106 protein-coding genes, 1 tRNA gene, 1 other RNA gene and 1 pseudogene (2 of these 109 running past the window's edge) are annotated in these 115343 nt (G+C 52.6%); 55 read left to right on the forward strand and 54 right to left on the reverse strand.

Going from position 1 to position 115343, the window contains the following annotated elements; translation table 11 throughout:
• A protein-coding gene (locus OGV69_RS05475) for a mandelate racemase/muconate lactonizing enzyme family protein (protein WP_069323759.1) crosses the window boundary here: on the reverse strand, positions 1 to 810 show its 5' portion. It extends 354 nt beyond the left edge of the window; the window shows 810 of its 1164 coding nt (coding positions 1-810); the start codon lies at positions 808 to 810; its stop codon lies off the left edge, out of view.
• Positions 811 to 993: 183 nt separating this feature from the next.
• On the opposite strand from OGV69_RS05475, the gene OGV69_RS05480 reads away from it, so the two are divergent.
• On the forward strand, positions 994 to 1920 hold the full coding sequence (locus tag OGV69_RS05480) for a LysR family transcriptional regulator (protein WP_069323758.1): 927 nt from the start codon (positions 994 to 996) through the stop codon (positions 1918 to 1920).
• A 65-nt stretch (positions 1921 to 1985) separates the two neighbouring features.
• On the opposite strand, the gene OGV69_RS05485 is transcribed toward OGV69_RS05480, so the two are convergent.
• Positions 1986 to 3380 (reverse strand): cytochrome-c peroxidase, encoded by a 1395-nt coding sequence (locus OGV69_RS05485; protein ID WP_227408971.1) that lies wholly within the window; start codon positions 3378 to 3380, stop codon positions 1986 to 1988.
• A gap of 427 nt (positions 3381 to 3807) precedes the next feature.
• Here OGV69_RS05485 and OGV69_RS05490 point away from each other — a divergent pair, with 427 nt between their 5' ends.
• A complete protein-coding gene (locus OGV69_RS05490) occupies positions 3808 to 5457 on the forward strand; it encodes an alpha,alpha-trehalase (protein ID WP_069323756.1) in 1650 nt (549 codons plus the stop codon).
• 27 nt (positions 5458 to 5484) lie between these two features.
• Here OGV69_RS05490 and OGV69_RS05495 read toward each other — a convergent pair whose 3' ends face one another.
• Entirely contained in the window at positions 5485 to 7074 is a 1590-nt protein-coding gene (locus OGV69_RS05495; RefSeq protein WP_069323755.1) for an STY4199 family HEPN domain-containing protein, read from the reverse strand.
• A 167-nt stretch (positions 7075 to 7241) separates the two neighbouring features.
• Between OGV69_RS05495 and OGV69_RS05500 the strand changes: the two genes are divergently transcribed.
• Both OGV69_RS05500 and OGV69_RS05505 read left to right on the forward strand, forming a co-directional pair.
• On the forward strand, positions 7242 to 7781 hold the full coding sequence (locus OGV69_RS05500; protein WP_069323831.1) for a GNAT family N-acetyltransferase: 540 nt from the start codon (positions 7242 to 7244) through the stop codon (positions 7779 to 7781).
• A gap of 86 nt (positions 7782 to 7867) precedes the next feature.
• Complete coding sequence (locus OGV69_RS05505) at positions 7868 to 8191, forward strand: glycoside hydrolase family protein (protein WP_069323754.1); 324 nt, start codon at positions 7868 to 7870, stop codon at positions 8189 to 8191.
• A 45-nt stretch (positions 8192 to 8236) separates the two neighbouring features.
• Here the strand turns inward: OGV69_RS05505 and OGV69_RS05510 are convergent, their stop codons facing one another.
• Both OGV69_RS05510 and OGV69_RS05515 read right to left on the reverse strand, forming a co-directional pair.
• Positions 8237 to 8839 (reverse strand): response regulator transcription factor, encoded by a 603-nt coding sequence (locus tag OGV69_RS05510; protein WP_038635114.1) that lies wholly within the window; start codon positions 8837 to 8839, stop codon positions 8237 to 8239.
• 364 nt (positions 8840 to 9203) lie between these two features.
• Positions 9204 to 9962 carry an SDR family NAD(P)-dependent oxidoreductase gene (locus OGV69_RS05515; protein WP_069323753.1) on the reverse strand — a complete coding sequence of 253 codons (759 nt, stop codon included), beginning with the start codon at positions 9960 to 9962 and terminating at the stop codon, positions 9204 to 9206.
• Between the two features lie 119 nt (positions 9963 to 10081).
• On the opposite strand from OGV69_RS05515, the gene OGV69_RS05520 reads away from it, so the two are divergent.
• The 3 genes from OGV69_RS05520 to OGV69_RS05530 all read left to right on the forward strand — a co-directional run bounded on the left by OGV69_RS05520 (position 10082) and on the right by OGV69_RS05530 (position 13726).
• Positions 10082 to 10981 (forward strand): LysR family transcriptional regulator, encoded by a 900-nt coding sequence (locus tag OGV69_RS05520; protein ID WP_069323752.1) that lies wholly within the window; start codon positions 10082 to 10084, stop codon positions 10979 to 10981.
• A 47-nt stretch (positions 10982 to 11028) separates the two neighbouring features.
• A complete protein-coding gene (gene yhjD, locus OGV69_RS05525) occupies positions 11029 to 12054 on the forward strand; it encodes an inner membrane protein YhjD (protein ID WP_038635120.1) in 1026 nt (341 codons plus the stop codon).
• A gap of 349 nt (positions 12055 to 12403) precedes the next feature.
• Positions 12404 to 13726, forward strand: coding sequence for an MFS transporter (locus tag OGV69_RS05530; protein WP_069323751.1), 1323 nt, complete (start codon positions 12404 to 12406; stop codon positions 13724 to 13726).
• A 43-nt stretch (positions 13727 to 13769) separates the two neighbouring features.
• Here the strand turns inward: OGV69_RS05530 and OGV69_RS05535 are convergent, their stop codons facing one another.
• Positions 13770 to 15830, reverse strand: a complete 2061-nt coding sequence (locus OGV69_RS05535; protein ID WP_069323750.1) for an AsmA family protein — start codon at positions 15828 to 15830, stop codon at positions 13770 to 13772.
• 77 nt (positions 15831 to 15907) lie between these two features.
• On the reverse strand, positions 15908 to 16675 hold the full coding sequence (gene pdeH / locus OGV69_RS05540) for a cyclic-guanylate-specific phosphodiesterase (protein ID WP_038635128.1): 768 nt from the start codon (positions 16673 to 16675) through the stop codon (positions 15908 to 15910).
• Between the two features lie 230 nt (positions 16676 to 16905).
• On the opposite strand from pdeH, the gene kdgK reads away from it, so the two are divergent.
• The gene (gene kdgK, locus OGV69_RS05545) at positions 16906 to 17835 is read left to right on the forward strand and encodes a 2-dehydro-3-deoxygluconokinase (protein WP_038635130.1); all 930 of its coding nucleotides are present in this window, start codon (positions 16906 to 16908) and stop codon (positions 17833 to 17835) included.
• A 92-nt stretch (positions 17836 to 17927) separates the two neighbouring features.
• Here the strand turns inward: kdgK and OGV69_RS05550 are convergent, their stop codons facing one another.
• The 5 genes from OGV69_RS05550 to OGV69_RS05570 all read right to left on the reverse strand — a co-directional run bounded on the left by OGV69_RS05550 (position 17928) and on the right by OGV69_RS05570 (position 23764).
• Positions 17928 to 19421, reverse strand: a complete 1494-nt coding sequence (locus OGV69_RS05550) for a M16 family metallopeptidase (protein ID WP_038635132.1) — start codon at positions 19419 to 19421, stop codon at positions 17928 to 17930.
• A 222-nt stretch (positions 19422 to 19643) separates the two neighbouring features.
• Positions 19644 to 20930: a C4-dicarboxylate transporter DctC gene (dctA, locus tag OGV69_RS05555; RefSeq protein ID WP_006687518.1), complete on the reverse strand. Its 1287-nt coding sequence runs from the start codon at positions 20928 to 20930 to the stop codon at positions 19644 to 19646.
• A gap of 157 nt (positions 20931 to 21087) precedes the next feature.
• Positions 21088 to 23094 (reverse strand): biofilm formation regulator HmsP, encoded by a 2007-nt coding sequence (gene hmsP, locus OGV69_RS05560; RefSeq protein ID WP_074458494.1) that lies wholly within the window; start codon positions 23092 to 23094, stop codon positions 21088 to 21090.
• A 225-nt stretch (positions 23095 to 23319) separates the two neighbouring features.
• On the reverse strand, positions 23320 to 23427 hold the full coding sequence (locus OGV69_RS05565) for a type I toxin-antitoxin system toxin Ldr family protein (protein ID WP_038635136.1): 108 nt from the start codon (positions 23425 to 23427) through the stop codon (positions 23320 to 23322).
• 85 nt (positions 23428 to 23512) lie between these two features.
• Entirely contained in the window at positions 23513 to 23764 is a 252-nt protein-coding gene (locus OGV69_RS05570; RefSeq protein WP_141700237.1) for a hypothetical protein, read from the reverse strand.
• Between the two features lie 87 nt (positions 23765 to 23851).
• Here OGV69_RS05570 and megL point away from each other — a divergent pair, with 87 nt between their 5' ends.
• Both megL and OGV69_RS05580 read left to right on the forward strand, forming a co-directional pair.
• The gene (gene megL / locus OGV69_RS05575) at positions 23852 to 25048 is read left to right on the forward strand and encodes a methionine gamma-lyase (protein WP_061380953.1); all 1197 of its coding nucleotides are present in this window, start codon (positions 23852 to 23854) and stop codon (positions 25046 to 25048) included.
• 117 nt (positions 25049 to 25165) lie between these two features.
• Entirely contained in the window at positions 25166 to 26464 is a 1299-nt protein-coding gene (locus OGV69_RS05580) for an aromatic amino acid transport family protein (RefSeq protein WP_038635139.1), read from the forward strand.
• A gap of 33 nt (positions 26465 to 26497) precedes the next feature.
• On the opposite strand, the gene OGV69_RS05585 is transcribed toward OGV69_RS05580, so the two are convergent.
• From OGV69_RS05585 to OGV69_RS05635, 11 genes are all read right to left on the reverse strand, one after another.
• The gene (locus OGV69_RS05585; protein WP_038635141.1) at positions 26498 to 27700 is read right to left on the reverse strand and encodes a sigma-54 interaction domain-containing protein; all 1203 of its coding nucleotides are present in this window, start codon (positions 27698 to 27700) and stop codon (positions 26498 to 26500) included.
• A gap of 176 nt (positions 27701 to 27876) precedes the next feature.
• Positions 27877 to 28881, reverse strand: a complete 1005-nt coding sequence (gene dppF / locus OGV69_RS05590) for a dipeptide ABC transporter ATP-binding subunit DppF (RefSeq protein ID WP_038635143.1) — start codon at positions 28879 to 28881, stop codon at positions 27877 to 27879.
• Positions 28878 to 29861 (reverse strand): dipeptide ABC transporter ATP-binding protein, encoded by a 984-nt coding sequence (gene dppD, locus OGV69_RS05595; protein WP_038635145.1) that lies wholly within the window; start codon positions 29859 to 29861, stop codon positions 28878 to 28880. Before dppD ends, dppF begins: the two co-directional genes overlap by 4 nt.
• Positions 29862 to 29871: 10 nt before the next feature.
• Positions 29872 to 30774, reverse strand: a complete 903-nt coding sequence (gene dppC / locus OGV69_RS05600) for a dipeptide ABC transporter permease DppC (protein ID WP_038635146.1) — start codon at positions 30772 to 30774, stop codon at positions 29872 to 29874.
• A 9-nt stretch (positions 30775 to 30783) separates the two neighbouring features.
• Positions 30784 to 31803, reverse strand: a complete 1020-nt coding sequence (dppB, locus tag OGV69_RS05605; RefSeq protein WP_032940634.1) for a dipeptide ABC transporter permease DppB — start codon at positions 31801 to 31803, stop codon at positions 30784 to 30786.
• Between the two features lie 166 nt (positions 31804 to 31969).
• Entirely contained in the window at positions 31970 to 33577 is a 1608-nt protein-coding gene (gene dppA / locus OGV69_RS05610; protein ID WP_038635147.1) for a dipeptide ABC transporter periplasmic-binding protein DppA, read from the reverse strand.
• Positions 33492 to 33728, reverse strand: coding sequence for a hypothetical protein (locus OGV69_RS05615; RefSeq protein WP_162267364.1), 237 nt, complete (start codon positions 33726 to 33728; stop codon positions 33492 to 33494). Before OGV69_RS05615 ends, dppA begins: the two co-directional genes overlap by 86 nt.
• 579 nt (positions 33729 to 34307) lie before the next feature.
• A non-coding RNA gene (locus OGV69_RS05620) (RtT sRNA) lies at positions 34308 to 34440 on the reverse strand.
• Between the two features lie 31 nt (positions 34441 to 34471).
• Positions 34472 to 34548 (reverse strand) — tRNA-Pro (locus OGV69_RS05625).
• A gap of 92 nt (positions 34549 to 34640) precedes the next feature.
• Positions 34641 to 36335 (reverse strand): kdo(2)-lipid A phosphoethanolamine 7''-transferase, encoded by a 1695-nt coding sequence (eptB, locus tag OGV69_RS05630; protein WP_038635149.1) that lies wholly within the window; start codon positions 36333 to 36335, stop codon positions 34641 to 34643.
• Positions 36336 to 36544: 209 nt separating this feature from the next.
• Complete coding sequence (locus tag OGV69_RS05635; RefSeq protein ID WP_038635150.1) at positions 36545 to 37747, reverse strand: L-lactate MFS transporter; 1203 nt, start codon at positions 37745 to 37747, stop codon at positions 36545 to 36547.
• On the opposite strand from OGV69_RS05635, the gene OGV69_RS05640 reads away from it, so the two are divergent.
• Positions 37746 to 37922, forward strand: coding sequence for a hypothetical protein (locus OGV69_RS05640; RefSeq protein WP_159121630.1), 177 nt, complete (start codon positions 37746 to 37748; stop codon positions 37920 to 37922). The two genes, OGV69_RS05635 and OGV69_RS05640, sit on opposite strands and share 2 nt — an antisense overlap.
• A 76-nt stretch (positions 37923 to 37998) precedes the next feature.
• On the opposite strand, the gene OGV69_RS05645 is transcribed toward OGV69_RS05640, so the two are convergent.
• Positions 37999 to 38700 (reverse strand): autotransporter outer membrane beta-barrel domain-containing protein, encoded by a 702-nt coding sequence (locus OGV69_RS05645; RefSeq protein ID WP_038635151.1) that lies wholly within the window; start codon positions 38698 to 38700, stop codon positions 37999 to 38001.
• A 159-nt stretch (positions 38701 to 38859) separates the two neighbouring features.
• On the opposite strand from OGV69_RS05645, the gene tag reads away from it, so the two are divergent.
• Both tag and OGV69_RS05655 read left to right on the forward strand, forming a co-directional pair.
• Positions 38860 to 39429, forward strand: a complete 570-nt coding sequence (gene tag / locus OGV69_RS05650) for a DNA-3-methyladenine glycosylase I (RefSeq protein ID WP_038635153.1) — start codon at positions 38860 to 38862, stop codon at positions 39427 to 39429.
• Positions 39419 to 39859: an N-acetyltransferase gene (locus OGV69_RS05655; RefSeq protein WP_069323746.1), complete on the forward strand. Its 441-nt coding sequence runs from the start codon at positions 39419 to 39421 to the stop codon at positions 39857 to 39859. Before tag ends, OGV69_RS05655 begins: the two co-directional genes overlap by 11 nt.
• Here the strand turns inward: OGV69_RS05655 and OGV69_RS05660 are convergent.
• Positions 39828 to 42161 (reverse strand): molybdopterin guanine dinucleotide-containing S/N-oxide reductase, encoded by a 2334-nt coding sequence (locus OGV69_RS05660; protein ID WP_069323745.1) that lies wholly within the window; start codon positions 42159 to 42161, stop codon positions 39828 to 39830. The genes OGV69_RS05655 and OGV69_RS05660 overlap by 32 nt on opposite strands.
• A gap of 159 nt (positions 42162 to 42320) precedes the next feature.
• Between OGV69_RS05660 and OGV69_RS05665 the strand changes: the two genes are divergently transcribed.
• The 6 genes from OGV69_RS05665 to ghrB all read left to right on the forward strand — a co-directional run bounded on the left by OGV69_RS05665 (position 42321) and on the right by ghrB (position 48232).
• The gene (locus OGV69_RS05665) at positions 42321 to 42983 is read left to right on the forward strand and encodes an OmpA family lipoprotein (RefSeq protein ID WP_069323744.1); all 663 of its coding nucleotides are present in this window, start codon (positions 42321 to 42323) and stop codon (positions 42981 to 42983) included.
• A 101-nt stretch (positions 42984 to 43084) separates the two neighbouring features.
• Complete coding sequence (locus OGV69_RS05670; RefSeq protein ID WP_069323743.1) at positions 43085 to 44101, forward strand: LacI family DNA-binding transcriptional regulator; 1017 nt, start codon at positions 43085 to 43087, stop codon at positions 44099 to 44101.
• Positions 44102 to 44201: 100 nt separating this feature from the next.
• Positions 44202 to 44951 (forward strand): sugar phosphate isomerase/epimerase family protein, encoded by a 750-nt coding sequence (locus OGV69_RS05675; protein WP_069323742.1) that lies wholly within the window; start codon positions 44202 to 44204, stop codon positions 44949 to 44951.
• Positions 44952 to 44954: 3 nt separating this feature from the next.
• Positions 44955 to 45893, forward strand: coding sequence for a sugar kinase (locus tag OGV69_RS05680; protein ID WP_038635175.1), 939 nt, complete (start codon positions 44955 to 44957; stop codon positions 45891 to 45893).
• A gap of 64 nt (positions 45894 to 45957) precedes the next feature.
• Positions 45958 to 47238 (forward strand): MFS transporter, encoded by a 1281-nt coding sequence (locus OGV69_RS05685; protein WP_069323741.1) that lies wholly within the window; start codon positions 45958 to 45960, stop codon positions 47236 to 47238.
• Between the two features lie 22 nt (positions 47239 to 47260).
• Entirely contained in the window at positions 47261 to 48232 is a 972-nt protein-coding gene (ghrB, locus tag OGV69_RS05690; RefSeq protein ID WP_069323740.1) for a glyoxylate/hydroxypyruvate reductase GhrB, read from the forward strand.
• Between the two features lie 60 nt (positions 48233 to 48292).
• Here the strand turns inward: ghrB and OGV69_RS05695 are convergent, their stop codons facing one another.
• On the reverse strand, positions 48293 to 49003 hold the full coding sequence (locus OGV69_RS05695; protein ID WP_038635187.1) for a DUF3053 domain-containing protein: 711 nt from the start codon (positions 49001 to 49003) through the stop codon (positions 48293 to 48295).
• Between the two features lie 380 nt (positions 49004 to 49383).
• Between OGV69_RS05695 and OGV69_RS05700 the strand changes: the two genes are divergently transcribed.
• The 3 genes from OGV69_RS05700 (at position 49384) to cueP (ending at position 50894) form a co-directional block, all read left to right on the forward strand.
• Positions 49384 to 49674: an HTH-type transcriptional regulator gene (locus tag OGV69_RS05700; protein ID WP_003024273.1), complete on the forward strand. Its 291-nt coding sequence runs from the start codon at positions 49384 to 49386 to the stop codon at positions 49672 to 49674.
• Positions 49675 to 49954: 280 nt separating this feature from the next.
• Positions 49955 to 50167, forward strand: coding sequence for a transcription antiterminator/RNA stability regulator CspE (cspE, locus tag OGV69_RS05705; RefSeq protein WP_000014594.1), 213 nt, complete (start codon positions 49955 to 49957; stop codon positions 50165 to 50167).
• A 187-nt stretch (positions 50168 to 50354) separates the two neighbouring features.
• Positions 50355 to 50894, forward strand: a complete 540-nt coding sequence (gene cueP, locus OGV69_RS05710; RefSeq protein WP_038635199.1) for a copper-binding periplasmic metallochaperone CueP — start codon at positions 50355 to 50357, stop codon at positions 50892 to 50894.
• A gap of 65 nt (positions 50895 to 50959) precedes the next feature.
• On the opposite strand, the gene glyS is transcribed toward cueP, so the two are convergent.
• The 3 genes from glyS to OGV69_RS05725 all read right to left on the reverse strand — a co-directional run bounded on the left by glyS (position 50960) and on the right by OGV69_RS05725 (position 54348).
• Positions 50960 to 53029 carry a glycine--tRNA ligase subunit beta gene (glyS, locus tag OGV69_RS05715; protein ID WP_042311682.1) on the reverse strand — a complete coding sequence of 690 codons (2070 nt, stop codon included), beginning with the start codon at positions 53027 to 53029 and terminating at the stop codon, positions 50960 to 50962.
• A 9-nt stretch (positions 53030 to 53038) separates the two neighbouring features.
• Complete coding sequence (glyQ, locus tag OGV69_RS05720; RefSeq protein WP_001168552.1) at positions 53039 to 53950, reverse strand: glycine--tRNA ligase subunit alpha; 912 nt, start codon at positions 53948 to 53950, stop codon at positions 53039 to 53041.
• Positions 53951 to 54045: 95 nt separating this feature from the next.
• Complete coding sequence (locus OGV69_RS05725; protein WP_227408972.1) at positions 54046 to 54348, reverse strand: YsaB family lipoprotein; 303 nt, start codon at positions 54346 to 54348, stop codon at positions 54046 to 54048.
• A 172-nt stretch (positions 54349 to 54520) separates the two neighbouring features.
• Here OGV69_RS05725 and OGV69_RS05730 point away from each other — a divergent pair, with 172 nt between their 5' ends.
• Positions 54521 to 55516, forward strand: a complete 996-nt coding sequence (locus OGV69_RS05730; protein WP_069323830.1) for an acyltransferase — start codon at positions 54521 to 54523, stop codon at positions 55514 to 55516.
• On the opposite strand, the gene yiaB is transcribed toward OGV69_RS05730, so the two are convergent.
• The 3 genes from yiaB to xylA all read right to left on the reverse strand — a co-directional run bounded on the left by yiaB (position 55513) and on the right by xylA (position 58894).
• A complete protein-coding gene (gene yiaB, locus OGV69_RS05735) occupies positions 55513 to 55878 on the reverse strand; it encodes an inner membrane protein YiaB (protein WP_069323738.1) in 366 nt (121 codons plus the stop codon). The genes OGV69_RS05730 and yiaB overlap by 4 nt on opposite strands.
• A 166-nt stretch (positions 55879 to 56044) precedes the next feature.
• Positions 56045 to 57499: a xylulokinase gene (xylB, locus tag OGV69_RS05740; protein ID WP_069323737.1), complete on the reverse strand. Its 1455-nt coding sequence runs from the start codon at positions 57497 to 57499 to the stop codon at positions 56045 to 56047.
• A 72-nt stretch (positions 57500 to 57571) separates the two neighbouring features.
• Complete coding sequence (xylA, locus tag OGV69_RS05745) at positions 57572 to 58894, reverse strand: xylose isomerase (RefSeq protein ID WP_038635208.1); 1323 nt, start codon at positions 58892 to 58894, stop codon at positions 57572 to 57574.
• Positions 58895 to 59252: 358 nt separating this feature from the next.
• On the opposite strand from xylA, the gene xylR reads away from it, so the two are divergent.
• Complete coding sequence (gene xylR, locus OGV69_RS05750; protein WP_038635210.1) at positions 59253 to 60431, forward strand: D-xylose utilization transcriptional activator XylR; 1179 nt, start codon at positions 59253 to 59255, stop codon at positions 60429 to 60431.
• Positions 60432 to 60501: 70 nt separating this feature from the next.
• Here xylR and OGV69_RS05755 read toward each other — a convergent pair whose 3' ends face one another.
• The gene (locus tag OGV69_RS05755; RefSeq protein ID WP_038635213.1) at positions 60502 to 61326 is read right to left on the reverse strand and encodes a protein bax; all 825 of its coding nucleotides are present in this window, start codon (positions 61324 to 61326) and stop codon (positions 60502 to 60504) included.
• A 316-nt stretch (positions 61327 to 61642) separates the two neighbouring features.
• Here OGV69_RS05755 and malS point away from each other — a divergent pair, with 316 nt between their 5' ends.
• Both malS and avtA read left to right on the forward strand, forming a co-directional pair.
• Positions 61643 to 63673 (forward strand): alpha-amylase, encoded by a 2031-nt coding sequence (malS, locus tag OGV69_RS05760; protein ID WP_286469182.1) that lies wholly within the window; start codon positions 61643 to 61645, stop codon positions 63671 to 63673.
• A gap of 176 nt (positions 63674 to 63849) precedes the next feature.
• Positions 63850 to 65100, forward strand: coding sequence for a valine--pyruvate transaminase (gene avtA, locus OGV69_RS05765; protein WP_069323735.1), 1251 nt, complete (start codon positions 63850 to 63852; stop codon positions 65098 to 65100).
• A gap of 34 nt (positions 65101 to 65134) precedes the next feature.
• Here avtA and OGV69_RS05770 read toward each other — a convergent pair whose 3' ends face one another.
• On the reverse strand, positions 65135 to 65608 hold the full coding sequence (locus OGV69_RS05770; RefSeq protein ID WP_069323734.1) for a 4Fe-4S dicluster domain-containing protein: 474 nt from the start codon (positions 65606 to 65608) through the stop codon (positions 65135 to 65137).
• 117 nt (positions 65609 to 65725) lie between these two features.
• Positions 65726 to 66541 carry an IclR family transcriptional regulator YiaJ gene (gene yiaJ, locus OGV69_RS05775; RefSeq protein WP_069323829.1) on the reverse strand — a complete coding sequence of 272 codons (816 nt, stop codon included), beginning with the start codon at positions 66539 to 66541 and terminating at the stop codon, positions 65726 to 65728.
• Positions 66542 to 66758: 217 nt separating this feature from the next.
• Here yiaJ and yiaK point away from each other — a divergent pair, with 217 nt between their 5' ends.
• The 9 genes and pseudogenes from yiaK to OGV69_RS25295 all read left to right on the forward strand — a co-directional run.
• Positions 66759 to 67757, forward strand: coding sequence for a 3-dehydro-L-gulonate 2-dehydrogenase (gene yiaK / locus OGV69_RS05780; RefSeq protein ID WP_038635224.1), 999 nt, complete (start codon positions 66759 to 66761; stop codon positions 67755 to 67757).
• An 11-nt stretch (positions 67758 to 67768) separates the two neighbouring features.
• Positions 67769 to 68233, forward strand: a complete 465-nt coding sequence (locus tag OGV69_RS05785; protein ID WP_069323733.1) for a YhcH/YjgK/YiaL family protein — start codon at positions 67769 to 67771, stop codon at positions 68231 to 68233.
• 13 nt (positions 68234 to 68246) lie between these two features.
• Positions 68247 to 69179, forward strand: a complete 933-nt coding sequence (locus tag OGV69_RS05790; protein ID WP_069323732.1) for a DUF4862 family protein — start codon at positions 68247 to 68249, stop codon at positions 69177 to 69179.
• A 31-nt stretch (positions 69180 to 69210) separates the two neighbouring features.
• Positions 69211 to 70530, forward strand: coding sequence for an MFS transporter (locus OGV69_RS05795; RefSeq protein WP_038635232.1), 1320 nt, complete (start codon positions 69211 to 69213; stop codon positions 70528 to 70530).
• Positions 70531 to 70630: 100 nt separating this feature from the next.
• The gene (locus OGV69_RS05800) at positions 70631 to 72133 is read left to right on the forward strand and encodes an FGGY-family carbohydrate kinase (RefSeq protein ID WP_069323731.1); all 1503 of its coding nucleotides are present in this window, start codon (positions 70631 to 70633) and stop codon (positions 72131 to 72133) included.
• Complete coding sequence (gene ulaD / locus OGV69_RS05805) at positions 72133 to 72795, forward strand: 3-keto-L-gulonate-6-phosphate decarboxylase UlaD (protein WP_069323730.1); 663 nt, start codon at positions 72133 to 72135, stop codon at positions 72793 to 72795. Before OGV69_RS05800 ends, ulaD begins: the two co-directional genes overlap by 1 nt.
• Entirely contained in the window at positions 72788 to 73648 is an 861-nt protein-coding gene (locus OGV69_RS05810; RefSeq protein WP_069323729.1) for an L-ribulose-5-phosphate 3-epimerase, read from the forward strand. Before ulaD ends, OGV69_RS05810 begins: the two co-directional genes overlap by 8 nt.
• Positions 73642 to 74337, forward strand: a complete 696-nt coding sequence (gene araD, locus OGV69_RS05815; protein ID WP_069323728.1) for an L-ribulose-5-phosphate 4-epimerase — start codon at positions 73642 to 73644, stop codon at positions 74335 to 74337. The genes OGV69_RS05810 and araD overlap by 7 nt, the downstream gene beginning before the upstream one ends.
• A gap of 55 nt (positions 74338 to 74392) precedes the next feature.
• Positions 74393 to 74479, forward strand: a pseudogene (locus OGV69_RS25295) (hypothetical protein); the annotation flags it as partial.
• Between the two features lie 90 nt (positions 74480 to 74569).
• Here OGV69_RS25295 and OGV69_RS05825 read toward each other — a convergent pair.
• Positions 74570 to 75310: a MipA/OmpV family protein gene (locus tag OGV69_RS05825; RefSeq protein ID WP_286469186.1), complete on the reverse strand. Its 741-nt coding sequence runs from the start codon at positions 75308 to 75310 to the stop codon at positions 74570 to 74572.
• Positions 75311 to 75431: 121 nt separating this feature from the next.
• Here OGV69_RS05825 and OGV69_RS05830 point away from each other — a divergent pair, with 121 nt between their 5' ends.
• Positions 75432 to 76382 carry a LysR family transcriptional regulator gene (locus OGV69_RS05830; RefSeq protein WP_069323727.1) on the forward strand — a complete coding sequence of 317 codons (951 nt, stop codon included), beginning with the start codon at positions 75432 to 75434 and terminating at the stop codon, positions 76380 to 76382.
• Positions 76383 to 76398: 16 nt separating this feature from the next.
• Here OGV69_RS05830 and OGV69_RS05835 read toward each other — a convergent pair whose 3' ends face one another.
• The 9 genes from OGV69_RS05835 to OGV69_RS05875 all read right to left on the reverse strand — a co-directional run bounded on the left by OGV69_RS05835 (position 76399) and on the right by OGV69_RS05875 (position 86706).
• On the reverse strand, positions 76399 to 77535 hold the full coding sequence (locus OGV69_RS05835; protein ID WP_069323726.1) for an HlyD family secretion protein: 1137 nt from the start codon (positions 77533 to 77535) through the stop codon (positions 76399 to 76401).
• A gap of 5 nt (positions 77536 to 77540) precedes the next feature.
• Positions 77541 to 77864, reverse strand: a complete 324-nt coding sequence (locus OGV69_RS05840; RefSeq protein ID WP_038635261.1) for a DUF3302 domain-containing protein — start codon at positions 77862 to 77864, stop codon at positions 77541 to 77543.
• A gap of 333 nt (positions 77865 to 78197) precedes the next feature.
• Positions 78198 to 79736, reverse strand: a complete 1539-nt coding sequence (gene aldB, locus OGV69_RS05845; RefSeq protein WP_038635264.1) for an aldehyde dehydrogenase AldB — start codon at positions 79734 to 79736, stop codon at positions 78198 to 78200.
• Between the two features lie 92 nt (positions 79737 to 79828).
• Positions 79829 to 80980 (reverse strand): L-threonine dehydrogenase, encoded by a 1152-nt coding sequence (yiaY, locus tag OGV69_RS05850; RefSeq protein WP_038635267.1) that lies wholly within the window; start codon positions 80978 to 80980, stop codon positions 79829 to 79831.
• Positions 80981 to 81168: 188 nt separating this feature from the next.
• Positions 81169 to 83013 carry a selenocysteine-specific translation elongation factor gene (selB, locus tag OGV69_RS05855; protein ID WP_069323725.1) on the reverse strand — a complete coding sequence of 615 codons (1845 nt, stop codon included), beginning with the start codon at positions 83011 to 83013 and terminating at the stop codon, positions 81169 to 81171.
• Positions 83010 to 84401 carry an L-seryl-tRNA(Sec) selenium transferase gene (gene selA / locus OGV69_RS05860; protein WP_069323724.1) on the reverse strand — a complete coding sequence of 464 codons (1392 nt, stop codon included), beginning with the start codon at positions 84399 to 84401 and terminating at the stop codon, positions 83010 to 83012. The genes selB and selA overlap by 4 nt, the downstream gene beginning before the upstream one ends.
• A gap of 98 nt (positions 84402 to 84499) precedes the next feature.
• Positions 84500 to 85108: a glutathione S-transferase gene (locus OGV69_RS05865; protein WP_006687581.1), complete on the reverse strand. Its 609-nt coding sequence runs from the start codon at positions 85106 to 85108 to the stop codon at positions 84500 to 84502.
• A 96-nt stretch (positions 85109 to 85204) separates the two neighbouring features.
• Positions 85205 to 86341 (reverse strand): HlyD family secretion protein, encoded by a 1137-nt coding sequence (locus tag OGV69_RS05870; RefSeq protein WP_038635278.1) that lies wholly within the window; start codon positions 86339 to 86341, stop codon positions 85205 to 85207.
• A 2-nt stretch (positions 86342 to 86343) separates the two neighbouring features.
• Entirely contained in the window at positions 86344 to 86706 is a 363-nt protein-coding gene (locus OGV69_RS05875; RefSeq protein ID WP_069323722.1) for a DUF3302 domain-containing protein, read from the reverse strand.
• Between the two features lie 530 nt (positions 86707 to 87236).
• On the opposite strand from OGV69_RS05875, the gene mtlA reads away from it, so the two are divergent.
• From mtlA to mtlR, 3 genes are all read left to right on the forward strand, one after another.
• Positions 87237 to 89150: a PTS mannitol transporter subunit IICBA gene (mtlA, locus tag OGV69_RS05880; RefSeq protein WP_069323721.1), complete on the forward strand. Its 1914-nt coding sequence runs from the start codon at positions 87237 to 87239 to the stop codon at positions 89148 to 89150.
• 138 nt (positions 89151 to 89288) lie between these two features.
• Positions 89289 to 90437, forward strand: a complete 1149-nt coding sequence (mtlD, locus tag OGV69_RS05885) for a mannitol-1-phosphate 5-dehydrogenase (RefSeq protein ID WP_069323720.1) — start codon at positions 89289 to 89291, stop codon at positions 90435 to 90437.
• The gene (gene mtlR, locus OGV69_RS05890) at positions 90434 to 91024 is read left to right on the forward strand and encodes a mannitol operon repressor MtlR (protein ID WP_005120486.1); all 591 of its coding nucleotides are present in this window, start codon (positions 90434 to 90436) and stop codon (positions 91022 to 91024) included. Before mtlD ends, mtlR begins: the two co-directional genes overlap by 4 nt.
• A gap of 12 nt (positions 91025 to 91036) precedes the next feature.
• Here mtlR and OGV69_RS05895 read toward each other — a convergent pair whose 3' ends face one another.
• On the reverse strand, positions 91037 to 91243 hold the full coding sequence (locus OGV69_RS05895; protein ID WP_003827334.1) for a hypothetical protein: 207 nt from the start codon (positions 91241 to 91243) through the stop codon (positions 91037 to 91039).
• 293 nt (positions 91244 to 91536) lie between these two features.
• Here OGV69_RS05895 and OGV69_RS05900 point away from each other — a divergent pair, with 293 nt between their 5' ends.
• From OGV69_RS05900 to trmL, 6 genes are all read left to right on the forward strand, one after another.
• The gene (locus OGV69_RS05900; RefSeq protein WP_038635293.1) at positions 91537 to 91899 is read left to right on the forward strand and encodes a YibL family ribosome-associated protein; all 363 of its coding nucleotides are present in this window, start codon (positions 91537 to 91539) and stop codon (positions 91897 to 91899) included.
• A 260-nt stretch (positions 91900 to 92159) separates the two neighbouring features.
• Entirely contained in the window at positions 92160 to 93815 is a 1656-nt protein-coding gene (gene lldP / locus OGV69_RS05905; RefSeq protein ID WP_038635296.1) for an L-lactate permease, read from the forward strand.
• Positions 93812 to 94588 (forward strand): transcriptional regulator LldR, encoded by a 777-nt coding sequence (lldR, locus tag OGV69_RS05910; protein WP_006687599.1) that lies wholly within the window; start codon positions 93812 to 93814, stop codon positions 94586 to 94588. The genes lldP and lldR overlap by 4 nt, the downstream gene beginning before the upstream one ends.
• On the forward strand, positions 94585 to 95775 hold the full coding sequence (gene lldD / locus OGV69_RS05915; protein WP_038635300.1) for an FMN-dependent L-lactate dehydrogenase LldD: 1191 nt from the start codon (positions 94585 to 94587) through the stop codon (positions 95773 to 95775). Before lldR ends, lldD begins: the two co-directional genes overlap by 4 nt.
• A gap of 321 nt (positions 95776 to 96096) precedes the next feature.
• A complete protein-coding gene (locus OGV69_RS05920) occupies positions 96097 to 97437 on the forward strand; it encodes an MFS transporter (protein WP_038635303.1) in 1341 nt (446 codons plus the stop codon).
• Between the two features lie 46 nt (positions 97438 to 97483).
• Positions 97484 to 97957: a tRNA (uridine(34)/cytosine(34)/5-carboxymethylaminomethyluridine(34)-2'-O)-methyltransferase TrmL gene (gene trmL, locus OGV69_RS05925; RefSeq protein WP_003827329.1), complete on the forward strand. Its 474-nt coding sequence runs from the start codon at positions 97484 to 97486 to the stop codon at positions 97955 to 97957.
• Positions 97958 to 98045: 88 nt separating this feature from the next.
• Here the strand turns inward: trmL and cysE are convergent, their stop codons facing one another.
• The 5 genes from cysE to OGV69_RS05950 all read right to left on the reverse strand — a co-directional run bounded on the left by cysE (position 98046) and on the right by OGV69_RS05950 (position 101213).
• Positions 98046 to 98867: a serine O-acetyltransferase gene (cysE, locus tag OGV69_RS05930; RefSeq protein WP_016154965.1), complete on the reverse strand. Its 822-nt coding sequence runs from the start codon at positions 98865 to 98867 to the stop codon at positions 98046 to 98048.
• Positions 98868 to 98944: 77 nt separating this feature from the next.
• Positions 98945 to 99964 (reverse strand): NAD(P)H-dependent glycerol-3-phosphate dehydrogenase, encoded by a 1020-nt coding sequence (gene gpsA, locus OGV69_RS05935; RefSeq protein WP_069323719.1) that lies wholly within the window; start codon positions 99962 to 99964, stop codon positions 98945 to 98947.
• The gene (gene secB / locus OGV69_RS05940; RefSeq protein ID WP_038635313.1) at positions 99964 to 100431 is read right to left on the reverse strand and encodes a protein-export chaperone SecB; all 468 of its coding nucleotides are present in this window, start codon (positions 100429 to 100431) and stop codon (positions 99964 to 99966) included. Before secB ends, gpsA begins: the two co-directional genes overlap by 1 nt.
• Positions 100432 to 100477: 46 nt before the next feature.
• Entirely contained in the window at positions 100478 to 100729 is a 252-nt protein-coding gene (grxC, locus tag OGV69_RS05945) for a glutaredoxin 3 (protein WP_003024152.1), read from the reverse strand.
• 52 nt (positions 100730 to 100781) lie between these two features.
• Positions 100782 to 101213 (reverse strand): rhodanese-like domain-containing protein, encoded by a 432-nt coding sequence (locus OGV69_RS05950; protein ID WP_003024148.1) that lies wholly within the window; start codon positions 101211 to 101213, stop codon positions 100782 to 100784.
• A 248-nt stretch (positions 101214 to 101461) separates the two neighbouring features.
• Between OGV69_RS05950 and gpmM the strand changes: the two genes are divergently transcribed.
• The 3 genes from gpmM to OGV69_RS05965 are packed head-to-tail and all read left to right on the forward strand — an operon-like array spanning position 101462 to position 105226.
• Positions 101462 to 103006, forward strand: a complete 1545-nt coding sequence (gene gpmM, locus OGV69_RS05955; RefSeq protein ID WP_069323718.1) for a 2,3-bisphosphoglycerate-independent phosphoglycerate mutase — start codon at positions 101462 to 101464, stop codon at positions 103004 to 103006.
• 33 nt (positions 103007 to 103039) lie between these two features.
• Positions 103040 to 104299 carry a murein hydrolase activator EnvC gene (gene envC / locus OGV69_RS05960; protein WP_233638112.1) on the forward strand — a complete coding sequence of 420 codons (1260 nt, stop codon included), beginning with the start codon at positions 103040 to 103042 and terminating at the stop codon, positions 104297 to 104299.
• Positions 104300 to 104302: 3 nt separating this feature from the next.
• The gene (locus OGV69_RS05965) at positions 104303 to 105226 is read left to right on the forward strand and encodes a divergent polysaccharide deacetylase family protein (protein ID WP_069323716.1); all 924 of its coding nucleotides are present in this window, start codon (positions 104303 to 104305) and stop codon (positions 105224 to 105226) included.
• Here the strand turns inward: OGV69_RS05965 and OGV69_RS05970 are convergent, their stop codons facing one another.
• From OGV69_RS05970 to kbl, 3 genes are all read right to left on the reverse strand, one after another.
• The gene (locus OGV69_RS05970) at positions 105227 to 106264 is read right to left on the reverse strand and encodes a glycosyltransferase (RefSeq protein WP_174331378.1); all 1038 of its coding nucleotides are present in this window, start codon (positions 106262 to 106264) and stop codon (positions 105227 to 105229) included.
• A gap of 193 nt (positions 106265 to 106457) precedes the next feature.
• Complete coding sequence (gene tdh / locus OGV69_RS05975) at positions 106458 to 107483, reverse strand: L-threonine 3-dehydrogenase (protein WP_069323715.1); 1026 nt, start codon at positions 107481 to 107483, stop codon at positions 106458 to 106460.
• Positions 107484 to 107492: 9 nt separating this feature from the next.
• A complete protein-coding gene (kbl, locus tag OGV69_RS05980; protein ID WP_069323714.1) occupies positions 107493 to 108689 on the reverse strand; it encodes a glycine C-acetyltransferase in 1197 nt (398 codons plus the stop codon).
• 214 nt (positions 108690 to 108903) lie between these two features.
• Here kbl and rfaD point away from each other — a divergent pair, with 214 nt between their 5' ends.
• The 7 genes in view from rfaD to OGV69_RS06015 are tightly spaced (at most 16 nt apart) and all read left to right on the forward strand, a layout consistent with a single transcriptional unit that may run on beyond the window.
• Positions 108904 to 109836: an ADP-glyceromanno-heptose 6-epimerase gene (gene rfaD, locus OGV69_RS05985; RefSeq protein ID WP_003827312.1), complete on the forward strand. Its 933-nt coding sequence runs from the start codon at positions 108904 to 108906 to the stop codon at positions 109834 to 109836.
• A gap of 9 nt (positions 109837 to 109845) precedes the next feature.
• Positions 109846 to 110892 (forward strand): ADP-heptose--LPS heptosyltransferase RfaF, encoded by a 1047-nt coding sequence (gene rfaF / locus OGV69_RS05990; RefSeq protein ID WP_069323713.1) that lies wholly within the window; start codon positions 109846 to 109848, stop codon positions 110890 to 110892.
• A 3-nt stretch (positions 110893 to 110895) separates the two neighbouring features.
• The gene (gene rfaC / locus OGV69_RS05995; RefSeq protein WP_038635338.1) at positions 110896 to 111864 is read left to right on the forward strand and encodes a lipopolysaccharide heptosyltransferase RfaC; all 969 of its coding nucleotides are present in this window, start codon (positions 110896 to 110898) and stop codon (positions 111862 to 111864) included.
• A 16-nt stretch (positions 111865 to 111880) separates the two neighbouring features.
• Positions 111881 to 113161 (forward strand): O-antigen ligase family protein, encoded by a 1281-nt coding sequence (locus OGV69_RS06000; RefSeq protein WP_114140319.1) that lies wholly within the window; start codon positions 111881 to 111883, stop codon positions 113159 to 113161.
• Positions 113158 to 114171, forward strand: coding sequence for a glycosyltransferase family 2 protein (locus OGV69_RS06005; RefSeq protein WP_069323712.1), 1014 nt, complete (start codon positions 113158 to 113160; stop codon positions 114169 to 114171). The genes OGV69_RS06000 and OGV69_RS06005 overlap by 4 nt, the downstream gene beginning before the upstream one ends.
• Position 114172: 1 nt before the next feature.
• Positions 114173 to 115228 carry a lipopolysaccharide core heptosyltransferase RfaQ gene (rfaQ, locus tag OGV69_RS06010; protein ID WP_069323711.1) on the forward strand — a complete coding sequence of 352 codons (1056 nt, stop codon included), beginning with the start codon at positions 114173 to 114175 and terminating at the stop codon, positions 115226 to 115228.
• Positions 115229 to 115343: the 5' portion of a glycosyltransferase family 8 protein gene (locus OGV69_RS06015; RefSeq protein WP_069323710.1), read on the forward strand. It continues 830 nt past the right edge of the window; only the first 115 of its 945 coding nucleotides appear in the window; the start codon lies at positions 115229 to 115231; its stop codon lies off the right edge, out of view.

Below are 115343 nucleotides of genomic sequence, written 5' to 3' on the forward strand. Positions count from 1 at the left end.
ATCCTGATGAGAAAAGAGGTTTTCACCGGTCGCCATCGGGCCTGGGTAAAATTCTGATAGCGCGGCCTGGAGAGAATAATCCAGCGGGTCGCCAGCTTCTTCGTACCAGAACAATGGATAATCCCGTAGCATTTTGGCGTAGGCAATACCGGTTTCCAGATCAAAGCGGCCATTGGCATCGACGGCAAGACGCGCTTCTTCGCCAATTTCAGTCAATACCGCTTCGATACGGCGACGGTCCTCTTCCAACGATGCGCCGCCGATTTTCATTTTAACTACATTGTAGCCGCGGTTCAGATAGCCTCGCATTTCCTGACGCAGTGCGCTCAGGTCTTTACCCGGATAATAGTAACCCCCCGCCGCGTAGACAAAGACGCGTGGATTCGCCTCAACGCCCTTCATCTCAGCCAGCAGACGGAACAACGGCTTGTTGGCAATTTTGGCAACGGCATCCCAGATAGCCATATCCAGCGTACCCACAGCCACCGAGCGCTCACCATGGCCCCCCGGCTTTTCATTACTCATCATGACGTCCCAGATTTTATGCGGATCCAGGTTATCGCCTTCGGCATTCAGCAGACTTTCCGGGTCAGCGTCCAGAATGCGGTTACGGAAGCGTTCGCGGATCAATCCCCCCTGGCCGTAACGACCATTAGAGTTAAATCCGTATCCCACCACGCGACGACCCTCTATCTCAACGTCAGTCACAACGGCCACCAGACTGGTCGTCATCTTGCTGAAATCGATATAGGCGTTACGAATAGGGGAAGCGATGGGTTTGGTAATTTCTACAACATCGAGGATACGCATGTTTTCTCCGGCGGGTTCTTAGTCAGTTATGCTCGCACTTACACGCCTGTAAAAAGTGATAACTCATGCCGGTTTATTATTGGCATAATGCATCCAGGCAGCATTTAAGGACGCCATCGTCCTGTATTTCTCCATCTTAAGCAGTGCTCATTTACTGATCTAATGCCAAAGAGGCTGGCTGTAATGCAAAATCGGCATCACCTGGAACTCACCTGGCTTGAAGACTGCGTTGCGCTGGCGCAGTCACTCAATTTCTCTCGCGCAGCCGCTTCCCGATATGTGACGCAGCCCGCATTCAGTCGGCGCATTGTCTCGCTGGAAGAGTGGCTGGGAACGCCGATATTTGAGCGTAACCGCCGTGGCGTTAGCCTGACTCGTGCGGGGGAAGTTTTCGTCGCTCAAGTGCCCGAACTGATCCGGGCGCTATACACCCTGAGAAATGAAACCATTGAAGCGGCGGGAAATACCCGACCGGATGTTATTTTCTCCGCAACGCATTCCCTGTCGTTCTCATTTTTTCCGGCGCTGATGCGTAATAACGAAAAAATCGCCCGTTTCGGCTCATTTCGCCTGCTGTCAGACACGCTCAGCGCCTGTGAAAGGATGATTGAAAATGGGGATGCGCAGTTTCTGCTGTGTTATTACCACCCTCACATGCATATCAATCTTGATCAGACGAAATATCTCAGCGTTCGCCTTGGACAAGAAACGTTATTACCCTACTCCAAATGTGATCCCGGCTCTCATCAGCCGCTCTGGCAGGCTACGGGGGGCAAAAAATTTCCGTTCCTCTCCTTCTCTGCAGAATCCGGTCTGGGGAGGATCCTCTCGAACACGTCACCGGTGAATCATGCCCGACGCGGTATGGACATCGCCTTCACCGCCGATCTGGCCGCCACGCTGCTGGCGATGGTCAAAGCCGGGGACGGCATTGCCTGGCTGCCGGAAAGTCTGGCGGCTCCGGATGTTCAGGCCGGGACGATTGCCGCGGCGGCCCCACAGAAGAGCGGATTATGGATACCCATTGATATCCGACTGTTTCGGCCTGCGGGCAGAATGTCCAGAGCGGTAGAAGAATTGTGGGAAATATTCGTGGCCGAGCAGAGGTAAACACCCGCCAGGTAAAGGAGAATTATCCAGCCGGCAAAACGCGCCAGGCTGGATAGGGGCAATAATTATTTACCCTGCATATACGGCGTATAAATCCCGTTCAAACTTTCGAGGAACGCCACGATATCGTCGATATCTTCCTGCGGCAGTTCCTTACCCACCTGATAACGCAGCATCAGTTTGACCGCACCATCGAGCGTAGGCACATCACCGCGATGGAAATAAGGCGCAGTCAGCGCAACGTTACGTAATCCAGGGACTTTCTGACGTAGCTTGTCACGTAGTTCATTGGTAACGTTCATCCGGCCAATATCTGCGGCAGTGACTTCGCCGAAATTAAAGTCCTTTTTCAAACCTAATGGTTCAAATGAGCGTCCGCCTAAAATAATACCGCCATGACAGGTCGCGCACTTATTTTCCTTAAACAACTGATAGCCATGTTTTTGCTGAGCCGTTAACGCCTCCTCATCACCACGTAACCACTTATCAAACAGTGAATTTGGCGTGATCAGCGTTTTCTCAAATTCAGCAATCGCATCGGTAATATTATCTCCGCTGAATCCCTGTGGATAAACCGCAATAAATTCTTGCTTCAATAGCGGATCTTTATCCAGCTTCTGGATAATTTCATCCCAGGATTTAGATGCCATTTCAATCGGGTTCAACGGCGGACCACCTGCCTGCGCCTGTAATGTCGGCGCACGGCCATCCCAGAACTGTTCCACGTTAAAGACTGAGTTAAATACCGTTGGCGCGTTGATCGGCCCGACCGCTCCGCCTACGCCAATTGACGTTTTACGGCCATCCACACCACCCGCATTCAGGGCATGACAGTGCGCGCAAGAGATCGTGCTGTCGCCGGAAATACGCGGATCGTGATAAAGCGTAAAGCCAAGCGCCACCTTCCGGGCATCAGTCGGGATGCTTTCTGGTATTGGCTGTACGGGTTCATTACGATGCTGCGCGGCGGTATCTTTACTGGCGTAATACTGCTCACGCTGTTTGGCGACCCAGCCCAAAATGTCTTCGCGCTCCGCATCGCTCACCTTACCGGCCCAGTGCAGCGCGGTATAACGCGTCGGCGGCATGGTTTCGTACTGCATCACCCATTCAATTTTATTCAGGTCGCTTTGCGAAACGGGTTTATCCGCGACCAGCGCCGCACGAACGGCCTCAAGATTGAAGGATTTATATCCCAGTTGAATGTCGTAATTCATCAACTGCTTAGCGACAGGAAAAGAAGAATAGAAAGGTAATTCAGCCGAAGGGGTGTGACAATAATCGCACCCTTTTTCGCGCAAGAATCCTAAAACTTTATTATTTGCTTCCTGCGAAGAGGCCTGAACATCAGCCTGTTTGCTCCGTTGATTATCGTGATACCACACATAACCGGATAATCCAAAATAACAAATCACGATGCCAGCTATGGCAATCGCGGTAAGACGGGTAATGATTTTCATTATTTTACCCTCACCGTTGTGAGTTATTGTGACCCAGAAAAATTAGAATAATTAATGCACAGTCTTTGTCAGACTTGACCATCATAGGAAATGAGGGGATTACTATTTTGATAAGTATCAAGCAATTACATGGAGGAGAACTATCAATAGAATAGCCTGCGCCTATTATAGCGTTAAGCCATTAGCAGGTTTCGTTCACACCTCGTTGCAATCGAATGTTCTGAAAATGGAATATCTTCAGGTCGCGCACGATTCTGAATTATTCATTATTATCATTGGGATAGTTTAATTTTTTAAATAATGCTCAACACTAAAACGTGATCAACCGCACGCTTTACTCAGCCAATACCGAAGCGAATGTCTACGCTTAACTGACGACCGGGCAACAGCCTTACTATTTCACCGTCCATCGGAGGTCTTTCTCATTATGCTCAACCAGAAACTACCCCACGCCCCTTCTGAAGAACTGACGATCGACATCGATCTGCTTTATGAAATGGATCCGTGCGAGTTAAAGCTGGATGAAATGATTGAGGCAGAGCCTGAGCCGGAGATGATTGAAGGGCTGCCCGCCTCAGATGCGTTAACCCCGGCCGATCGTTACCTTGAGCTGTTCGAACATGTCCAGTCGTCGAAACTGTTTGCCGATAGCAAAACCTTCCCCGACTGTGCGCCCAAAATGGACCCGCTGGACATTTTGATCCGCTATCGCAAGGTCAAACGCCATCGGGACTTTGACCTGAAGCGCTTTGTTGAGAACCATTTCTGGCTCCCGGAAACACCCTCCAGCGAATACGTTTCTGACCCGGAAAATTCGCTGAAAGAGCATATCGATCAATTGTGGCCAGTGCTGACGCGCGAACCGCAGGACCACATTCCCTGGTCCTCGCTGCTGCCGTTACCGCAGTCATATATTGTGCCTGGCGGACGTTTTAGCGAAACCTACTACTGGGATTCCTATTTCACCATGCTGGGTCTGGCGGAGAGCGGTCGCGAAGATCTGCTGAAATGTATGGCGGATAACTTTGCCTGGATGATCGAAAATTATGGTCACATCCCAAACGGTAATCGAACGTACTACCTGAGCCGCTCGCAGCCGCCGGTCTTTGCGCTGATGGTGGAACTGTTTGAAGAGGATGGCGTACGTGGCGCGCGCCGTTATCTTGATCATCTAAAAATGGAGTACGCGTTCTGGATGGATGGCGCCGATTCGCTGGTGCTCAACCAGGCCTACCGCCACGTAATCAGAATGTCGGACGGATCCTTGCTCAACCGCTATTGGGACGATCGTGATACGCCGCGCGATGAATCGTGGCTTGAAGACGTCGAGACCGCCAAGCATTCAGGTCGACCGCCCAATGAGGTGTATCGCGATTTGCGTGCAGGCGCGGCATCGGGATGGGATTACTCCTCACGCTGGCTACGCGATGCAGGCCGCCTTGCCAGCATACGCACGACACAATTCATCCCAATTGACCTGAACGCGTTCCTCTACAAGCTGGAGAGCGCCATCGCCAATATTTCGGCGCTGAAAGGTGACAAAGAAGCTGAAGCGCTGTTTCGCCAGAAAGCCAATGACCGCCGCGATGCGGTAAATCGCTACTTATGGGATGATGAAAACGGCTGCTATCGCGATTATGACTGGCGACGTGAACAAATGGCCCTCTTCTCTGCCGCCAGTATCGTACCGCTGTATGTCGGCATGGCAACGCATGAACAAGCCGACCGGCTGGCCAATGCGGTACGCAGCCGCCTGCTAACGCCAGGGGGTATTTTAGCCACAGAACATGAAACCGGTGAGCAGTGGGATAAACCCAACGGCTGGGCGCCGCTGCAATGGATGGCTATTCAAGGTTTCAAATTGTATGGCGACGACCATCTCGGGGATGAAATTGCCCGTAACTGGTTGAAAACGGTGAATCTCTTTTACCAGGAACACCACAAGCTTATCGAAAAATACCATATTGCCGACGGCATGCCGCGCGAAGGCGGCGGCGGGGAATATCCGCTGCAGGACGGCTTTGGCTGGACAAACGGCGTGGTGCGCCGACTCATCGGGCTGTATGGCGAACCTTAGCCGCTGGCGGCCTGACTCCTCAGGCCGTTAGTTAATCGCATCGTAGAGTTCAGAATGAATTTTTTGCCACTTCTTGTTCTCCGGGCTGGGTTCTGCACGAGCGCGCAGCTGAGCCTGCTCAAGATCATACTGTTGACGTGCGATAACCGCCGGAACCGAACAAAAACTTTGCAGGTAGCTTTTGTGCAAGGAAGTGAGTGACGCCCCATTCGACATGGCATGACTGAGCGTACTCATAAACTGTCTGCAAGGTTTGCTCTCGTTCATCTGCGCAGGATAACGCAGCAGCAGTCTCAACACCTCGGTATTGCCCGCAGCGAATGCTTGTTCCGTCCACGCCAGCTTCCAGTCCATCCCGCCCTGCAGGAACAGTGACGTCACTCGGGTATCGTTGCGATCGATAGCCGCGCGCATGTTAAAGGCATCCCAGGTGATACCCATTCGGGTCACAGATTCCCGTGCGGAAGGTGCATCACGGCGCGGTTCCTCCTGCACAATTTCAACAGATTGTCCGGATGACGCCTGTGGCGCTGGCGAAGTGAATAACCAGAACGCACCCAGCGAAATCACCAGCACCATCACGCCGACCGCGACCCACAACATGCCTGAAATCAGCTGTTCACGCTCCTCCGCGGTGCGCTTTGCTCGCTTCTCCGGCGGATCAATACTGTCGGCGATTTCCTGTTTGTCGCCCCCCGCCTGCTCATCCTTTTGCTTTGCCATTTCCCAGAACTGGCGGACGGTCGTCTCATCAGACTCCAGATATGACGCGGGATTAACACGCGTACGCCTTTCTGCAAATGCCCGTTGTACAGGGTGAGTAATCTGTCGGTACTGACAATCCAGCAACATCAGTTGTACTGAGGTCAGCGGCTGCTGCGCGATGACGCCGTTGCGGGCCAGCCGGCAATCATCCAGAAACATACGCAACGTCAGACGTGGTTCGACAAACAACGTCAGCACCGAGGTGTCGTTAAAAATCTGGGTAAAGTGGCGTACAAACAATTTCTTATCCACGACCATAAGCGCCAGTTCGCTAAACATCATGCCGTCCAGCGCATCCCGACTGTCACCCAGTTTTAACCAACGGCGCAGGCGTTCCCCACCGAAGTGCTGTTTCAGGAAGCTGTTGAGTGGATGTTGATCCGGCCATACCCGTGCGATAAGCGATTTGAGCGTTAATTCTATGGCACGAAGCTGACGCTGCGCATGGATCTGTGCTTCCGGCTCTGCACGTTCAATCTCAGTTTCATACTTCAGTATGGGCTGTTGCTGACGCAATTGTTCCAGAGACGCCACGAAGCGTAGCGCAGAAATCAGCTGGTTTTCACTGACGTCCTGGCCATTTTCATACTGCGGCACGCTCTGCTGCAGATGACGCAGCCGCAGAGTGAACTGGCTCAATTGCGCATCATTCATCTGCAAACGTCTGGCGACAGCTCCCCAGCCGCCCAGATTCAATCTGGCCTGGTCAAGCTGCTCAAGGAACCATCGCGGCTCTTTACCCTCTGCGACATGCACGCCTAACAGCAGCAATATTTCTACCGATGCCTGACGGATGATCGCCAGACAACGTTCAAAGGGTGTACATGTCGCTTGTAATGCGCTATTGGTCATCATCTTCCCTAACAGGACCCAAAACGTGCGGCCTCACAATGGTATGTCGTTATTTTCTATAAAAGCAGATGTGTATCGACGTAGACTAAAACACATTCATATAGCAAATAAATCTGTTTTACAGTGACTTCCGCACAATCATGGAAAATTATTCAGGAGATATGTCCGTGCCCGTATTGAAAACATCGCGCCTGATCTGTCGTCCATTGAATATTGAAGATTGGGCGTTCTTTTTAACGTTACAGCAGAACGCTGATGTGATGCGCTTTGTCGCTGATACGCGCACAGAACAAGAGATACAGGCAGCCTTTCATTCACGCTTACCAGAGTGGTCCCCCGGCAGCCAGCACTGGCTTTGCCTGGTGCTGTGCGATAAGGCATCGGGAACGCCGCTGGGGGTGACTGGATATATTCATGAAAACAATGAATGTGCCGAGGTCGGTTTTTTGCTTACTCCCGAGGCACAGGGTAAAGGTTATGGCACTGAATCCCTGCATGCCGTTTGCGATTACGCATTTACCCACGGCGGACTCCGCCGGCTGACGGCCTGCGTCACCGCAGGAAACGAAGCCTCAAGACGTCTGCTGGAAAAGATTGGGTTCATTCACGAAGGTACGCTGTGGGAAAGCTATTGGCTACAACAAACCTGGCGCGATGACTGGCTTTTCGGCCTGTTAAAACGTGAATATCAGCCGCCAATGCCATAAGGCGTTTTGCTGTAAAAACTGGCTACATGGCAACTGGCGTAACGGAGTGGATTTCTTAAAATATATCTCTTTACTCAGAGAGTATTATGCCGCTCCGTTCAACGCACTTCACACCCGCCTGTGTCGCATTTATTAAGCAATGGCAAGGCCTGTCGCTGGAAAAGTATCAGGATAAACATGGAATTTGGGTGATAGGTTACGGGCATGAAATTGCCGCAGACGAAACCTTTGATACCCCAATTACGCTAATGCAGGCAGAAGCACTTCTGCTCGCCGATCTGCATCTCTGTGAGGCGTTACTATATGAAAAAAAACCGCAAATAAAAGATCGGTTTCAACAAGAGACGTTAATTGCGTGGATATTCAGCGTGGGAATAACCCGATTTAACATGACAGAAATTTGGCCTTAAGCTATTTCACAGCCAGAAATTTTCTGACTGTGAAATTTACGTCAATTAAATAGCGTCGTTTAACATCATTGCCGCCTGCGTACGATTTTTTACCTCCAGACGCTGGTAAAGCGACTCAAGATGGGCTTTTACCGTTCCGGTACTGATATTTAACAGTCGGCCAATTTGTTTATTCGACTCGCCCGCGGCCAGCATAGTCAAAATTTCTCGCTGACGCGCACTGAGCGATCTTATATTTTGGCGGCTACTCTCAGCCGCTGTAATACAGTCTCTGGGGATAAACATCATGCCCATCGCGACACTATTGAGCGCCAGTGTGAAGGTTTCCGCGTCAGAGTCACGTGGAACAATGGCCAGCACGTTTAATTGCGTGACCTCCTGTAGCCATCTTTTCCGGCAATCCGTTGCTGTTACCAGCACTTTTACCGCCGAATTGCGTTGCGCGATCTGTTGCAGCAAGCTGCGGCAGAACTCAGCATCAAGATCGCCATCCAGCATTACCATTGCATCAGGGTTGTCTTCCAGCTTCTGCCACAGGTCATCTGTCTGACTGACACCCTGAACATCCACTCCTGGAATACGTTGCTGTAAACTTACATTCATTCCATGAATAAATATTGACTGCCTGTCAAACATTATTAACTGCATTATTTATCTCCGTCTGAATAAGATATTAGCCTTAGCGCGCGGAAGGGTATTACCCATAGGGTAAAATAAGAAGTCACCATTTGGCGGGTGGGCCATTGTACCGATAGTCGTAGAAGAAAGAAGCAGAAATTATGATTAGTTACAGCTCAATCAACAGAATCACACAAAGAAACAAAACCAACGAAATATATTAAGTAAATTCTTATATTTTGACGCTCATGTATATTAATTAATATTAATTATATGCAGTCTATATTTTTGTCGAAAAATAAGGAATGCCAACCATCATTCAAATATGTTACAAAATAAAAAATCGCATTAAATGCTTATTCAGCCAATATCTGGCTGAATAAGACACGACGGGTTACAGGAACATTCCGCCGGAGACCTCAACACGCTGCGCCGTCATCCACGCCAGCTCATCGCTGAGCAACGCGGCAATCGCGTCACCGATATCATCCGGCAAACCAACGCGCCCCAACGCTGTTTGCGAAGCAATGTACGCATTCAGTTGCGCGTTATCCCGCACATTTCCACCGCTAAAATCGGTTTCTATCGCGCCGGGGGCAATAATATTGGCCGTAATTCCGCGCTCCCCCAGCTCTTTTGCCTGATAACGGGTTAACACTTCCATCGCCCCTTTCATAGCCGCGTATGCGCTGTAACCCGGCAGCGCAAAGCGCGTGAGTCCGGTTGACACATTGAGGATCCTGCCGCCTCTGTTCATCAGCGGTAAAAGGTTCTGCGTCAGGAAAAAAGGACCTTTAAAATGGATATTTAAAAGTTGATCAAATTGCGCTTCGGTGAACGCGGGATACGGCGCGTTAATACCAATCCCGGCATTGTTCAATAAATAATCAAAGCTGTCGCTTTGCCACTGGGTCTGTAAGGTTTCCCGCACCTGTTTTATAAACTGAGGGAATGTTGAAATATCCCCGACATTCAACGGTAATGCCGCTGCTTTACCGCCAGATTGGCGAATTTCATCCACAACCTGCAGCGCTTCTTTTTCATTGCTGTTCCACGTCAGGATGATACCGATTCCTTTGCTTGCCAGCTTAAGCGCCGCGTTTTTACCGAGTCCACGACCACCGCCGGTCACCAATGCGATACGTTGCGTCATAAGAAACCTCATTTCATGTGTAGTGAAGATTGAGACAGAGCTTATTAGGTGGTAGAAAAACAATAAATATCGCTGATTGCGCATTACTGTTTCATACAGAACAACAATAGGGCATGAGAATGGATAAAATTCACGCAATGCAGTTGTTCATCCGCGTCGCAGAACTGGAGAGTTTTTCGCGTGCGGCGGACACCCTTGGACTACCTAAAGGTAGCGTATCGCGACAAATCCAGGCCCTGGAAAATCATCTTGGCACGCAGCTGTTGCACCGCACCACCCGACGCGTCCAGCTCACACAAGACGGCATGATCTATTATGAACGCGCGAAAGATCTGCTAAGCAATCTGGATGAACTGGATGGACTATTCCATCACGATTCGGCCAGTATCAGCGGCAAGCTGCGCGTGGATATGCCGGTGGGCGTCGCGAGAAATCTGGTGATGCCTCGCCTGGCAGCCTTCTTGCATCAATATCCGGGACTTGAACTCGAACTCAGCAGCAGCGATCGGCTGGTAGACTTGATCCGCGAAGGTTTCGACTGCGTCGTACGCGTAGGTACGCTGAAAGATTCAGGGCTGATTGCCCGTCCGCTGGGTAAACTCACGCAGATTAACTGCGCCAGCCCAGAATATCTGGCCCGCTTTGGCTATCCGGAAAGCCTGGAAGATTTAGCCTCACATGCGGTGGTGCATTACTCGGTGAACCTGGGAACGCGTGCGCAAGGTTTCGAGGTGGCGACAGGCAACGGTACTCAATGGGTTAAAACCGGCGGCATGCTGACGGTGAACAGCACGGAAACCTATCATGCAGCGTGCCTTGCCGGCCTGGGCATTATTCAGGTGCCACGCGTCGGCGTACGCGATGCCCTGCGCGCCGGTACGCTGATCGAGGTGTTAGGGCAGTATCGTGCCGAGCCGATGCCGGTTTCTCTGCTGTATCCGCATCGCCGCAACCTCTCCCGCCGGGTTCATCTGTTTATGGAATGGCTGACCGGCGTAATGAAAGATTATGTGGACTGACAAGCTATACTGTCCTGAGAATGAACAGAACAAGGAATACTGGCCTGATGACGCAGGAAAAAGAGATAAAACGCCCCATTCAGGAACTTGAGCACGCACCGATCCCAAAAATTGAGACCCAGGAGCGTGAAAAAACAGAAACCAACGGTACGACCAACCAGGCATTGCAAACAGCCCTGACCCTCGCCGATAAAATTCAACGCCAGCCCGTCATCGCCCATATGATTCGAGCCGCAGAGCGTTTTAATGACCGCATGGGAAACCAGTTTGGCGCCGCTATCACCTACTTCTCGTTCCTGTCGATGATCCCTATCCTGATGGTGTCATTTGCCGCCGCCGGTTTTATTCTCGCCTCCCACCCTACGCTGTTGCAGGATATCTTCAGCAAAATACTGCTTAACGTCAGCGACCCGACGCTCGCCTCCACGTTAAAAAACACCATTAACACTGCCGTTCAGCAGCGAACCACCGTGGGTCTGGTCGGGCTTGGGATCGCCCTTTATTCCGGGATTAACTGGATGGGCAATCTGCGCGAAGCGATTCGTGCCCAGTCGCGAGATGTTTGGGAGCGTACGCCGCAGGATCAGGAAAAAATTTGGGTTAAATACCTGCGCGATTTTGTTTCATTGATTGGTTTGTTGATTGCGCTGATTGTCACTCTGTCCATTACTTCTATCGCCGGTTCCGCCCAGCAGATGATTATCTCTGCGCTGTATCTCGACGGCATCGAATGGCTGAAACCCGCCTGGCGCCTGATCGGCCTGACCATCTCTATTTTCGCCAACTATTTGCTTTTCTTCTGGATTTTCTGGCGACTGCCGCGTCACCGACCACGTAAGAAAGCACTCATTCGCGGCACATTTATCGCGGCGCTGGGGTTTGAAGTTATCAAAATGATCATGACCTACATGCTGCCGTCACTGGTGCAATCGCCGTCAGGCGCGGCGTTTGGTTCCGTGCTTGGACTGATGGCGTTCTTCTACTTCTTCGCTCGTCTGACGCTGTTTTGCGCCGCCTGGATAGCCACGGCGGAATACAAAGATGACCCGCGGATGCCGGGGAAAACGCAATAGCCACCGCCGGATTAGTTGTGAATTGCCGGATGGCGACGCACGCGTCTTATCCAGCCTACGGGTGAGTTTGTAGGCCGGATAAGCGCAGCGCCATCCGGCAATTATAATGCCGCCCGTTCTTACTGATTTAGTGAATAAATCCAACCCGTAACTTTTATTTAACCAAAAACCAGTTTTATCATCCAAGTTTTAAATTATGTGAAGCATTTCATGGAAGTGAAATCTTCAGCCTGAATATTATCCCCTTTTTGCTCTTTTTTTGACCAATTGCAGGGTTTGTTACAGATTGAAATATCGCTTTTGCTGTGCGTAATATGGCCTTTCGTTCGGCCAAAAATAAGAAAATATTATGCAAGCAACAGCCACAACACTCGACAACGAACAGGAACACACCCCGGTCAACTCGCGCAATAAAGTTGTCGTCGCCTCACTCATTGGTACCGCCATTGAGTTCTTCGACTTCTATATCTACGCGACCGCCGCGGTGATCGTGTTTCCCCATATTTTCTTCCCGCAGGGAGATCCGACCGCGGCTACGCTGCAGTCCCTCGCCACCTTCGCTATCGCTTTTGTGGCCCGGCCAATCGGCTCCGCGGTGTTCGGCCATTTCGGCGATCGCGTAGGCCGTAAAGTCACGCTGGTTGCTTCACTGCTTACCATGGGGATTTCAACGGTTGTCATTGGCCTGCTGCCGGGCTATGAAACTATCGGCATTTTCGCCCCGTTGCTGCTGGCACTGGCGCGTTTTGGTCAGGGTTTAGGTCTGGGCGGTGAGTGGGGCGGCGCGGCGTTGCTGGCAACGGAAAACGCGCCGCCGCGTAAACGCGCGCTGTACGGATCATTCCCGCAACTGGGCGCGCCTATCGGCTTTTTCTTCGCCAACGGCACTTTTCTGCTGCTCTCCTGGCTGCTGACCGATGAACAGTTTATGAGCTGGGGCTGGCGCGTACCGTTCATCTTCTCTGCGGTACTGGTGATCATCGGCCTGTACGTTCGCGTTTCATTGCATGAGTCCCCGGTCTTCGCCAAAGTCGCTGCGGCGAAAAAACAGGTGAAAATCCCGCTGGGTACCTTACTGACAAAGCATATTCGCGTAACGATCCTCGGCACGTTCATCATGCTGGCGACCTATACGCTGTTCTATATCATGACCGTCTATTCGATGACGTTCAGTACAGCCGCCGCGCCTGTAGGGCTTGGCCTGCCACGTAATGAAGTGTTGTGGATGCTGATGATGGCGGTAATTGGCTTTGGCGTTATGGTGCCTGTGGCGGGTCTGCTGGCCGACGCGTTTGGTCGCCGCAAGAGCATGCTCATCATCACCACGCTTATCATTCTGTTTGCGCTGTTTGCCTTTAAACCGCTGCTCGGATCTGGCAATCCGGCGCTGGTGTTCGCTTTCCTGCTGCTGGGTTTAAGCCTGATGGGACTGACATTTGGTCCGATGGGCGCGTTGCTGCCGGAGCTGTTCCCAACCGAGGTTCGCTACACGGGCGCATCATTCTCATATAACGTTTCGTCGATTCTTGGCGCTTCCGTTGCCCCGTATATTGCCGCATGGCTGCAGGCTAACTACGGTCTGGCAGCGGTAGGAACGTATCTGGCATCGATGGCGGCGTTGACATTGATCGCGCTGCTGTTAACCCATGAGACCCGTCATCAGTCATTATGATTCTTTTGCCGGATGCGGTGTAACCATCGCATCCGGCCTGACATCACTTCTTCATTTGCGACAGTATCGCCCGGCACTGGTTGGCTTCCCCTTCGGAAGGGGAAATCAGCGCCAACAGTGCCGCCGCTGGAGTGACTAACGTGGCTAATGTGGCGGCAACCGCACCACGCGCAATCAATGGCCCGGCTTTTACACCTGCCTGCGGGTTCTTGAAGGTCCCGCGAACATACAGCGGCGAACGCAGCGTAATAATACGAATACCTTTGCTCTCTGGATCGATGGTTAAATCCAGTTGCTCAGAGGCAAAACTCGCGGTCCCGGTCACATTGATCACCGCATTTTCCGTATCAAAAGCAAAGATTTGAGGACGCGCCACGCCGTTAACGATATCCAGATTCGCCGCCGCGCAGTTCACCCGGACCTCATCGTCACCAAATATCTGACCAACGAGATAGTTACCCAGATTTAATCCCACAATTTCCATCAGATTCCGGCTGATTAAGCCATCGTTCATCAGCAGCTTCAGGTTGCCATTGCTGTTTCCCAACAGCGCGGCCACCGAGTTTCCGCTGCCGCTAAATTTAGCGTCACCGTTCATTTCACCGAGCGTTTTCTGCATCAGTTCTACATCCGGCATGAGCTCTTTTAGCTTCAGGCGGCGAGCCTGAATATCCGCCTGCCCACGCATCGGCTTTTTATCCCCTTCCAGATGGATTCTGGAAACAATGCTGCCTCCCGCCAGGCCAAATTTCAGCGGCTGCAGGCGCAGGTCGGCATTTTTCAGGATGATATGGGTGGAGAGATCGCTAATCGGTAGGCTGCTGCCGTGTTCAATGCGCCGACCTTTAAAACGTACGTCAGCATCCATCACATTCCATTTGTCAGTTTCGAAACGGTCATACGGTAAGACTTTATCGGCAGGCTGGACGCTCTTCTCACCTTTGCGCTGTTCAGACTGTTTGGCCTTTTCCGCGCCTTTACCCGAATCCACACCAATCAGCGGTCCCAAATCAGCCAGTCTCAGCTGGCGTGATTCGACGTCCCCTTCCAGTTTCGGACGCGGCTTACCGGTCGTATAAGTTAGCGTTCCATGAATATCGCTGTCGCCAATACGGCCATTAAAATCGCGGTAATCAAAAACAGAGGATTTTTCCGGATCGATTTTCGCCACCAGACGCCCGTCGGTTTCAAACGGCGGCGTATCCGGGAGCAGCACCCCCGTCAAATCGTACAAATCCCCTAGCGAATCACCCGAGAATTTAAGCCGCAGATCCACGCCGCCCATATTCATCGGGTCATTTACCGTACCGGTAAATGCTACGCGCGTATTGCCCGACCGGAAATCAGCCTGCACCGGGAAAGGGGTTCCTTCGCCCCTCAGCGCCAGCATCCCGCCTATTTTTCCGCTACCGCTTAGCGGTTCGTCGTTATAGCGTCCTTTGGCCTGCAAACCAAATACGTAGTCCTCAACGCGGGTTTGACTCTCTTTATTTTTTGCGCCCGTCACTTCGCTAAAAGGCAATGGCTTACCCAGCGGATCGACCAGGATCTCAAGCTCCGAGCGAGTCACCTTATCGTTAATAGCGATGCGTCCTTGATCGAAGAGAATATTATCCAGCCGGAAAGACCACGCAGAGGGCGACGCATTAGGATCGCGGTTTTCATCTTCTGCGAGGGTAAAAGTCCAGTTATTGTTTTTTTCCGACAGGCGAATGAGGCGCGCATCAGGCTTTACCAGCTTGACCCACGGTAGCCAGACGGTTTTTGTCAGTAATGCCAGCGGCGCGAGCGTGGCTTCCACACGGGGAAGATGCACCATGGTGACGTCGGCAATGTCCGGCGGGTTGCCAAGGATAATATCCTCGGCATGAACGTGCGGCCACGGAACCCAGCTACGCCAGCCGGTTTCCTGCTTCTGGCGCTCCCAAACCACGCCCAGATCGCCCCGTATGGCGAAGGGCCGGTTGAGTTCTGTAGAGACTTTCTGGTTGATGGTCGGTTTGAGCCGGTTCCAGTCAAATGTCGCAATCACAATGATGAATACGACGATCAACAACAAGAAAACCCCTAATACGGATGTGGTTATTTTGCCTGCTTTTGTCATAGTTAGCGTCCTCACTTCCTTCCTTGCCTGTCCTAAAGATAGTCCAGCAGGGCAAAATGAGGGACGCTACATCCGAATCAAAGCGACAGGATCACCTCTTCGAGGGTATGCAGAGGTACTGGACGAGAAAGAAAATAGCCTTGCGCCGCGAAAGCCGGTGAGTTTTGCACATCACGCCACTCTTCAAGTGTTTCAACACCTTCAACAATTACCCCGCGGCAATAGCGGTTCATCAGCTGTAACAACAGCGTGAAGAGATTGCGGCCTTCCGGCGTCTGGCGCAGCATGACAAACAGATCCCGCGCCACTTTAATATAGTCGTAACTCACTTCGCTCAGGGCCGAGAAGTTCGCCATTCCGGTACCAAAATCATCCAGCCAGAGGGGACCAAACTCGCACATTGAGGCGAACGACGACCCCTTCGGCAGGCGGATATGCTCCACCAGCTCAAAACGCAGCCACGGCAGGCATTCGATGATTTTCAGGATTTCAGGATCCTGGCGCATCGCAATCAGCGTTGGGCCATCGACATTCACTGAAGCCAGCAGGTTATTGGCTCTGAAAAAGTCCTTTTTCAGCTCAAGCTGCAGGAGCTGCTCTTTCACGACCTCTATACGGTGTCGGACGGCCACTTCAGCAAAATAGCGATCTGGCGCAATACGTTGGGCAGGATTATCAGGATGGGTCACGACGGTCAGCAGTTCAACGGCCATCAGCCGTCCGTCGGTCTGGTAAATCGGCTGATAGGTGTAAGCACGCTCGCACTGCAGCCAATAGCGTCTCGCCTGCAAGCTTTCGATACTCGCATCGGGCGTAATGAGCTGCTGGGTAACCTGCTTTATCATCAAAGATGTCCTGTAAATAAGAGTGTGACTGACCGGACTCGTCAAAGGTTATCGGCGCTCAGGCGCAGAACTTTACGTTCCGCCGCAGGCAAAATAAAAACCAGGCGGCAAAAAACAACGCAGAACACGTGCTGGCTCAAAAAAATAATGGAACGTTGTTTTAATATAGTTGACCACTTAACACCCACAGCGCACACTAACGCTAATTTTTTTCAGAGCAGGTTACGACTATGTCCAGAAAGATTGCCGTGATTGGCGAATGCATGATTGAGCTGTCACAGAAAGGCGCCGACGTTCAGCGCGGATTCGGTGGCGACACGTTGAATACATCCGTTTATATCGCCCGCCAGGTCGATGCAGCGGCGCTTTCGGTACACTATGTGACTGCACTGGGTACTGACAGTTTCAGCCAACAAATGCTGGACTCCTGGCAGGGTGAAAATGTTGACACCTCATTAACCCAGCGTATGGAAAACCGCCTGCCGGGACTCTACTACATTGAGACCGACAGCACCGGCGAGCGCACCTTCTATTACTGGCGTAATGAAGCCGCAGCAAAATTCTGGCTGGAGAGCGAACAGTCCGCCGCGATTTGCGAAGAGCTGGCGACATTTGATTATCTGTATCTGAGCGGAATCAGCCTGGCGATTCTAAGCCCGGCCAGCCGTGACAAACTGCTGACGTTACTGCGTGAATGCCGCGCTAACGGTGGAAAAGTCATTTTTGACAATAACTACCGCCCACGCCTGTGGAGTAGCAAAGAAGAAACGCAGCAGGTTTATCAGCAGATGCTGGAATGCACCAATATCGCGTTCCTGACGCTGGATGATGAAGACGCATTGTGGGGTGAAAAACCTGTAGCCGAGGTGATTGCCCGTACTCACGCGGCTGGCGTTCAGGAAGTCGTGGTGAAGCGCGGCGCAGACTCTTGTCTGGTTTCTATCGAGGGTGAAACGCTGATCGACGTCCCGGCCGTTAAATTACCGAAAGAGAAAGTGATTGATACCACCGCAGCGGGAGACTCCTTCAGCGCCGGGTATCTGGCGGTACGTCTGACCGGTGGCAATGCCGCCGATGCCGCAAAACGCGGTCACCTGACGGCAAGCACGGTGATTCAGCATCGCGGGGCGATTATCCCACGCGACGCTATGCCGCAATAACGTGTTGTTCTTGTAGGCCGGGCAAGCGAAGCGCCCCCGGCCTACCCACCCAAGGCCGGATGGCGGCGTAATCGCCTTATCCGGTCTGGAGGTTACTGTACCGGCGGGATATCCGTCACTTCAGGATGTGATTCATCCGTTTCTACCGGCGTTGCCGCCGCGGTAACGGGCGCCATAATGCTATCCCACGTCGCCTGCAGCTCCTTCATATTGAATTCAGGTTCCCCCTTCGGCTGCAGCAGAATTAACGCCATATCTTGCGACAGTTGCTGGCGCAGATCCTGATTCAGCATCTCCACGTTCAGACTGTTGAGGAAGCTCTGGCGTAAACGCTGATACTGTTCAGGCGCGATATCCACCACCTGATTTTGCAGCGAGCGCAAACGCTGGCTGATCAAAATGTCGGTATCGGTACGGCCATAGGTGGCAAACAGTTTCTGCAGTTCCAGATTTTTTTGCGCCACCAGCGCATTGAACTCTTCTTCCGGCAGGCCCTTATCACGCACTTTCGCCAGCTCACGCGCAACCGTACCGAGGTTCGCATTCAGCTTACCGTTCGGCGATTCCACGTTGATAGCGCACTGGGCACGCAGGAACAGCACCCGACAATCAAATCCAAGGCCGATATCTTTGGCATTGTTTTTGGTCAGTTCCTGCTGAATATGCCAGAACAGCGCTTCACGGGCTAAATCAGCGCGCCAGTAGCGCAACAGCGCGGCGGATTCACGGATTGGCTGCCATGGCGTGTCCCACATGATGGAAAGGCGATCCTGACGTACCGCATCGGTCATAATGCTCACGGCTTCTGCACGCAGCGGTGAAAGCGTCGGCACCGGCGCTGGGGTTTCCCGTTTTCCTTTTAACTCGCCAAAGGTTTTATTGATTTGTTCAGCCACGCTGCGCGCATCTACGTTACCCACGATAATCAGCGTCATCGCGTCCGGGGTATACCATTTCTGGTAGAAGGAGTGGATTTTCGCGGCATCGACAGGCGTTTTAAGCGGATCAGCTGGATCGTGCCCCAGCAGGGTTGATCCCTTCAGACGGTAACGCCACCACCCCTCTTTGGTATCTGACGGCCAGGTTGCGACCATATCTTCGCTACTCAGCGCATGATTAACCGTTTCAGGAGTGATGCTCAGATTGCCGGAAATATTCGCCAGGTAAGTAAGTGACTCTTTCAGCAAGTCGTTACGGCTGTTAGGCAGACTGAGGTTATATAGCGTGGAATCATAAGAAACGATAACGGGCGGCATGGGACGTTTGGGATCGAACCCCTGCTGCCACAGTGAACGGGCTTGCGTGGCATCAAGGCCACCGCTTTGCGTCAGCGCGATACGCGGGATCGCATGACTGAAACCACTCTGTTGCGTACTTTCGGTGAGTGAACCGGTATTGACCAGCAGGCGAACCTCAATACGGTCGCTGGGGCGCTGGGGAGTGGCTAGCACTTGCCACTGTAGACCATTTGCCAGCGTGCCCTGTTGCCACGCCGGGTCAGGCTGGAGCGCATCTGCCTGCACATAGCCGGCAGTGGCCATCATCAGCAAGCCGCCCGCTAAAAGTCGAATTTTTGTGCCCTGCATGTGAACCCCTGATCAACTATCCTGGTAATAAAAAGACAGCCCGCGAAAGGACTCTCTGAATATGACGTTAAAAACACTTCGTGTTAGACCGCAAGAACATGAAAATGTCACGGAGGAAGTGAAAAAATCCCGACGCCGCCGAATCGACGGTTTCAGGCACAGGGGGTAATTATGCGCAAACACCCGCAGTCCTGGAAGGGACTACGGGCATAAGTGACGAGATTAAGAGGATAAATCGTGCGTTTTGCCATCCGGCGCACGATTATTCAGCGTGTCATCCAGCTTTTTGGTATCCAATTCTTTCACCCATTTAGCCACAACGACAGTTGCCACACCGTTACCAATCAGGTTGGTCAGCGCACGGGCTTCAGACATAAAGCGGTCAATACCGAGAATCAGCGCCAGGCCAGCGACCGGTAAATGCCCCACCGCAGAGATAGTCGCGGCCAGAACAATGAAGCCACTCCCGGTCACACCCGCAGCACCTTTTGAGGAGAGCAGGAGCACGACCAGCAGGGTTATCTGATGGAAAATATCCATATGACTGTTGGTGGCCTGAGCGATAAACACCGCCGCCATCGTCAGATAGATGGATGTCCCATCAAGGTTAAACGAGTACCCCGTGGGTATAACCAACCCGACAACCGACTTCCGACAGCCCAGTTTCTCCATTTTATCGAGCATACGCGGCAGTGCGGATTCAGAAGAAGACGTACCCAGAACGATCAGCAGTTCTTCACGGATATAGCGGATGAATTTGAAGATGCTGAAGCCAGTCGCGCGAGCAATGGAGCCCAGTACCAGAACCACAAACAGAATACAGGTGATGTAGAAGCAGATTATCAGCTGCCCCAGTTGAACCAGCGTTCCGACGCCATATTTACCGATGGTAAAAGCCATGGCACCGAAAGCCCCGATCGGCGCCAGGCGCATGATCATATTGATGATGCCGAAAATAACCTGCGAGAAGCTTTCAATTACGTTGAAAATCATCTGGCCTTTGCTGCCCAGACGATGCAGAGCAAAACCAAACATTACCGCAAACAGCAATACCTGCAGGATATTACCGCTGGCAAACGCGCCAATGACGCTCGCAGGGATAATGTCCATCAGGAAACCTACGATCCCCTGGTCTTTTGCCTGTTCGGCGTAAATCGCTACCGCTTTGGCATCCAGCGTTGCCGGATCGACGTTCATCCCGGCACCAGGTTGCACCACGTTGACGATGATGAGGCCGATGATCAGCGCAATCGTACTGACAATTTCAAAATAGAGCAGTGCAACCGCACCGGTGCGGCCTACTGCTTTCATACTTTCCATGCCTGCAATGCCGGTCACGACAGTACAGAAGATGACAGGTGCGATGACCATCTTGATGAGCTTAACGAAAGCATCACCAAGCGGCTTCATTTGAGCGCCTAATTCAGGGTAGTAATGGCCAAGGAGAATACCAATGGCAATTGCTGTCAGGACCTGAAAGTAAAGGCTTTTGAATATAGAGGTCTTCATAGGGTGTCCTTAAAGTAAAAACCACAGGTCTTGTAAGGTTTTGTTTAACCTGCGGCCTTAAAGTAACACCCACTCAACATGACAGAAATGCACCTGGAACATAATTGATACAAAAATGTTAAAAATTTTGAGCTGGCTCGCACAAGCGAGACCTTTTTTAACTTTTGTAATCAGCGCCTTCCGGTGCCAGATAGCGTTCTTCAAAGATATTTACCGGAACTGGTCGGGCAAACAGGAAGCCTTGCGCCACTTCCACCCCTGCTTGTGATAACCATTCGCGTTGCGCTTCCGTTTCAACGCCTTCGGCGATCATCTGCAAGTTGAGACTGTGTGCCAATTGAATGATGGCGGAGATCATGCTGCAATCTTCGGGCACGCCATCGACAAACATCTTATCGATTTTGAGTACATCCACCGGTAGCGACTTCATATGCTGTAGCTGTCGCAGACCCGCATACCCCATGCCAAAATCGTCCAGCGCGATGCGCACGCCCGCGTTGCGCAGCGGTCGCAAAATGGCCACCGCGGCATTGGGATCGTCAATATGTCGGCTTTCAGTCACTTCCAGAATTAATGTGCCAGGCTTAATGCGATAGCGCGTTAACAACTCCAGCAGATCAGACACCATATTGGGGTGCATCAACTGGAGAGCGGATAAATTCACCGAGAGCGGCAGCATCAGACCGCGTTCTTGCCAGGCTGACAGCTGGCGGCATGTTTCTTCCAGCACCCAATAACCGACGGTCACCATCAGACCACAAGACTCAATTCTGTCGATTAACCCTTCTGGCAGCTCCCAGCTACCGTCCGGCTGTTGCATTCGCAATAATGCTTCTGCGCTCAATACCTTGCCGCTGGACATTTCTACCTGGGGCTGCATCCAGAGCGCAAACTGCTGGTTATCCATGGCGGTTAAAATATCGTTCTCCTGGGTTAAACGCTGCTGCGCCTCTTCCATCTGCAACGGATCAAAGAACTGAATTTGGTTTTTACCTTTATGACGCGACGTTAACACGGCGGACAGGGCGCGGCGGTAGAGCTGCTCTGCAGTTAAATCACCATAAAACATCGCCACCCCGATGTTGCAGTTCGGACGTAGTTGAATGCCCTGAATCGGTAACCGCTCATTAACGATAGTGAGTACTTGCTGACCTAGTGTAATGGCATGCCAGGGCTCTTTTACACCATGCGCGATGATGGCGAAGTCATAGCCGCTCACCTGGGTAAGCACCATTCTGGGGGCCAATACCGATTTTAGTTTTTCGACTAACGTCAGCAGCAAGATTTCTCGCTGAGTTTCGGTTAACACGCCCGCGGTATCACGCAGGGTTTCACAGGTGACAATCATCAGCGCCGTCGTTTGCTGACGCGTCACCACCTGCTCCAGCAATCCCATTAAAAACGACTTATTGGGCAATTCGGAAACCGGGAAGCGCATCGAATGGTCGCTTTGCTCTTCGCTATGGCGTTTGATGAGCTGCTGATTGAGGTTGTAGCTACGCACCAGCATACCAATCTCATCATCCTGATGCAGACGTGGTAATGCCAGTTGATAGCCAATCAGATCCTGCTGTTGAATGTCGTTCAGCTCGCGAGCGATTTTGCGCAATGGGTGCACAATCAAACGGTTAATACACCATGAGATGGCTACCGTGAGTATTAACGATAAAAGTAAGTAAATGGTCACTAACGTTGAGAGCGTGCTCATCACAAACTTGTACATGCGGTACGAATCCGCCTGCAGCACCAGATACGCCAGCGGCTGTGGGTTCGCTGAGCGCTCAAGTGAATAGACCGGCAGCGAAATTTGCACCGGAAGCTCAAACAGGCGGGTCACCGTAACGGGAACCGGGCGTTCGGGAATAAAGCTCATCCGCAGCGCCTGAAACTGATTAGGCAGCACCACATCAGCGCGACTGACCACGCCCGCTGGCCGAATGCTGCGTAAAATGGCTTCCGCTTCGGGAATATCCCCTTTCAGGATAGTGTCGGAAAGAGGTTCACGGATGGAGCGAGCGATACTTTCCAGTTGTGTAGCCGTGTTATAGCGGTTCTGCTGTACCAGATGGAACAACAAAACGGTGCAAAAAATGAAAACAAACACCATGACAACGGCCGCGACCATTGCCATCTGCTTAATTGTTAACGAGCGACTGACACGCAAACTGACTCTCCACGGATAGACGAAACTGCCGTCAGAGTATACCCGATCGTAGCGGTATTAAGAGAGACGGTATCTGAAAACTTCCCAGCGTGCATTATCGCGACAGGATAGGCACCTGACGACGAGATTTATCTGCATTTAAGCCGAAAAAGGCCGCAAGGTCACCCCTGCGGCCTGGTTCGGGCGCATATTGCCATCACGGCAGGCAGACGCCCACTAAGCGCATTACTTCCTGTTACGTAGCCAGCTCACAATCAGACTGGCAATAATACCAGCGATGATTGGAGCCGCTAAATCGTGCCAGAAGGCCACGCCTAACTGTACGAGCGTCATATAGCCGCCTGTGTTGCAATGGCAACTGTTCGCGGCTATCCTTAACTTGTCTGGAGTCAAGTTAGCCCCCGTTTTGTTGCCAGGTTTATACTGAACAACGTGCGGGGGTTTTCTCTTTCCAGCAACCGATGCCGCCGGGGATCAAGCCCCCGCAACATTGCGCCTCACCGGTAATTCCCGGCTTGCCGCTGATTCTACGGTAGCCCTTTCGCCATATCACCGCGCAATATTCCGCTCTGCGTAGCGCCTCGCATTTCACCCGTTTCTCGCCAGTACGCTGGAAAGATTCTTGCCAGTTGGCAACATTCCTGCCGACTATTAATCCAGGTAAATACATAACTCATTGATATCTATTAATTCAATTTCTGGCACAGCGATTGCTATTTGAGTGTGAGCTGTTCTGTTCCGAATTAAAGGAGATATCATGTCTGACTGTCGTACTTACGGATTCAACACCCAGATCGTTCACGCAGGGCAACAACCCGATCCTTCAACTGGCGCGCTCAGTACGCCTATTTTCCAGACTTCAACGTTTGTATTTGACAGCGCCGAACAAGGTGCCGCCCGCTTTGCGCTTGAGGAGTCCGGGTATATTTATACTCGTTTGGGTAACCCCACTACCGATGCGCTGGAGAAAAAGCTGGCGGTGCTGGAAAGAGGTGAAGCCGGACTGGCAACCGCGTCCGGTATTTCTGCCATCACCACAACGCTGCTGACATTGTGCCAGCAGGGTGACCATATCGTTTCCGCCAGCGCAATTTACGGCTGCACCCACGCGTTTCTGTCGCACAGCATGCCGAAGTTCGGGATTAACGTCAGCTTTGTCGATGCGGCGAATCCTGAAGAAATTCGCGCCGCCATGCGCCCGGAAACCAAAGTGGTGTATATCGAAACGCCCGCCAACCCGACGCTCTCATTGGTTGATATTGAAACGGTGGCCGGCATTGCCCATCAGCAAGGCGCAGTGCTGGTGGTGGATAACACCTTTATGTCGCCGTACTGCCAGCAGCCTTTGCAACTGGGCGCAGACATCGTGGTGCACAGCGTCACCAAATATATCAACGGCCACGGGGATGTGATTGGCGGCATTATCGTCGGCAAGCAGGAGTTTATTGACCAGGCGCGGTTTGTGGGGCTGAAAGATATCACCGGCGGCTGCATGAGTCCGTTCAACGCCTGGTTAACGCTGCGCGGCGTTAAAACACTGGGCATTCGAATGGAACGACACTGCGAAAATGCGATGAAAATCGCCCGTTTCCTGGAAGGGCATCCATCCATCACCCACGTTTATTATCCCGGCCTCTCTTCACATCCGCAGTATGAGCTGGGCCAACGGCAGATGAGTCTGCCAGGAGGAATTATCAGCTTCGAAATCGCCGGCGGCCTCGAGGCTGGCAGACGGATGATCAATTCTGTAGAATTGTGCCTCCTCGCGGTCAGTCTCGGTGATACCGAAACCCTCATTCAGCACCCAGCGTCTATGACACATTCGCCCGTTGCGCCAGAGGAACGGCTTAAAGCAGGTATTACCGACGGGCTTATCCGTCTTTCTGTGGGTCTTGAAGATCCAGAAGATATTATTAACGACCTTGAACACGCCATCAGAAAGGCAACATTCTGACCACTACAGTCTGAACCGACGCCGATCGGTTCAGACTGTTGAGAATCAAGGCACAACAGTCTGGCTATACGCGCAATCCTTTTCCGGGGAGAGCGTGTATTTTGGGCAGGGGGTTCTATGCAGGACAACACATTACAATTAAGCAACAATACAGCAACCGCCGTACCAATCTCAAAAAAGATACCGTTTACGAAATACGATTTTGGCTGGGTATTACTCTGTATCGGCATGGCAATTGGCGCCGGAACGGTACTGATGCCGGTACAAATTGGCTTAACAGGTATTTGGGTATTTATTGTCGCCTTTATTATTGCTTATCCCGCAACTTATATTGTGCAGGACATTTATTTAAAAACATTATCAGAGAGTGAAACCTGTAATGACTATACTGATATTATAAGTCATTATTTGGGGAAAAACTGGGGCGTATTTCTTGGCGTCATCTATTTCCTGATGATTATTCACGGCATATTTATTTATTCCCTATCAGTAGTATTTGACAGTGCCTCTTATATCAAAACTTTTGGCTTGACCGAGGCCGACCTTTCGCAGTCAATAATCTACAAAGTAGCCATTTTTGCCGTGCTGGTCGCCATTGCATCCGGGGGAGAAAAGCTGCTGTTCAAAATCTCCGGTCCGATGGTAGTAGTAAAAGTGGGTATCATCATCGTGTTTGGTTTTGCGATGATCCCGCACTGGAACTTTAGCAATATCAGCGCGTTTCCTGAAGCCTCGGTTTTCTTTCGCAACGTGCTGTTGACCATCCCGTTCTGCTTCTTCTCAGCGGTGTTTATTCAGGTATTAAACCCAATGAACATCGCTTATCGCAAACGGGTGGCAGACCGGGTACTGGCGACGCGCATGGCGATACGCACGCATCGCATCAGTTACATTACGCTGATTGCGGTTATTCTGTTTTTCTCCTTCTCTTTTACCTTTTCTATTAGCCATGAAGAGGCCGTTTCGGCCTTTGAGCAAAATATTTCCGCCCTGGCGCTGGCAGCGCAAGTTATTCCAGGACAAATTATTCATATCACCTCAACGGTACTGAATATCTTCGCCGTATTAACGGCGTTTTTTGGTATTTACCTGGGATTCCATGAGGCCATTAAGGGTATTATTCTTAACATCCTGAGTCGCGTCATTGACGTTGAGAAAATTAATCCGCTGGTGCTCACGCTGGGTATTTGCACATTTATTGTGATTACTCTGGTTATTTGGGTGTCGTTCCGCGTATCGGTGCTGGTATTCTTCCAGTTGGGGAGCCCACTGTACGGGATTGTGTCGTGTATTATTCCATTTTTCCTGATCTATAAAGTGACGCAGTTAGAGAAATTGCGCGGTGTTAAAACCTGGCTGATTCTGCTGTACGGAATTCTGCTGTGCCTGTCGCCATTATTGAAGCTGATTGAATAACCCGTCTAACGCGCCGTCAGCCACTGGCGGCGCTTAACTCACACTCTCCAACTGATAGCTGCGAATTTTATTCAACACCGTGGTATGCGACACCCCCAACGCTTTAGCGATATGCCGCGACGACACATTATCTTCTACCATTTGTTCGATGAGCTGGCGCTCAGCACTAAGCACTTGTTCTTTAAAAGGGCGTTCCGTTGGGGCTTGTTCAACCGCAGGTAAATTCACCATTCCCAGTTCGTCCAGGGTAATGACATCCGATTCCGCCATCAGCATCAGACGAATAATGGTATTTTCCAGTTCACGAACGTTTCCCGGCCAGGCGTGATGATGCAAGGCCGCAAAACAGGCTTTATCCAGGATTATCCGGCGCTGGAACTCCTTCGCATACTTCTGCACAAAGTGGCGAATAAGCAGACTAATATCCTGCGGGCGCTCCCGTAAGGGAGGAATGGTGAGTGAAAGTACGTTGATGCGATAATAGAGATCGGCGCGCAACAGACGTTGTTCCACCATCTCTTCCAGATTAGCGTTGGTTGCCACAATAATACGTACATTAACCGGTATAATTTGTGCGCCGCCAACGCGACGAATCCCACCATCCTGAAGCACGCGCAGTAATTTAGCCTGTAAGCTCAGCGACATTTCACCAAACTCATCAAGAAAAAGGGTGCCTTTATCGGCCATTTCAAACAGCCCTTTTTTGCCTTTACAATCTGCGCCGCTAAAGGCTCCTTTCTCATAGCCAAAGAATTCACTTTCCATCAGCGACTCAGGCAATGCAGAGCAGTTGACCGGAATAAACGGATAAAAGCGCCGCTTCCCGGAATTATGGATAGCCCGGGCCAGTAGCTCCTTGCCGGTTCCCGTGTCACCGCGGATCAGAACGGTATATTTGCTGTCGGCAATTCTGATCGCCTTTTCGATAAGCAAGCGCATGCTCTGGCTAGTGCAAATAATGTCAGAGAAATAGCGCGGGCGTTCCGGCTCGGACGTTGACAGTTCGCTTATCTCTTCACACAGGTAAGCGACATTAATAATATCGGCTCGCTGGCTCAAACACGTTTGCACGCAGGAAATATCCTGCAGCTGACGGCACCAGGATTTAATCAGGATCCGTCCCGGTGTGACTTTCATTGAGATGATATTGATATCACAGCAGGAAAATTCCTTCAGGACATCCTCAACCATCGATAGTCGATCAATTGTTTTAATATCCCAGCGTATCGTGACCACATTTGCTCCTGATCGTTAGCAACTGCGAAATCGCTATTTCTGTGACAAAAGGGTATCTGACTACATTTTAGACGCTATGGAATAATGTTCTGCCAGAGGACTCACATTGTGGACGTAAAAACAAAATATAAAAAAACCGGAGCACAAGGCTCCGGTTATTAGGTTATAACCCACGTTTATCGCTGTGGGTTTTCATCCTGGTCCACGGCGAAACAGGCCACCAGTTGACCGCCATAATCTTTCAACTGCGGCTGAAGCTGGGTACACGGACCAAAACGACGGCGGCAGCGGGCGTTGAACGCGCAGCCCGGCGGCGGATTCAGCGGGCTCGGCAGCTCTCCGGTCAGCTTGATACGTTCGCGGCGGTCGTCCGGGTTCAGACGTGGCGTGGCTGAAAGTAGCGCCTGGGTATACGGATGACGCGGATTATTGAAGATCTGATCCTTAGTCCCTTTTTCCACACAGCGGCCTAAATACATCACCATCACTTCATCGGCAATGTGCTCCACCACCGACAGGTCGTGCGAGATAAAAACGTAGGACAGTCCAAGATCCTGTTGTAAATCCATCATCAGATTCAGGACCTGCGCACGCACTGAAACGTCGAGCGCCGAGACCGGTTCGTCGGCTATCACCACGTCCGGGTCCAGCATCAGACCCCGGGCAATGGCGATACGCTGACGCTGGCCGCCGGAGAACATATGCGGGTAACGATCGTAGTGCTCAGTTTTTAGCCCCACTTTCGCCATCATCGCCAGCGCTTTTTCACGCCGCTGCTCTTTGCTGAGCGTGGAGTTGATCAGCAACGGCTCTTCCAGAATCTGCCCCACTTTCTTACGCGGATTCAGAGAACCGTACGGGTTCTGGAACACAATCTGGATTTTCTGCCGACGCAACTTCTGCGCTTGCGGATCGTGCTTGAGCAGATCCTGCCCCTGGTAATACAGCTCACCGCCAGTTGGAACTTCAATCATCGTCAACAGACGGCCAAGCGTGGATTTTCCACAGCCAGACTCGCCTACTACCGCCAGCGTTTTACCGCGTTCAAGAGTAAAGGAGACGCCGTCCAGCGCCTTCACCAGGCGCTCAGGGGAAAATAATCCCTTCTTTACCGGGTAGTGTTTTTTCAGATCGATCGCCTGCAACAGCGGCTGTTGCAAGGTGGCCTCATGCGTACTCATAGTGTGGGCCTCCCGGCATCATCAAGTGGGTAGTGGCATTTCGACTGACGACCGCCTTCCAGCAGATTCAGTTCAGGTTCTTCAGCGCGGCATTTGTCGGTTGCATACGGACAGCGCGGGTTCAGCAAACAGCCGTTCGGACGGTCATACTTACCTGGGACCACACCTGGCAACGAAGCCAGACGCGCTTTATCCTGCGCAAACTCCGGTAGCGCACGTAGCAGTGCCTGGGTATAAGGATGACGCGGCGCGCGGAAAATATCCTGCGCAGCGCCTGTTTCCACGACCTGCCCGGCGTACATTACGATGATTTTATGTGCCGCTTCCGCCACCAGCGCCAGGTCGTGGGTAATCAAAACCAGCGCCATATTCTCTTTTTGCTGCAACTCCAGCAGCAGCTCAATGATCTGCGCCTGAATGGTCACGTCCAGCGCCGTCGTCGGTTCGTCGGCAATCAGCAGCTTCGGACGACAGGCAATCGCCATCGCGATCATCACGCGCTGGCTCATCCCACCGGACAACTGGTGCGGATACACGTCCAGACGCGAGGCCGGATCGGGGATCCCCACCAACGTCAGCAGGTCAATCGCCCGCTGAACGCGCGTTTTTTTATTGCCGCCCTGATGCACTTTGATGGCTTCCATAATCTGATAGCCGACGGTGTAGCACGGGTTAAGGCTGGTCATCGGATCCTGGAAAATCATCGCCACTTCTGCACCGACTAACTGACGACGCTCTTTCTCAGAGATGCGCTTCAGGTCACGACCGTTAAACTCCAGATTTTCGGCCATCACGCGGCCAGGGTAGTCAATCAACCCCATAATCGCCAGCGAACTGACAGACTTACCAGAGCCGGATTCACCCACAATGCCAACCACTTCCCCCTGGTTCACACTGTAGCTAATGCGGTCTACGGCGCGGAACTCGGCGCCTACGTCGCCGAAGTGCACCGATAATTTATCTACATTTAATAACGCCATCTCGAACCTCTTACTGCTTCAGTTTGGGATCGAGCGCGTCACGCAGACCGTCACCCATCAGGTTAAATGCCAGCACCGTCAGCAGGATCGCCAGCCCCGGGAAGGTCACGACCCACCAGGCGCTTTGGGCAAACTGCAGAACGTCAGAGAGCATGGTGCCCCATTCCGGCGTAGGCGGCTGTGCGCCCATCCCCAGAAAGCCGAGGGCAGCCATATCGAGAATGGCGTTAGAGAAACCAAGCGATGCCTGAACAATCAGCGGCGCAAGACAGTTAGGCAAAATATTGACGAACATCTGGCGCATCGCACCGGCACCCGCCACGCGCGAAGCGGTAACGTAGTCGCGGTTGACTTCCACCAGCACAGCGGCGCGCGTCAGACGCACATAGTGCGGTAACGCCACGAACGTCAGCGCCAAGGCGGCGTTGCCAATCGAAGGACCAAATACCGCCACCAGCACCAGCGCCAGTAACAGGCTCGGCAGCGCCAGCATGATATCGACCACGCGCATGATGACGTTATCGATAATCCCGCCAAAATAACCGGCGACCAGCCCGAGAATTACGCCCATCAGCAGGGAGAGCACCACGACCAGACAGCCGACCAACAGCGACAGACGCGCGCCGTACATCAGACGCGAGAGCACATCGCGGCCCACATCGTCAGTACCAAACAGGTGCGCCATCGTGCCGCCTTCCTGCCATGCAGGCGGCGCCAGCAGCGCATCACGGAACTGCTCAGCCGGATTATACGGGGCGAGAACATTCGCAAAGACCGCAATCAGAATCATGATGACAACATAAACCAGCCCGACAACCGCGCCTTTATTACGCTTGAAATAGTGCCAGAACTCCTGCATCGGGGTCATTGGCACCGGTGCGGCAATAACTTTATTTTCAGTAACCTGTGACATGATGGCCCCTTACTTCTTATGACGAATACGCGGGTTCACCACGCCGTACAGTAGGTCTACCAGCAGGTTGACGAGAATAATCATCGTCGCGACCAGTAACACCCCGCCCTGCACCACCGGATAATCGCGGCGCTGTAGCGCATCGATCAGCCAGCGTCCCAGCCCAGGCCATGAGAAGATAGTCTCGGTCAGGATCGCCCCGGCAAGCAATGTCCCAACCTGCAGGCCGATAACGGTCACGACGGGCAGCATGGCGTTACGCAAAGCGTGAATAATGATGACGCGCATCCGGGTCAGACCTTTGGCACGGGCGGTACGAATGTAATCTTCACCCAGTACTTCCAGCATTGATGAACGGGTCATACGCACAATTACCGCCAGAGGAATGGTACCCAGCACCATCGCCGGCAGGATCATATGCGCCAGCGCATCAATAAAGTTACCCTCTTCGCCCCAGATAGCGGTATCTATCAGCATAAAACCGGTCAGCGGGTTGGAGTCATCAAGGAATACCATGTCGCTCACCCGGCCGGAAACCGGGGTCAGGTTTAACTGCACGGAAACCAGCATGATCAGCATCATGCCCCACCAGAAAATCGGCATAGAGTAACCGGTCAGCGCCAGGCCAACGGCGGTGTGATCGAAAATGGAGCCGCGCTTCACGGCAGCAAGTACCCCCACCGGAATACCTACCGCGACGGCGAAAATCATCGCGCAGACGCCGAGTTCCAGCGTGGCTTTAAAACGAGGCACGAACTCATCCCACACAGGTAAACGGCTTTTCAGCGAGATACCTAAGTCACCATGCATAACCCCCCAGATATAATGGAGGTACTGCTGCCACATCGGTTTATCCAAACCAAGTTCGGCCAGCAGTTGAGCATGACGCTCAGGGGAGATCCCACGCTCACCCGCCATGATCATTACCGGATCGCCGGGGATCATATGGACGAAGGCAAAAGTGAGAAGAGTGATACCGATAAACGTGGGGATGACGAGTCCCAAACGTCGGAGAATGAACTGCAACATAACCCGGATTCTCTCTAATGACGCACGGCCTGGAACCGTGAGTCTGTATTGCTCACAAATCTTATCCCACGCAAACTGCATCGCGGGTAAAGCATTACGCCGGATGGCGCTGCGCTTATCCGGCCTACACAACACCGGGGCGCAGCGCTTCCTTGATTGCTTTTAATTATTCGACAGAGACGTTTTCGAAGTGATGTTTGCCTAATGGATCAACCACATAGCCTTTAACTTCTTTACGCACTGGCTCGTACACGGTGGAGTGAGCAACAATCAGAGCCGGAGCCTGATCGTGCATAACAACCTGAGCTTGTTTGTACAGTTCGATACGCTTGTTGTGGTCGTCGGTGGCACGCGCCGGCTGGATCAAGTCTTCAAACGGCTTGTAGCACCAGCGAGAGTAGTTGGAACCATCTTTCGCAGCCGCACAGCTGAACAGGGTGGCGAAGAAGTTATCCGGATCCCCGTTGTCACCGGTCCAGCCCATCATGACGGCCTGATGTTCACCCGCTTTGGCGCGTTTCAGATACTCGCCCCACTCGTAGGTCACAATCTTGGCCTGAACGCCAATTTTCGCCCAGTCAGCCTGAACCATCTCCGCCATACGGCGTGCGTTCGGGTTGTACGGACGCTGTACCGGCATTGCCCACAGCTCAACGGTAAAGCCTTTGTCCTGACCGGCTTCTTTTAGCAGCGCTTTCGCTTTCTCAGGATCGTAACTGTAGTCTTTAATGTCATCGTTATAGCCCCACATGGTCGGTGGGATCAGGTTCTTCGCGGCCACGCCAGCGCCCTGATAAACGGCTTTGATGATCGCTTCTTTGTTTACCGCGTAAGTCAGCGCCTGACGAACTTTGACGTCATCAAACGGTTTCTTCTCGGTGTTGTAAGAGAGGTAGCCCACGTTCAGACCAGCCTGCTCCATCAGGTTGATGTTTTTATCCTGCTTCATGCGCGCGATGTCTGCCGGGTTCGGATACGGCATCACCTGGCACTCATTCTTCTGCAGTTTGGCGTAACGTACGGAAGCATCAGGCGTAATAGAGAAGACCAGACGGTCGATCTGCGGCTTAGTACCCCAGTAGCCCGGGAAAGCTTTATACAGAATACGGGAGTCTTTCTGGTATTGCTGCAGCTGGAACGGACCGGTACCAATTGGGTTGAGGTCTACTTTCTCCGGGGAACCGGCTTTCAGCATGTTGTCTGCATATTCTTTAGAAAGAATAGAAGCGAAGTCCATCGCCAGATCGGCCAGGAACGGTGCTTCCGGACGCGTCAGTACGAACTGAACAGTTTTATCGTCCACTTTTTTCACTTCGGAGATCAGATCTGGCAGACCCATCCCTTCGAAGTATTCATAACTGCCGCCAGAGACTTTGTGGTACGGGTTCTGGGCATTTTTCTGACGATCGAACGAGAACACCACGTCATCGGCGTTAAAATCGCGCGTCGGTTTGAAATCTTTATTGTCCTGCCACTTCACGCCCTGGCGCAGGTGGAAGGTGTAGGTTTTACCGTCTTCGCTGATTTCCCACTTCTCAGCAAGGCCCGGGATCACTTCGGTGGTACCGATTTTGAATTCAACCAGGCGGTTATAGATCGGTACGGAGCTGGCATCATAGGTGGTGCCAGAGGTGAAAAGCTGCGGGTTAAAGCCTTCAGGAGATCCTTCTGAACAATAAACCAGAGTTTTAGCCTGTACGCTTGCTGCGACGGTCATGGCCACCAGGCTCAGACCAAGCTTCAGCATCCCTGACTTCTTCAAGGAAATACTCATTCTTCTGCTCCAAATGTGATGTTTGTTGTTTTACCCTTTGCAGTGGGTTTGCACCGCCTGGCCTTTTTTGTTTTTTACCCGGCCGGGTCGGCGTTAAGAGGATGGGGATTCCGTTCACATAAGCGACTGAGTTGCAGTGCGGATTCTCCATGAAATGCCCCTCATGCCCTACAATCTGTCAACAGAATGTGAAAACGTCAATACAGGTAACCGTGATTTACACCAACGGTGAGAATTGACAAACAAAGATTAAAAAAAGTGCAGACGGCTATTTTCAGCAGGGAAATTTGTGCTACGCGCTCTGTGCCAGAATAAATATCTTAATATTTCGCAACATTTGGTGATTAACATTTATGCAAATTCTTAAAACTTTCTAAATTAATGCTGCATATCTGAGCGATTAATACCATGAACGTTAAAACGCACAGCGGAAAATGCCAGGTTCAGCCATAAGTAGCGCAAAAAAAGTTTCATGCAAATATAAAAAAAGGCAATGGAATATGTCACAAAATCGTTAACAGTCAGTGGGAAGTGGCGCACAATTTTTGTAGACAAAATGAAGGTCAAAGATGGGATTGGAAACGCCATACACGCAGGGGTGAAACTGAGCCTGTAGGCTGGATAAGGCGTCCATCCGCCATCCGCAATATCTCCAATATTGCCTGATGGCGCTGCGCTTATCAGGCCTACAAATGCAAAAAACCCTGCTCGTTGAGCAGGGTTTTGAATTTGGTCGGTGATAGAGGATTACTCGCCACTGCGTGGCTCGCCCTGCGGGCCGTTGCTGGCGCAACGTTCTCTCGCTACGCTCGAGTCGAACCTCTTGCCCCCGGAGGTTCTCATCCTCACGGGCCATAATGCAAAAACCCTGCTCGTTGAGCAGGGTTTTAAATTTGGTCGGTGATAGAGGATTCGAACCTCCGACCCCTTCGTCCCGAACGAAGTGCGCTACCAGGCTGCGCCAATCACCGAATGCGGGGCGCATCTTACTGCTCAGCAGCGCGCCCGTCAATCCCTTAGCATCAAAATGGCATTTGATCGGCGAGAAAGTCAGCAGCCTCCGTTACTGGGCTGCAACCTTCTTCGCGTCCGGGATACGGCACCAGTTGTTATTCTCGTTAATACCGCCATTTGGCGAGGTATAACCAAGGCAACCTAAAATAGTGTCGTACAGCTCCACGTGACGACGCGGCACCTTCATATCCGCTTCTTGCTTCAGATGGGCGAACGCCTTCGCATGATCGGGGTCTTCCAGATACTTGTCAGACATCCACACCAGCATAGGAACGCGGAACTGCTCAGGCGGCGCCATTTTACGCGGCGTCCCGTGCAGGTGCTCACGCTCGTTAATCGACTCACCGTGATCGGCAGCGTAGAACACTATCGCTTTCTTATCGCGCAGTTGATCAAATACTTGAGTGATAAAGTGATCAACATAAGTTACCGAGTTATCGAATGAGTTGATCATCTCCGCTTTTGAGCAGCCGCTATCAACATTGACGCATTCCGGCTTCCACTGTGCATATTCACGGGTGTAGCGCTGTGTATAGTTAAAATGCGATCCTTTGGTATGCAGAATAATCAAGTGATTACTACCGTCATCGTTCTGCTGCAGAGACTGCTGCATCTCGGGAATCAGCAGCATGTCATCAACGTTTTTGCCACGGTTACGCGGCTCAGCGCCGATCTGCTCACGGTAGGAGATATTCTCCGCCATGGTATTACTGTAAAACCACATCTCGCTTTGCATTGCGTAGAGATCTGTCTTGAACCCTAGCTGAGTAAGCACGGCGAAAACGTTTTGTTCTTTCAGCGTACGCTGCGGATTTTCTTCCGCCCCCCCCTCACGGACAAACATGCAGCGCAGAGAAAGTTTGGTTGCCGTATCGCAAGAATATCCACGGAACGCGGCCAGATTTTTCTCCTGGGCGAGCCTTGGCGTGGTATTTCGCTCATAGCCAAAAATTCCCATATGATCCCAGCGGGTCGTTTCCCCGATAATAAAGACCACATAGGTGTCGTCGAGGTTCTTCGGCGCGACATAGGTAAACTTTTTGGCCGGGTTCATCAGCGATTTGTTATCTGAAGACTCATCCACCTGCGCCCAGGCGTACAGGCCCAACGCTGAGAGCCAGTTTGACGGCAAATAAGAGTTCGCCACAACCCCGCCATAGCTGGGTAGATCGATGCCGGTTTCCCGTTCAACGCTTCTCTGTTGCATGCTCAACAGGCGAATCGGCACCCACACCATCAGGCCAGCCAGTAACACCACCGCCACGCTACGCCATCTCATGCCCGGGGTACGAATCTGTCTCATCAGCGTATAGCGGCAGCGGTTACTCCAAATAAGAACCAACGGCACAATACTGACTGAAACCAGCCACACGATAAAATGCCAGCCGACGACTTCTTTAGATAAATCAATATCCGTGGTCATGACGGAGGCAATAATACCGTAGCCAATTACCACGTTCAGGAAGGTCATATAATAGCTGGCGCCGGCAGAACACAGCACCACAAAGGTTGCCAGCACACGCCAGGCCCGGCGGCCGAATAAAGAGAGAATACGTAATAAAAAGAAGGTCACCAGCACAGTGCCAGCTAATTCAACAACCGCAGAGAGTCCTTTCCAGACGGTGAATTCGTGCGCATATCCGCTAAAGCGACGGAAAAATACAGCACAGTTCATAAACAAACCGATATAGATTGCCAGCAAGAAACTGAGTTTCTGCTGCGTCATCGACTTAATGTATCTCATGCAAACAAACCCTGGGGATCGGGATAAAAACTCCCTGTGCAGCGGCCAAACAGACCAAACAGGGGAAAAATGCGACAACAGCAGAGGTGAAATCTACGGGCGCGGGTAAGTAGACCACAGGAGGGAAGAAAAGTGCTTATAGAGAATGCAAATGACGCATATATTTTTGTAAATATATGCGCCAGGTATTAATCAGGCTACTAATAGATTTAGGCGTGCGCCTCGGTATATACGCTACGTTGCGGCTGGCGAATAGTGGTGGAAAGTGCCAGCGAGATGATTAACAGCGCAAAGATAACGCAGAAGGTCACATAGAATCCGCCAAACAGCGAGGCGATAATGGAACCACAAATACTGCCGATACCGAAGCCCAGGTAAATAACCCCGTAGTTTTTAGCCAGGTTATTGAGACCAAAGAACTCACTCACCAGTGACGGGAACACGGTAATTGTGCCGCCAAAGTTAAATGCCACGCAGGCAATCGCCGCAAAGAACGTAACGTCATTGAGCGGGGCGAACAGCAGTGCCGCCATACCGACCAGCGAAACAACCTGACCAATGGTGATAACACGAATACGAGAGATTTTGTCGGACAGAATACCCAGTACCAGACGGCCTGACAGGTTAGCGATGGAGATGACGGTCACTGCATTTGCCGCCGTGGCTACATCCATATGCGCCAGGCTCTGCGCAATATCTTTCGCCACGCCAATTACATACAGCCCGCTCATACATGCAGTCAGGAACATCACGGCCAGCATCCAGTACTGTGGTTTACGCATGGACTGCGCCAGAGTGTAGTCGTTCTCGACCACGCCATTTTTCGCCTTCACTTCCTGATTCGGCGCATCTTTCATCAGCATGGAGCCAAAGACGATCATCACCAGCACAATTGCGCCCCAGATCATAAAGGTTTTTTCCAGACCCACGGTGCTGAGCAGTTGGCTGTCGATAAATTTAAAACCGAGGCTACCCAGGCCATAAGAGCCGATGGCAAAGGCGGAAATCAGCCCCTTACGCTCAGGGAACCATTTTACGCAGTTGGAAAGGGTTAACAGGTATCCTGCGCCATCCGCCAGGCCGACCAGTACGCCGGCGCTCAACCACAGCATAATCAGGCTGTCAGAGTGGGCGGTTAAGAAGAAGCCGACGCCCAGTAAGATACCGGAGGCCATGGTGACGCGTTTCACGCCAAAACGTTCTTGCAGTTTTCCGGCGACGGAAGAAGAAATCGCCAACCCCAGGCTCAGCAAACCAAAGGAAAATGCAACCTGACTCACCGGCGCGTCCAGTTTAGAAGAGAGCGCGCCATTAAACAGGCTCCAGGTATAAACAGAACCTAAGGCAAATTGGGTAATGATGGTGCCGATCAGTGTCAGCCAACGGGTACGCTGATAATCAGAAGTTTTCATGGCAGTCTTCCTGCATAAGCAAAATGGGAAATTCTCTGCCAACAACCATACCGAAGCGCCATTTATACCAGGAAAAAACGGCATGAAATGCCGCCAGGACGGAATGAAATGCCTGGATTGCGGAATGAATGACGAGACAAAAAGTCGGGATACTGAATTTTATCGCAAGAGTTAGTACCCACTATCGCTGGAAGGCGTGTGATTATTGATCCTGATATGTAACTAAGATGTATAACCAATGATTTCTTTCGTTAAAATTTAGCGCTAACCCCCATGGTGTACATATAGTCGCTATTGTTGGTACTGTTTTCTGCCTGAGAAAGTGCGGCGTAAGCCGCCATATGCGGGTTCAACAGCATATCCGCACCGACGGTAACATCCAGCCAGTTACCGTCCTGTCCTGCTGTCGTCATGCGGCTGAGGCCCGACTGCGCCTTCCAGATATTCTCGCCAAACTGTTGGTTATAGCTGATTTGCGCCCATGGACGCACATCACCGAACTGCGAATTGACTCGCCAGCCTAACGTGCTGACGCTGGCATGCCACAACGGATCGGTCGGTGTTATCGAGGTCGCGCTATCACCGAACTCGTTGTAGGTAGACGTGGTCGAGCCGTCATAATGTAAGGCGGCGACCGGTCCGGTCGTTACCTGTCTGGAAAGCGGAAAGTTCCAGCCCATACTCATGCCGCTGGTCGTATCCATCAGCGTCTGATCGGCCAGATTCACCACCGGACCCGCCACGTTCTGCGTAGAACGAATACGTTCCTCCAGAATGTCGTTATAACGTGGTTGGTGATCGCTGTCCCATGTATAACGTTCAGCCGTATGCCCTGACATCGCATCAACGATATATTCTTGTTGCCAGCCATATGCTGTATTGATGGACAGCGCACAAACTACGACGCTCGCCAGAGTTAACCTTTGGCGACCACTACTGTTTCTTATAATCATCAACGCGACTCCAGAAAAGAGCCGAATTCGGCGATATTATTGTCATTGTGTGTAGGAAATCGGGCCCATCAGGCCCTGTATTAAATATTGTCTTTTTAGCTGGCGCGTCAAGGCGGGCCGAATGAAATTTTTACGCCAGTAAAAACAGCGAGGAAGAATATGCAGCGTTGCGGATGGGTCAGCCAGGACCCACTTTACATTGCCTATCACGACAAGGAATGGGGCGTCCCCGAAACCGATGGCAAGAAGCTGTTTGAAATGATCTGCCTGGAAGGCCAGCAGGCGGGATTATCATGGATTACCGTACTGAAGAAACGGGAAAATTATCGCCACGCCTTCCACCATTTTGATCCGGAAAAAGTGGCAGCCATGACCGAAGAGGATGTGGAAAGGCTGGTACAGGATGCCGGCATTATTCGCCATCGCGGAAAAATTCAGGCCATTATCGGTAACGCTCGCGCCTTTCTGACCATGGCGCAAAACGGTGAACCGTTTAGCGAGTTTGTCTGGTCATTTGTTGATAACCAACCGCAAGTGACCTGCGCCGCCAACCTGAGCGATATCCCCACCTCAACGCCTGCGTCAGATGCTCTGTCTAAGGCATTAAAAAAACGCGGGTTTAAGTTTGTCGGCACCACCATCTGTTACTCCTTTATGCAGGCCTGTGGTCTGGTCAACGACCATATCACCAGTTGCATCTGTTACCCAGGGGCACAACATGATTCGTGAATCTAAAGCTGACGATCTGCCGTCAATTCTGGCGCTGTGGATGGAAAGCACGATCCATGCCCATCCGTTTATCGACGAACGCTACTGGCGCGAAAGTGAACCCGTCGTGCGTGATGTATACCTGCCCGCCGCGCAAACCTGGGTGTGGGAAGAAGAAGGTGTACTCAAAGGCTTTGTCAGCGTGATTGACGAACGCTTTCTTGGCGCGTTGTTTGTCGCGCCAGCGGCCATCAGAAGCGGAATTGGCACAGCGCTGGTGCGGCATGTCCAGCAGCGCTTTTCCCTGCTCAGCCTGGAGGTCTACCAGAAGAATCAGTCAGCGGTAAACTTCTACCATGCGCTGGGTTTTCGCATTGAAGACGGCGCATGGCAGGAAGAGACTCACCACCCCACGTGGATTATGGGCTGGCAGGCGGATCAAACGCCGTAAGCGTCAGGGCGGGTCCATTGTATTTTTCGAGCCACGCCAGCGCAGTGTTGCCCGCGCAGCCATTCCCCAGCTTCGAGCTGGGGAGATCTTTGGTCAGCACATTGACGGCGCCATTTTTACAAATACCACCGGCAGTAAGATCCAAATCAGGCCAGGCGCCTTCATGAATGCAGATGACGCCAGGTTTGATCCCTGTCGTCACGACTGCACCCGCCAGAATTTGCCCACGCGGGTTCCACACCCTCACCGTGTCGCCATGCTTAATACCACGAGCGTTCGCGTCCTGCGGATGGATCGTAACGGGCTCACGATCCGCCACCGCATACTGCTCACGCAACGCACTGTAATTCAACTGGCTGTGCAAACGGTGCGCCGGATGGGCGGAAAGCAGCTGTAACTGACCCGGCTCGGCGTTACCAAACCACTCATCAGGCGCCAGCCACATCGGGTGCCCCGCACAATCCGCATAGCCGTAACCCGCAATCCTTGCGGAGTAGATTTCAATTTTTCCGCTATCCGTTTTCAGCGGATGCGCCTGTGGATCGCGGCGAAAATCCGCAAACCGAATAAATTGCGCGTTGGCGGGGTTTTCCGGCATTTCTATCAGGGCGTTGCGCTGCCAAAACTCGGTAAAGGGCGGCAGTGTAACCTGCTGGCTGGCCCCGCGCTGCCCGGCAATATTGTAAAAGGTCTCCAGCCACGCCAGCTCGCTTTTACCTTCGGTGAAGCGTTCATACCCGCCCTTTTCCCAGCGCTCGCTCAGTTCGGCAAAAACATCAAAATCATTGCGCGCCTCATACTGCGGCGGCACAACCTGCTTCATCGGCACCAGGTGCTGGTTGCTGTAATCACCCGTCATGGTGAGGTCGTTGCGCTCAAACGAGGTGGTCGCCGGTAATACGATATCGGCATGCTTTGCTGCGGCAGTCCAGAAACACTCCGAGATAACCACCAGCTCCGGTTTTTGCCAGGCGCGAATCAGACGGTTGGTGTCCTGGTGATGAGTAAAGTTGGCCCCGCCGGCCCACCACAACATGCGGATGTCCGGGAAATGCCGGTCCATTCCATTGTGCTGGTAAAAACCCCCGGGGTTCTCCAGCGCTTCGACAATTCGCGCCACCGGGATTTTATCCACCGCGTCGGTGCCGCCTTTAACGCTGCCCTGCATTGAAGCCAATACAGCGGCACGACGCGTTGGGTTACCGCCGTTGGCAAAATGGTACGACAGCCCAAAGCCACCGCCAGGCGTGCCGATTTGCCCGAGCATGGCGGCCAGGGTGACAATCATCCAGTGTTTCTGCTCGCCATACTGTTGGCGCTGCATCCCCCACCCCGCCATCAGCATGGTGGTGTTTTGGTGAAATATCGCCGCCAGTTCGCGTATTTTTTCCGCTGTTATCCCACAAATTTCAGCAGCCCACTCTGCCGTTTTTGCGACATTATCAGTTTTACCCAGCAGATAGTCGGCAAAGCGGTCATAACCGGTGGTACAGCGGGCGAGAAAGTCTTCGTCGTGCCAGCCGTTTTCCACCAGCGTATGCGCGATGCCCAGCATCAGCGCCACGTCGGTTCCCATATGCGGGGCGATCCATTCCATCTTATCGCCAAAGAAGTCCACGCTTTCCGATCGCATCGGATCGATACAGATCAAACGTTTGCCGCTATCACGCAATGCCCCGAAGTAAGCGAGACCCTGTTCGTCGGAAGCATTCCAGGCAATCTTCAGGGTATTCAGCGGATTGGCGCTCCATAACACCACCACATCGCTGTGTTCCAGCACGACAGGCCAGCTGGTCTGTTGCTGGTAAACTTCGTTACCGCCCACCACGTACGGCATGATGGCCTGCGCGGCACCCGTGGAGTAATCTCCCAGGTGCCCGGTATAACCCCCCGCCAACGCCATGTAGCGCTGTAACAGGGTCGCGGCTTTATGTAACACACCGTTGGAGCGCCAGCCGTAGGAACCAGCGAAAATCGAGGCCGGGCCATAGCTGTCACGGATGCGTTTATGCTGCGTATGGATAAGCGTCAGTGCGTCATCCCAACTGACGCGAACAAACTCATCCTGCCCGCGCACGCCTTGTGGGCTTTCCGGCGAGACGAGGAAGCCTTTACGTACCATCGGAAAACGTACCCGCGTTTTACTGTGTACCTGGTCACGCACCACAGTTTGCAAAGAGTTGGGATGAGTGGTGGGCAATGCGCCACGGGAGGAGAAAACGGTCTCGCCATCGGTTTCGACGCGAATAGGTCCCCAGTGGGCGGCGGTTAACACCGAGTAGTGTGCGGGTGAATTAGTCAAGATGGCGCTCCTGAATACGATGTGGCGGCTTATTTATTCTGCCGTTCAATGTTACTTACAAATTTCAGAGTCTTCCCTGGAATTTTCTTCATGTTCACACGTCATAATCAACCGCCACCGTCGCTGTGGCAAAGAAGAATAAGTCATTAAGGAATTGAGATGAAGAAACGTGTTTTTGTTATTGCTGCCATCGTGAGCGGCGCCCTGGCGGTTTCTGGCTGCACAACAAACCCTTACACCGGCGAACGCGAAGCGGGTAAATCCGGCATTGGCGCAGGCATTGGCTCTCTGGTCGGCGCAGGTATTGGCGCACTCTCTTCTTCGAAGAAAGATCGCGGCAAGGGCGCACTGATTGGCGCAGCGGCTGGCGCGGCCGTTGGCGGTGGTATCGGCTATTACATGGATGTGCAGGAAGCAAAACTGCGCGAAAAAATGCAGGGAACCGGCGTCAGCGTGACGCGTAGTGGCGATAACATCATTCTGAACATGCCAAACAACGTCACCTTCGACAGCAACAGCAGCAACCTGAAGCCTGCCGGGGCTAACACCCTGACCGGCGTGGCCATGGTCCTGAAAGAGTACAATAAAACCGCGGTTAACGTGCTGGGCTTCACCGACAGCACCGGCAGCCAGGATCTGAATATGCGTCTGTCGCAGCAGCGCGCGGACTCCGTCGCCAGCGCCTTGATCACTCAAGGGGTCGCGGCTAACCGTATCCGCACTCAGGGTATGGGTCCGGCAAACCCAATCGCCAGCAACAGCACGGCGGAAGGTAAGGCGCAGAACCGTCGCGTAGAGATCACCTTAAGCCCGATCCAGTAACGTTTTGAGCCGGAGACAGGCTGCGCCCGATCCGGCATGAAGCACTTGCCATCGTTGATTTTCGCGTTAAGGTGTTGTCACCAAATTCAGGGAAATCAGCGATGAGCAAATCAACACGGGCAACCATCAGCGATGTGGCAAAGGCCGCAAAAACCGGCAAGACCAGCATTTCACGCTACCTCAACGGTGAAAAGCACCTGCTTTCCGACGCGCTGCTGGCCCGCATTGAACAAGCCATTGCCGATCTCGACTACCGACCCAGCCTGATGGCACGCGGCCTGAAACACGGTCGCACCCGCCTGATTGGCCTGATCATCGCAGATATTACCAACCCTTACTCCGTCAACGTACTGAGCGGAATTGAAGCCGCCTGTCGCGATAAAGGCTTTACCCCGTTGGTGTGTAACACCAACAATGAAGTGGATCAGGAACTGCACTATCTTGACCTGTTGCGCAGTTACCAGGTCGAAGGGATTGTGGTCAACGCCGTTGGGATGCGCGAAGAGGGGCTGAACCGCCTGCAACAGTCTGCGCTACCGATGGTACTAATTGATCGTAAAATACCCGATTTCGCCTGTGATATGGTCGGACTGGATAACACCCAGGCCGCAACGATTGCCACGGAACACCTGCTTGAACAAGGCTTTGAAGCCATTCTGTTTCTCAGCGAACCACTCGGCATGGTGAATACCCGCCGCGAACGTTTGAACGCCTTTCGCGCCACGCTCGCACGCTACCCCGGCGTTATCGCGCAAAATGCCGAAGTTCCGCTAACGGACAATGCGCAACTGGATGACACGCTGCGCCAGTTCCACCAGCAGCATCGAGGCATGCGCAAAGCCGTTATCTCCGCCAACGGCGCCCTCACACTACAGGTTGCCCGCGCCCTGAAGCGCATTGGCCTCAACTGGGGCAGCGATATCGGCCTGCTCGGGTTTGACGAGCTGGAATGGGCCGAGCTGGCGGGTGTCGGCATTACCACGCTGAAACAACCCACCTGGCAGATTGGCTACACCGCCGTGGAACAGGTTGTACGCCGGATCGATGGCGGTTCTGATGCCATTCAGGAGCAGGTTTTCTCTGGTGAACTGATCGTGCGCGGATCTACCGCCCGTTAAATTTCCTTCGTGATGGTGATCATAAATTCAGCATCATGGGCTTTTCTTTGGAACCGGTTCCATCTAGCGTTATAGCAAGAACGCTGGTTATGGAGTTTCCATGAAAAGAAAAATTATGGTGGTCACCGCCGCCTACGGCTATGAGCAGGTCCGCGCTGCGGGTGGCCAAACCGCCATGCTGCCCATCATTGCTGAAGCCGGTGCTGACGGCGTCGAAATTCGCCGCGAGATGTTAACTGACACCGAACTCACCACACTGTCAACGATGGCCTCAGCGATCGAAATCTTCGGCCTGCTGGCCTGTTATTCAGCGCCTGAGCCGCTGTTCCTTGAGGACGGTAACCTCAATCCCCGTCTTCCGGCGTTACTCGCGGAAGCGCAGGCCCTGCAAGCGCTGTGGTTAAAAGTCTCCCTTGGTCATTTTTCCCATACCGGCCAGTTCGACGTTTTACGTACATGGCTGGCTGACAGCGGGATGGAGCTGGTTGTCGAAAACGATCAGACCGCCTGCGGACGCCTGCAGCCGATGCAGTGCTTTAACGAAGCCTGCCAGACGCAAAACCTGCCGATCTCGCTGACCTTTGATATGGGCAACTGGCTGTGGGTTGGCGACTCCCCGGAAGAGGCGGCGAAAAACCTGGCGCCAACCGTGGGATACATCCATGTCAAAGCCGCAGTTACGCATCACGACAGCTACCGCGCAGTGCCGCCTGATGCCGCCGAACCGCGCTGGCTGGCGCTGTTAAAAACGCTGCCTGACGATGTTCCGCGCGGCATCGAGTTTCCCCTGGAAGGGCAGGATTTGACGGCGGTTACCCGCCATTACGTCGAGCTGTTACGCGAGGAGTAACGCATGAAGAATTCACTGGATGTGGTCACCATTGGTGAAGCGATGGCGATGTTTGTCGCCACGCAAACCGGCGACCTGGCGGATGTAGAGCAATTTATCAAGCGCGTGGCAGGCGCTGAACTCAACGTGGCGACCGGTCTTGCTCGTTTGGGTCTGAATGTCGGCTGGGTAAGCCGCGTAGGTAACGACAGTTTTGGCCGTTTTATTATTAAGTCGCTGGAAAAAGAAGGGATTGATGCGCAAGGAGTCACCCAGGACGAGCGCTTCGCTACCGGCTTTCAGCTTAAATCTAAGGTCGAAAATGGAACCGATCCCATTGTGGAGTACTTCCGCAAAGGGTCCGCAGCCAGCCATCTCAGTATTGAGGATTACCACGAGAACTATTTTGCCAGCGCACGTCACTTGCACCTGAGCGGCGTGGCAGCCGCGCTTTCCGCCAGCTCCTATGAACTTCTGGCGCATACCGCCCGCACGCTGAAAGCCCTAGGGAAAACCATCTCCTTTGACCCGAATTTACGTCCGGTGCTGTGGAAAAGCGAAGCCGAGATGGTGGAAAAACTGAACCGGCTGGCGTTCCAGGCTGACTGGGTTTTGCCAGGCCTAAAAGAGGGAATGATTCTCACCGGACAACAAACGCCTGAAGCCATCGCCGACTTTTATCTGCGCCATGGGGTGAAGGCAGTCATTATCAAAACCGGGGCAGATGGCGCCTGGTACAAAACCGCCAGCGGCGAGCACGGCTGCGTCGCACCGGTAAAAGTCGACAACGTGGTTGATACGGTCGGCGCTGGCGATGGCTTTGCCGTGGGCGTGATCAGCGCTCTGCTGGAAGGCCGCTCGCTGCATCAGGCGGTGACCCGCGGCAATAAAATTGGCGCACTGGCCATTCAGGTTCAGGGCGACAGCGAAGGATTACCCACACGTGAACAATTAGGGGAATAAACCCCCGGCCAACTCTGTACCCTACATACAGAGGCGGCGTATCAGCATAACCAGAGGGCAGTCTATGAATAGCTCAACCAATGCAGCAAAACGCTGGTGGTACATCATGCCAATCGTGTTTATCACGTATAGCCTGGCGTACCTTGACCGCGCGAACTTCAGCTTCGCCTCCGCCGCAGGCATTAACGAGGATCTCGGCATTACCAAAGGGATCTCTTCCCTGCTGGGCGCTCTGTTTTTCCTTGGCTATTTCTTCTTCCAGATCCCGGGCGCAATTTACGCCGAGCGTCGCAGCGTACGAAAACTGATTTTTGTCTGCCTGATCCTGTGGGGGGCTTGCGCCTCGTTAACCGGGATGGTCAGCAATATTCCGATGCTGGCCGCTATCCGCTTTATTCTTGGTGTCGTTGAAGCTGCCGTGATGCCCGCAATGCTGATTTACATCAGCAACTGGTTTACGAAATCCGAGCGTTCACGCGCTAACACCTTCTTAATCCTCGGTAACCCGGTGACTGTCTTATGGATGTCCGTCGTTTCCGGTTATCTCATTCAGGCGCTGGGCTGGCGGGAAATGTTCATCATCGAGGGCTTCCCGGCCATCATCTGGGCGTTCTGCTGGTGGGTACTGGTAAAAGACAAACCGTCTCAGGTCGGCTGGCTGTCGGAATCCGAAAAAGCTGCGCTTCAGGCCCAACTGGAACAAGAGCAACAAGGGATCAAAGCCGTGCGTAACTACGGTGAGGCCTTCCGCTCACGTAACGTCATCCTGCTGTGTATGCAGTATTTCGCCTGGAGTATTGGCGTCTACGGTTTTGTGCTGTGGCTGCCGTCCATCATTCGCAACGGTGGCGCAAATCTGGGGATGGTGGAAGTTGGCTGGCTGTCATCCGTACCGTATCTGGCGGCGACGGCAGCGATGATTCTCGTCTCCTGGGCCTCTGATAAACTGCAAAATCGTAAGCTGTTTGTCTGGCCGCTGTTACTGATTGCCGCTTTCGCCTTTATCGGCTCCTGGGCCGTTGGCGCAGATCACTTCTGGGTGTCCTACACGCTGCTGGTTATCGCGGGCGCGGCAATGTACGCCCCATATGGTCCCTTCTTCGCCATCATTCCTGAAATGCTGCCGCGCAACGTGTCCGGTGGCGCCATGGCGCTGATTAACAGCATGGGCGCATTAGGCTCATTCTTTGGTTCCTGGTTTGTCGGCTACCTCAATGGCGCAACCGGCAGCCCCTCCGCCTCGTACATTTTTATGGGGGTAGCGCTTTTTGCCTCAGTATGGCTAACTCTTATTGTTAAGCCTGCTAATAATCAACAGCTACCTGTTGGCGCACGCCACGCTTAAATTTTAACTTACGGAGATCCGCATGAAGCCGTCCATTATTCTCTATAAAGCGTTACCTGACGATTTACTGCATCGCCTGGAAGAGCATTTTACTGTGACTTCTGTACCGAACCTGCGCCCGGAAACGGTCGCACAGCACGCCGAGGCCTTTGCCAACGCCGAAGGCCTGCTGGGCTCCAGTGAAGCCGTCAATACCGCGCTGTTGGAGAAAATGCCCAGGCTGCGAGCGACATCCACAATTTCCGTAGGCTATGACAACTTCGATGTCGATGCCCTTAATGCGCGTAAGGTGCTGTTGATGCATACGCCAACCGTACTGACGGAAACCGTCGCCGACACGGTGATGGCGCTGATGTTAAGCACCGCTCGCCGTGTGGTGGAAGTTGCTGAACGGGTTAAGTCTGGCGAATGGACCAAAAGTATCGGGCCGGACTGGTTTGGTACCGATGTCCACCACAAAACGCTGGGAATTGTCGGCATGGGTCGTATTGGGCTCGCGCTGGCGCAGCGTGCGCATTTCGGCTTTAGCATGCCGATTCTCTATAACGCCCGCCGTCATCATCACGAAGCGGAAGAACGCTTCAACGCGCGTTACTGCGATCTCGACACACTGTTGCAGGAGTCTGATTTTGTCTGCCTGATCCTGCCATTAACCAACGAAACACATCATCTGTTCAGTACCGAGCAGTTTGCCAAAATGAAGTCTTCCGCCATTTTCATTAATGCCGGACGTGGTCCGGTGGTCGATGAAAAAGCGTTGATTAGCGCTCTGCAAAACGGCGACATTCATGCCGCAGGTCTGGATGTGTTTGAGCAGGAGCCAGTAGCGACAGACTCTCCACTGCTGTCACTGCCCAACGTGGTGGCCGTGCCGCACATCGGTTCCGCCACGCACGAAACGCGCTATAACATGGCGGCCTGCGCGGTGGATAACTTAATCGATGCGCTGCAAGGAAGAGTGGAGAAGAACTGCGTAAACCCGCAGGTCGCGTAATAAACAAAAGGCCGGGTAGCGCTCACGCTTACCCGGCCTTCTATGTATTACAGCACTCTTTTACTGAGTGGCATTCACCGCAGCAGTCCAGGCTTGAGTAAACGCCTGATGCTGAGCAGCCAACGGACCAATCAACGTGTTGTACTGACTTGCCTGTTGTGAGGTTGGGAACTGGATACCGTTGGCGACAAAGCTCACCTGCGTATCCTGTTGCGCCACAAAATCACCGACCTGCACCAGTTGCTGCGTGAAGATTTGCGCGGCAGGGATCAGCGGCTGTAACGCCTCTGAAGGCGCAGTGACGACTTTATTGTAGACCTGATCAAAGACCGGCTTGAGATCCTCGCCCTGTTTCAGCGCGCCATGCGCAGCATCTGCCTGCAGTTTCGCATTCTGCAACTGTTGCCCTAACACACCCAGTGCGCCATTTGCCTGACGCAGCGGTTCACGCTGAGTCACATAATCCTGAGGAACACGAATCGCATTTACGCTATCAACGACCGGGCGCAGACCGGAGTCCATCGCCTGATTAATCTGTTGAGAATAGCCATACAGAATCGCGTAATCGGACACAAACGGGCCAAACTGTTTTTTCTGATCGGCGGTCAGCGTTGGTAAACGCTCCCCGCTACGCATTGCAGTATTCTGCAGAAAATCGATAAACGCTTTGCGCTGATCGCCTTCTTTATCAAAACACCCACTCAGGCCAACTACCATTAAGAGCGCCAAAACAGGCGCAAACCAGCGAGAGCAGGACTTACCTGTCGCCATTTTAATACTCCTTTCACCCAAAAATGCGCACAACGACACCCGCGTGCCAGACGTTGACAAGGATAGTCCAGGTCAGGCTCGCAAGATACCCTTTCCGCGTAATCTTGTGAGGGAAAATAACCGCTCCCGCCCCCCTTTTTTTTGCTAAACAATGCGCCATTCATTGCCCAGGGCCATATTTTCGTCATCTTTACAATCGGGAGCGATCGTTCGGAGATCGCGACCTTAATCAGTTTGTTAGCCTGTAAAGGCTGGTCGCTCATACTCTGCTGAAACGAATCCATCACGCAAACCTTAGATCCGACTTCATTTTTTCCGACTACTCTTAAGGAGCTTCGATGAAATTCACGATCCCGCTGTGTGATTTATAGGAGTTCTCAATGGAATACAAAGATCCAATGTTTGAACTGCTGAGCAGTCTGGAGCAGATTGTTTTTAAAGATGTATCGCAGACAGTTACTCTGACGCAAAAAACCAACCCTTTCACCGAATTTGAACAGCTACGACGAGGGACAGGTTTAAAAACAGATGATTTTGCCCGAGTGATGGGCGTGACGGTCGCGATGGTGCATGAATGGGAGTCTAAACGCGTTAAGCCTTCCACTACCGAATTGAAGTTGATGCGCCTGATCCAGGCCGATCCGAGATTAAGTAAGCAGTTGATGGATTGAACTATTTTTTAATTTTGCTGAAGAACGGTCCGGTAAAAGGGCCGTTCCCTTACGGAGGGTATCCACAAATAAGAAAATAGTAGTTGCATCCACAGGCGTAAAATGAGTTAATGCTCTCAACGGTTTGACGTACAGACCATTACAGCAGTTTAGTAAGGCAAGTCCCTTCAAGAGTTATCATTGATACCCCTCGTAGTGAGCATTTCCTTTACTGTTAAAAAATCTGTAGAGCACGCCATATCGCCGAAAGGCACACTTATTTTTTAAAAGGTAATACACTATGTCCGGTAAAATGACTGGTATCGTAAAATGGTTCAACGCTGATAAAGGTTTCGGCTTCATCACTCCTGACGATGGCTCTAAAGACGTGTTCGTACACTTCTCTGCTATCCAGAACGATGGCTACAAATCTCTGGACGAAGGTCAGAAAGTTTCCTTCACCATCGAAAGCGGCGCTAAAGGCCCGGCAGCTGGCAACGTAACCAGCCTGTAAGCTTAAAAAGCTCAAAATTCTGAATCCCTGCCAAACGGCGGGGATTTTTTTTACCTGTATTTCGCAATACATCCCACCGAAACGCGTCTTTGCATTACTTTACCCGCCGTACCTTTGACCTTTCCCTAAGGGCAAGCTTTATAGTGAGCCAGTCTGTATTCCATAATGTTCACAAGGAATTGAAGCTATGTCGAAATCCTCACTGCTGCTGGTTTTAGGTTTGCTCACAACGGGCACTGCATTCGCGGCGACCCCGGAAGCCACTTTTCTGGCGGAACATGGACTCAGCGGTAAATCCGTTGAGCAAATCGTAGAGACTATTGACCAGTCGCCGCAGAGTCGCCCGTTGCCTTACTCAGCGTCTGTCACCAGCACCGCGCTGAAACTCTCTTCTGGCGATCAGGTTTATACCCTGCCGCTCGGTGACAAATTCTACCTGTCATTTGCCCCCTATGAATGGCAAACACACCCTTGCTTCAACCATAGTCTGTCTGGCTGCCAGGGCGAAATGCCGGAGAAGACATTCAATGTCAAAGTGACGGACAGTAAGGGAGAGGTCGTAGTACAAAAAGCGATGAAGAGCGGTCGAAACGGCTTCGTCGGGGTATGGCTACCGCGCAATATGGAAGGCACCCTCGCAGTAAGCTACAACGGTAAATCAGCCGAGTATCCCATTAAGACTATGGAAGACAGCCAGACCTGCCTGACTAAGTTGCAGTTGCGCTAACACATAAAAAAATGCCGGATAAGGCGGAGACGCCATCCGGCATTTTCTAAGTCAGCTCAGGACCGTTACTGTAGCAGCGAAATATCCGCCACGCGCAGGAACAGCTCGCGCAGTTTTTCGAGCATAGACAGACGGTTAATACGCAGTTCTTTATCTTCTACGTTAACCATGACTTTCTCGAAGAAGGCATCGACCGGTTCACGCAGTGCCGATAGCTCAACCAGCGCTTCCTGGTAATGCCCGGCTGCAAAGACTGGCTCCAGCTTGTCGCGCAGCACCACAACCTGCATCGCCAGCGCAATTTCTTCCGGCTCTTTCAGCGTTGCCGCATTCACGCGGTCGTTCAGCGTTTCTTCAGACTTCGCCAGGATGTTCGATACACGCTTGTTCGCCGCAGCCAGCGCGGACGCGGCTTCCAGCGTACGGAAGTGCGATACCGCCTTCATACGTGCGTCGAAATCAGCTGGACGAGTCGGACGACGCGCCAGCACGGCCTGAATGGTATCAACGGTGTAACCTTCATCCTGATACCAGGCGCGGAAGCGACCGAGCATAAAGTCGATAACGTCATCCACGACTTTCGCGTTGGTCAGCTTGTCACCATACAGACGAACCGCTTCCTCGGTCAGCGTTTGCAGATCGAGATTCAGGTTCTTCTCAACGATAATACGCAGCACGCCCAGCGCAGCACGACGCAGCGCAAACGGGTCTTTGTCGCCTTTCGGATGCTGGCCGATACCAAAGATACCCGCCAGGGTATCCATCTTGTCGGCAATCGCCACGGCACAGGCTACCGGATTAGACGGCAGGTCATCGCCGGCAAAGCGCGGCTGATACTGCTCGTTCAGCGCCACGGCCACATCTTCCGCTTCGCCATCATGACGCGCATAGTGCATGCCCATCACGCCCTGGGTGTCGGTGAACTCGAAGACCATGTTGGTCATCAGGTCACACTTGGACAGCAGGCCCGCACGCGTTGCGTGGTTAACGTCGGCGCCAATCTGGCCAGCAATCCAGCCCGCCAGCGCCTGGATACGATCGGTCTTGTCGCGCAGCGTACCCAGTTGCTGTTGGAACAGCACGGTTTGCAGACGCGGCAGATGATCTTCCAGACGTTTTTTACGGTCGGTATTGAAGAAGAACTCGGCATCCGCCAGACGCGGGCGTACAACTTTCTCATTACCGGAGATAATCTGGCTCGGATCTTTCGACTCGATGTTGGCAACGAAGATAAAGTTCGGCAGCAGTTTGCCGTCGTTGGCGTAAACCGGGAAGTACTTCTGGTCGCCTTTCATGGTGTGAACCAGCGCTTCTGACGGAACCGCGAGGAATTTATCTTCGAACTTCGCGGTCAGCACTACTGGCCATTCCACCAGCGAGGTGACTTCTTCCAGCAGGCTTTCGCTCAGATCGGCGTTACCGCCAATCTTGCGCGCCGCTTCTTCAGCATCGGCTTTGATTTTCGCTTTACGCTCAGCGTAATCCGCAATCACTTTACCGCGCTCACGCAGGATTTCTGGGTATTGATCGGCAGAATCGATGGTGAATTCCGCTTCGCCCATAAAGCGATGGCCGCGAATCACGCGATCGGACTGAATGCCCAGAATCGTTGCCGGAATCACTTTGTCACCCAGCAGCAGAGTCACGGTGTGAACCGGACGCACGAAATGGACGTCAGACGCGCCCCAGCGCATCAGTTTCGGGATCGGCAGCTTAGCCAGCGAGGTGGCGATCATGTTCGGCAGCAGCGTTTCAGCGCTTTCGCCTTTCACATGCGCGCGGTACAACAACCACTCGCCTTTATCGGTGGTCAGACGCTCGGCCTGGTCAACGGTGATACCGCAGCCACGCGCCCAACCTTCTGCCGCTTTACTCGGTTTGCCTTCGGCGTCAAACGCCTGAGCAATTGCCGGGCCGCGTTTTTCAACTTCACGGTCAGGTTGCGCTTCAGCCAGGTTCGCGACTTTCAGCGCCAGACGACGCGGTGCGGCGAACCACTCAACGTTGCCGTGCGCGATGCCAGCGTTATCCAGCTCCGCGGTAAAGTTCGCAGCAAAGGACTCAGCCAGGCTGCGCAGTGCTTTTGGTGGCAGCTCTTCAGTGCCGATTTCCACCAGAAAAGTTTTCTCAGACATGGCCGCCTCTTATTTCTCTTTGTTGCACATCGGGAAGCCAAGGGCTTCACGGGAAGCGTAGTAAGCTTCTGCCACTGCTTTGGTCAGGGTGCGAATGCGCAGGATATAGCGCTGACGCTCGGTGACGGAGATGGCTTTACGCGCATCCAGCAGGTTGAAGCTATGAGCGGCTTTCAGAATACGTTCATACGCAGGCAGCGGCAGTGGGTTTTCCAGCGCCAGCAGCTGCTGCGCTTCTTTCTCGTACTGCTCGAAGCAGGTGAACAGGAAGTCCACGTCGGCGTATTCGAAGTTATAGGTGGATTGCTCCACTTCGTTCTGATGGAACACGTCGCCGTAAGTGGTTTTACCCAGCGGGCCGTCGCTCCAGACCAGGTCGTAAACGCTGTCTACGCCCTGAATGTACATGGCCAGACGTTCCAGACCGTAGGTAATTTCCCCGGTCACAGGTTTACATTCCAGACCACCAACCTGCTGGAAGTAGGTGAACTGCGTGACTTCCATACCGTTCAGCCACACTTCCCAACCCAGCCCCCAGGCACCCAGCGTCGGGTTCTCCCAGTTATCTTCCACGAAACGGATGTCGTGAATGGTCGGGTCCATACCCAGCTCTTTCAGAGAACCCAGGTACAGCTCCTGAATGTTGTCCGGAGACGGCTTAATCACTACCTGGAACTGATAGTAGTGCTGTAAGCGGTTCGGGTTTTCGCCATAGCGGCCGTCGGTCGGACGACGAGAAGGCTGCACATACGCAGTCGCCATCGGTTCCGGCCCCAGCGCACGCAGGCAGGTCATTGGGTGAGATGTCCCCGCGCCGACTTCCATGTCCAATGGTTGAACGATGGTGCAGCCCTGGCGAGCCCAGTAATCCTGTAAGGTCAGGATCAAGCCCTGGAAGGTCCTGGTATCAAACTTTTGCATATTATTTCGTGCTGGATACGTGTGGATTTAAAGGAAGCGGTCAGTATACCCGCTGGCTGCAAGATATACAGTACGAAACGGGAAAAAGGGGGAACTTAGCGCATGGAAAGGTGCAAAAACTGCCCGTTTGCATCAAAAGAGCAGACAAAACTCTCTTTACGGAAGGTCGAACCGCGCATTTCATAGCTGCCCTGGAATTGTTCCAGGCCGGCGATATCAATTTTCTGCGCGCCGGTGTTATAAAGCTCTGCCGCTTCACTTTTGCACAATGCCGCCATATCGAGCGAACGTGCGGCATTCACCTTTTGCGCCTTCTGCGCAGGTGCAGGCGGCTGTGTGTCGGCGCACGCCGCCAACAAAAAGATAGCGAGCGCGGGAAAGAAATACTTCATCATCATTTTATTACCGCCTGGTTTGCTGGTCAGTCTTATTATTAGTGTCTGGAAACGGATCTTATTTTGAGAATCTCATCAGACCATCTCAAGCTTTAGCGTAAAAACTCAGATTATTCCAGTGAGTTACGCTCGCAAAAAATCGGTCAGACTTTTTTTAATGGAGACAGAGGAACTGATGCAGCCCAAAATTTTCTGGATTGATAACCTGCGCGGAATAGCTTGTTTAATGGTCGTGATGATCCACACCACAACCTGGTACATCACCAATGCGCACAGCGTCAGCCCGTTTAATTGGGATCTGGCCAATGTGCTCAATTCCGCCTCTCGCGTCAGCGTACCGTTGTTCTTTATGATTTCGGGTTATCTGTTTTTTGGCGAACGCAGCGCCAAACCGCGCCATTTCACGCGCATCGCGCTGTGCATTCTTTTTTACAGCAGCGTGTCGCTGGCCTATATTCTGTTGTTTACCTCGATCAACGCTGAGCTGTCGCTGAAAAACCTGCTGCAAAAGCCGGTGTTCTATCACCTGTGGTTTTTCTTCGCCATTGCCGTCATCTACCTGGTTTCCCCGCTGATACAGGTGAAAAATATCAGCGGCAAGATGCTGCTGGCGCTCATGGTAGTGACTGGGGTGATTGCCAATCCCAACACCGTCTCACAAAAAATTGGCGGTTTTGAGTGGCTTCCCATCAACCTGTACATCAGTGGCGACACTTTCTATTACATCCTGTACGGCATGCTGGGAAGGGCGATTGGCATGATGGATACACAGAAACGTTCGCTCACCTGGCTCTGTGCAGCGTTGTTCATCGTCGCCGTGTTTGTTATCTCTCGAGGCACGTTGCATGAACTGCGCTGGCGAGGCAATTTTGCCGATACCTGGTACCTCTACTGCGGCCCGGCAGTATTTATTTGCGCCGTCTCGCTCCTGACGCTGGTCAAAAACACGCTCAGCACGCGCACTCTGCCGGTATTGGGCCTTATTTCCCGTCACTCGTTGGGTATTTATGGCTTTCATGCGCTGATCATTCACGCGCTGCGCACCAACGGTTTAGAACTCAAGAACTGGCCGCCGCTGGATATGCTATGGATTTTTAGCGCCACGCTGGCGGGTAGCCTGCTGTTATCCATACTGTTGCAGCGCATTGATACACGCAGGCTGGTGAGTTAAGACTCACCGTTTTGTTCATTCTGCCCTGGACGCAGCAGTAAAACTTGTCCGACCAAACACACGAAGAATGCTGCCGGGTATAGCCCCTTTTCGATGGGCGCTAACGGAATATTCCATATCCCTACCAGCAGTAGTCCCAGCGTTATCAACGCCACCATCTTGCATATGGAGGTGAAGCATTCGTCATTCTGATTAAGATTTACAGCTCGCTGATAAGCATACGTCACGAACATTCCCGTCATCAGCGCACCCAAAAAATAGCCTTTGCCACTCAATAACGGGCAGGCATGCCATAAGCCAACAACGTAAATCAGTATGCCAGAGAAGAATAATATCCATGGCAACAGCCTGGTGGTCTTCATTGGGATCTCCTTATCCATCATGGGTACAATATGAATAACCCGCTAAAGACAACACAGAAAAATGCCACCACACTGGATTTTCAGAATAAATCCACGTGTATCAATTATTTATTAGATTAAAATATATATTTTATCAATCCCCTCTGTTATCCAGAGGGGAAGGTCGTCAGGACATCAGCGGCTGTAATTGCTGATAAATACGACGGAAGGTTTCCCGACGCTGTTGGTAGAGCGCATGGCGCTCAGCATCAGGATAATGCGCCTGTTCCAGCGTAAGCTGAGGCAGCATGTCTGATAACGGCTTTTGCGGGTTCATGGCAATTTGCGCCAGGCGCGCCGCACCGAGTGCAGGACCGACATCGCCGCCGGTACGATAATCCAGTTGCAACCCGCTGATATCAGACAGCATCTGACGCCAGTATTCGCTGCGAGCCCCGCCGCCAATGAGCGTAATGCTGGCTGGCTGTACACCGCACGCATGCACGACATCCATGCCGTCGGCCAGCGCAAAACCCACACCTTCCAGTACCGCCCGCGCCAGTTCTGCCGGACCATGCTGATGCGTCAGACCGAAAAATACGCCCTTCGCCTGCGGGTTATTATGCGGCGTACGTTCACCGGACAGATAAGGTAAAAACCAGACTGGTTCGGCGTCTGCATTCGCTTGTTGCGCTGCGTCGATCAATGCCGGTACGCTCGCCAGTCCGGTTAATTTCGCCGCCCAATCCAGGCAGGATGCCGCGCTCAGCATCACGGACATCAGGTGCCATCGCTCCGGCAAGGCATGACAAAAACTGTGGACCGCGCTTTCCGGCTTACTGAGGAAGCCGTCGCTTACCGCAAAATAGACGCCGGATGTACCCAACGAAAGCATCGCCTGACCGGCATTCATCATGCCTACGCCGACTGCTCCCGCCGCGTTATCACCGCCCCCGGCAACGACCGCAACCTCATTCATTCCCCAGTCCCGGGCGACTTCTGGCAGCAATGTTCCGGTAATCGCACAACCTTCGTATAGCGCAGGCATATGCGCACGAGACAGCTTACAGGCCGCCAGCATGACATCACTCCAGTCACGTTTGGCGACATCCAGCCACATCGTACCTGCCGCATCAGACATATCGCTGGCAAAATCGCCGGTCATACGCAGACGCAGGTAATCTTTCGGCAGCAACACTTTATCTACCCGGCTGAAAATCTCCGGCTCGTGACGTTGCACCCACAGCAACTTTGGCGCGGTAAAACCAGGCATCATCAGGTTGCCGGTGATAGCACGAGACTGCGGAACCAGGTTCTCCAGCATTACGCACTCTTCAGCGCAGCGGCCATCGTTCCACAGGATTGCGGGACGTAATACTTTCTGTTGCTTGTCCAGTAACGTCGCGCCGTGCATCTGGCCGGCAATCCCTAACGCTTTCACCTCACTGAGCGAATGCTGCTGGCCCAGCGCTTTTACGGCGCGATCCGTTGCCAGCCACCATTGTTCAGGGTCCTGCTCTGACCATAACGGATGCGGACGCGAGACCGTGAGTTTCTCCGTTTGCGAAGCGATCACATCGCCCTGCTCATTCAGCAGAATGGCCTTTACGCCTGAGGTGCCAAGATCTATCCCGATATACATAGCGTATCGTTCCTTAAAGAAAGGCCCGGCAGCGCGTGGCTTTCCGGGCTTACGGACGTTCTCAGAAACCTGTTATTTGTCGAACAAATAATGGTTTACCAGATTTTCCAGCAGTTCCTGATGGCCGCTCTGATGCACTGGCGCCAGATTATGTTGTTCAGCGTACTGCGCAATTTCCGTCAGCGTCATCTGCCCTTTCAGAATTTGCTGGCCCAGCTCACCATTCCAACCAGCGTAACGCTTGGCCACACGCTGATCCAGACCACCGTCCTCAATCATACGGGCCGCAATTTTCAGCGACAGCGCCATGGTATCCATTGCGCCAATATGACCATAGAACAAATCGTATTTATCGGTGCTCTGACGACGAACTTTGGCGTCAAAGTTCAGACCGCCGGTGGTGAAGCCGCCCGCTTTGAGGATTTCGTACATCACCAACGCATTCTCTTCTACGCTATTTGGGAACTGGTCAGTATCCCATCCCAACTGTGCGTCACCGCGGTTGGCATCGACAGAACCAAACAGACCCAGCGCGATAGCAGTGGCGATTTCATGATGGAATGAGTGACCCGCCAGCGTGGCGTGGTTGGCTTCGATATTCAGTTTGATCTCTTTTTCCAGGCCGAACTGCTTGAGGAACCCATAAACGGTCGCCGCATCGTAGTCGTATTGGTGTTTGGTCGGTTCCTGCGGCTTCGGTTCGATAAGCAAAGTGCCCTGGAAACCCGTTTTGTGTTTGTGCTCTACCACCAACTGCATAAAGCGGCCAATCTGCTCACGTTCCTGACGCAGATCGGTATTCAGCAGCGTTTCATAGCCTTCACGGCCGCCCCACAGAACGTAGTTTTCACCGCCTAGCTTGTGCGTGGCATCCATCGCCGTGACTACCTGTGTGGCAGCCCAGCTGAACACTTCCGGGTCCGGGTTAGTGGCCGCGCCCGCGCCGTAGCGTGGATTGGTGAAGCAGTTTGCCGTTCCCCACAGCAGCTTGACCCCACTTTGTTCCTGTTTTGCCGCCAGTACATCAACCATCTGCGCAAAGTTGTTTTTGTACTCTTTCAGCGACGCGCCTTCCGGCGAGACATCCACGTCATGGAAGCAGTAGTAAGGGACGTTCAGCTTGTGAAAGAACTCAAATGCGACATCCGCTTTGCGTTTCGCCAGCTCCAGTGCTTCTCCGGGCTGCTGCCACGGACGATCGAAAGCGCCCATGCCGAACATGTCCGCACCGTTCCAGCAGAATGTATGCCAATAGCAGGCGGCAAAACGCAGATGATCTTCCATGCGTTTGCCCAACACGATTTCGTCAGGGTTGTAATGGCGAAATGCGAGCGGGTTAGTAGTTTTAGTCCCTTCAAAACGAACACGATCGAGTTGGTCGAAATAAGCCTGCATAATAAGCTCCATAATCAGGTAATACGGCAAGTAAACTGCGATATAGCTATACTGGAATTTCCTGATTTATTGCTCAATTACGTTATTTCACACCGCCATTAAGAGAATACCCAAACGTGCGCTGGCTCCCAAAAAAGCGCATTGAAAAGAGAATTAAAAAAGCGATCGCGATCGAAGGTTAATCATTAAACAAAAAACCGTAATGCGCAGATAAAAAATGGCAATTGTCATCCCGCGTTCAGTATGTGAATTTTGCGTAGCATTAAGAAAATAAAAATTTGTCACGCTTCATCAAGCAGTCGTCCCTGCGGTTTTGCTAGTATCGACAGGCCACGTTAACCTTCCAGGACAGATTCTTATGTTTGATAAACGTCACCGCATCACTCTATTATTTAATGCCAATAAAGCCTACGACCGCCAGGTGGTAGAAGGGGTGGGTGAATATTTACAGGCATCACAATCAGAGTGGGATATATTCATTGAGGAAGATTTCCGCGCCCGCATTGATAATATTAAAGACTGGTTAGGCGATGGTGTTATTGCCGATTATGACGATGATGACATTGCACAATTACTTGCCGATGTGGATGTTCCTATCATCGGCGTCGGGGGTTCCTACCATGCGGAACAGGATTATCCGCCGGTGCATTACATTGCCACCGATAACCACGCGCTGGTAGAAAGCGCTTTCCTGCATCTGAAAGAAAAAGGAATCAACCGGTTCGCGTTCTACGGACTGCCCGCTTCAAGCGGCAAACGCTGGGCGGCTGAACGTGAATATGCGTTTTGCCAATTGGTCGCTAAAGAAAAATACCGTGGTGTTGTCTATCAGGGACTGGAAACCGCGCCGGAAAACTGGCAGCACGCGCAAAATCGTCTGGCGGACTGGCTGCAAACTCTGCCGCCGCAAACCGGCATTATCGCCGTCACCGACGCGCGAGCGCGGCACATTCTGCAAGCTTGCGAACACCTGCATATTCCGGTCCCGGAAAAACTGTGCGTGATTGGAATCGACAACGAAGAACTGACCCGTTACCTGTCGAGGGTGGCGCTGTCATCCGTTGCTCAGGGGGCCAGGCAGATGGGGTATCAGGCCGCTAAGCTTCTGCACCGGTTACTGGCGAATGAAGAACTACCGCTGCAACGCATACTGGTCCCGCCAGTGCGCGTCATTGAACGCCGTTCAACTGACTACCGTTCATTGACCGATCCGGCGGTGATTCAGGCGATGCACTTTATCCGCAACCATGCCTGCAAAGGCATTAAAGTCGAACAGGTGCTGGATTCAGTGGGGATTTCGCGGTCGAATCTGGAGAAACGTTTTAAAGAAGAGGTCGGAGAAACTATCCATGCGGTGATTCATGCCGAAAAGCTGGAAAAAGCGCGCAGCCTGTTGATTTCCACCACGCTGTCGATCAACGAAATTTCACAAATGTGCGGCTATCCATCACTGCAGTACTTCTATTCCGTCTTCAAGAAAGAATACGACACGACGCCAAAAGAGTATCGCGATGTGAATAGTGAAGTGTTGCTATAGAGGGAATTGCCGGATGGCGGCTTCGTCTGATCCGGCCTACGAGATGACTTGTAGACCGGATTAGCACACGTTACATATGCGCGGCAATTAAGCGCTGGTTATCCTGATACATTGCGAACAGATAGTTGTTGTAGCTCTGTCCCTTAGTGGAATAACCCTTCAGCTTATGGATCATCGCGGTAGCGGTGACTTCCTGATCGGCTTTACGCAGTTGCGCACGTGACTTCCGGAAAGAAGAGTAAGCTGGGTGCGTATTCAGGTTAATGACATAGGCATTGACTGACTCTTTCACTGATTCAAACTGTGAGTAGCCTTTCACCTTACCAGGGGCATTATTACAACGCCCTTTGCCACATTTCATGCCAAACAGGTTGTTGTTGCTCCGCGCCAGCTTCGACGTCCCCCAGCCGCTTTCAGCCGCAGCCATGGTTGCCACCATACTGGTCGGGATAATGTCTACACGCTCAAGCAGCGTGTTCCACGGAATTTTACGCGTGTTGCCAGACCAGCTCACCTTATAGCGCTTAGCGATGTCTTTCATCCGCGTACGCTCTGTCGGTGACCAGCGATTCTGGTACTGTTTTGAAATCAGCCAGTTACGATCCGCCGTAATGGCAGCATTTTGACTGGTAATATAAGGCATAACCGTCCGGAGAAACGCTTTTTTCCTTGGTGTTCCGGAAGGGTATTTTCGCAAATCAGGAAGTGAACTACTCTTTGCACTATTGCGAGAATACTCTTGTTTACTGCTAACCTGTTTATTACTTGCCTTGATTACCTGGGGCTTGTGACTCGTTGTCGCCGTGTGTGTCTTTGCCAGCGCCTCACCCGAAAATGCAACGGTGAGTAACATAAGAATCATTGCCCCATATCGTCGAATGGGAGTCAATATCATTAGGTCTCCTGGTCGGATTTATACATTCCAACACCTTATATTTTTCAAAAAAATGAGAGATGAATCTCAAATCATATCAAAAATAACGGTCAAGAGCACCCAAAGGAATAGTCCAATTCTGAAACTATGTCACGCGTTAACGATTCGGGCTGCCATTAATTTGATGAAAATGTGGGGGTTATCGCAAAATTAGTTCATTTTTTGCGCGCATTAGCTCACCCTCACTTCTCCTCCTGGCGGAATCACCTCAAAGGAGGAGTTTCCGGCATGATTTCACTGGCAAACTGGCTAAAATCGCAGCATCAAGGACAGCATTATGAAACTTGCCGCCGTTGCGCTGGCGCTAATGCCCGGCATTGCCATCGCCTCAACATGGACTTCTCAGGGACTTCCCGCCTTCGAAGCGGAAGGTACGGGTAAATTCGTCAGCCATGCAGCGTTGACGAAGGGTACTCGTCCTTTAATTCTGAATTTTGACCAACAGTGCTGGCAGCCAGCTGACGCGATAAAACTCAACCAGATGCTGTCGCTTAAACCTTGTGAAGGCGCGCCGCCGCAGTGGCGTTTATTCAAGGACGGCGATTACACGCTGGAAGTCGATACCCGCTCCGGCACGCCAACGCTGATGCTCTCAGTCAAAAGCGCCGCAGACCCCGTCAGTAGCCAAATTCGCCAGTGTCCGAAATGGGATGGTTCGCCATTAACGCTGGACGTCAGTCAGACCTTCCCGGAAGGCGCCGTGGTGCGCGACTACTACAGCAACCAAACGGCGACGGTAAAAAACGGGTCGATTACCCTGCAGCCCGCCGCAACCAGTAACGGGTTGTTGCTGCTGGAACGAGCGGAAACCGACGCCCCCGCCGCTTTCGACTGGCATAACGCGACGGTGTATTTCGTCCTGACGGACCGCTTTGTGAATGGCGATCCGGGCAACGACCACAGCTACGGTCGGCGCAACGACGGTATGCAGGAAATTGGCACCTTCCACGGCGGCGATTTACGCGGTCTTGCCAGCAAACTCGACTATCTGCAACAACTGGGCGTCAATGCGTTATGGATCAGCGCGCCGTTTGAGCAAATCCACGGCTGGGTCGGCGGTGGCACCAAAGGCGATTTCCCCCACTACGCCTACCATGGCTACTACACTCAGGACTGGACCACGCTCGACGCCAATATGGGCAACGAAAACGATCTGCGCGAGCTGGTTGACGGCGCTCACCAGCGCGGCATCCGTGTCCTGTTTGATGTCGTGATGAACCATACTGGCTACGCCACGCTGGCGGATATGCAGGAATATCAGTTTGGGGCGCTGTACTTATCAGGCGATGAGCTGAAAAACACGCTCGGCGAACGCTGGACGGGCTGGAAGCCAACTGCCGGGCAGAGCTGGCATAGCTTTAATGATTACATCAACTTCAGCGATAAAGCCGGTTGGGAAAAATGGTGGGGCAAAAACTGGATCCGCACCGATATTGGCGATTACGACAACCCAGGTTTTGACGACCTGACCATGTCGCTGGCTTTCCTGCCCGATCTGAAAACCGAATCCACCACGCCTTCCGGCCTGCCTAATTTTTATCAGCACAAACCGGATACTCACGCTAAAGCGATCGCCGGCTACACGCCCCGTGATTATCTGACCCACTGGCTCAGTCAGTGGGTGCGCGATTACGGAATTGACGGCTTTCGGGTCGATACCGCCAAACACGTCGAGCTTCCCGCCTGGCAGCAGCTCAAAACACAGGCCAGCGCGGCGCTGGTCGAATGGAAGAAAGCCCACCCGGACAAAGCGCTGGATGATAAACCCTTCTGGATGACCGGTGAAGCCTGGGGTCACGGCGTCATGCAAAGCGACTATTATCGTCACGGTTTCGACGCGATGATCAATTTCGACTATCAGGAGCAGGCGGCGAAAGCCGTTGATTGTCTGGCAAATATGGATCTCACCTGGCAACAGATGGCGGAAAAACTGCAGGATTTCAACGTTCTGAGCTATCTCTCCTCCCATGATACCCGGCTGTTTCGCGAGGGTGGAGACAAAGCCGCCGAGCTATTGCTGCTGGCGCCTGGGGCAGTACAACTGTTTTACGGTGACGAGTCGGCCCGGCCTTTCGGCCCCACGGGGTCCGATCCCTTGCAGGGTACGCGCTCAGAGATGAACTGGCAGGACGTGACCGGGAAATCTGCCGCCAGCGTCGCACACTGGCAACGTATCAGCCACTTCAGGGCCAGACATCCCGCCATTGGCGCCGGTAAACAAACCACACTGACATTGAAGCAGGGGTACGGATTCGTCCGTGAACATGGCAACGATAAAGTTATGGTGGTGTGGGCCGGTCAGCCCTGATCCTGACGGGCTTCTCGTACTCGCTGATGCGAGAAGCCAAATTCACGATAAAACACCAGCCCGACAAAAATTTGCAGCACAAAACATCAATCCAGCCTGATGCCCCTGATTTGCACCCCGCCATAGGTAGCGCTATGGTTAGCCACTTTACTACTCAGCTCGACAGACCACCTGCTATGACATTCTCACTTTTTGGCGACAAATTTACCCGCCATTCAGGCATCACACGCCTGATGGAGGACCTCAACGATGGCTTACGCACACCAGGCGCCATCATGCTCGGCGGCGGTAATCCGGCGCAAATCCCAGAGATGAAAAATTACTTTCAGTCCCTGCTGGCAGATATGCTGGAAAACGGCAAAGCCGCTGATGCGCTTTGCAATTATGACGGTCCACAAGGTAAAACCGAGCTACTGGCCGAGTTGGCGAAACTGCTACGTGAGAAGCAGGGTTGGGATATCGAGCCACAAAATATTGCACTGACAAATGGCAGTCAGAGCGCATTTTTCTACTTATTCAATCTTTTCGCCGGACGCCGCGCCGACGGAACAACGCAAAAAGTGTTGTTCCCATTAGCGCCGGAATATATTGGCTATGCCGATGCCGGGCTGGAAGAAGAACTCTTTGTCTCTGCACGCCCAAACATCGAACTGTTACCAGAAGGCCAGTTTAAGTATCACGTTGATTTTGAACATCTGCACATCGGTGAAGAAACGGGGATGATCTGCGTGTCGCGCCCGACTAACCCGACAGGCAACGTGATCACCGACGAAGAGCTGATGAAGCTGGATCGGCTGGCCAACCAGCACGGTATCCCGTTGGTGATCGATAACGCGTATGGCGTGCCGTTCCCTGGCATCATTTTTAGCGAAGCCCGGCCGCTGTGGAACCCCAACATTGTGCTGTGCATGAGCCTTTCTAAGCTGGGTCTGCCAGGCTCCCGCTGCGGCATCATTATCGCCAATGAAAAGATCATCACCGCCATCACCAATATGAATGGCATTATCAGCCTTGCGCCCGGCGGAATGGGACCGGCGATGATGTGCGAAATGATTAAACGTAACGATCTTCTGCGCCTTTCTGAGACGGTGATCAAACCGTTTTATTACCAGCGCGTTCAGCAGACAATTGCGATCATTCGTCGATATTTACCTGAAGATCGCTGCCTCATCCACAAACCAGAAGGGGCGATTTTCCTGTGGTTATGGTTCAAAGATTTGCCGATCACCACCGAGCTGCTGTATCAGCGCCTGAAAGCGCGCGGCGTACTGATGGTTCCCGGTGACTACTTCTTCCCGGGGCTGGATAAACCCTGGCCGCATACCCATCAGTGCATGCGCATGAATTACGTTCCGGAGCCGGAGAAAATCGAGGCTGGCGTGAAGATTCTGGCGGAAGAGATCGAGCGCGCCTGGCTGGAAGGCTAACGCAAATCCCGACCCGAGCGCGGGTCGGGTCGCTTCACAGCGGCAGCGAACGCAGACGCTGTCGCTGCATACTGACAGCATCAATACACTGCAAGGCACTGGTCGGGCAGGCTTCTACACATGCAGGTCCCGTCTCGCGATGCCAGCACAAATCACATTTTATCGCCTGCGCCCGTGACGTTCGTGCGACAACGTTCATCGCCCCAAACGGACACGCGATCATGCAGCTTTTACAGCCAATACACTGCGCCTGTTCAACGAAGATATGTCCATGTTCACGACGAATTGCGTGGGTTGGGCACACGTTAGCGCAGGGAGCATCTTCGCACTGATGACAGGCAACTGCCGTCGTAAAAGCGTCGTCTTTAATCACCCGAATCCGCGGGATAAACGCCTCAGAGGAGACCGATGCGCAATCCTGATTTTCCTGATGTGCGACAACGCAGGCAACTTCGCAGGTACGACACCCAATACATTTTGCCGCATCCGCCATAATAAACTCGTTCATTGCCCCCTCCGTCAGAGTGAAAACCACAGATTGCCAGAGAGAGACTCCCTGCTGCCTTGATCGGACAGGGGAAACGGTTAAATTTTGTCAGGTGACTGAACGATGTCAGGCACGCGCCTAATCGCGAACGGTAAAGCCCAGCTCATTGGAAATTGCCTGAGCGGTTTCGCGTAGCGGCTTGAGTAAATTCTTTTCCCCTACCTGCTTCAGACGCGAGGTAGAAAGTGAAATCGACACCGAATATGGCACCCGACCGTGAATATCAAACACCGGCACGGCAATACAGGAAACCCCCAGCTCGTTCTCTTCCCGATCCATCGCCATACTGCTTTCGCGGATTTGCGCCAGTTCATCGTACATCGCCGGTAAACCAGTGATGGTATTGCGGGTCAGCGGCTGAATCAGCTCCTGATGGCTCTCCCAGTAGGACGCCACGTAATCCGCATGTCCAAACGCCATATAGATTTTGCCCATCGCGGAGCAGTACAGCGGCATATGCTGGCCGATATAGGCGCGGGTACGCAGCATGCCCGTCGTCGGCTCGAGCTTATAGATCAAAATAGCGTGATCATCTTCACGGCTGGAGAAGTTGATAGTTTCGCCGGTGGCAATATTCAGCGCTTCAAGGTGCGGCGCGGCGACATGGATGATATTCAGTGACGACAGCGCCTTCTGCCCAACGGCGATAAATTTAGTGGTCAGCCGATAGCTGCCCGCAGCGGGTGCGGGTGTGACATAGCCGCAGGATTGCAATCCTTGCAAGAGTCGATGCACGGTACTTTTGTTCAGCCCCGCCAGTTCAGACAGGTGGGCCAGCGGGCACCCATTCGGATAGTTGCTCAGGATCTCAATCAACATCAAACCACGGAACAGGCTCTGACTTCCGGCTGGCCTCTCTTTGTCTTGCGTCATTTCACTCTCTTTTGTGCCCATTTTTTCCGCTCCCCTTTTCGTCGCGCTCTGATGGTAGCGCAAAGTGTGTTTCAGTTCACGATCTGAACCGAAAAAACACAACTGTTTGATTTTGCAGATTTTAAAAAACAGGCCACCCCGTTGATCTGTTAAATTTTGATCGCTATATTTGAAATCAGATTTCGCATAGTGAAATTTAGAGATAAAAAAGCGATCAAATTTAAACAAGGAAACAGGAATGAAAGTCACCTTTGAACAGTTAAAAGATGCGTTCAATCGGGTACTGCTGGCACGCGGTATCGCCGCTGAAACCGCAGATGCCTGTGCAGAAATGTTCGCCCGCACCACCGAATCCGGCGTCTATTCGCATGGCGTCAACCGTTTTCCCCGCTTCATTCAGCAACTGGATAACGGCGACATCATTCCTGAAGCCAAACCACAGCGCATCACCAGCCTGGGGGCGATTGAGCAATGGGATGCCCGGCGTTCGATCGGCAATCTGACGGCGAAAAAGATGATGGACCGAGCCATTGAATTGGCCTCCGATCACGGTATTGGTCTGGTGGCGCTACGTAACGCCAACCACTGGATGCGCGGCGGCAGCTATGGCTGGCAGGCCGCGGAGAAAGGTTACATTGGTATCTGCTGGACCAACTCAATTGCCGTCATGCCGCCGTGGGGTTCAAAGGAGTGCCGCATTGGCACTAACCCGCTGATTGTCGCGATCCCCTCCACGCCAATCACCATGGTTGATATGTCGATGTCGATGTTCTCCTACGGCATGCTGGAAGTGAATCGCCTGGCCGGTCGCGAACTGCCGGTAGACGGTGGCTTTGACGATGAAGGTAATCTCACCAAAGAGCCTGGCGTTATCGAAAAAAATCGTCGCATTCTGCCAATGGGTTACTGGAAAGGTTCAGGTCTGTCGATTGTGCTGGATATGATCGCCACCCTGCTTTCTGACGGCTCTTCTGTTGCGGAGGTCACTCAGGATAACAGCGACGAATATGGCGTTTCGCAGATTTTCATCGCCATTGAAGTGGATAAGCTGATCGATGGCGCCACGCGCGATGCGAAACTCCAGCGGATTATGGATTTCATCACCACCGCCGAACGCGCTGATGAAAACACGCCTGTTCGTCTGCCTGGCCACGAGTTTACAAAGCTACTGGAAGAAAATCGCCGTAACGGCATCACCGTTGATGACAGCGTCTGGGCAAAAATTCAGACGCTGTAAGGAGCAACCCCATGATCTTTGGACATATCTCACAGCCTAATCCGTGTCGTTTGCCCGAGGCGATTGAAAGAGCGCTCGACTTCCTGCGCACCACGGATTTCCGCAAACTTGAGCCGGGCGTGGTGGAGATCGAGGGTAAAAATATCTTCGCGCAGATTATCGATTTAACCACGCGTGACGCTGCCGAAAATCGCCCTGAAGTACATCGTCGCTATCTGGATATTCAGTTTTTAGCCTGGGGTGAAGAAAAAATCGGTATCGCCATTGATACCGGAAATAACGAAATCAGCGAATCGTTATTAGCACAGCGCGATATTATTTTTTATCACGCCAGTGAACATGAATCTTTTATTGAAATGATTCCGGGAAGTTACGCCATATTTTTCCCGCAGGATGTTCATCGCCCCGCATGTCATAAAACTGTCGCCACGCCGATCCGCAAAATAGTCGTGAAGGTTGCTATTTCAGTTTTATAAAAGGAGCACAAAAATGAAAGCTAACACTACCGGTTATATTATCGGTGCGTACCCTTGTGCACCCTCATTTCACCAAAAGAGTGAAGAGGAAGAGAAGGAATTCTGGCGTCAACTCTCCGATACCCCGGATATTCGCGGACTGGAGCAGCCCTGCCTTGAGCATCTGCATCCGTTAGGTGACGAGTGGTTATTGCGCCATACGCCAGGCGAGTGGCAAATCGTGGTCACAGCGATTATGGAGACCATGCGCCGTCGCGGCATCAATAGCGGTTTTGGGCTGGCCTCCAGCGACGAAGAGCAGCGTCAGGCCTGTGTGGCGTATTACCGCCATCTGCACCAGAAAATCAACCGTATTAATGCGGCCAGCGCCGGGAAAATAATCGCCCTTGAACTGCATGCCGCTCCGCTGGCAAGCAACCCAAATGTCGCTCAGGCCACCGACGCGTTTGCCCGTTCGCTCCAGGAAATTACCCGTTGGGACTGGTCCTGCGATCTGGTGCTGGAACATTGCGATGCTATGACTGGCCCCGCGCCACGCAAAGGATTTTTACCGTTAGAAAACGTACTGGACGCGATCGCCGGTTACGACATCAGCGTGTGTATTAACTGGGCGCGATCGGCGATTGAAGGGCAGGACCTCGCCCTGCCGCTGGCCCACACGCAGCAGGCCCAACGGGCCGGGAAACTGGGCGCGCTGATGTTCTCCGGCACGACGATTACAGGAGAATACGGCGAGTGGCAGGACCTGCACGCGCCGTTTGCTCCTTTCTGCCCGCAGAGCCTGATGACCGCCGATCGTGCCCGCGAATTATTCACCTGTGCAGGAACCGAACTATTGCAATTTGCCGGTATTAAATTGCTGGAAATAAATGCCAATGCAGATGTGTCCCATCGCGTAGCGATATTACGCGACGGCATCGCTGCATTAAACAAAGCAAAACTATAAAAATAACATACTACTCTACGAGAATATTAATATGAACATGACCTCTCGCCCTACACTCAAAGATATACCCCGTCAGCGCTGGCTGCGGATTATTCCCCCGATTCTGATCGCTTGTATTATCTCTTATATGGACCGCGTTAATATCGCATTTGCGATGCCCGGCGGTATGGATGAGGAATTAGGTATTTCCGCCACCATGGCCGGTCTGGCCGGGGGAATTTTCTTCATCGGTTATCTGTTTTTACAGGTTCCCGGCGGAAAAATTGCCGTACACGGCAGCGGCAAGAAATTTATCGGCTGGTCGCTGGTTGCCTGGGCGGTTATTTCCGTTCTGACGGGATTGATCACTAATCAGTATCAACTGCTGGTTTTGCGTTTCTTACTCGGCGTGGCCGAAGGCGGCATGCTGCCGGTGGTGCTGACGATGATCAGTAACTGGTTCCCCGACGCCGAACGCGGTCGCGCCAATGCGATTGTGATTATGTTTGTGCCTATTGCCGGGATCATTACCGCCCCGCTCTCGGGCTGGATAATCACCGTACTCGACTGGCGCTGGCTGTTCATCATTGAAGGTTTACTCTCCGTCGTCGTTCTGGTGCTGTGGGCCTATACCGTTTACGACCGTCCGCAGGAAGCGCGCTGGATCTCTGAGGCGGAGAAAAATTACCTGGTAGAAACCCTGGCCGCCGAGCAAAAAGCGATTGCCGGAACAGAGGTCAAAAATGCCTCTCTGGGCGCGGTGTTGTCCGACAAAACCATGTGGCAGCTTATCGCCCTGAACTTCTTCTATCAGACCGGGATTTATGGTTACACCCTGTGGCTGCCGACCATCCTCAAAGAGTTGACCCACAGCAGCATGGGGCAAGTTGGCATGCTCGCTATTCTGCCGTACGTCGGCGCGATTGCCGGGATGTTCCTGTTCTCTTCCCTCTCTGACCGGACCGGTAAACGCAAGCTGTTCGTCTGCCTGCCGCTGATTGGCTTTGCCCTGTGCATGTTCCTCTCTGTAGCGCTGAAAAATAACGTCTGGCTGGCTTATGCCGCGCTGGTTGGCTGCGGATTCTTCCTGCAATCAGCCGCGGGGGTGTTCTGGACTATTCCGGCGCGTTTGTTCAGCGCGGAAATGGCCGGTGGCGCACGTGGGGTCATCAATGCGTTGGGGAACCTTGGCGGTTTCTGCGGTCCTTACGCGGTCGGCGTACTTATCACCCTGTACAGCAAAGATGCTGGCGTTTACTGCCTGGCCGTCTCACTGGCTCTGGCCGCGCTGATGGCGCTGCTGCTGCCGGCGAAATGCGATGCGGGCGCAGCTCCGCTAAAGACACTGAATCCACATAAACGCACAGCCTGAAACAATGCCCGGGGGCGCTGCGCTCACCGGGCCTACAAAACCAATAAATACCCAAGGCCGGATACGCACAGCGCCATCCGGCAAAAATGAGATAACAAAGATGAGTGATAGAGAGACCTTTTGGCTGGGGATCGATTGTGGCGGTACGTATCTGAAAGCTGGTTTGTATGATGCCAAAGGTCATGAGCATGGAATTAACCGTCAATCGTTGCAGACCGTATCGCCATTACCGGGTTACGCCGAACGCGATATGCGCCAACTGTGGCAACAGTGTATCGCCACCATTGCCGGGCTGTTGAAACGCACCGGCGTATCCGGTGAACAAATCAAAGGCGTCGGTATCTCCGCTCAGGGCAAGGGACTGTTCCTTCTTGATAAACAGGATAAGCCGCTGGGTAATGCCATTCTCTCTTCCGACCGACGGGCGATGGACATCGTTCAGCGCTGGCAGCAGGATGGGATCCCCGCACAGCTCTACCCGATCACCCGCCAGACATTGTGGACCGGACATCCCGCATCCCTCCTGCGCTGGGTGAAAGAAAATGAACCGCAACGCTACGCGCAAATCGGCTGCGTCATGATGGGCCATGACTACCTGCGCTGGTGTTTAACCGGCGTGAAAGGCTGCGAAGAGAGCAACATCTCCGAGTCAAATCTCTACAACATGACGACAGGTCAGTACGACCCGCGTCTGACCCAGTGGCTGGGCATCAGTGAAGTCGACAATGCGCTACCGCCCATTGTCGGTTCAGCAGAAATATGCGGGGAAATCACCGCTCAAACGGCTGCCATAACCGGTCTGGCGGCGGGTACACCCGTCGTCGGCGGTCTGTTTGATGTGGTTTCCACCGCACTCTGCGCCGGGATCGAAGATGAACACACCCTCAACGCGGTGATGGGGACCTGGGCTGTCACCAGCGGGATCGCTCACGGCCTGCGCGACCACGAAGCGCATCCTTACGTCTATGGCCGCTATGTCAATGACGGGCAGTACATCGTTCACGAAGCCAGCCCGACCTCTTCCGGCAATCTGGAGTGGTTTACCGCCCAATGGGGCGAACTCTCTTTTGATGAGGTCAACCAGGCCGTTGCCAGCTTGCCGAAAGCCAGTAGCAATCTTTTGTTCCTGCCTTTTTTGTATGGCAGTAACGCCGGGCTGGAGATGACCAGCGGTTTTTATGGCATGCAGGCTTTACACACTCGCGCCCACTTATTGCAAGCCATCTACGAAGGCGTGGTTTTCAGCCATATGACCCATCTCAACCGCATGCGCGAACATTTTACGCAGGCGCATACCCTGCGCGTTACCGGTGGCCCGGCGCACTCCAACGTCTGGATGCAAATGCTGGCGGACGTCAGCGGTTTACGTATCGAACTGCCGCAGGTTGAAGAGACCGGCTGCTTTGGCGCAGCGCTCGCTGCCCGCGTCGGCACCGGTGTTTATCACAATTTCAGCGATGCCCAGCGCAGCTTACAGCATCCGGTACGCACCCTGTTGCCGGACGCCGCGGCGCATGCGAACTATCAGCGCAAATACCGCCAATACCAGAATTTAATTACCGCACTGCAGGGCTATCACGCCCGTATTAAGGAGCACGAATAATGAGTCGACCATTACTGCAACTGGCGCTTGACCACACGAATCTGCAAGCGGCCCAACGCGATGTCGCTCTGTTACAGGAAAGTGTCGATATCGTTGAGGCCGGCACGATTCTCTGTTTAACCGAAGGTCTGGGCGCGGTGAAAGCGCTGCGCGCTCAGTGCCCAAATAAAATTATCGTCGCCGACTGGAAGGTGGCCGACGCAGGTGAAACCCTCGCCCAGCAAGCGTTTGGCGCAGGCGCCAACTGGATGACCATCATCTGCGCCGCGCCCCTCGCTACCGTAGAAAAAGGTCATAGCGTCGCACAGTCCTGCGGCGGTGAAATTCAGATGGAACTGTTCGGCAACTGGACCCTGGATGATGCCCGCGACTGGTATCGCGTTGGCGTTCGCCAGGCGATTTATCACCGTGGACGCGATGCGCAGGCCAGCGGTCAACAGTGGGGGGAAGTGGATCTGGCGCGGATGAAGGCGCTTTCCGATATTGGTCTGGAGCTGTCGATTACCGGTGGTATTACGCCCGCCGACCTGCCGCTGTTTCGCGACATCAACGTCAAAGCCTTTATCGCCGGACGCGCGCTGGCGGGAGCACAAAACCCGGCGCAGGTGGCCGCCGAATTCCATGCGCAAATCGACGCCATCTGGGGAGCACAGTATGCGTAACCATCCGTTAGGTATCTATGAAAAAGCGCTGGCGAAAGACCTCACCTGGCCGGAACGGCTGGTGCTGGCGAAAAGCTGCGGTTTTGATTTCGTTGAAATGTCGGTAGATGAAACCGATGAACGTCTGTCTCGCCTTGACTGGACTCCTGCCCAGCGTGCATCGCTGGTGAGCGCGATGCTGGAAACCGGCGTGGCCATTCCCTCCATGTGCCTGTCAGCCCACCGCCGCTTTCCCTTTGGCAGTCGCGATGAAGCCGTCCGCGTCCGGGCACGCGACATCATGACCAAAGCCATCCGCCTGGCCCGGGATTTAGGTATTCGTACCATTCAACTGGCCGGTTATGACGTCTATTACGAAGAACATGACGAAGGTACACAGCAGCGCTTTGCCGAGGGGCTGGCATGGGCAGTTGAGCAAGCCGCCGCCGCGCAGGTGATGCTGGCGGTAGAAATCATGGATACCGCATTTATGAACTCGATCAGCAAGTGGAAAAAGTGGGATGAAATGCTCTCATCGCCGTGGTTCACCGTCTACCCGGACGTGGGCAACCTCAGCGCCTGGGGTAACGACGTCAAAGCTGAATTGACGTTGGGCATCGACCGTATCGCCGCTATCCATCTGAAGGACACGCTGCCGGTAACCGAAACCCATCCGGGCCAGTTTCGCGATGTACCCTTTGGCGAAGGATGCGTGGACTTTGTGGGCATCTTCAAAACGCTGCATGAGCTGAACTATCGCGGATCGTTTCTGATTGAAATGTGGACGGAAAAAGCAAAAGAACCGGTGCTGGAAATTATCCAGGCCCGACGCTGGATAGAAGACCGTATGCAGGAAGGAGGTTTTCCATGTTAGAACAACTGAAAGCCGAGGTGTTGGCAGCGAATCTGGCGCTGCCGGCACATGGTTTAGTCACCTTTACCTGGGGTAACGTCAGCGCAGTGGATGAAACACGCAAACTGATGGTTATCAAGCCATCCGGCGTGGAATATGACGTGATGACCGCCGACGATATGGTGGTGGTGGATATCGCCAGCGGCAACGTGGTTGAAGGCAGTAAAAAACCCTCGTCTGACACGCCAACCCATCTGGCGCTGTATCGCCGTTACCCTGAGATCGGCGGCATTGTGCACACGCACTCACGCCACGCGACAATCTGGTCGCAAGCGGGTCTTGATCTCCCGGCATGGGGTACCACGCATGCCGATTACTTTTACGGCACTATCCCATGCACCCGACTGATGACCGTGGAAGAGATCAACGGTGAATATGAATACCAGACCGGCGAAGTCATCATTAAAACGTTTGAGCAACGGGACCTGAACCCGATGCAGGTTCCGGCGGTACTGGTGCATTCACACGGCCCGTTCGCCTGGGGTAAAAACGCCGCGGATGCTGTGCATAACGCCGTGGTACTAGAGGAGTGCGCCTATATGGGACTGTTCTCACGCCAGTTGGCCCCACAGTTACCGAATATGCAGCCTGAGTTGCTGGATAAACACTATCTGCGTAAACACGGCGAGAATGCCTATTACGGACAGTAGCATGTCAGGCGCTATTGATATGTTCTTTGCAATAGCGCCGTTTCCAGGCCGCGGGCGTCAGGCGCATACGCTGACGTTCATTCCGTGGTTTAGCTGGGCAAACCGTGGTGAAGGCGAAATGCGAATCTGGATAAACGAGTAGTAATGATGACGATGGATGGCGGCAGTTAGCCCCATCCGTCAAGGCATCATGAAAAGATTGCCCTCCTCCCTGAGGACAAACGGGTGAGAATCAGAAACGCCAGGTCAGACCGGACATCAGGGTAAAGCTGTCATCGCGATCAACCATCGGGCTATTTTTAATGTCATCCGGCAGCACACTATAGTTGGCGCTGGCCAGCAGCGTCAGGTTGCTGGTCAACGCGTATTTAGCGGACAGGCCAACATACGGTGTCCAGCTGTCCCCTGGGGAGTAGCTTGATAACCCACTACGGCGGGATTCATTGCCAGAGATGCCGTAGTAATATTCGTTGAAGTTTTCGTCATAGTAGAGCACGCCAATCGCCGGCGTCAGCGTCAGCTTGCCCATTGGCATTTGGCGGAACATAGACATTTCCGCCACCCAGCCATTGCGGTTATCCAGCACATCCGCTGCGGCAGAGACCTTCACGCTACCCCATTTTTCATGGTGATACCATGCAGCACCCGCCATCGCGGTTGCATCACGCTTGTCCAGCTGCTTCATCGCATGATCGTCGTTATCACCGGGATCAAACTCAAGCGGCATGTAGGAAGCAGTAATGCTAAATTCATTACTTTCACTTTTTGAAAGAATATAGCCTAACGTTGTTTGCCTAAAATAAAATGATTCACTTTCATAACTGATAAGCGGTACTGCATGAACATTATCATTATATCCACGATAAGGAGATTCATTATATACAGCGCCACCGCCAATAGAAAACTCTGCGGCAGTTGCACTCGCCATAAAAGAAAAGGCGAACAGCGCCACAATATTGCGTTTAATTAACATGCCAACATTCCATTTTAAAATAAGCCACAAAGCGGGTGCATAATAATGCTTACAATTTCATCGATGCAACTTCCATATTTATATAGTAATATATACAAACATATATATATTGGGTTTGGCGATGAACAAATTACAACTCAAACACCGGGAACTGAAGATTATTTCGGTAATTGCTGCCAGTGAAAACATCAGTCATGCCGCTACGGTTCTCGGCATCGCACAGGCTAATGTCAGCAAGTACCTTGCTGATTTTGAATCAAAAGTTGGGCTAAAGGTCTTTGATCGCACCACCCGCCAGTTGACCCTGACGCCCTTTGGTGTAGCGCTGCTACCTTACATCAATGACATGCTGGACAGAAACGAGCAGCTAAATAGTTTCATCGCTGATTATAAGCATGAAAAACGTGGCAAGGTAACGGTATATGCACCAACCGGAATTATTGCTTACTTATCGCAACATGTTATTGCAAAAATTCAGGATATCGGTGGTATTACTCTCTCGCTGAAGACCTGCAATCTTGAACGGAAAGCATTTTATGAAGGTGTAGATTTCCCGGATGATTGTGACGTTTTAATTACCTATGCGCATCCCAAAGATGAATCACTGGTCGCCAGCTTTATTACCAAATATGCAGTGATGGCGTTTGCCAGCCCTGAATATATCAAACAGCATCCCATTAACAGCCCTGATGAGCTGGAAAATCATTCCTGTATTTTAATCGATTCCATGATGATTGATGAGGCCAATATCTGGCGCTTCAGCTCCGCGGGCGGCAAGGAAATGCATGATTATCGGGTGACCGGAAACTACGTCTGTGACAATACGCAATCCGCGCTGGCGCTGGCGCGTAATCATCTGGGCATTGTTTTTGCGCCTTATGCAAGTATACAAAAAGATGTTCAGTCCGGATTGTTGGTTCCCTGTTTCTCCGAACAGCACGAATGGTGGCTGGATTTGGTGGCGATTTTCCGCAAGCGTGAATATCAGCCCTGGCGTGTACAGTTTATTCTCGACGCAATGTTAGCGGAGATACGTCAGCAGCTTACTCAGACGCTACAGCTGTCTGAGTAAGCTAAATAGCCTGCACCTAGTGGTCGAGATACAGGTAATGCACCCAGCTGGTCATCCGCAACAAGACTTTGCGCATGATTGACACATGTTCGAAGTGGTCAGAGTAAACGGCGACCTGGGCGTAAATCCCATCGGGTAACCCGCTCACGTCCGCATTGTCGTTCAGCTCAATCGTGGCGATCACCCCTTCTGAACCGGGCGTAGAGTTTAAGGATTGCAACGCCCCGTTCGACTGGTATGTACCACCCGGTACAGCCGGGCTGATAGCCGCCAGTTTGCCGCTAAATACCTTCCCCGGCAGGGCGTTAAACACCACTTCTGCTTCATCGCCTGGCTCCAGTCGCAGCAGTGAGTTTTGACGGAACTGGGCGATAATTTGCCGTTTCTGTTCCGGGATAAACACCATCACCGGACGCATAGGCAGCGCGGCGGCATAGGTTCCGGGGCGCATCAACACCTGCGTAACGTAACCATCGCTGGGCGCACGAACCACGGTCTGGTCAAGGTTAAACTCCGCTTCGGCGAGTTGTGCCTTCAGGCTGGCAATTTGCGAATTTTCACCCAGTACCAGGCTGTCTAACTGGCTCTGGATTTGCTGTTGCTCCGCAATAGACGATTTCACCGATGCTTCCTGCGCCAGATAGTTTTGGCGCGCCGCATCGATATCGCGTTCAGAAAAAGGGTTGACCTTCGCCTGACTCCCCTGCGCATAGCGCTGGTAATCTTTTGCCAGCTTGTCACGCGTGGCCTTTGCCTGCTGCGTGTTGGCTTTCATTTCGTCTAGCTGCGCAACCAGCGCCTGCTCTTTATGCTGAGCGGTGACAATATCGGCTTTCAGGCGATCAACCCGCGCCTGATAACGTCCAGGATTAAGTTTAAACAGAACTTCGCCTTTTTTGATCAGCGTATTCTTCTTATCTGTCACTTCCGTTACAACACCCGTGACCTGCGGCACGACGGGAATAGAAATTACCGCTTTTTGCGCCTTAAAGGTATACGGATGGTTATAATTCATCAGTAATATAAGCCCGCAAACAATGAAAATACCACCCAATGCTGCAGTGGGTACCGTCCATTTATTTACAGGAATTTTAAAAATTTTAAATATCGACCATGCGCATGCCACATAGGTCAGAACAATCAGTAAATCCATCGATATTACTCCGCCGGAGAGGTCTTAACCTCATCCAGTTTCTTTTCCAGGTCGGCAACCCGCGCCTGAAGCTGGATCAGGGAAGAATCCGCGCTCTGCATACCCCACCCGCGCTCCGGGCGATAAAGCGTTGCCCAGATCCATAAAAAGGGCCAAATAACATGTAAGGTAAACAAGCTAACCCAGCCCGCAACATGTATTGCGTCGGCATGAGGATGGTTACGTTTCTTTGCAATAAGGTAGGGAATATCATGCAGAATAATAATCCCGTAAAAAATGACCAGGAATACAAAAATAAGCACTCCTAATGCAAAATAATCAAGGAACATATTTGCCTCAGGGATTTAAATTAAAGAACTTGGCTGCTATTTATTTAAAAAATAGAGTTGATAATAGTAGTGGAATGACCAGATTGGATGCAATGGGGTTATTTATATAACGATATATGAGTTTCTATATATACCCGTCGTCTTTCGAGCTGCTTCTTTGTTGGCTGCGTTCACTCACCCCAGTCACTTACCGGAGTAAGCTCCTGGGGATTCCCTCTCTTGCCGCCTCGAAGCAACACGAAATCCATAGGGTACCCTTGTCATACTTTGAACTGCAGGACATAACTTGATGCCCGGTACGCTAAATGCGACCGGGCGGTCAGTGACGGGATATTAAAACAGCCCCAGCGGTTTATCCGAGTAGCTCACCAACAGGCATTTGGTTTGCTGATAGTGCTCAAGCATCATTTTGTGTGTCTCGCGCCCAATGCCCGACTGCTTATAGCCGCCGAACGCCGCATGTGCCGGATAAGCATGGTAGCAGTTGGTCCAGACACGCCCTGCCTGAATCCCGCGGCCCATCTTGTACGCGAGATTTCCGTTACGGCTCCAGACGCCAGCGCCAAGTCCATATTGGGTGTCATTGGCAATTTCCAGCGCTTCGTCCATGGTTTTAAAGGTCGTAACAGCCAGCACCGGGCCGAAGATCTCCTCCTGGAAAACCCGCATGTTGTTCTTACCAAACAGAATGGTCGGTTCGAGGTAGTAACCCTCTTTTAACTCACCATCCAGTTGCTTACGCCGTCCACCGGTCAGGACATCCGCCCCTTCTTTCTTACCAATATCGATGTAATTCAGAATGGTTTCCAGTTGACCATGCGACACCTGCGCGCCCATTTGCGTCACACTGTCTAACGGGTTGCCGCTACGGATACTCTCCACCCGGCGAATGGCTCTTTCCATAAAGCGTTCGTAAATGGATTCCTGTACCAGCGCGCGGCTCGGACAGGTACACACTTCGCCCTGGTTGAAGGCAAACAGCGCAAAGCCTTCCAGCGCCTTATCAAAGAACGCATCTTCTTCATCCATCACGTCCGCGAAGAAGATATTGGGCGATTTCCCACCCAGCTCCAGGGTGACGGGAATAATGTTCTGCGTAGCGTACTGCATGATCTGCTGGCCGACTTCCGTTGAGCCGGTAAACGCCACTTTCGCAATACGTTTAGACGTCGCCAGATATTCACCGATTTCCCCACCCGCACCGTTTACCACGTTCACGACACCAGGCGGGAGCAGATCGCCAATGACCTCCATCAGCAGCAGCACGGACAGCGGCGTCAGGCGCGCGGGTTTAAGCACCACGCAGTTACCCGCCGCCAGCGCGGGCGCCATCTTCCAACTGGCCATTAGCAGCGGGAAGTTCCACGGGATAATTTGCCCGACCACGCCAAGAGGCTCATGGAAATGATAAGCCACGGTCTCACTATCAACCTCGCTGATTCCCCCTTCCTGCGCACGAATACAGGAGGCGAAATAGCGGAAATGGTCAATCGCCAGCGGCACGTCTGCCGCGCTGGTTTCACGGATGGGTTTACCGTTATCCCAGGTTTCTGCCGTCGCCAGCAGTTCCAGGTTTTGTTCCATACGATCGGCGATTTTAAACAGAATCGCCGCTCTGTCCTGCACGGATGTCTGCGCCCATTTATCTTTTATTTTGTGCGCGGCATCCAGTGCCAGATCGATATCCTTCTTACCGGAAGAGGCCACTTCGCACAGCAATTGCCCGGTGACCGGCGTCAGGTTTTGGTAATATTCGCCGTCCACCGGCGCGACCCAGTCACCGCCGATAAAGTTATCGTATCGGGCCTTTAACTTCAGAGGGTAACCATACTCGCCGGGATAAATACGCGTTGAAGGGGGGTTATTGGTCATGACCGTCTCCTTGCTGTAGGGGTACTACAAGGGTAGACGGGGCTGGCGAATAATTCGCCAGCCTTTTACTGCTTTACGACAGGTATCACGAATTACATCGCAGCGCGATAAATCGCCATGATTTCGTCATGAGTCGCCTGAATCGGGTTAGTGAAACCACAGGCGTCTTTCAGGGCATTGGTCGCCAGAACGGCAAAATCTTCTTCCTTCACGTTCAGCTCACGCAGACCGGCCGGAATATTCACTTTCTGCGCCAGTTCACGGATCGCCGCGATACAGGCTTCCGCCCCTTGCTCTTCACTCAGTCCAGCCACGTTAACGCCCATCGCAGCCGCGCAATCACGCAGACGAGCGGCAGCCACTTTGCTATTGAAAACCTGTACATGCGGCAGCAGCACGGCGTTACATACACCGTGTGGCAGATCGTAGAAACCACCCAACTGGTGCGCCATGGCGTGCACGTAACCCAGAGAGGCGTTGTTAAATGCCATGCCTGCGAGGAACTGTGCGTAAGCCATGGCTTCACGTGCCTGAGCATTGCTGCCATCTTCAACGGCAACCGGCAGATTTTCCGCAATCATGGTGACCGCTTTCAGCGCGCACGCATCGGTAATTGGGGTTGCAGCAATAGAAACGTAGGCTTCGATAGCGTGGGTCAGCGCATCCATTCCGGTGGCCGCCGTCAGAGACTTCGGCATACCGACCATCAGCGAGGAGTCATTGACCGACAGCAGCGGAGTGACGTGCTTGTCGACAATCGCCATTTTGATATGGCGTTCTTCATCGGTAATGATGCAGAAACGGGTCATTTCAGATGCCGTACCCGCCGTGGTGTTGATGGCAATCATCGGCAACTGCGGTTTTGCAGAGCGGTCAACGCCTTCGTAATCGCCGATATAGCCACCGTTAGCGGCCACCAGCGCAATGCCTTTCGCACAATCGTGTGGCGAACCGCCGCCGAGAGAAATAACGCTATCACAGTCGTTTTCTTTCAACATTTTCAGGCCAGCAGCTACGTTACTGGTCGTCGGGTTAGGATGCGTACCATCGTAAATTACGCTGAAAATATCATGTTCCTGTAATGCTTTTTGAATCTCGCCAGCCATACCTAATTTGGTCAACATGGCATCCGTGACAATCAGCGTGCGGCGAAAACCATATTCAGCCATGGTATTCATCGCGTCTTTTAATGAATCAGCGCCGATTATATTCACAGAAGGAATAAAAAATGTTGAAGCAGCCATTGTACGATCCTTAATTACTCTAAAGAGTCAGGAAGCATACGTGTGCATTTTCCAGCAAAATATGATCGCGGTTGTTATTTTAATCACATTCAAAATAAAAAAGCACATTAGGTTCATAATCTAATGTGCTGATTGCAATCAATATATATTTTGTATTAATTCATTTAATCTCTGAATTAATTGTTTCATTATTTTTCAGGAAACAGTAATGCATCGCGTAATAAATGATCATTCCCGCGACGACGCGTAAAACCAATGCGGTCAAAATATTCCAGAATCTGGATAGCCAATTTACGCCCCACGTTAAGCCTGTCGCGAAAATCGGCGGCGCAGGTCGATCCTTTCTCCTGGTCCAGCTCGCGGATCATATTGGCGAAAGACACAATGCGATCGTTACGATAATAACGATCTTTCACGATCGCAGTAATAATGCCTTGCTGCGCCGCTTGTCGTAATACCACGCGCATCATTTGCTCATCCGTCCCGGTCTGTTTTGCCAGGTCGCGCACCCACCACGGCTCATCGCCAAAAAGCGGTTCTGCTTTTTGCCAGATAGCCTGCTGTTCATCGCTGAAACCCGCCTTGTGATCCGGCAAATGCAGCCAACCGTGATGGCTATGGATAGCGCCGCTCTCGCGCATCTTTTCAATCAGCAGCAATACCAGCGCTTCATCTTCCATCGGCAACGCCATACGACGCAGGCGTTCGCGCCCTGGCCCGGGCTCATCACGGTGCTGTTCGTGATAGGTCGCCAGCGTATCGAGGACTTTTCGCTGCCAACGCGCGGCAACGGGAGCATTCAACAGGCTATACCCCGCCTGAATAAAACCATGTTGCTCAATCAACGGACGCATACCGTTACCATTGAGCTGACGCGCCCAGGCGAAGTCAGGAATATTCACCGCCCCACGCGACAGATGCAGCGCCAGGGCGTCGCCGTCGGTGTGCGCATTTTCGAGCGCCGACAACCACTGCAGATATTCCGGTTTACGCTTTCCGCGGCGCGGTGGGTTGAGCGTGACGACGCGTGCGCCAGCCAGCGTCGTGCGGGCAGAAATATCGCGTAGCACCAGGCGGTCGTTATCGGCGAGCCACAACGGTGTATCAAACACCAGTTCCGCCAGCGTTCCTTCAAGCAGTGAGATGCGTCCGGTGACATGGCTGGCCGCGTGGTGAATATGCAGCGGTTGCCACTGCATCAGCGGCGCGGCATGCTCTAAAGAGACAATCACGCGGGTAAAAGCCTCTGGCGGGACATCTGAAAGCAGCCAGTCGCCGCGATTTAGCGCTTCTTTTTGCGCATCACCGGCAATATTCAGCGCAATACGCTGCCCGGCATGAGCATGCTCAGTAGCCTGATTTTGCGCATGCAAGCTACGTACGCGCATTGGCTTGTTGACGCCCGTCAGCCACAGCGTATCACCGACATTCACTTCACCGCTGAGCGCCGTCCCGGTCACCACCAGCCCTGCGCCTTTAACCGTAAAAGCACGGTCAATCGCCAGACGGAAGCTGTGATCGCGGGCATGCTCGCGCGAGGTTAATTGCAATAAATGGTCGCGTAGTTCTTCGATCCCACGGCCTTCACTGGCGGCAGTCACAAACAGATCCGCATCGGCAAAACCATAGTTTTCCAGCGTGGTGTGTACCTCTTCACGCACCGTATTGATGCGGTCCTCATCCACGCGATCGGCTTTCGTGAGCGCCACGGTGATTTGCGGATTGCCCGTCAGTTGCAGAATTTGCAAATGTTCACGCGTTTGCGCCATCACGCCATCATCACAGGCGACAACCAGCAGCGCGTGGTCGATACCGCCTACACCCGCCAGCATGTTGGACAAAAACTTTTCATGTCCGGGAACATCAATAAACCCCAGCACCTGCCCATCCGGCTGCGGCCAGTAGGCATAGCCGAGATCGATGGTCATGCCACGCTTTTTTTCCTCCGGCAGACGGTCGGCATTCACGCCCGTAATTGCCTGTAATAACGTTGTTTTTCCGTGGTCAACGTGTCCGGCGGTTGCAATAATCATTTCAGCATCATCTCCATAAACCGGGTCTCGTCTTCAAGGCAGCGCAGATCCAGCCACATGCGGCCATCATAAATTCGCCCAATGATCGGCACGGGCAACGCACGCCAGCGGGCGGCCAGCGCGTCGAGGCGACTACCGCGCCCGTCATGTGGGGTAAAGGTCAATGCCGCGCTGGGTAACCTGTCAACAGGTAACGAACCGCTACCAATCTGCGACAGGCAAGGCATCACATTCAAAGCAAACTCGTCGCAGTAACGATCGGCAAGCTGCGCCTGTAATTGCTGGGCCTGCGTGTGGATCGCCTCTTGCGAGCGGGTGAGCTGGCGTAATGTCGGCAACTTCGCCGCCAGCGCTTCCGGATGCAGATAGAGCCGCAGCGTTGCTTCCAGCGCCGCCAGCGTCATTTTATCTGCCCGTAACGCACGTTTCAGCGGATGGCTCTGTAAGCGCGCGATCATCTCTTTTTTACCGACGATAATTCCGGCCTGTGGCCCACCCAGCAGTTTATCGCCAGAGAAGCTCACCAGACTCACGCCTGCGGCAATCAGTTGCTGCGGCATTGGCTCCTGCGGCAAACCATACTGACTGAGATCGACCAGCGAACCGCTACCGAGATCCGCCACCACAGGTACATCCAGCTCCCGGCCAATGGCGGCCAACTCTGCCTCATCCACCGACGTCGTAAAGCCTTCAATGCTGTAATTACTGGTATGCACCTTCATCAGCAGGCCGGTATTTTCATCCACCGCCTGACGGTAATCCTTCGCGTGGGTCCGGTTGGTGGTCCCCACTTCGCGTAGCGTACATCCGGCCTGACACATCACATCAGGAATACGAAACGCGCCGCCAATTTCCACCAGCTCACCGCGCGAAACGACCACCTCTTTGCCGTTAGCCGTGGCGGCCAGCATCAGCAGAACCGCTGCCGCATTGTTATTCACGATACAAGCGTCTTCGGCCCCCGTCAGGCGACAGAGTAAATCCGCCAGCGCCCGATCCCGATGTCCGCGCCCGGCATCATCCAGGCTGTATTCCAGCGTCACCGGCGTGCGCATCGCCTGCACCACCGCATCGATGGCTTCCTCGGCCTGCGACGCACGACCCAGGTTAGTATGCAGCACCGTTCCGGTCAGATTAATCACTGGACGCAACGCGCTTTGCGATTCACGTTCCAGCCGGGCTCTGGCTTCTTGCGCCCAGTCCTCACACCATGCCGGGAGCGCGTGAGCGTCGCGAATGGCTTCTCTGGCTTCGTCGAGCATGTGACGCAGCAGGTCAACTACCCGGGTATGACCGTGGGATTCACGTAAGGCGGAGAAAGCGCTATCGCGCAATAGACGATCGATAGCAGGAAGCTGGCTGTAGAGTGAACGCATGTCGGTTGTCATGAAAGGGCCTGGCTGTTGGTGGCCCTCTCCACCGCGGAGAGGGCTATCGATATAGGAAGGATTGTATCGTGACTTTGCTCAGGCGGACATAACGTGTATCAAGCCTTTGGCGGTTCCGTACGGGCAAAACTTTCGCGTTGAAAGAGCGTTTCCACCAGTTTGACCAGACGCGGGCGGTCCACACACCAGCCGGGCGCGACCCGACGGAAATTGAGATAGCCGACAGCGCAGGCAATCGCAATGGTGGCCAGGTTAACCGTATCCGTTTTCAGCGTACCGTCCGCCAGATAGCCTTCCAGCACATCCAGACTGCGGGTGATCTTCTCCCGCTGGCGTAACAACTCTGTTTCTGACTGCTGTGCGGCGGGGCGAGCCTGTTCGCGTACCGAGACTAAACCGGCATCCATAATGCCGTCTGCCAGCGCTTCCAACTGACGCACCTTCAGCGCCGCCAGCGGTTCACGCGGCAACATAGCTGGCGCAATATCCAGCAGCTCTATGTATTCCGCGATGATTGGAGAATCAAACCAATACTCGCCTTCATCAGTAACCAGCGCGGGCACTTTTCCTAACGGGTTATAGCGCGCCACGCCGCTATCCGCGTTGTAGGGGAGTTCATTTACAAATTCGAAGGTGATGCCCTTTTCCAGTAACAGAATAGAAATTTTACGCACAAAAGGGCTGGTATAGCTGCCAATGAGTTTCATGCCGGGTCCTTTTTGCCAACAAAAAGCTATGCCCAACGATTGGGGGGCACAGCTTAGTATGGCTCAGGTCAGCGCAAATGGCAGGTGATGACGGTCTCAATGATCCAAATAAAGGTAATGCATCCAACTGGTCATGCGCAGCAGCACTTTACGCATCACCGACACATGGGCGAAATGGTCGGAATAGACCGCCACCTGGGCATAGATACCGTCCGGCAGCGCATCTACCTCGGCATTCGGATCCAGTTCAATGGTTGCCATTACGCCATCGGTACCCGGTACTACTGTTAAGGATTGTAATGCCCCCTGCGCCTGATAAGAACCTCCCGGCACAACGGGAAGGATACTGGTCAGCTTGCCGCTAAACACCTGGCCTGGCAGCGCGTTGAATACCACTTCGGCTTCATCGCCCGGTTCAAGACGCAGCAGTGAATTCTGGCGGAATTGCGCCACGATTTGCCGTTTTTGTTCAGGAATAAATACCATCACGGGTCGCAGAGGCAACGCGGCGGCGTAAGTCCCCGGGCGAATAAGCACCTGCGTCACGTAACCGTTGCTGGGCGCACGCACAACGGTCTGCTCAAGATTATATTTGGCTTCGGCGAGCTGGGCGCGCAGGGAGGCGACCTGGGATTGCTCACCGTTGACCATACTGTCTAACTGGCTCTGAATCTGGGTCTGTTCCGCTACTGAGCCTTTTACCAGCGCATCCTGAGCCAGATAGTTCTGGCGAGCATTGTCGATATCACTTTCGGAAAACGGGTTAACCTTCGCCTGGCTACCCTTCAAATAGCGCTGATAATCTTTATACAGGCGGTCACGTTCAGCAGACACGCGAGTGGTATTAGCGACCGCTTCCGACAGTTGCGCTTTCAAATTGTCGATATTGTGGGTCGCGGTGACCAGGTCAGCCTGCAGCCGGTCAACTCGCGCCTGATAACGCACAGGATCGAGTTTAAATAACACTTCGCCTTTTTTAATCAGCTGATTATTTTTATCTGTTACCTCACTAACAATTCCTGTGACCTGTGGAGTGACGGGAATTGAAATAACCGCTTTTTGCGCCGTAAAGGTATACGGATGGTTATAGTTCATTAATAAGATGAGTCCCGCCACAATAAACACCCCACCTAATGCTGCGGTGGCAAGCGTCCACTGGTTTACCGGAATACGAAATATTTTAAAGATGGCCCAGGCGAATGCCACATAAGTCAGGACAATTAACAAATCCATGATTAAATCTCCGGAAAGGTGGAGTTATCGATTTTTTTATCCCCATCCAGCTTTTTTTCCAACTGGGCTATGCGCGCGGCCAGCACGGCGATTTCAGGGTCAGGTTCCTTTCCGGTCGGCGTGATGTGCGACTGCATCCCCCACCCCTTTTCGGGCTGGTAGAGCGTGGCCCAAATCCACAGGAACGGCCAAATAACATGCAACGTAAAAAGACTTACCCACCCTGCCGTATGGATAGCGTCGGCATGCGGATGGTTGCGCTTTTTAGCGATGTTATAGGGAATGTCATGGATGGCGATGATTCCGTAAAACAGAACCAGAAAAACGAAGATCAGCACGCCTAACGCGAAATAATTTAGAAACATACCTGCCTCGAATTCACGCTAATTAGAGTTTTTTTATGCCGGCAGCCGTACGCATCCTGGCTGATGCTTTGAACATAACCGCAGTTTGCGGTTTTCGCCATAACACAAAAATAATATTTTTTCTGGTTTTAAGTTGCTTTATCTGGCAAGAAAAATGTGAGCTCCAGAACCCGTCGCAGATCACATTTGGTTAAACCGAGACAAAAATACTTTGTGAATCACATCACAAAAATTCAACAAACAGCAAATACAAAAATGTGAATAAGATCACATTTAACCGCCATTTTTAGCGATTACTTGCACTGTGATGTTTTTTTGTACCGTTATTTTGTGATGAAAATCACATTAACCAACACCACACACCCTATATTTACGTGACCAATATCACATTAATGGCCGTCGACTGGACAGTTGAACGATTCAGTGCCAGATTTCGCAGTATCTACAGGGTCCGGCTACCTCCTGCCGCTACATTAACAAACCTCGGGCTTTCAGCCTGCGCGATAGCAAACATAAGAAGGGGTGTTTTTATGTCATCCGATATTAAGATCAAGGTGCAAAGCTTTGGTCGATTCCTCAGCAATATGGTGATGCCAAATATCGGCGCGTTTATCGCGTGGGGTATTATCACCGCATTATTCATTCCGACAGGGTGGTTGCCGAACGAAACGCTGGCGAAGCTGGTCGGTCCGATGATCACCTATCTGCTGCCGCTGCTGATCGGTTATACCGGTGGTAAGCTGGTGGGCGGCGAGCGTGGCGGCGTGGTTGGTGCTATCACCACCATGGGCGTTATCGTCGGCGCGGATATGCCGATGTTCCTTGGCTCCATGATCGCAGGCCCGCTGGGCGGCTACTGCATCAAAAAATTCGATAACTGGGTAGACGGTAAGATCAAATCCGGTTTTGAGATGCTGGTGAATAACTTCTCCGCAGGCATCATCGGTATGATCCTCGCCATCCTGGCTTTCCTCGGCATTGGTCCATTGGTTGAAGGTCTGTCCAAAATTCTGGCGGCAGGCGTTAACTTCATGGTTGTCCATGACATGCTGCCGCTGGCGTCTATCTTCGTTGAACCGGCAAAAATCCTGTTCCTCAACAACGCCATCAACCACGGTATTTTCTCACCGCTGGGTATTCAGCAGTCTCATGAGATGGGCAAATCCATCTTCTTCCTGATTGAAGCTAACCCAGGTCCGGGTATGGGCGTCCTGCTGGCGTACATGTTCTTTGGTCGCGGCAGCGCTAAGCAGTCTGCAGGCGGCGCGGCTATCATCCACTTCCTGGGCGGTATCCACGAAATTTACTTCCCGTACGTGCTGATGAACCCACGTCTGATTCTGGCCGTTATCCTTGGCGGTATGACTGGCGTATTCACCCTGACCATTCTGAACGGCGGTCTGGTTTCTCCGGCTTCTCCTGGCTCGATTCTGGCCGTGCTGGCGATGACGCCAAAAGGCGCTTACTTCGCAAACATCGCTGCTATCTGTGCCGCCATGGCGGTCTCCTTTGTGGTCTCAGCCATCCTGCTGAAAACCAGCAAAGTGAAAGAAGAAGACGATATTGATGCGGCGACCCGTCGTATGCAGGACATGAAAGCGGAATCTAAAGGCGCATCTCCGCTGGCGGCTGGCGACGTGACCAACGACCTGAGCCATGTACGTAAAATCATCGTGGCTTGCGATGCCGGTATGGGTTCCAGCGCCATGGGCGCAGGCGTACTGCGTAAGAAAGTGCAGGATGCCGGTCTGTCTCAGATTTCCGTCACCAACAGCGCGATTAACAATCTGCCGCCGGATGTGGATCTGGTCATTACCCACCGCGACCTGACTGAACGTGCGATGCGTCAGGTGCCTCAGGCACAGCACATCTCGCTGACTAACTTCCTCGACAGCGGTCTGTATACCAGCCTGACCGAACGTCTGGTCGCTGCACAGCGCCACAACGTGAACGAAGAGAAAGTCCGCGATCACCTGAAAGACAGCTTTGATGAGGGTGATACCCATCTGTTCAAACTGGGTGCGGAAAATATCTTCCTTGGCCGGAAAGCCTCTAACAAAGAAGAAGCGATTCGCTTTGCCGGTGAACAACTGATGAAAGGCGGCTATGTTGAGCCGGAATACGTCGATGCCATGCTGGACCGCGAAAAACTGACGCCGACTTACCTCGGTGAATCCATCGCAGTACCGCACGGTACGGTAGAAGCCAAAGACCGCGTGCTGAAAACCGGCGTGGTGTTCTGCCAGTACCCGGAAGGCGTACGCTTTGGTGAAGAAGAAGACGATATTGCCCGTCTGGTCATTGGTATCGCCGCACGTAACAATGAGCACATCCAGGTCATCACCAGCCTGACCAACGCGCTGGATGATGAATCCGTGATCGAACGTCTGGCCCATACCACCAGCGTGGATGAAGTTCTGGAACTGCTGGCAGGTCGTAAGTAAGCGTTATTGCCCGGTGGCGCTCACGCTTACCGGGCCTACAAAATCCTCTCCCTTGTGGAGAGGGTTAGGTTGAGGGGAAAGCTATGCGGTCCCTCACCCCAGCCCTCTTGGGTAAAAACATTAATGAAGGTTAATACTATGAAAGCATTACATTTTGGCGCAGGTAATATCGGTCGTGGCTTTATCGGCAAACTGCTGGCGGACGCGGGGATACAGCTGACGTTTGCAGATGTAAACCAGGTCGTGCTCGATGCCCTGAATGCCCGTCATAGCTATCAGGTTCATGTTGTGGGTGAAAACGAGCAGGTTGATACCGTTTCCGGCGTCAACGCCGTCAGCAGCATCGGCGATGATGTCGTCGATCTGATTGCCCACGTTGATTTAATCACTACTGCCGTAGGTCCGGTTGTGCTTGAGCGTATCGCTCCGGCCATCGCTAAAGGGCTGGTAAAACGCAAAGCGCAGGGCATCTCTACCCCGCTGAATATCATCGCCTGTGAAAACATGGTGCGCGGAACCACGCAGCTGAAAGGCCACGTCATGAACGCGCTGGCAGATGAAGACAAAGCCTGGGTTGAAGAACATGTTGGCTTTGTCGATTCCGCCGTGGATCGCATCGTGCCGCCATCTGCTTCTGCGACCAACGATCCGCTGGAAGTTACCGTCGAAACATTCAGCGAGTGGATTGTCGACCAAACGCAGTTCAAAGGCGAGCTGCCAAACATCCCGGGAATGGAATTAACTGATAACCTGATGGCATTTGTCGAACGTAAACTCTTCACGCTGAACACCGGGCATGCTATAACCGCGTACCTCGGAAAATTGACCGGTCATCAGACCATCCGTGACGCGATTCTCGACGAGAAAATCCGCACAGTGGTAAAAGGTGCAATGGAAGAGAGCGGCGCGGTACTGATCAAACGCTACGGTTTTGATGCCGATAAACACGCGGCTTATATCCAGAAGATCCTCGGTCGTTTTGAAAACCCGTATCTGAAAGATGATGTTGAGCGCGTTGGACGTCAGCCGCTGCGTAAACTGAGTGCAGGCGACCGTCTGATTAAACCGCTGCTGGGCACGCTGGAGTATGGTCTACCGCACGTTAATCTGGTTACCGGTATTGCTGCTGCAATGCATTACCGCAGTGAAGAAGATCCGCAGGCACAGGAACTGGCCGCGCTGATTGACGAAAAAGGTCCACAGGCCGCGCTGGCGCAGGTATCCGGTCTGGATGCCAACAGTGATGTGGTGGCGGAGGCGGTTAACGCATATAACGCGACCAAATGATAGAGAATGTGGCGCAGGTCAGCCTGCGCCCGAATGACAGATTGTCAGATATGCAGGCAATAATGGAACAAACGCAGGCCTTTGAAAATCGTGTGCTTGAGCGTCTGAATGCTGGCAAAACCGTACGCAGCTTCCTCATCACCGCCGTAGAACTGCTCACCGAGGCGGTGAATATCCTTGTGCTTCAGGTATTTCGCAAAGATGACTATGCGGTGAAATATGCCGTAGAACCGTTGCTCGACGGCGACGGTCCATTAGGCGATCTTTCGGTTCGTTTGAAGCTAATCTACGGTCTGGGCGTACTCAGCCGCCCGGAGTATGAAGATGCGGAGCTTCTGATGGCGCTGCGGGAAGAGCTGAATCACGACGGCAATGAGTATGCGTTTACCGACGACGAGATTCTTGGGCCGTTTGGCGAGCTTCACTGCGTGACGGCACTCCCGCCGCCGCCACAGTTTGATACCTCAGACTCAGGTTTGCACGCCATGCAAATCCAGCGCTACCAGCAAATGGTACGCTCCACGATGGTACTTTCCCTGACCGAGCTGATTTCTAAAATCAGCTTAAAAAAAGCCTTTCAAAAATAAGGCCATGCAGGCTTATTTCTCTTCCTGCTGCGGTCGATAAAGCTGTCGATAGTACGCCAGACGTTGCAGATACAGCTGCGCATTCTCCTGCGGTATTTCAGAAGGGACAACGTTGCGCGGCGGTGTTTTATTCAGATACTCGCGAAAAGCCTGGCTTGAGGCCATGAAATCAACAGTCTTATCAATAAGGACCGAAACATTCTCACCTATTTTCGCCATAATCTTCCCTCCTCCATGTATTAACCACGCTTAGCCTGCGCGGTTGATCATTTAAGTTTAGGATCGGTTGGACGATTATATTGAGGAAAACGTGCTTCGCTATCAACCCGCCAACAGAAAGCGCCATCGCCGATCTTATTGCTTAAAATTCCTTATTAATCAAAAGCGTAATATTATCATTAGCTGATTAATACTTGCGGCATTTGATTATTTACCTTCGATTTGTTGTGAAGAATCCCGCTCTGCGCGCATACTATAGGATATACATTCTATTTTTTATCAGAAGCTATCCTATGAAAGAAGTCGAAAAAAACGAAATTAAACGCCTGAGCGATCGCCTGGACGCTATCCGCCACCAGCAGGCTGACCTGTCGCTGGTTGAAGCCGCTGACAAATATGCCGAGCTGGAAAAAGAGAAAGAAACCCTGGAAGCCGAGATCGCGCGCCTGCGTGAAGTACACGGCCAGAAGCTGAGCAAAGAAGCACACAAGCTAACGAAACTTCCCTTTCGCCGCGCCATTACCAAAAAAGAACAGGCCGACATGGGCAAGCTGAAGAAAAGCGTGCGTGGTCTGATTGTCGTCCACCCGATGACCGAACTTGGTCGTGAAATGGGCCTGAAAGAGATGACGGGCTTCGCAAAAACCGAGTTCTGATCTCCTGCCGGGCAACATCCGTTTGCCCGGTCTTTCCCGCACCGCCAATTGGCCCTACCAATTATAACCAGATCCTACCATCACCTCACATTTCATTAAAAATAGCGTACAATACCGTTGCCAATAAATAACATCTGATTAACCATTCATTGTCATTACCCCTACACAACAATATTGGCAGGGCCACTTTTACACATAATGTGACGAAGAGATGAGCAAAGACTCATTTCATTATGTCTGAGGCCCCCAGGAGACCTGCAATGAATCTCTGGCAACAGAACTACGATCCAGCCGGTAACATCTGGCTTTCCAGTCTGATCGCATCGCTCCCAATCCTGTTCTTTTTCTTCGCCCTGATTAAGCTCAAGCTGAAAGGCTATGTTGCGGCGTCATGGACGGTGGTGATTGCTCTGGCTGTCGCCCTACTGTTCTACAAAATGCCGGTCGATCACGCTCTGGCCTCGGTGGTGTACGGCTTCTTTTATGGTCTGTGGCCGATTGCCTGGATAATCATCGCAGCGGTATTCGTCTATAAAATCTCGGTAAAAACCGGGCAGTTCGACATCATCCGTTCATCAATACTCTCCATTACCCCAGACCAGCGTCTGCAAATGCTGATCGTTGGTTTCTCCTTTGGGGCATTCCTTGAAGGTGCAGCTGGCTTTGGCGCGCCGGTCGCCATTACCGCCGCGCTGCTGGTGGGGCTTGGCTTTAACCCGCTGTATGCGGCGGGGTTGTGCCTGATCGTGAATACCGCGCCGGTCGCCTTTGGCGCAATGGGCATTCCGATTCTGGTTGCCGGCCAGGTTACCGGACTGGACAGCTTTGAGATTGGCCAGATGGTCGGTCGTCAGTTGCCGTTCCTGACGATTATCGTGCTGTTCTGGATTATGGCGATTATGGATGGCTGGCGCGGCGTGAAAGAAACCTGGCCTGCGGTAATGGTCGCTGGCGGCTCGTTTGCTATCGCCCAATACCTCAGCTCGAACTTTATTGGGCCGGAACTGCCGGACATTATCTCTTCGCTGGTCTCACTGGTATGTCTGACGCTGTTCCTGAAACGCTGGCAGCCGGTACGTATCTTCCGCTTCGGCGACATGGGCGCTTCGCAGGTCGATATGGACCTGTCGCGCACCCGCTACACTGCGGGGCAAATCATCCGCGCCTGGTCCCCATTCCTGTTCCTGACAGCCACCGTCACGCTGTGGAGCATACCACCGTTTAAAGCGCTGTTTGCGCCGGGTGGCGCAATGTACCACTGGGTAGTGAATGTTCCGGTTCCGTTCCTCGACAAGCTGGTAGCCCGCATGCCGCCGGTCGTACACGAAGCCACAGCCTACGCGGCAGTGTACAAATTTGACTGGTTCTCCGCGACCGGTACCGCGATTCTGTTTGCCGCCCTGCTGTCTATCGTCTGGCTGAAGATGAAGCCGTCCGCTGCGCTGCAGACCTTTGGCAACACGCTGAAAGATCTGGCGCTACCAATCTATTCCATCGGGATGGTGCTGGCATTCGCATTTATCTCTAACTACTCGGGGCTTTCATCAACCCTGGCGTTGGCCCTGGCGCACACTGGCAGCGCGTTTACTTTCTTCTCGCCGTTCCTCGGCTGGCTGGGGGTATTTCTGACCGGGTCCGATACCTCATCTAACGCCCTGTTTGCCGCCCTGCAGGCCACGGCGGCTCAGCAAATCGGCGTTTCGGATGTGCTGATGGTGGCGGCAAATACCACCGGCGGCGTGACCGGCAAGATGATCTCTCCACAGTCTATCGCTATCGCCTGTGCGGCAGTGGGATTAGTGGGGAAAGAGTCTGATCTGTTCCGCTTTACCGTGAAACATAGCCTGATTTTCACCTGCATGGTGGGAGTGATTACCACCCTGCAGGCCTATGTCTTAACCTGGATGATTCCATGATTGTGATGCCCAGACGCCTGTCCGACGAAGTCGCTTCTCGTGTGCGGGCGCTGATTGAAGAACAACAGCTGGAGGCGGGCATGAAGTTGCCCGCTGAGCGCCAGTTGGCTGTACAGCTCGGCGTATCGCGCAACTCGCTGCGCGAGGCGTTAGCAAAGCTGGTGAGTGAAGGCGTGTTAATCAGCCGTCGCGGCGGCGGGACGTTTGTTCGCTGGCAGCATGAAGCCTGGTCTGAACAAAACATCGTTCAGCCGCTGAAATCCTTGATGGCGGACGATCCTGATTACAGCTTCGATATTCTGGAAGCCCGCCACGCTATTGAAGCCAGTACCGCCTGGCACGCAGCCATGCGGGCCACCAGCGCCGACAAAGAGAAGATCAGACTCTGTTTCGAGGCCACGCAGAGCGAAGATCCGGATCTCGCTTCGCAAGCGGACGTGCGCTTTCATCTCGCCATTGCGGAAGCCTCGCATAACGTGGTGCTGTTACAGACCATGCGCGGTTTCTTCGACGTATTGCAGTCTTCGGTTAAACAGAGCCGCCAACGTATGTACCTTGTGCCGCCCGTATTTTCACAGCTTACAGAACAACATCAGGCCGTGCTGGACGCCATTGTCGCCGGTGATGCCGATGGCGCACGTAAGGCCATGATGGCGCACCTCAGCTTTGTCCACACCACGATTAAACAATTTGATGAAGATCAGGCCCGCCAGGCGCGTATCACCCGCCTGCCCGGTGACCCTGGTGAGAATAGCAGGGAGAACAACACATGATTATTTCAGCCGCCAGCGACTATCGCGCCGCCGCCCAACGTATTTTGCCCCCGTTCTTGTTCCACTACATTGACGGCGGCGCATATGCCGAGCGCACTCTGCGCCGTAACGTCGAAGACCTGTCGGAAGTGGCGCTGCGCCAGCGTGTGCTGAAGAATATGTCCGATCTGAGCCTCGAGACAAAGCTGTTCAACGAAACGCTCTCCATGCCCGTGGCCCTCGCGCCTGTCGGCCTGTGCGGAATGTATGCGCGTCGGGGAGAGGTGCAGGCCGCCGCTGCCGCTGACGCCAAAGGCATTCCGTTTACGCTTTCCACGGTTTCCGTATGTCCAATTGAAGAAGTCGCTCCGACCATCAAGCGTCCGATGTGGTTCCAGTTATATGTTCTGCGCGATCGTGGTTTTATGCGCAACGCGCTGGAACGCGCCAAAGCGGCGGGCTGCTCCACGTTGGTCTTTACCGTCGATATGCCTACGCCGGGCGCACGCTACCGTGACGCCCATTCCGGTATGAGCGGTCCCAATGCCGCGCTGCGTCGTTACTGGCAAGCGGTTACCCATCCGCAGTGGGCATGGGACGTGGGCCTGAATGGTCGCCCACATGACTTAGGCAATATCTCAACCTATCTTGGCAAACCTACCGGCCTTGAGGATTACATTGGCTGGCTGGCGAATAACTTCGATCCGTCAATTTCGTGGAAAGACCTTGAGTGGATCCGCGAATTCTGGGATGGTCCGATGGTGATCAAAGGGATCCTCGATCCGGAAGATGCCCGCGATGCCGTCCGTTTTGGCGCGGATGGCATTGTTGTTTCTAACCATGGTGGCCGCCAGTTAGATGGTGTGCTGTCTTCTGCTCGCGCGCTGCCCGCCATTGCCGATGCGGTGAAAGGCGATATCACTATTCTGGCAGACAGCGGGATCCGTAACGGTCTGGACGTTGTGCGCATGATTGCGCTGGGCGCGGATAGCGTGCTGCTGGGGCGTGCTTATCTGTACGCACTCGCAACCCACGGCCAGGCCGGTGTGGCAAACCTGTTGAACCTGATCGAGAAAGAGATGAAGGTGGCGATGACCTTAACCGGTGCGAAATCGATTAGCGAAATCAGCCGCGATTCACTGGTACAGGAGCTGGGTAAGAACCTGCCTGCTGCATTAGCGCCTCTGGCCCAGGGTAGCGCTGCGTAACACTCTCCCCCGTAAAATCGCGTTTTCTGCATGGTCGGCCTGTTCTCAGTCCGGCCATTTTTTATGCAAGAAATAACGACCAGTTAACATTTACAACCAATATATTTGACAACTTTTTATCCAACTGCCAAATGTATATACAAGCTAATACAAGGGCATTTTATACAGATACCCAAATAATTCGAGCTGCAGGAAGGCGGCAACGCAGCGAATCTCAGGAGCGTACATAAGTACGTGACTGGGGTGAGCGAGGAAAGCCAACGCACATGCAGCTTGAAGTATGACGGGTAGATAACAACCATCATAACGGGCGAGGGTGACATGGCTTATTCCGGTAAAGTGAATATCCAGCAGGCGATAGACGACAGTCCTTTTTCACGCTTTCATTGGGTGATTATTGTCCTGGGCTTTCTGGTGTTAGCCATTGACGGCTTCGATACGGCGGCGATGGGTTATATTGCGCCCACGCTCTCTGCTGACTGGGGCATCCAGAAGCAGGATCTCGGGCCTGTTTTAAGCGCCGCATTATTGGGTCTCTCATTTGGCGCATTATTAGCCGGACCGATTTCCGATCGGATGGGCCGTAAGCGCGTACTGGTGTTTTCCTGCCTGTTCTTTGGCCTCGCCAGTCTCGGCACCGCCTATGCACAGACGCTGAATATGTTAACGTTCTGGCGCTTCCTCACCGGGCTTGGACTCGGCGCAGCAATGCCCAATGCCATTACCCTGGTGTCAGAATTTGCGCCCAAACGCTGCCGTTCGATGGCAATAAACACCATGTATTGCGGCTTTCCATTAGGGGCCGCGGGCGGTGGCGTCATCTCGTCCTGGCTGATCCCCAACTACGGCTGGCACAGCGTGCTGCTCGCTGGCGCAATCGCCCCACTGACGCTCACCGTGCTGTTGGTGCTGTTCCTGCCGGAGTCGGTTAAGTATTTGGTGCACCGTGGCAAAAGCGTTGCGCAGGTGAAACGTATTGCCCAACGATTTATGTCAGGCAGTCTGGAACAAGTTACCCAGTTTTATCTGGATGAAGACAAGGTTACGGTCAAAAAAGGCAGCGTGGCGCAGTTGTTCAGTATGCCCTGGCTGCCTGGCACGCTGATGCTGTGGATGACCTACTTTATGGGACTGGTTATCTATTACGTACTGCTGAGCTGGATGCCCACTCTGATGTTGGGCATGGGCTATCCGCTGGCGGAATCGGCCTGGTTAACGTCGCTGTTTACCTTCGGCGGTACGGCCGGGATCCTGCTGGCCGGTTGGTTAATGGATCGCTGGGAAGCACATAAAGTGGTATCACTCGGCTTTATTCTGACGATGCTGTTTGCCCTCGCCCTCGGGTTTGAGCATAACCATATCATCCTGTTCGGCGCACTGATTTTCCTGATGGGGATTACCATGAACGGTGCACAGTCCGGGCTGCAGACGCTGGCCGCAACGTTCTATCCTACCCACTGCCGCGCGACGGGTATCGCGTGGATGCAGGGCGTGGGTCGATTCGGCGGCGTGGCCGGAACGATGATGAGCGCCCAGTTGCTTTCCCTGCAATGGCAGGCGGATAGTATCTTAATGTTCCTTAGCCTTCCCGCGCTGCTGGCTGCTGCGGCGACGATTTACAAGCTGCAACGCTATAAACCGCGCGCGCTGACCGTCGCATAGTACCCGCTGTTTCTGCTATTCTGCCCCCCGTTATTAAGGGGGCAGTATGCTTAACATCGTTTTATTCGAACCAGAAATCCCGCCAAATACCGGCAATATTATCCGTCTTTGCGCCAATACTGGCTTTCGTCTGCATATTATTGAGCCAATGGGCTTTACCTGGGACGACAAGCGCCTGCGTCGCGCAGGCCTGGATTACCATGAATTTACCGCCGTGCTGCGCCACCCTGATTACGCCGCCTTCGTCGCCGCAGAAAACCCGCAGCGTCTGTTTGCCCTGACCACCAAAGGTACGCCAGCGCACAGCGCAGTAAGTTATCAGGATGGGGATTATCTTATGTTTGGCCCGGAAACACGCGGTCTGCCAGCCAGTATCCTCGACGCTCTGCCGGCCGAACAAAAAATTCGTATTCCGATGATGCCGGACAGTCGTAGCATGAACCTGTCAAATGCGGTGTCGGTGGTGGTGTATGAAGCCTGGCGCCAGCTGGGATATCCCGGCGCGGTATTACGCAGTTAATTTGTGTCGGATGGCGGCTGACGCCTTATCCGGCCTACAAATCCCACGTAGGCCCGGTAAACGCAGCGCCACCGGGCATGGCTCGAAATCAGATGCCATCGCCGTATTCGAACGTATGATGTATCCCATTGAAATGCTGATCCATATCCATGGACGGCTTATCGCTGTCAGGCTTGCCGACAATGCGTGCCGGGACGCCTGCGGCGGTAGTATGTGGCGGTACGGGTTGTAAAACGACAGAACCCGCGCCAATCTTCGCGCCGCGCCCGACTTCAATGTTGCCGAGAATTTTCGCGCCCGCGCCAATCATCACCCCTTCACGAATTTTTGGATGACGATCGCCGCCCGCTTTACCGGTCCCGCCAAGCGTAACGGATTGCAAAATAGAGACGTCATTTTCAATCACGGCGGTTTCACCCACCACAATACCGGTGGCGTGATCGAGCATAATCCCACGGCCAATTTTTGCCGCCGGATGAATATCTACCTGGAAAGAAACAGATACCTGATTTTGCAGGAAGATTGCCAGCGCCTGACGCCCCTGATGCCATAGCCAGTGGCCGATGCGGTAGGCCTGAAGCGCATGAAAGCCCTTCAGATACAGAAGTGGGGTGGAATATTTGTCGACGGCCGGGTCGCGCGTGCGTACCGCCTGGATATCACAAGCCGCCGAAGCAATCATTTCGGGATCGGCCGCGTAGGCCTCTTCCACAACTTCGCGAATCGCAATGGCAGGCATGATTGGAGACGCGAGCTTATTCGCCAGCATATAGCTCAGCGCGCTACCGAGGTTTTCATGCTTGAGCAGCGTTGCGTGGTAAAAACTGGCCAGCATAGGCTCACATTCCGCCAGTGCCCGGGCTTCCGCTTTAATGTTTTTCCAGACGATATCCAGTTCTTCACACGGCATTGCGTACTCCAGAAGGTAGCAAAACGACCGACCCGTTCTTCGCGGGTCGGGTCGCTATATTCAACAGTTCCTTACAGCTAGTGGCGGCTCAGCTCATCCTTGCGTGCACGGCCTAATAACGTTAATGCTGCCTCGCGCGCATTTTTTCCGCAATACAATACTTGATAAATTTCCTCGGTTATTGGCATCTCAACACCAAAACGGTGCGCCAATTCACGAACTTCTTTCGTATTACGGTAACCTTCCACCACCTGACCAATCTTGTCCTGCGCGCCCTGCACGTCCATCCCCTGGCCAAGCATCATGCCAAAACGACGGTTACGCGACTGGTTGTCGGTACAGGTCAGCACCAGATCGCCTAAACCCGCCATCCCCATAAAGGTGGCAGGATCGGCACCCAGCGCCGCGCCAAGACGCGACATTTCGGTCAGTCCACGGGTGATCAATGCGGTTCGCGCATTGGCGCCAAAACCGATGCCGTCGGACATTCCCGCGCCAATCGCAATGACGTTTTTCACCGCGCCGCCAAGCTGCACGCCAATGAAATCCGGGTTGCTATAAACGCGGAAGCTTTTGCCGCAGTGCAACAACTGCTGGAGATCGTCAGCAAAGGTGTCGTCCGTCGAGGCCAGAGAAATCGCCGTCGGCATACCCGCCGCCAGCTCTTTGGCGAACGTCGGGCCGGAGATGACCGCCAGCGGAATAGAATCCCCCAGCGCTTCACGCGCCACATCCTGCAACAGACGCCCTGTTTCCGCTTCCAGACCTTTTGTCGCCCAGACCAGACGCGCATCAGGACGCATCAACGGTTTGATGTTACGCAGCACTTCGCCAAAGACGTGGCTCGGCACCACCACCAGAATATTACGGCTGGCGGCCAGCGCAGTGGCTAAGTCACTTTCCAGGTGCAGCGTGTCGGGAAAAGGCACATCAGGGAGGAACGCGACGTTGCAGCGATCGTGCTCAAGGGTCGCGATATGTTTTGGATCATGGCCCCACAGGACAACCTGATGGCCATTTCTTGCCAGGGTAATGGCAAGAGCGGTGCCGTACGAGCCGGCACCAATCACAGTCATTGAAGCATTACTTTGGTTCATCAGGCATCCTGATGTTCTTCAGTACCTTCGCCAGCCTGCTGCTGTAAATAGTTCATGAACAGCGCATCAAAGTTGACCGGCGCAAGGTTCAGTTGCGGGAACGTACCGCGTGAAACCAGGCTAGTGATGCATTCGCGGGCATACGGGAACAGAATGTTCGGGCAGTATGCGCCGAGGCAATGCGCCATCTGAGTCCCTTCGATACCGCTGATGGAGAAAATACCGCCCTGCTGAACTTCACACAGGAACGCCGTTTCTTCGCCAAGAGCAGCTGTTACGGTGACACGCAGCACGACTTCATACACGTCATCTGCCAGTTGGGTAGATGCGGTATCAAGATCAAGTTTAACCTCTGGCTGCCAATCTTTCTGGAAAACATGCGGTGCATTTGGCGCTTCGAAAGATACATCCTTGGTATAGATACGTTGGATCTGGAAAGCCATTTCAGTGTTATTTTGTTCTGACATGTTTAGAAAACCCTTAGTGTTGTCCTTTAAATACTTTCAGTACGCCTTATCGCAGCAGGGGATCCAGTCCACCACGCGCATCCAACGCATACAAGTCGTCACAACCGCCAATGTGCTGTGCATCAATAAAAATCTGCGGAACCGTCGTACGGCCACTGCGTTTGATCATCTCTTCACGCTTTACGGCATCGCCGTCAATCGGAAGTTCCTGGAAACTCACACCCTTGCTGTTCAACAGCGCTTTTGCACGATGGCAAAACGGGCAGGTTGCTTTGGTGTAGATCTCAATATTGGCCATGACTTATCTCCAGTGTTCTTTTTACCCTGCGGCATGAAAGAAGACGGGTAAATTACTTGCCGCGAACCAGTGGCAGATTCTCACCACTCCAGCCCGCTACGCCGTCTTTCAGTACGGATACCTGCTCAAAACCGGCTTTAATCAGCGCAGTTGCTGAATCCTGGCACTGCATGCCTGAACCATCAACCACAATCACAGGTTTGTTTTTGTGTTTTTCAAGCTCGCCAAAATTGTTGGCTTTGATTTCGCTCGGCAGCAGGTTAGTGGAGCCTGCGATATGGCCTTTGCGGAAGTCGTCGCGCTGGCGTAAATCCACAACAACGGCGTCTTCTTTATTGATGAGACGTGTAGCTTCGCCGCGAGTAATCACCTTCACTTTTGAGGTCAGGCTCTTAAACGTGGTAAATAATACAGCCGCCAGTAACGCAATCCAGGCGATACTCAAGACAGGGTGGCGACTAACAAATTGCATAATTTCTTGCATGGGGGGTAACAACTCCCGACTAGTGATTAAAAAAACCAGGAAAGGAGTATACCTGCGCGTTGGCGCAAATACAGCCAGAGCGTGCATTGGATTGCATTTTTGCGGGGCGCTACGGAAAAAAAAATGTAAATCGGTGTTCCCCCTGGCACGCGATCCCCCATTATTTGATCTTCGGGGGCGACTTTATCGATTCAGCTGTAGTAAAATTACGCAATTATTTTTTATCTATTGAGTGTGAGGTTGTCGCAATGTCGGTTTCTAAAAAACCTATGGTACTGGTGATTCTGGATGGCTACGGCTATCGCGAAGACAGCCAGGATAACGCCATTTTTACTGCTAAAACCCCGGTAATGGATGCGCTGTGGGCAAAACGTCCGCATACCCTGATTGATGCGTCTGGTCTGGAAGTCGGCCTGCCCGATCGCCAGATGGGCAACTCCGAAGTGGGTCACGTCAACCTGGGCGCGGGCCGTATCGTGTATCAGGACCTTACCCGTCTGGATGTCGAAATCAAAGAGCGTACGTTCTTCGCTAACCCGGTGCTGACCCACGCGGTCGACCAGGCAAAAAATGCCGGAAAAGCGGTACACATCATGGGTCTGCTTTCTGCTGGCGGCGTTCATAGCCACGAAGATCACATCATGGCGATGGTAGAACTGGCCGCTGAACGCGGTGCGGAAAAAATCTATCTGCACGCTTTCCTTGATGGTCGTGATACCCCGCCGCGCAGCGCTGAACATTCCCTGCAGAAATTCGAAGAGAAATTTGCCGCGCTGGGCAAAGGTCGCGTAGCCTCCATCATCGGTCGTTACTACGCTATGGACCGCGACAACCGTTGGGATCGCGTAGAACAGGCTTACGATCTGATGACGCTGGCGAAGGGCGAGTTCCAGTTCGCTACGGCGGTTGAAGGCCTGCAGGCTGCTTATGCCCGCGACGAGAACGACGAATTCGTCAAAGCGACCGTGATCCGTGCCGAAGGTCAGGCAGAAGCTGCTATGGAAGACGGCGATACGCTGATTTTCATGAACTTCCGTGCTGACCGTGCGCGTGAAATCACTCGCGCATTCGTTAACGCTGACTTCGATGGCTTCGCCCGTAAGAAAGTCGTTAACCTCAACTTTGTGATGCTGACGGAATACGCGGCCGACATCAAAACTGCGGTGGCTTACCCACCAGCATCTCTGGCCAACACCTTCGGCGAGTGGATGGCGAAGAACGAAAAAACGCAGCTGCGTATTTCCGAAACCGAAAAATATGCGCACGTAACCTTCTTCTTCAACGGCGGCGTAGAAGAGCCGTTCACAGGCGAAGACCGTATCCTGATCAACTCGCCGAAAGTCGCGACCTACGATCTGCAGCCGGAAATGAGCTCTGCTGAACTGACCGAGAAGCTGGTTGCAGCGATTGAGAGCGGTAAATACGACACCATCATTTGTAACTATCCGAACGGCGACATGGTTGGCCACACCGGCGTGATGGAAGCAGCGGTTAAAGCGGTTGAAGCGCTGGACCATTGCGTTGAGCAGGTAGCGAAAGCCGTTGAATCCGTTGGCGGACAGTTGCTGATCACCGCAGACCACGGTAACGCAGAGCAAATGCGCGATCCGTCTACTGGTCAGGCGCATACCGCGCATACCAACCTGCCGGTTCCGCTGATTTATGTCGGTGGTAAAAACGTTAAAGCGGTCGAAGGCGGTAAACTTTCAGATATCGCCCCAACGATGCTGACGCTGATGGGTATGGAAATCCCGCAAGAGATGACTGGTAAGCCGCTGTTCATCGTGGAATAATCCCTCTCCATGAGGGGAAAGGCGATTAATACCATCACTCGGGCCGTGAAACTGCCAAAGTTTTCAGTCAGGCCCTTGTTCTACGCCAGCGCGCTTAGCGCTGGCGTATTGCTGTGCGCCTTTTCCGCCCACGCGGACGAACGCGATCAGCTCAAATCTATTCAGGCCGATATCGCGGCAAAAGAACGCGCGGTACGCCAACAGCAACAACAACGTTCCACTCTCCTCGCTCAGCTTAAAGCTCAGGAGCAGGCCATCGCCGTCGCCGCAAGGCAACTGCGCGAAACGCAAAACTCACTGGCACAGCTGAACGCACAAATCGCTGAGATGAACGCCGCGCTCGCGAAGCTGGAAAAACAGCGGGCAGCGCAAGAGCGCAGCCTGGCAGCCCAGTTAGACGCCGCGTTTCGCCAGGGTGAACACACCGGTCTTCAGCTCATCCTTAGCGGCGAAGAAAGCCAGCGCGGACAGCGTCTGCAGGCCTATTTCGGCTACCTGAACCAGGCGCGGCAAGAAACTATCGCGCAGCTGAAACAAACCCGCGAAGAGGTCGACTCACAAAAAGCCGAGCTGGAAGATAAGCAGAGCGAACAGCAGACCCTGCTGTACGAACAACGCGCTCAGCAGGCTAAGCTGGAGCAGGCGCGTAACGAACGTCAGAAAACACTGTCGGGTCTGGAGTCATCGATTCAACAGGGCCAGCAGCAACTGGGCGAAATGCGCGCTAACGAATCCCGTCTACGCAACAGCATTGCTCGCGCTGAAGCCGCGGCCAAAGCGCGCGCGGAACGTGAAGCGCGCGAGGCGCAGGCCGTACGTGATAAGCAGAAGGATGCGTCACGAAAAGGCTCGACCTACAAGCCGACCGAAAGTGAAAAATCCCTGATGTCCCGTACCGGCGGCCTGGGATCGCCGCGCGGCCAGGCATTCTGGCCTGTTCGCGGCCCAACGCTGCATCGTTATGGCGAACAACTGCAAGGTGAGCTACGTTGGAAGGGTATGGTTATTGGCGCATCCGAAGGCACCGAAGTTAAAGCCATTGCCGATGGTCGCGTCATTCTGGCGGACTGGTTGCAGGGCTATGGTCTGGTCGTCGTGGTTGAGCACGGTAAAGGCGATATGAGCCTGTACGGTTATAACCAGAGCGCGTTGGTCAGCGTCGGTACGCAGGTTCGCGCCGGGCAGCCTATTGCGCTTGTGGGTAGCAGCGGCGGTCAGGGCAGGCCGGCACTCTATTTCGAAATTCGTCGCCAGGGTCAGGCGGTCAATCCACAGCCGTGGTTGGGAAGATAAGTTTTGCCTCAATTTCGTCGTCTATTACTCTCTCTTGCCAGCGTGCTGGCCTTCGTAACACCTGTTTTTGCTGGCAAACTCGCCATCGTTATTGATGATTTCGGCTATCGTCCACAAACTGAAAATCAGGTACTGGCGATGCCTTCCACCATCTCCGTTGCCGTTTTACCCAATGCTCCACATGCGCGTGAAATGGCGATTAAAGCGCATAACAGTGGACATGAGGTGTTAATCCATCTGCCGATGGCGCCGCTGAGCAAACAACCGTTAGAGAAAGATACTTTGCGCCCGGAAATGAGCAGCGAAGAGATTGAACGCATTATTCGCGACGCGGTAAGCAAAGTGCCGAATGCCGTGGGGCTGAACAACCATATGGGCAGTGCGATGACTTCCAGCCTGTTTGGCATGCAGAAGGTGATGCAGGCGCTGGAACGTTACGATCTCTACTTTCTGGACAGCATGACCATCGGCAACAGCCAGGCCATGCGCGCAGCGTCAGGAACCGGTGTGAAGGTCATCAAACGCAAAGTCTTCCTGGATGACACGCAAAATGAAGCTGACATTCGTCGTCAGTTTACTCGCGCCGTCGATCTTGCGCGCCGCAACGGCTCAGCGATCGCCATTGGACACCCTCATCCTTCCACGGTGCGAGTATTACAGCAGATGCTTTATAATCTGCCAGCCGATATTACGCTGGTTCGTCCGAGCAGCCTGCTCAATGAACCGCAGGTCGATACCTCCAGACCTAACCTCACGCAACCGAATAACGGCGCACCGCGTAATCCTTTCCGCGGTGTGAAATTGTGCAAACCGAAACAGCCGTTAGAACCCATTTACGCCAGTCGATACTTCACCGTACTCGGTGAAAGCATCGCCCAAAGCACGCTGGTGCAATATATGCGCCTGCAGTGGCAGGGCTGGCAATAATCAGTCGTTAAGATCCAACGTTAAATGGGCCAGGCGGCGCGGCGTCAGTGATTTATCGCGCCACTGGCTAAAACGGATGGCCCACAGCAGCACCTGATAACCCAGCTTAACGCTGCAGATATTACTCACCATCCGTTTGAACATACCCGACACAAATACTTCAGCAATCATACGCTGGCGGATTTTTTCGTCCGGCTCTTTACGTATGCAATGACAAACGCGTAGCGCTTCGTAAATCACCTGCTGTTTGAATTCCGGGTAAATGGGAATGCGCCCGGCGTACTCATGATTCATTTTGTCGAGCAGGCGGGTAATCTTGATGTAGTGACGCTGATAGGCGAGGTTCTTCAGCCCGGTACGCGGCAGACGACTCACGGACGCGCCGTGCAGGAAGTATTTGTACAATGGGACTTCCGTATAGCGTGCGCGTTTCGCATTAAACATAAACTCCGTGGTCCAGATGATATCCTGGTGGTGCAGGCCAGACAGGAAGGTCAGCCCTGCATCGCGGATCGTCTGATGACGGTATACGCCCATCCAAACAACGTGCCGCCAGCGGCGACTGGCTAACGCTTTTCTTAACCAATCCGGTCCGGTCATCACGTCAGTAGAACGTATACGATCGGTAGGAATGGATGCCCATGTATGCCCCGTCTCCGCAATACACCAATCGGCATTGCACTGCGCCACATCCAGATTGTCCTGCAGCGCCATCTTCATCAACGTTTCATACATTTCCGGATAAGCAATATCATCACCGTCAACATAAGCGATGTACTCGCCCCTGGCGACTTCCATACCGGTATTACGCGCCGCTGAGACTCCCCCGTTCTGCTGGTGCAGTAGATGAACGTGCGGATAACGATCCGCATACGCCTGTGCGAGCTGCGCAGAGTTATCCGTAGAGCCATCATTAACAATGATGATCTCCAGATTTTTCCACGTTTGCGCAATCAGCGAATCCATACACGCAATGAATGGTTCACCCGTATTGTAAAGCGGCATAATGACGCTCAATAGGCCGGGGGTATAGGTCATATCAAATCCTGCCAAACAGTATAATTAACGGCAATTTCTAACATATTTAGCGGTAATTCTTCAGAGAAAATTTCTCAAACCTTTAGCGGAAAATGCGCCTGACGAATGAGCGCAGCAAACAAAAAAAATCCCCGGAGAGTTAACGATAGTCAACATCCGGGGACGGCATGCAGAATCCACTACGTGGATACGGTTAATCCCAGCTCAGGATCACTTTCCCTGACTGCCCTGAACGCATCGCGTCAAAGCCTTGCTGGAATTCATCGATGGAGAATCGATGGGTGATAATTGGCGACAAATCCAGACCAGACTGAATGAGAGCGGCCATTTTGTACCAGGTTTCAAACATCTCACGACCGTAGATACCTTTAATAAACAGCCCCTTAAAGATAACTTTAGTCCAGTCGATGGACATATCAGATGGCGGAATACCCAGCATAGCAATACGGCCACCGTGGTTCATGGTATCCAGCATAGCGCGAAACGCTGGCGGCGCACCGGACATCTCCAGGCCTACATCAAACCCTTCGGTCATGCCCAGCTCAGCCATCACGTCGGTCAGATTCTCTTTCGATACGTTGACCGCGCGGGTGATACCCATTTTGCGTGCCAGCTCAAGGCGATACTCATTCACGTCGGTGATCACCACGTGGCGTGCGCCAACGTGCTTCGCAACCGCCGCCGCCATAATACCGATTGGACCCGCGCCGGATACCAGCACATCTTCTCCCACCAGATCGAACGACAGCGCCGTGTGCACCGCATTACCGAACGGATCGAAGATGGACGCCAGATCATCGGAGATATTGTCCGGGATTTTAAACGCGTTAAATGCCGGGATCACCAGGTATTGTGCAAAACAACCAGGACGGTTTACACCGACACCGGTCGTATTGCGACACAGGTGCGTACGCCCACCGCGGCAGTTACGGCAATGCCCACAGGTGATATGACCTTCGCCAGAAACGCGATCGCCGATTTTAAAGCCTTTAACTTCCTGACCAATGCCAACAACTTCGCCGACATATTCATGCCCCACGACCATCGGAACCGGGATAGTTTTTTGCGACCAGTCATCCCAGTTATAAATGTGAACGTCAGTCCCGCAGATGGCTGTTTTACGGATTTTAATCAGCAAATCGTTATGGCCGACTTCCGGTTCAGGAACGTCGGTCATCCAAATGCCCTCTTCCGCTTTCAGTTTGGATAACGCTTTCATTTCACATCCTCAGGCAATAACGCCCAGTTGTTTACCAATGCGTGTGAACGCCTCAACAGCACACGTAATCTGCTCAGGGGTATGCGCTGCAGACATCTGAGTACGGATACGCGCCTGGCCTTTTGGAACCACTGGATAGAAGAATCCAGTAACGTAAATCCCCTCTTTTTGCAGCTCACGGGCAAACTCCTGCGCCACCACCGCATCACCCAGCATAACCGGGATAATCGCGTGGTCCGCACCGGCTAAGGTAAAGCCTGCGGCAGACATTTGCTCGCGGAACTGGCGCGCGTTCGCCCACAGGCGATCGCGTAGTTCGCTACCTTGCTCGACCATTTCCAGCACTTTAATGGAAGCAGCCACAATCGCCGGAGCCAGTGAGTTGGAGAACAGATAAGGGCGGGAACGCTGACGCAGCCACTCAACGACCTCTTTACGGGCCGCGGTGTAACCACCGGATGCGCCGCCGAGCGCTTTACCCAGCGTACCGGTAATGATGTCCACACGGCCCATCACGTCACAGTATTCATGAGAGCCACGACCATTTTCGCCGACAAAGCCGACCGCATGGGAGTCATCAACCATGACCAGCGCATCATACTTGTCCGCCAGATCGCAGACGCCTTTCAGGTTCGCAATCACGCCATCCATAGAGAACACGCCATCGGTGGCAATCAGGATATGACGAGCCCCCGCTTCGCGCGCCTCTTTCAGACGCGCTTCCAGCTCGACCATGTCGTTGTTGGCGTAACGGAAACGCTTCGCTTTACACAGACGAACGCCATCAATGATTGAAGCATGGTTCAGGGCATCGGAGATGATCGCGTCTTCTGCGCCCAACAGCGTTTCAAACAGACCGCCGTTGGCGTCAAAGCAGGAAGAGTAAAGGATGGCATCTTCCATACCAAGGAAAGCCGCCAGTTTTTGCTCCAGTTGCTTATGGCTGTCCTGGGTACCGCAAATAAAGCGTACCGAAGCCATACCAAATCCGTGAGAATCCATACCCGCTTTTGCCGCGGCAATCAGTTCCGGGTGGTTAGCCAGTCCCAGATAGTTGTTCGCACAAAAGTTAATAACGTGGCTTCCATCTGCCACGGTGATATCCGCCTGCTGGGCAGATGTAATAATGCGCTCTTCTTTAAACAACCCTTCCGCACGTGCGGTTTCGAGATCGTTGGTTAACTGTTTGTAAAAATCCCCACGCATTTCAATTCTCCAGACTGGGCAAATTTCAGCACATATTACCCAAAGCTATACATTGATACGAGATGACGCATCATCACTTCTTCAAAATGAAGCATAAATCACGCGTACCCGCACAGCTTATCGGTGAATGGCTGAAGCCTGGACCATGTAGTGATATGATAGAAGTATTCGTGTCTGAGATTGTCTCTGACTCCATAATTCGAAGGTTACATTTATGATCATCGTTACCGGCGGCGCGGGCTTTATCGGCAGCAACATCGTTAAGTCCCTGAATGATAAAGGCATCACCGATATTCTGGTGGTGGACAACCTGAAAGACGGCACTAAATTTGTTAACCTGGTGGACCTGAATATTGCTGACTACATGGATAAGGAAGACTTCCTGATCCAGATTATGGCTGGCGAAGATTTCGGCGATATCGAAGCGATTTTCCACGAAGGCGCATGCTCTTCCACCACCGAGTGGGATGGCAAGTATATGATGGATAACAATTATCAATACTCCAAAGAGCTGCTGCACTACTGCCTGGAGCGCGAAATTCCGTTCCTGTACGCCTCTTCCGCCGCGACTTACGGCGGTCGTACGTCTGATTTCATCGAATCCCGAGAATATGAGAAACCGCTGAACGTCTATGGCTACTCAAAATTCCTGTTCGACGAATACGTGCGTCAGATCCTGCCAGAAGCCAACTCTCAGATTGTTGGCTTCCGCTATTTCAACGTCTACGGACCGCGTGAAGGCCACAAAGGCAGCATGGCAAGCGTCGCTTTCCACCTCAATACCCAGCTTAACAATGGCGAAACACCAAAACTGTTCGAAGGCAGTGAAAACTTCAAACGTGATTTCGTTTATGTTGGCGATGTGGCGGCGGTAAATCTGTGGTTCCTCGAAAACGGGGTATCCGGCATCTTTAACCTCGGCACCGGTCGCGCGGAATCTTTCCAGGCCGTTGCCGATGCAACGCTGGCGTACCATAAAAAAGGCAGCATTGAGTACATTCCATTCCCGGAAAAACTGAAAGGCCGCTACCAGGCATTTACTCAGGCAGATCTGACTAACCTGCGCGCTGCGGGCTATGACAAGCCGTTTAAGACCGTTGCCGAAGGCGTAACGGAATATATGGCCTGGCTGAACCGCGACGCGTAAGAAGTTAGCATGAAAATACTGGTGATCGGCCCGTCATGGGTGGGCGACATGATGATGTCGCAAAGTCTCTATCGCACGCTCAAGGCGCGCTATCCCCAGGCGATAATCGACGTGATGGCACCGGCGTGGTGCCGTCCGCTGCTGTCGCGTATGCCTGAAGTCAACGAAGCCATCGCCATGCCGCTGGGACACGGCGCGCTGGAGATCGGCGAGCGCCGTAAGCTCGGTCATAGCCTGCGTGAAAGACGCTATGATCGCGCCTGGGTGCTGCCGAATTCTTTTAAATCCGCTCTGGTGCCGTTTTTTGCTGGCATCCCCCATCGTACCGGCTGGCGTGGCGAGATGCGCTACGGCCTGCTAAACGATGCGCGCGTGCTGGATAAAGAAGCATGGCCGTTGATGGTCGAGCGCTATGTGGCTCTGGCCTATGATAAAGGCGTGATGCTGACGGCCAAAGATTTGCCGCAGCCTCTGCTATGGCCGCAGTTGCAGGTCAGCGAAGGTGAAAAATCCCTGACCTGTAGTCAGTTCTCTCTTTCTGCCGAACGCCCCATCATCGGTTTTTGCCCTGGTGCGGAATTTGGTCCGGCGAAACGCTGGCCGCATTACCACTATGCGGAACTGGCGAAACAATTAATCGATGAAGGCCATCAGATTGTGTTGTTTGGCTCTGCAAAAGACCACGAAGCCGGAAATGAGATCCTCGCTACGCTGAGCCTTGAACAGCAGTCCTGGTGCCGCAATCTGGCGGGTGAGACACAGCTGGAGCAAGCGGTCATTCTTCTCGCCGCCTGCAAAGCGGTTGTCACCAATGATTCTGGATTAATGCACGTTGCCGCCGCGTTGAATCGACCTCTGGTAGCATTATATGGCCCAAGTAGTCCGGACTTTACCCCGCCGTTGTCGCACAAAGCGCGAGTCGTCCGCCTGATTACGGGCTACCACAAAGTGCGTAAGGGCGATGCAGCAGAAGGCTATCATCAGAGCCTGATCGACATTACTCCTCAGCGCGTACTGGAAGAACTTAATGACCTGTTGTTACAAGAGGAAGCCTGACGGATGCGGGTTCTGATCGTTAAAACATCGTCTATGGGCGATGTGCTGCATACGTTGCCCGCATTAACCGATGCGCAGCAGGCCATACCGGATATTCACTTTGACTGGGTGGTGGAAGAAGGGTTCGCTCAGATACCCTCCTGGCATTCGGCCGTTGACCGCGTGATTCCGGTAGCGATCCGCCGCTGGCGTAAAGCGTGGTTTTCAGCGCCGATTAAAGCTGAGCGTAAAACGTTCCGCGATGCGGTCCGTTTACTGCAATATGACGCGATAATTGATGCGCAGGGGTTGGTAAAAAGCGCAGCGCTGGTTACTCGTCTGGCTCACGGGATCAAGCATGGTATGGACTGGAGCACGGCCCGTGAACCGCTGGCGAGCCTGTTTTATAATCGCAAGCATCATATTGCCAAACAACAGCATGCCGTAGAACGTACGCGTGAATTGTTTGCGAAAAGTCTGGGATATAACAAACCGCAATCGCAGGGTGATTACGCTATCGCTCAGCATTTTTTGACAGAAGTAAATGCTGATGCAGGGCAATATGCGGTGTTTCTGCATGCCACCACCCGTGATGATAAGCACTGGCCGGAAGCCAACTGGCGGGAGCTGATTGGCCTGTTAAACAATGCAGGCATACGCATTAAACTGCCCTGGGGAGCCGCGCATGAAGAAGCGCGTGCCAGGCGACTGGCGGAAGGGTTCCCTTACGTTGATGTCCTGCCACGAATGAGTCTGGAAGAGGTCGCCCGTGTTCTCGCAGGGGCCAAATTTGTAGTATCGGTTGATACAGGCCTAAGCCATTTAACCGCCGCATTGGATCGCCCAAATATTACGCTGTATGGCCCAACTGATCCGGGACTGATTGGGGGATATGGGAAAAACCAATATACACAACAGAGTCATTCCGGAAAATTGCAGGATCTGAATGCTAGTTTAGTCAACGCATCGCTGGTTGATAATAATTTGCTTTAACTTTAAGAGATGAACCATGCTTCACCAACACATGTTTTCTCGCTTTATATATAGTATAAAAAATAATCCATTCGATTTTGTATACTGCTTATTTTATGCCGGGATACTTGCTACTCTCGGGATGGTGCTGGTCAATCCAGATGAAGCGCTGAAGATATTTATTTTCTCCACTGCTCTGTCTCTGCCTCTTATAGGTAAAAACTTAAAGTATGTATGCAGTGAGAAAAAGAATCTGGTTTTGCCTTTTATGTTGCTGCTCTTCGGTTTGCTCCAGATTATTTGGGTAGAAATATTTAAACAACCAGGCTCGGCCTTTACCGGAGCCTACCGCTCATATCAGAACGGTGGCAAAGTGATGCTGTTTGCCGCGCTGGTGATGACCGCGCTAACATCGCGAGCACCGTGTGCCAATAAAACCCGCATAACCAGTATCTGGGTGATTCTTACGGCAATCGGTTTGTATCTTTTCGCGGGATATGAACTTGTGAATCAGCCTGATTTATTAAGCTATCGTTTGGCACTCGGATTTGAACACCAAACTGGTACAGCTTATGCACTAACATTGATTGGCTTATTGGCATCTCAGGCCATCATCAACCTGCGTATAAAACATACCGTTTCACTGTATCTGTTACATTTTTTGATATCGCTGGCGGTGATCATAACCACGCAAACTCGGGCGGCTATTTTGGTATACCCGATTCTGAGTATCGGCCTGTTTCTCATGCGCTATCGTCATAACCGGGCCATGTTGATCAAAGCGTTATTGGGCTTCGTGATACTGGTTGGGTTAGCGTCAATTCCGCTTAAATCAATTATTGAAAATCGTTACCAGAACATGATGGTCGATTTGCATTCCTACAGTCAGAACAATAGTAATACCTCTATTGGCGCGCGGCTTGCAATGCAACGAGCAGGTATTGAGTCAGGGAAAGTACATCTCGAGGGGCAATCACTTGAACAACGTGGTGCAGAAATTCAGCAACTTGCTGTGCAAGATACCTCGCTACAAGGGGCGCTTGAGTTCCTTAACGTTCACCTGCATAACGAAATCGTTGATACCTTTTCGCTAAAGGGCATCCCCGGAGTTGTTGTGCTACTCTTGCTCTATACCGCTATGTTTTTAAGAGCTTACTGGCAACGTAGTCCTCTGTTGTTTGTCATTTCAGGCGCTATCGCTATCTATGGCCTGAGTGATTTATTATTATATGCCAAAGGTGAAGCCTTGAGCAGCGTACTGGCGTTATGCGTAGCAGTAATGCTGAGTTCGAATTCCGACGAGAGAACAATGCCATGATTAACGCTTCAGGTTATTTGCTGAGCATAATTATTCCCACTTATAACAATGCTGAACTCATCACAGCGACGTTGGCGTCTATCCATCAGAGCATTACTGACGAAGTGGAGGTAATAATTGTTAATGATGGTTCAACAGATTTAACGGAAGAGCGCATCAAGGCATTTTATCGTGAACATAACTGCAACAACGTTAAATATATAAACCAAAAAAATCAAGGTGTTGCAATCACCCGTAACGTTGGGCTTGCCCATGCAACGGGAAAGTATATTGGTTTTATCGACAGCGATGACATTGTCTGTAAGGATTATTTCACTATTCTCCTCCCTAAACTGAGGGAGGAAAAATATGATATCGTGGAATTCAACTTAACCAGGGATATCAAAAATCTGTATCAGAACAAACCTGGTGCAAAGCATGCTTTAGCCGAACACGAAATTATTTTGGCTGATGATAACTATGCTCCCCTGTTGCCAACTTTCCGTGCCGGGCAATGGCATCTTATGACAAAAATCTTTCACCGCGACATTATTGGCAACGATCGATTCGAAGAACATCGTCGATATGAAGACATGATTTTTTGTCCCTTTCAATACTTTAAGTGTCATTGCATATTAAAGATAGAAAATAAATTATATTACTATCGGGTAAATGAAAAAAGCATTACCGAAAACATTATTGATAGCGATGCGGACAGCATCTTCTTTGCTATGCGAAAAATGTATAACTATGTGAATAAAAATAACGAAAAACGTACTGTCGCCACATTAATGATCATCAATTGTTTTCTGGAAGGCCGCAAACTTTTACGTAAAAAGAAAGGCTACTATCGTTATAACGAAAGTATGTTAAATGACATTCAGAATGCACTTGCATGCTGCGATACCAAAATCGTTAAAAACAAAATAATCCTTAAGATGAAATATCCGCATATCGACCGTTCAATTTCTGAAATAAGATACAAGATACTATCTGCATGCAAAAATTTATTTTTTCGAAAGGGATTTTAACATGTTTGATAAAGTCGACCGTGTTCTTATTTGCAAGCTCAAATTTTATGGTGATGTTCTATTAACAACACCTGTCATTGCCAGCATTCAGGCTCGTTATCCTCATGCTAAAATCGATCTGCTTCTTTATAAAGATACAAAATCAATTTTGGCAGCAAATGAAAGTATTAATGAGTTTTATCTCATTGAGAAAAAGAAAGGCCTTTTAGATACAGTAAAAAATTATCTTTCAGTGCGCCAACAGCTGAAAAAAAACCACTACGACCTGATCGTTAATTTAACCGAGCAGTGGCCGATTGGCGCTCTTATTGCCTCATTACGTCGCCCCTCAATTGCATTTGAACGGGATAAGAAACAATGGAACAAGCTTTTTTCACGGGTTACAACGCTGACCGGTACGCATATAGTTGAACAAAATCTCTCCATTCTAAAAGGTGTTGGGTTTAGCGAGACCGATCTGAAAAAAGAGATGTCACTGCACTACCGCCGGGATGATTACCACTATTTGGTTTCCCAACTTCCGGCATTACCTTCACAAAAATATGTCGTTATTCAACCTACTGCCAGACAAGAATTCAAATGTTGGGATGATGATAAATTTGCCCATGTGATTGACTATCTGCATCAGCGTGGCCTGCATGTTTACCTAACCTGTGGGCCAGCATTGAGTGAACAACAGCAAGTCCAGCGTATTGCTGAACAGTGTCAATCATCACCTGACCTGACACTGGCAGGCAAAACAACCTTCCTGCAATTGGCCGCGTTGATCGACCATGCGGTTCTTTACATCGGGGTCGATTCTGCGCCTATGCATATGGCGGCAGCATTAGGAACACCACAGGTTTGCCTGTTTGGGGCAACCAATTATCAGCAATGGAGACCATGGTCAGATAATGCTGTATTGATTTGGGCTGGCGATTACCATCCCATGCCTCCCAGAGATGAACTCGACAGGTCAAAAAAATATTTAACATGGATACCGGAGCAAGCCGTGATTGACGCTATCGATAGGGTACTTCATGATAGTGGCAATAATAAAGGCAATGAGAAAGCATAGATGGACAACAAAAAAAACGTTATTAATATTGCTTACTGTACAGATGCCAATTATCTGGAATATGTAGCAGTGTCCATTATGTCTGTCATAATGAACAACCCTGGACAAGACTTGT

Source organism: Citrobacter sp. Cc139 (assembly GCF_030334645.1).
In the GTDB taxonomy this organism is placed as follows: Bacteria; Pseudomonadota; Gammaproteobacteria; order Enterobacterales; family Enterobacteriaceae; genus Citrobacter; species Citrobacter werkmanii.

Coding starts and splice junctions, on each gene's coding strand:
- yiaJ (WP_069323829.1), bottom strand. CDS start 66,541: ATGGGCACAAAAGAGAGTGAAATGACGCAAGACAAAGAGAGGCCAGCC.
- OGV69_RS05655 (WP_069323746.1), top strand. CDS start 39,419: ATGATTCGTGAATCTAAAGCTGACGATCTGCCGTCAATTCTGGCGCTG.
- dppF (WP_038635143.1), bottom strand. CDS start 28,881: ATGAGTACGCATGAGGCCACCTTGCAACAGCCGCTGTTGCAGGCGATC.
- xylA (WP_038635208.1), bottom strand. CDS start 58,894: ATGCAGGCTTATTTCGACCAACTCGATCGTGTTCGTTTTGAAGGGACT.
- OGV69_RS05670 (WP_069323743.1), top strand. CDS start 43,085: ATGAGCAAATCAACACGGGCAACCATCAGCGATGTGGCAAAGGCCGCA.
- dppB (WP_032940634.1), bottom strand. CDS start 31,803: ATGTTGCAGTTCATTCTCCGACGTTTGGGACTCGTCATCCCCACGTTT.
- OGV69_RS05875 (WP_069323722.1), bottom strand. CDS start 86,706: ATGTTTCTAAATTATTTCGCGTTAGGCGTGCTGATCTTCGTTTTTCTG.
- OGV69_RS05680 (WP_038635175.1), top strand. CDS start 44,955: ATGAAGAATTCACTGGATGTGGTCACCATTGGTGAAGCGATGGCGATG.
- OGV69_RS05795 (WP_038635232.1), top strand. CDS start 69,211: ATGAACATGACCTCTCGCCCTACACTCAAAGATATACCCCGTCAGCGC.
- pdeH (WP_038635128.1), bottom strand. CDS start 16,675: ATGATAAAGCAGGTTACCCAGCAGCTCATTACGCCCGATGCGAGTATC.
- rfaC (WP_038635338.1), top strand. CDS start 110,896: ATGCGGGTTCTGATCGTTAAAACATCGTCTATGGGCGATGTGCTGCAT.
- mtlA (WP_069323721.1), top strand. CDS start 87,237: ATGTCATCCGATATTAAGATCAAGGTGCAAAGCTTTGGTCGATTCCTC.
- tdh (WP_069323715.1), bottom strand. CDS start 107,483: ATGAAAGCGTTATCCAAACTGAAAGCGGAAGAGGGCATTTGGATGACC.
- yiaK (WP_038635224.1), top strand. CDS start 66,759: ATGAAAGTCACCTTTGAACAGTTAAAAGATGCGTTCAATCGGGTACTG.
- OGV69_RS05785 (WP_069323733.1), top strand. CDS start 67,769: ATGATCTTTGGACATATCTCACAGCCTAATCCGTGTCGTTTGCCCGAG.
- OGV69_RS05800 (WP_069323731.1), top strand. CDS start 70,631: ATGAGTGATAGAGAGACCTTTTGGCTGGGGATCGATTGTGGCGGTACG.
- mtlD (WP_069323720.1), top strand. CDS start 89,289: ATGAAAGCATTACATTTTGGCGCAGGTAATATCGGTCGTGGCTTTATC.
- cspE (WP_000014594.1), top strand. CDS start 49,955: ATGTCCGGTAAAATGACTGGTATCGTAAAATGGTTCAACGCTGATAAA.
- OGV69_RS05870 (WP_038635278.1), bottom strand. CDS start 86,341: ATGGATTTGTTAATTGTCCTGACTTATGTGGCATTCGCCTGGGCCATC.
- cysE (WP_016154965.1), bottom strand. CDS start 98,867: ATGCCGTGTGAAGAACTGGATATCGTCTGGAAAAACATTAAAGCGGAA.
- OGV69_RS05755 (WP_038635213.1), bottom strand. CDS start 61,326: ATGATATTGACTCCCATTCGACGATATGGGGCAATGATTCTTATGTTA.
- xylR (WP_038635210.1), top strand. CDS start 59,253: ATGTTTGATAAACGTCACCGCATCACTCTATTATTTAATGCCAATAAA.
- OGV69_RS05900 (WP_038635293.1), top strand. CDS start 91,537: ATGAAAGAAGTCGAAAAAAACGAAATTAAACGCCTGAGCGATCGCCTG.
- gpmM (WP_069323718.1), top strand. CDS start 101,462: ATGTCGGTTTCTAAAAAACCTATGGTACTGGTGATTCTGGATGGCTAC.
- OGV69_RS05480 (WP_069323758.1), top strand. CDS start 994: ATGCAAAATCGGCATCACCTGGAACTCACCTGGCTTGAAGACTGCGTT.
- OGV69_RS05695 (WP_038635187.1), bottom strand. CDS start 49,003: ATGGCGACAGGTAAGTCCTGCTCTCGCTGGTTTGCGCCTGTTTTGGCG.
- ghrB (WP_069323740.1), top strand. CDS start 47,261: ATGAAGCCGTCCATTATTCTCTATAAAGCGTTACCTGACGATTTACTG.
- OGV69_RS05645 (WP_038635151.1), bottom strand. CDS start 38,700: ATGATTATAAGAAACAGTAGTGGTCGCCAAAGGTTAACTCTGGCGAGC.
- gpsA (WP_069323719.1), bottom strand. CDS start 99,964: ATGAACCAAAGTAATGCTTCAATGACTGTGATTGGTGCCGGCTCGTAC.
- dppA (WP_038635147.1), bottom strand. CDS start 33,577: ATGAGTATTTCCTTGAAGAAGTCAGGGATGCTGAAGCTTGGTCTGAGC.
- OGV69_RS05830 (WP_069323727.1), top strand. CDS start 75,432: ATGAACAAATTACAACTCAAACACCGGGAACTGAAGATTATTTCGGTA.
- OGV69_RS05970 (WP_174331378.1), bottom strand. CDS start 106,264: ATGACCTATACCCCCGGCCTATTGAGCGTCATTATGCCGCTTTACAAT.
- OGV69_RS05550 (WP_038635132.1), bottom strand. CDS start 19,421: ATGCAGGGCACAAAAATTCGACTTTTAGCGGGCGGCTTGCTGATGATG.
- malS (WP_286469182.1), top strand. CDS start 61,643: ATGAAACTTGCCGCCGTTGCGCTGGCGCTAATGCCCGGCATTGCCATC.
- OGV69_RS05640 (WP_159121630.1), top strand. CDS start 37,746: ATGGCAGTCTTCCTGCATAAGCAAAATGGGAAATTCTCTGCCAACAAC.
- rfaD (WP_003827312.1), top strand. CDS start 108,904: ATGATCATCGTTACCGGCGGCGCGGGCTTTATCGGCAGCAACATCGTT.
- grxC (WP_003024152.1), bottom strand. CDS start 100,729: ATGGCCAATATTGAGATCTACACCAAAGCAACCTGCCCGTTTTGCCAT.
- OGV69_RS05810 (WP_069323729.1), top strand. CDS start 72,788: ATGCGTAACCATCCGTTAGGTATCTATGAAAAAGCGCTGGCGAAAGAC.
- OGV69_RS05790 (WP_069323732.1), top strand. CDS start 68,247: ATGAAAGCTAACACTACCGGTTATATTATCGGTGCGTACCCTTGTGCA.
- OGV69_RS05725 (WP_227408972.1), bottom strand. CDS start 54,348: ATGATGATGAAGTATTTCTTTCCCGCGCTCGCTATCTTTTTGTTGGCG.
- lldR (WP_006687599.1), top strand. CDS start 93,812: ATGATTGTGATGCCCAGACGCCTGTCCGACGAAGTCGCTTCTCGTGTG.
- OGV69_RS05865 (WP_006687581.1), bottom strand. CDS start 85,108: ATGAAACTCATTGGCAGCTATACCAGCCCTTTTGTGCGTAAAATTTCT.
- lldD (WP_038635300.1), top strand. CDS start 94,585: ATGATTATTTCAGCCGCCAGCGACTATCGCGCCGCCGCCCAACGTATT.
- OGV69_RS05615 (WP_162267364.1), bottom strand. CDS start 33,728: ATGGAGAATCCGCACTGCAACTCAGTCGCTTATGTGAACGGAATCCCC.
- yiaB (WP_069323738.1), bottom strand. CDS start 55,878: ATGAAGACCACCAGGCTGTTGCCATGGATATTATTCTTCTCTGGCATA.
- OGV69_RS05635 (WP_038635150.1), bottom strand. CDS start 37,747: ATGAAAACTTCTGATTATCAGCGTACCCGTTGGCTGACACTGATCGGC.
- OGV69_RS05495 (WP_069323755.1), bottom strand. CDS start 7,074: ATGACCAATAGCGCATTACAAGCGACATGTACACCCTTTGAACGTTGT.
- OGV69_RS05530 (WP_069323751.1), top strand. CDS start 12,404: ATGCAAGCAACAGCCACAACACTCGACAACGAACAGGAACACACCCCG.
- OGV69_RS05675 (WP_069323742.1), top strand. CDS start 44,202: ATGAAAAGAAAAATTATGGTGGTCACCGCCGCCTACGGCTATGAGCAG.
- OGV69_RS05510 (WP_038635114.1), bottom strand. CDS start 8,839: ATGCAGTTAATAATGTTTGACAGGCAGTCAATATTTATTCATGGAATG.
- OGV69_RS05520 (WP_069323752.1), top strand. CDS start 10,082: ATGGATAAAATTCACGCAATGCAGTTGTTCATCCGCGTCGCAGAACTG.
- lldP (WP_038635296.1), top strand. CDS start 92,160: ATGAATCTCTGGCAACAGAACTACGATCCAGCCGGTAACATCTGGCTT.
- megL (WP_061380953.1), top strand. CDS start 23,852: ATGTCTGACTGTCGTACTTACGGATTCAACACCCAGATCGTTCACGCA.
- OGV69_RS05770 (WP_069323734.1), bottom strand. CDS start 65,608: ATGAACGAGTTTATTATGGCGGATGCGGCAAAATGTATTGGGTGTCGT.
- selA (WP_069323724.1), bottom strand. CDS start 84,401: ATGACAACCGACATGCGTTCACTCTACAGCCAGCTTCCTGCTATCGAT.
- yiaY (WP_038635267.1), bottom strand. CDS start 80,980: ATGGCTGCTTCAACATTTTTTATTCCTTCTGTGAATATAATCGGCGCT.
- kdgK (WP_038635130.1), top strand. CDS start 16,906: ATGTCCAGAAAGATTGCCGTGATTGGCGAATGCATGATTGAGCTGTCA.
- eptB (WP_038635149.1), bottom strand. CDS start 36,335: ATGAGATACATTAAGTCGATGACGCAGCAGAAACTCAGTTTCTTGCTG.
- OGV69_RS05685 (WP_069323741.1), top strand. CDS start 45,958: ATGAATAGCTCAACCAATGCAGCAAAACGCTGGTGGTACATCATGCCA.
- yhjD (WP_038635120.1), top strand. CDS start 11,029: ATGACGCAGGAAAAAGAGATAAAACGCCCCATTCAGGAACTTGAGCAC.
- glyS (WP_042311682.1), bottom strand. CDS start 53,029: ATGTCTGAGAAAACTTTTCTGGTGGAAATCGGCACTGAAGAGCTGCCA.
- ulaD (WP_069323730.1), top strand. CDS start 72,133: ATGAGTCGACCATTACTGCAACTGGCGCTTGACCACACGAATCTGCAA.
- OGV69_RS05535 (WP_069323750.1), bottom strand. CDS start 15,830: ATGACAAAAGCAGGCAAAATAACCACATCCGTATTAGGGGTTTTCTTG.
- OGV69_RS05515 (WP_069323753.1), bottom strand. CDS start 9,962: ATGACGCAACGTATCGCATTGGTGACCGGCGGTGGTCGTGGACTCGGT.
- aldB (WP_038635264.1), bottom strand. CDS start 79,736: ATGACCAATAACCCCCCTTCAACGCGTATTTATCCCGGCGAGTATGGT.
- OGV69_RS05700 (WP_003024273.1), top strand. CDS start 49,384: ATGGAATACAAAGATCCAATGTTTGAACTGCTGAGCAGTCTGGAGCAG.
- araD (WP_069323728.1), top strand. CDS start 73,642: ATGTTAGAACAACTGAAAGCCGAGGTGTTGGCAGCGAATCTGGCGCTG.
- dppC (WP_038635146.1), bottom strand. CDS start 30,774: ATGTCACAGGTTACTGAAAATAAAGTTATTGCCGCACCGGTGCCAATG.
- OGV69_RS05840 (WP_038635261.1), bottom strand. CDS start 77,864: ATGTTCCTTGATTATTTTGCATTAGGAGTGCTTATTTTTGTATTCCTG.
- OGV69_RS05665 (WP_069323744.1), top strand. CDS start 42,321: ATGAAGAAACGTGTTTTTGTTATTGCTGCCATCGTGAGCGGCGCCCTG.
- dppD (WP_038635145.1), bottom strand. CDS start 29,861: ATGGCGTTATTAAATGTAGATAAATTATCGGTGCACTTCGGCGACGTA.
- OGV69_RS05950 (WP_003024148.1), bottom strand. CDS start 101,213: ATGCAAGAAATTATGCAATTTGTTAGTCGCCACCCTGTCTTGAGTATC.
- OGV69_RS06005 (WP_069323712.1), top strand. CDS start 113,158: ATGATTAACGCTTCAGGTTATTTGCTGAGCATAATTATTCCCACTTAT.
- kbl (WP_069323714.1), bottom strand. CDS start 108,689: ATGCGTGGGGATTTTTACAAACAGTTAACCAACGATCTCGAAACCGCA.
- rfaF (WP_069323713.1), top strand. CDS start 109,846: ATGAAAATACTGGTGATCGGCCCGTCATGGGTGGGCGACATGATGATG.
- cueP (WP_038635199.1), top strand. CDS start 50,355: ATGTCGAAATCCTCACTGCTGCTGGTTTTAGGTTTGCTCACAACGGGC.
- glyQ (WP_001168552.1), bottom strand. CDS start 53,950: ATGCAAAAGTTTGATACCAGGACCTTCCAGGGCTTGATCCTGACCTTA.
- OGV69_RS05835 (WP_069323726.1), bottom strand. CDS start 77,535: ATGGATTTACTGATTGTTCTGACCTATGTGGCATGCGCATGGTCGATA.
- OGV69_RS06000 (WP_114140319.1), top strand. CDS start 111,881: ATGCTTCACCAACACATGTTTTCTCGCTTTATATATAGTATAAAAAAT.
- OGV69_RS05505 (WP_069323754.1), top strand. CDS start 7,868: ATGCCGCTCCGTTCAACGCACTTCACACCCGCCTGTGTCGCATTTATT.
- OGV69_RS05490 (WP_069323756.1), top strand. CDS start 3,808: ATGCTCAACCAGAAACTACCCCACGCCCCTTCTGAAGAACTGACGATC.
- OGV69_RS05580 (WP_038635139.1), top strand. CDS start 25,166: ATGCAGGACAACACATTACAATTAAGCAACAATACAGCAACCGCCGTA.
- OGV69_RS05920 (WP_038635303.1), top strand. CDS start 96,097: ATGGCTTATTCCGGTAAAGTGAATATCCAGCAGGCGATAGACGACAGT.
- tag (WP_038635153.1), top strand. CDS start 38,860: ATGCAGCGTTGCGGATGGGTCAGCCAGGACCCACTTTACATTGCCTAT.
- avtA (WP_069323735.1), top strand. CDS start 63,850: ATGACATTCTCACTTTTTGGCGACAAATTTACCCGCCATTCAGGCATC.
- OGV69_RS05730 (WP_069323830.1), top strand. CDS start 54,521: ATGCAGCCCAAAATTTTCTGGATTGATAACCTGCGCGGAATAGCTTGT.
- OGV69_RS05895 (WP_003827334.1), bottom strand. CDS start 91,243: ATGGCGAAAATAGGTGAGAATGTTTCGGTCCTTATTGATAAGACTGTT.
- OGV69_RS05570 (WP_141700237.1), bottom strand. CDS start 23,764: ATGTATTTACCTGGATTAATAGTCGGCAGGAATGTTGCCAACTGGCAA.
- dctA (WP_006687518.1), bottom strand. CDS start 20,930: ATGAAGACCTCTATATTCAAAAGCCTTTACTTTCAGGTCCTGACAGCA.
- OGV69_RS05485 (WP_227408971.1), bottom strand. CDS start 3,380: ATGAAAATCATTACCCGTCTTACCGCGATTGCCATAGCTGGCATCGTG.
- OGV69_RS05825 (WP_286469186.1), bottom strand. CDS start 75,310: ATGTTAATTAAACGCAATATTGTGGCGCTGTTCGCCTTTTCTTTTATG.
- xylB (WP_069323737.1), bottom strand. CDS start 57,499: ATGTATATCGGGATAGATCTTGGCACCTCAGGCGTAAAGGCCATTCTG.
- selB (WP_069323725.1), bottom strand. CDS start 83,013: ATGATTATTGCAACCGCCGGACACGTTGACCACGGAAAAACAACGTTA.
- secB (WP_038635313.1), bottom strand. CDS start 100,431: ATGTCAGAACAAAATAACACTGAAATGGCTTTCCAGATCCAACGTATC.
- rfaQ (WP_069323711.1), top strand. CDS start 114,173: ATGTTTGATAAAGTCGACCGTGTTCTTATTTGCAAGCTCAAATTTTAT.
- mtlR (WP_005120486.1), top strand. CDS start 90,434: ATGATAGAGAATGTGGCGCAGGTCAGCCTGCGCCCGAATGACAGATTG.
- trmL (WP_003827329.1), top strand. CDS start 97,484: ATGCTTAACATCGTTTTATTCGAACCAGAAATCCCGCCAAATACCGGC.
- OGV69_RS05565 (WP_038635136.1), bottom strand. CDS start 23,427: ATGACGCTCGTACAGTTAGGCGTGGCCTTCTGGCACGATTTAGCGGCT.